At 61.9% G+C, this 115,343-nt stretch carries 100 protein-coding genes, 1 tRNA gene and 1 other RNA gene (1 of these 102 running past the window's edge); 55 read left to right on the top strand and 47 right to left on the bottom strand.

Annotation, left to right across the window (positions count from 1 at the left end; genetic code table 11):
- The 5 genes from EDD52_RS23680 to EDD52_RS11175 form a co-directional block, all read left to right on the top strand.
- On the top strand, positions 1 to 282 hold a 282-nt coding region (locus EDD52_RS23680; protein ID WP_207906012.1), incomplete at its 5' end, for a hypothetical protein.
- A gap of 315 nt (positions 283 to 597) precedes the next feature.
- Positions 598 to 1,122 carry a GrpB family protein gene (locus tag EDD52_RS11160; protein ID WP_132244935.1) on the top strand — a complete coding sequence of 175 codons (525 nt, stop codon included), beginning with the start codon at positions 598 to 600 and terminating at the stop codon, positions 1,120 to 1,122.
- An 829-nt stretch (positions 1,123 to 1,951) separates the two neighbouring features.
- Positions 1,952 to 3,181 (top strand): plasmid recombination protein, encoded by a 1,230-nt coding sequence (locus tag EDD52_RS11165; protein WP_132244938.1) that lies wholly within the window; start codon positions 1,952 to 1,954, stop codon positions 3,179 to 3,181.
- Positions 3,182 to 3,371: 190 nt separating this feature from the next.
- The gene (locus EDD52_RS11170) at positions 3,372 to 3,791 is read left to right on the top strand and encodes a hypothetical protein (protein WP_132244941.1); all 420 of its coding nucleotides are present in this window, start codon (positions 3,372 to 3,374) and stop codon (positions 3,789 to 3,791) included.
- 200 nt (positions 3,792 to 3,991) lie between these two features.
- Entirely contained in the window at positions 3,992 to 4,255 is a 264-nt protein-coding gene (locus EDD52_RS11175) for a hypothetical protein (protein WP_132244943.1), read from the top strand.
- 101 nt (positions 4,256 to 4,356) lie between these two features.
- Here the strand turns inward: EDD52_RS11175 and EDD52_RS11180 are convergent, their stop codons facing one another.
- From EDD52_RS11180 to EDD52_RS11210, 7 genes are all read right to left on the bottom strand, one after another.
- A complete protein-coding gene (locus EDD52_RS11180; protein ID WP_132244947.1) occupies positions 4,357 to 4,848 on the bottom strand; it encodes a GNAT family N-acetyltransferase in 492 nt (163 codons plus the stop codon).
- 15 nt (positions 4,849 to 4,863) lie between these two features.
- The gene (locus EDD52_RS11185; protein ID WP_132244950.1) at positions 4,864 to 5,454 is read right to left on the bottom strand and encodes a GNAT family N-acetyltransferase; all 591 of its coding nucleotides are present in this window, start codon (positions 5,452 to 5,454) and stop codon (positions 4,864 to 4,866) included.
- A 167-nt stretch (positions 5,455 to 5,621) separates the two neighbouring features.
- Complete coding sequence (locus tag EDD52_RS11190; RefSeq protein ID WP_207906013.1) at positions 5,622 to 7,049, bottom strand: DUF6538 domain-containing protein; 1,428 nt, start codon at positions 7,047 to 7,049, stop codon at positions 5,622 to 5,624.
- A gap of 162 nt (positions 7,050 to 7,211) precedes the next feature.
- Complete coding sequence (locus EDD52_RS11195; protein ID WP_132244956.1) at positions 7,212 to 8,237, bottom strand: AraC family transcriptional regulator; 1,026 nt, start codon at positions 8,235 to 8,237, stop codon at positions 7,212 to 7,214.
- Positions 8,238 to 8,586: 349 nt separating this feature from the next.
- A complete protein-coding gene (locus EDD52_RS11200) occupies positions 8,587 to 9,879 on the bottom strand; it encodes a PQQ-dependent sugar dehydrogenase (protein ID WP_132244959.1) in 1,293 nt (430 codons plus the stop codon).
- Positions 9,880 to 10,188: 309 nt separating this feature from the next.
- Entirely contained in the window at positions 10,189 to 10,611 is a 423-nt protein-coding gene (locus EDD52_RS11205) for a DUF4345 domain-containing protein (protein WP_132244962.1), read from the bottom strand.
- A 25-nt stretch (positions 10,612 to 10,636) separates the two neighbouring features.
- Positions 10,637 to 11,464 (bottom strand): NmrA family NAD(P)-binding protein, encoded by an 828-nt coding sequence (locus EDD52_RS11210; RefSeq protein WP_132244964.1) that lies wholly within the window; start codon positions 11,462 to 11,464, stop codon positions 10,637 to 10,639.
- A gap of 149 nt (positions 11,465 to 11,613) precedes the next feature.
- On the opposite strand from EDD52_RS11210, the gene EDD52_RS11215 reads away from it, so the two are divergent.
- The 10 genes from EDD52_RS11215 (at position 11,614) to EDD52_RS11260 (ending at position 24,050) form a co-directional block, all read left to right on the top strand.
- A complete protein-coding gene (locus EDD52_RS11215; protein ID WP_132244966.1) occupies positions 11,614 to 12,597 on the top strand; it encodes an AraC family transcriptional regulator in 984 nt (327 codons plus the stop codon).
- 483 nt (positions 12,598 to 13,080) lie between these two features.
- Positions 13,081 to 14,643 (top strand): hypothetical protein, encoded by a 1,563-nt coding sequence (locus EDD52_RS11220; RefSeq protein ID WP_132244968.1) that lies wholly within the window; start codon positions 13,081 to 13,083, stop codon positions 14,641 to 14,643.
- Positions 14,644 to 15,111: 468 nt separating this feature from the next.
- Positions 15,112 to 16,299 (top strand): PP2C family protein-serine/threonine phosphatase, encoded by a 1,188-nt coding sequence (locus tag EDD52_RS11225; RefSeq protein WP_132244970.1) that lies wholly within the window; start codon positions 15,112 to 15,114, stop codon positions 16,297 to 16,299.
- 4 nt (positions 16,300 to 16,303) lie between these two features.
- Positions 16,304 to 16,648, top strand: coding sequence for an STAS domain-containing protein (locus EDD52_RS11230; RefSeq protein ID WP_132244972.1), 345 nt, complete (start codon positions 16,304 to 16,306; stop codon positions 16,646 to 16,648).
- On the top strand, positions 16,645 to 17,058 hold the full coding sequence (locus tag EDD52_RS11235; RefSeq protein WP_132244974.1) for an ATP-binding protein: 414 nt from the start codon (positions 16,645 to 16,647) through the stop codon (positions 17,056 to 17,058). Before EDD52_RS11230 ends, EDD52_RS11235 begins: the two co-directional genes overlap by 4 nt.
- Before the next feature lie 45 nt (positions 17,059 to 17,103).
- Positions 17,104 to 18,846, top strand: coding sequence for a DUF3131 domain-containing protein (locus EDD52_RS11240; RefSeq protein WP_132244976.1), 1,743 nt, complete (start codon positions 17,104 to 17,106; stop codon positions 18,844 to 18,846).
- Positions 18,816 to 19,988 (top strand): acyltransferase, encoded by a 1,173-nt coding sequence (locus tag EDD52_RS11245; protein ID WP_243651905.1) that lies wholly within the window; start codon positions 18,816 to 18,818, stop codon positions 19,986 to 19,988. Before EDD52_RS11240 ends, EDD52_RS11245 begins: the two co-directional genes overlap by 31 nt.
- On the top strand, positions 19,985 to 21,817 hold the full coding sequence (locus tag EDD52_RS11250; RefSeq protein ID WP_132244978.1) for a glycosyltransferase: 1,833 nt from the start codon (positions 19,985 to 19,987) through the stop codon (positions 21,815 to 21,817). The genes EDD52_RS11245 and EDD52_RS11250 overlap by 4 nt, the downstream gene beginning before the upstream one ends.
- On the top strand, positions 21,814 to 23,187 hold the full coding sequence (locus EDD52_RS11255; RefSeq protein ID WP_132244980.1) for a DUF3131 domain-containing protein: 1,374 nt from the start codon (positions 21,814 to 21,816) through the stop codon (positions 23,185 to 23,187). Before EDD52_RS11250 ends, EDD52_RS11255 begins: the two co-directional genes overlap by 4 nt.
- Positions 23,184 to 24,050, top strand: a complete 867-nt coding sequence (locus tag EDD52_RS11260; protein ID WP_132244982.1) for a hypothetical protein — start codon at positions 23,184 to 23,186, stop codon at positions 24,048 to 24,050. The genes EDD52_RS11255 and EDD52_RS11260 overlap by 4 nt, the downstream gene beginning before the upstream one ends.
- A 68-nt stretch (positions 24,051 to 24,118) precedes the next feature.
- On the opposite strand, the gene guaB is transcribed toward EDD52_RS11260, so the two are convergent.
- Positions 24,119 to 25,567 (bottom strand): IMP dehydrogenase, encoded by a 1,449-nt coding sequence (guaB, locus tag EDD52_RS11265; protein WP_132244984.1) that lies wholly within the window; start codon positions 25,565 to 25,567, stop codon positions 24,119 to 24,121.
- Between the two features lie 155 nt (positions 25,568 to 25,722).
- On the opposite strand from guaB, the gene speB reads away from it, so the two are divergent.
- The 5 genes from speB (at position 25,723) to EDD52_RS11290 (ending at position 31,973) form a co-directional block, all read left to right on the top strand.
- Positions 25,723 to 26,679, top strand: a complete 957-nt coding sequence (gene speB, locus EDD52_RS11270) for an agmatinase (protein WP_132244986.1) — start codon at positions 25,723 to 25,725, stop codon at positions 26,677 to 26,679.
- Between the two features lie 160 nt (positions 26,680 to 26,839).
- Complete coding sequence (locus EDD52_RS11275; protein WP_132244988.1) at positions 26,840 to 27,520, top strand: hypothetical protein; 681 nt, start codon at positions 26,840 to 26,842, stop codon at positions 27,518 to 27,520.
- A gap of 132 nt (positions 27,521 to 27,652) precedes the next feature.
- Positions 27,653 to 29,692 carry an ASKHA domain-containing protein gene (locus EDD52_RS11280; protein WP_132244990.1) on the top strand — a complete coding sequence of 680 codons (2,040 nt, stop codon included), beginning with the start codon at positions 27,653 to 27,655 and terminating at the stop codon, positions 29,690 to 29,692.
- A gap of 244 nt (positions 29,693 to 29,936) precedes the next feature.
- Positions 29,937 to 30,010 (top strand) — tRNA-Gly (locus tag EDD52_RS11285).
- 202 nt (positions 30,011 to 30,212) lie between these two features.
- Positions 30,213 to 31,973 (top strand): sigma-54-dependent Fis family transcriptional regulator, encoded by a 1,761-nt coding sequence (locus tag EDD52_RS11290; RefSeq protein WP_132244992.1) that lies wholly within the window; start codon positions 30,213 to 30,215, stop codon positions 31,971 to 31,973.
- Positions 31,974 to 32,032: 59 nt separating this feature from the next.
- Here EDD52_RS11290 and EDD52_RS11295 read toward each other — a convergent pair whose 3' ends face one another.
- Positions 32,033 to 32,548, bottom strand: coding sequence for a DinB family protein (locus EDD52_RS11295; protein ID WP_132244994.1), 516 nt, complete (start codon positions 32,546 to 32,548; stop codon positions 32,033 to 32,035).
- Between the two features lie 168 nt (positions 32,549 to 32,716).
- Between EDD52_RS11295 and ssrA the strand changes: the two genes are divergently transcribed.
- The 5 genes from ssrA to EDD52_RS11320 all read left to right on the top strand — a co-directional run bounded on the left by ssrA (position 32,717) and on the right by EDD52_RS11320 (position 35,727).
- Positions 32,717 to 33,070: a transfer-messenger RNA gene (ssrA, locus tag EDD52_RS11300) on the top strand.
- 202 nt (positions 33,071 to 33,272) lie between these two features.
- Positions 33,273 to 33,785 (top strand): SspB family protein, encoded by a 513-nt coding sequence (locus tag EDD52_RS11305; RefSeq protein WP_132244996.1) that lies wholly within the window; start codon positions 33,273 to 33,275, stop codon positions 33,783 to 33,785.
- Between the two features lie 102 nt (positions 33,786 to 33,887).
- On the top strand, positions 33,888 to 35,282 hold the full coding sequence (gene fumC / locus EDD52_RS11310; RefSeq protein WP_132244998.1) for a class II fumarate hydratase: 1,395 nt from the start codon (positions 33,888 to 33,890) through the stop codon (positions 35,280 to 35,282).
- On the top strand, positions 35,279 to 35,464 hold the full coding sequence (locus EDD52_RS11315; protein ID WP_132244999.1) for a DUF4169 family protein: 186 nt from the start codon (positions 35,279 to 35,281) through the stop codon (positions 35,462 to 35,464). Before fumC ends, EDD52_RS11315 begins: the two co-directional genes overlap by 4 nt.
- A complete protein-coding gene (locus EDD52_RS11320; RefSeq protein ID WP_132245001.1) occupies positions 35,461 to 35,727 on the top strand; it encodes a ribbon-helix-helix domain-containing protein in 267 nt (88 codons plus the stop codon). Before EDD52_RS11315 ends, EDD52_RS11320 begins: the two co-directional genes overlap by 4 nt.
- A gap of 143 nt (positions 35,728 to 35,870) precedes the next feature.
- Here EDD52_RS11320 and EDD52_RS11325 read toward each other — a convergent pair whose 3' ends face one another.
- From EDD52_RS11325 to EDD52_RS11345, 5 genes are all read right to left on the bottom strand, one after another.
- Positions 35,871 to 37,223: a cytochrome P450 gene (locus EDD52_RS11325; protein ID WP_132245003.1), complete on the bottom strand. Its 1,353-nt coding sequence runs from the start codon at positions 37,221 to 37,223 to the stop codon at positions 35,871 to 35,873.
- Complete coding sequence (locus tag EDD52_RS23965; protein WP_243651906.1) at positions 37,220 to 38,458, bottom strand: hypothetical protein; 1,239 nt, start codon at positions 38,456 to 38,458, stop codon at positions 37,220 to 37,222. The genes EDD52_RS11325 and EDD52_RS23965 overlap by 4 nt, the downstream gene beginning before the upstream one ends.
- A 93-nt stretch (positions 38,459 to 38,551) precedes the next feature.
- Entirely contained in the window at positions 38,552 to 39,298 is a 747-nt protein-coding gene (locus EDD52_RS11335; protein ID WP_132245005.1) for a cytochrome c biogenesis CcdA family protein, read from the bottom strand.
- Between the two features lie 128 nt (positions 39,299 to 39,426).
- On the bottom strand, positions 39,427 to 42,360 hold the full coding sequence (locus EDD52_RS11340; RefSeq protein WP_132245007.1) for an Rne/Rng family ribonuclease: 2,934 nt from the start codon (positions 42,358 to 42,360) through the stop codon (positions 39,427 to 39,429).
- Between the two features lie 567 nt (positions 42,361 to 42,927).
- Positions 42,928 to 43,806, bottom strand: a complete 879-nt coding sequence (locus EDD52_RS11345) for an NAD(P)-dependent oxidoreductase (protein WP_132245009.1) — start codon at positions 43,804 to 43,806, stop codon at positions 42,928 to 42,930.
- Between the two features lie 109 nt (positions 43,807 to 43,915).
- Between EDD52_RS11345 and EDD52_RS11350 the strand changes: the two genes are divergently transcribed.
- Complete coding sequence (locus EDD52_RS11350) at positions 43,916 to 46,378, top strand: penicillin acylase family protein (protein ID WP_132245011.1); 2,463 nt, start codon at positions 43,916 to 43,918, stop codon at positions 46,376 to 46,378.
- Positions 46,379 to 46,430: 52 nt separating this feature from the next.
- Entirely contained in the window at positions 46,431 to 47,294 is an 864-nt protein-coding gene (locus tag EDD52_RS11355; protein ID WP_165907519.1) for an aminoglycoside phosphotransferase family protein, read from the top strand.
- On the opposite strand, the gene hflX is transcribed toward EDD52_RS11355, so the two are convergent.
- The 9 genes from hflX to dusB form a co-directional block, all read right to left on the bottom strand.
- Entirely contained in the window at positions 47,295 to 48,569 is a 1,275-nt protein-coding gene (gene hflX, locus EDD52_RS11360; RefSeq protein WP_243651907.1) for a GTPase HflX, read from the bottom strand.
- The gene (hfq, locus tag EDD52_RS11365) at positions 48,566 to 48,805 is read right to left on the bottom strand and encodes an RNA chaperone Hfq (protein ID WP_058246736.1); all 240 of its coding nucleotides are present in this window, start codon (positions 48,803 to 48,805) and stop codon (positions 48,566 to 48,568) included. Before hfq ends, hflX begins: the two co-directional genes overlap by 4 nt.
- Positions 48,806 to 48,928: 123 nt before the next feature.
- A complete protein-coding gene (locus EDD52_RS11370) occupies positions 48,929 to 50,449 on the bottom strand; it encodes a TrkH family potassium uptake protein (RefSeq protein WP_243651908.1) in 1,521 nt (506 codons plus the stop codon).
- A gap of 4 nt (positions 50,450 to 50,453) precedes the next feature.
- Positions 50,454 to 51,830, bottom strand: coding sequence for a Trk system potassium transporter TrkA (trkA, locus tag EDD52_RS11375; RefSeq protein ID WP_132245017.1), 1,377 nt, complete (start codon positions 51,828 to 51,830; stop codon positions 50,454 to 50,456).
- A 124-nt stretch (positions 51,831 to 51,954) separates the two neighbouring features.
- Entirely contained in the window at positions 51,955 to 53,373 is a 1,419-nt protein-coding gene (gene ntrX, locus EDD52_RS11380; RefSeq protein ID WP_132245019.1) for a nitrogen assimilation response regulator NtrX, read from the bottom strand.
- Positions 53,370 to 55,571: a sensor histidine kinase NtrY-like gene (locus tag EDD52_RS11385; RefSeq protein ID WP_132245250.1), complete on the bottom strand. Its 2,202-nt coding sequence runs from the start codon at positions 55,569 to 55,571 to the stop codon at positions 53,370 to 53,372. The genes ntrX and EDD52_RS11385 overlap by 4 nt, the downstream gene beginning before the upstream one ends.
- Positions 55,572 to 55,746: 175 nt before the next feature.
- Positions 55,747 to 57,120 carry a response regulator gene (locus EDD52_RS11390; RefSeq protein ID WP_132245021.1) on the bottom strand — a complete coding sequence of 458 codons (1,374 nt, stop codon included), beginning with the start codon at positions 57,118 to 57,120 and terminating at the stop codon, positions 55,747 to 55,749.
- Positions 57,120 to 58,202 carry a two-component system sensor histidine kinase NtrB gene (locus EDD52_RS11395; protein ID WP_132245023.1) on the bottom strand — a complete coding sequence of 361 codons (1,083 nt, stop codon included), beginning with the start codon at positions 58,200 to 58,202 and terminating at the stop codon, positions 57,120 to 57,122. The genes EDD52_RS11390 and EDD52_RS11395 overlap by 1 nt, the downstream gene beginning before the upstream one ends.
- Positions 58,199 to 59,128 carry a tRNA dihydrouridine synthase DusB gene (dusB, locus tag EDD52_RS11400; RefSeq protein WP_243651913.1) on the bottom strand — a complete coding sequence of 310 codons (930 nt, stop codon included), beginning with the start codon at positions 59,126 to 59,128 and terminating at the stop codon, positions 58,199 to 58,201. Before dusB ends, EDD52_RS11395 begins: the two co-directional genes overlap by 4 nt.
- A 258-nt stretch (positions 59,129 to 59,386) precedes the next feature.
- Between dusB and EDD52_RS11405 the strand changes: the two genes are divergently transcribed.
- The 4 genes from EDD52_RS11405 to EDD52_RS11420 all read left to right on the top strand — a co-directional run bounded on the left by EDD52_RS11405 (position 59,387) and on the right by EDD52_RS11420 (position 62,839).
- Positions 59,387 to 60,526, top strand: coding sequence for a bifunctional 2-C-methyl-D-erythritol 4-phosphate cytidylyltransferase/2-C-methyl-D-erythritol 2,4-cyclodiphosphate synthase (locus EDD52_RS11405; protein WP_132245027.1), 1,140 nt, complete (start codon positions 59,387 to 59,389; stop codon positions 60,524 to 60,526).
- Entirely contained in the window at positions 60,523 to 61,011 is a 489-nt protein-coding gene (locus EDD52_RS11410) for a phosphatidylglycerophosphatase A family protein (RefSeq protein WP_132245029.1), read from the top strand. The genes EDD52_RS11405 and EDD52_RS11410 overlap by 4 nt, the downstream gene beginning before the upstream one ends.
- A complete protein-coding gene (locus EDD52_RS11415) occupies positions 61,008 to 61,481 on the top strand; it encodes a CinA family protein (RefSeq protein WP_132245031.1) in 474 nt (157 codons plus the stop codon). The genes EDD52_RS11410 and EDD52_RS11415 overlap by 4 nt, the downstream gene beginning before the upstream one ends.
- 179 nt (positions 61,482 to 61,660) lie before the next feature.
- A complete protein-coding gene (locus EDD52_RS11420; RefSeq protein ID WP_132245033.1) occupies positions 61,661 to 62,839 on the top strand; it encodes an ammonium transporter in 1,179 nt (392 codons plus the stop codon).
- 182 nt (positions 62,840 to 63,021) lie between these two features.
- Here the strand turns inward: EDD52_RS11420 and EDD52_RS11425 are convergent, their stop codons facing one another.
- Positions 63,022 to 63,477, bottom strand: coding sequence for a type II toxin-antitoxin system RatA family toxin (locus tag EDD52_RS11425; protein ID WP_132245035.1), 456 nt, complete (start codon positions 63,475 to 63,477; stop codon positions 63,022 to 63,024).
- Between the two features lie 70 nt (positions 63,478 to 63,547).
- On the opposite strand from EDD52_RS11425, the gene hpt reads away from it, so the two are divergent.
- Complete coding sequence (gene hpt / locus EDD52_RS11430) at positions 63,548 to 64,096, top strand: hypoxanthine phosphoribosyltransferase (protein ID WP_132245037.1); 549 nt, start codon at positions 63,548 to 63,550, stop codon at positions 64,094 to 64,096.
- 1 nt (position 64,097) lies between these two features.
- A complete protein-coding gene (locus tag EDD52_RS11435) occupies positions 64,098 to 64,277 on the top strand; it encodes a hypothetical protein (protein ID WP_132245039.1) in 180 nt (59 codons plus the stop codon).
- On the opposite strand, the gene EDD52_RS11440 is transcribed toward EDD52_RS11435, so the two are convergent.
- The gene (locus EDD52_RS11440) at positions 64,267 to 65,112 is read right to left on the bottom strand and encodes a LysR family transcriptional regulator (protein ID WP_165907520.1); all 846 of its coding nucleotides are present in this window, start codon (positions 65,110 to 65,112) and stop codon (positions 64,267 to 64,269) included. The two genes, EDD52_RS11435 and EDD52_RS11440, sit on opposite strands and share 11 nt — an antisense overlap.
- Positions 65,113 to 65,211: 99 nt before the next feature.
- On the opposite strand from EDD52_RS11440, the gene EDD52_RS11445 reads away from it, so the two are divergent.
- Both EDD52_RS11445 and EDD52_RS11450 read left to right on the top strand, forming a co-directional pair.
- Positions 65,212 to 65,670, top strand: coding sequence for a c-type cytochrome (locus EDD52_RS11445; protein ID WP_132245043.1), 459 nt, complete (start codon positions 65,212 to 65,214; stop codon positions 65,668 to 65,670).
- A 16-nt stretch (positions 65,671 to 65,686) separates the two neighbouring features.
- Positions 65,687 to 66,583 (top strand): cytochrome c, encoded by an 897-nt coding sequence (locus tag EDD52_RS11450; protein WP_132245252.1) that lies wholly within the window; start codon positions 65,687 to 65,689, stop codon positions 66,581 to 66,583.
- 74 nt (positions 66,584 to 66,657) lie between these two features.
- On the opposite strand, the gene lipA is transcribed toward EDD52_RS11450, so the two are convergent.
- The gene (gene lipA / locus EDD52_RS11455; RefSeq protein ID WP_132245045.1) at positions 66,658 to 67,608 is read right to left on the bottom strand and encodes a lipoyl synthase; all 951 of its coding nucleotides are present in this window, start codon (positions 67,606 to 67,608) and stop codon (positions 66,658 to 66,660) included.
- Positions 67,609 to 67,929: 321 nt separating this feature from the next.
- Between lipA and EDD52_RS11460 the strand changes: the two genes are divergently transcribed.
- Positions 67,930 to 68,481: a peroxiredoxin gene (locus EDD52_RS11460; protein WP_132245047.1), complete on the top strand. Its 552-nt coding sequence runs from the start codon at positions 67,930 to 67,932 to the stop codon at positions 68,479 to 68,481.
- A 67-nt stretch (positions 68,482 to 68,548) separates the two neighbouring features.
- On the opposite strand, the gene EDD52_RS11465 is transcribed toward EDD52_RS11460, so the two are convergent.
- A complete protein-coding gene (locus tag EDD52_RS11465; RefSeq protein WP_243651909.1) occupies positions 68,549 to 69,664 on the bottom strand; it encodes a DUF6456 domain-containing protein in 1,116 nt (371 codons plus the stop codon).
- Positions 69,665 to 69,912: 248 nt separating this feature from the next.
- Between EDD52_RS11465 and EDD52_RS11470 the strand changes: the two genes are divergently transcribed.
- Positions 69,913 to 70,203: a DUF6477 family protein gene (locus EDD52_RS11470; RefSeq protein ID WP_132245049.1), complete on the top strand. Its 291-nt coding sequence runs from the start codon at positions 69,913 to 69,915 to the stop codon at positions 70,201 to 70,203.
- A gap of 6 nt (positions 70,204 to 70,209) precedes the next feature.
- Here the strand turns inward: EDD52_RS11470 and EDD52_RS11475 are convergent, their stop codons facing one another.
- Positions 70,210 to 71,754: a trimethylamine methyltransferase family protein gene (locus tag EDD52_RS11475; protein ID WP_132245051.1), complete on the bottom strand. Its 1,545-nt coding sequence runs from the start codon at positions 71,752 to 71,754 to the stop codon at positions 70,210 to 70,212.
- Between the two features lie 317 nt (positions 71,755 to 72,071).
- Here EDD52_RS11475 and EDD52_RS11480 point away from each other — a divergent pair, with 317 nt between their 5' ends.
- The 5 genes from EDD52_RS11480 (at position 72,072) to EDD52_RS11500 (ending at position 78,668) form a co-directional block, all read left to right on the top strand.
- Positions 72,072 to 72,689 carry a DUF2270 domain-containing protein gene (locus tag EDD52_RS11480; protein ID WP_424449914.1) on the top strand — a complete coding sequence of 206 codons (618 nt, stop codon included), beginning with the start codon at positions 72,072 to 72,074 and terminating at the stop codon, positions 72,687 to 72,689.
- Between the two features lie 81 nt (positions 72,690 to 72,770).
- Positions 72,771 to 74,339 carry a glutamine-hydrolyzing GMP synthase gene (guaA, locus tag EDD52_RS11485; protein ID WP_132245055.1) on the top strand — a complete coding sequence of 523 codons (1,569 nt, stop codon included), beginning with the start codon at positions 72,771 to 72,773 and terminating at the stop codon, positions 74,337 to 74,339.
- Positions 74,340 to 74,597: 258 nt separating this feature from the next.
- A complete protein-coding gene (locus EDD52_RS11490; protein WP_207906014.1) occupies positions 74,598 to 75,629 on the top strand; it encodes a succinylglutamate desuccinylase/aspartoacylase family protein in 1,032 nt (343 codons plus the stop codon).
- Entirely contained in the window at positions 75,616 to 77,178 is a 1,563-nt protein-coding gene (locus tag EDD52_RS11495) for a sulfatase family protein (protein ID WP_132245057.1), read from the top strand. The genes EDD52_RS11490 and EDD52_RS11495 overlap by 14 nt, the downstream gene beginning before the upstream one ends.
- Complete coding sequence (locus EDD52_RS11500) at positions 77,175 to 78,668, top strand: M81 family metallopeptidase (protein ID WP_165907521.1); 1,494 nt, start codon at positions 77,175 to 77,177, stop codon at positions 78,666 to 78,668. Before EDD52_RS11495 ends, EDD52_RS11500 begins: the two co-directional genes overlap by 4 nt.
- Here the strand turns inward: EDD52_RS11500 and EDD52_RS11505 are convergent.
- The 4 genes from EDD52_RS11505 to EDD52_RS11520 form a co-directional block, all read right to left on the bottom strand.
- Complete coding sequence (locus tag EDD52_RS11505) at positions 78,608 to 79,075, bottom strand: DUF1801 domain-containing protein (protein ID WP_132245061.1); 468 nt, start codon at positions 79,073 to 79,075, stop codon at positions 78,608 to 78,610. The two genes, EDD52_RS11500 and EDD52_RS11505, sit on opposite strands and share 61 nt — an antisense overlap.
- A gap of 57 nt (positions 79,076 to 79,132) precedes the next feature.
- Positions 79,133 to 80,020 carry an ABC transporter permease gene (locus EDD52_RS11510; RefSeq protein WP_132245063.1) on the bottom strand — a complete coding sequence of 296 codons (888 nt, stop codon included), beginning with the start codon at positions 80,018 to 80,020 and terminating at the stop codon, positions 79,133 to 79,135.
- Entirely contained in the window at positions 80,010 to 80,957 is a 948-nt protein-coding gene (locus EDD52_RS11515; protein ID WP_165907522.1) for an ABC transporter permease, read from the bottom strand. The genes EDD52_RS11510 and EDD52_RS11515 overlap by 11 nt, the downstream gene beginning before the upstream one ends.
- 138 nt (positions 80,958 to 81,095) lie before the next feature.
- Complete coding sequence (locus tag EDD52_RS11520; protein ID WP_132245065.1) at positions 81,096 to 82,667, bottom strand: ABC transporter substrate-binding protein; 1,572 nt, start codon at positions 82,665 to 82,667, stop codon at positions 81,096 to 81,098.
- A 202-nt stretch (positions 82,668 to 82,869) separates the two neighbouring features.
- Here EDD52_RS11520 and EDD52_RS11525 point away from each other — a divergent pair, with 202 nt between their 5' ends.
- A complete protein-coding gene (locus EDD52_RS11525; RefSeq protein WP_243651910.1) occupies positions 82,870 to 83,601 on the top strand; it encodes a GntR family transcriptional regulator in 732 nt (243 codons plus the stop codon).
- Here the strand turns inward: EDD52_RS11525 and EDD52_RS11530 are convergent.
- Together EDD52_RS11530 and EDD52_RS11535 are read right to left on the bottom strand one after the other, a co-directional pair.
- Positions 83,582 to 84,997: a sulfatase-like hydrolase/transferase gene (locus tag EDD52_RS11530; RefSeq protein WP_132245067.1), complete on the bottom strand. Its 1,416-nt coding sequence runs from the start codon at positions 84,995 to 84,997 to the stop codon at positions 83,582 to 83,584. The genes EDD52_RS11525 and EDD52_RS11530 overlap by 20 nt on opposite strands.
- Before the next feature lies 1 nt (position 84,998).
- Positions 84,999 to 86,117, bottom strand: coding sequence for a mandelate racemase/muconate lactonizing enzyme family protein (locus EDD52_RS11535; RefSeq protein ID WP_132245069.1), 1,119 nt, complete (start codon positions 86,115 to 86,117; stop codon positions 84,999 to 85,001).
- A gap of 221 nt (positions 86,118 to 86,338) precedes the next feature.
- Here EDD52_RS11535 and EDD52_RS11540 point away from each other — a divergent pair, with 221 nt between their 5' ends.
- The 4 genes from EDD52_RS11540 (at position 86,339) to lexA (ending at position 90,609) form a co-directional block, all read left to right on the top strand.
- Positions 86,339 to 87,337, top strand: coding sequence for an ABC transporter ATP-binding protein (locus EDD52_RS11540; protein ID WP_132245071.1), 999 nt, complete (start codon positions 86,339 to 86,341; stop codon positions 87,335 to 87,337).
- A complete protein-coding gene (locus EDD52_RS11545) occupies positions 87,330 to 88,337 on the top strand; it encodes an ABC transporter ATP-binding protein (protein WP_132245073.1) in 1,008 nt (335 codons plus the stop codon). Before EDD52_RS11540 ends, EDD52_RS11545 begins: the two co-directional genes overlap by 8 nt.
- Positions 88,334 to 89,584 carry a sulfatase family protein gene (locus tag EDD52_RS11550; protein WP_132245075.1) on the top strand — a complete coding sequence of 417 codons (1,251 nt, stop codon included), beginning with the start codon at positions 88,334 to 88,336 and terminating at the stop codon, positions 89,582 to 89,584. Before EDD52_RS11545 ends, EDD52_RS11550 begins: the two co-directional genes overlap by 4 nt.
- 332 nt (positions 89,585 to 89,916) lie before the next feature.
- On the top strand, positions 89,917 to 90,609 hold the full coding sequence (gene lexA / locus EDD52_RS11555) for a transcriptional repressor LexA (RefSeq protein ID WP_132245077.1): 693 nt from the start codon (positions 89,917 to 89,919) through the stop codon (positions 90,607 to 90,609).
- Positions 90,610 to 90,717: 108 nt separating this feature from the next.
- On the opposite strand, the gene EDD52_RS11560 is transcribed toward lexA, so the two are convergent.
- The gene (locus EDD52_RS11560; protein WP_132245079.1) at positions 90,718 to 92,784 is read right to left on the bottom strand and encodes a ComEC/Rec2 family competence protein; all 2,067 of its coding nucleotides are present in this window, start codon (positions 92,782 to 92,784) and stop codon (positions 90,718 to 90,720) included.
- A gap of 78 nt (positions 92,785 to 92,862) precedes the next feature.
- Between EDD52_RS11560 and gltX the strand changes: the two genes are divergently transcribed.
- Positions 92,863 to 94,275: a glutamate--tRNA ligase gene (gene gltX / locus EDD52_RS11565; RefSeq protein WP_132245081.1), complete on the top strand. Its 1,413-nt coding sequence runs from the start codon at positions 92,863 to 92,865 to the stop codon at positions 94,273 to 94,275.
- An 86-nt stretch (positions 94,276 to 94,361) separates the two neighbouring features.
- The gene (gene gltA / locus EDD52_RS11570; protein ID WP_132245083.1) at positions 94,362 to 95,657 is read left to right on the top strand and encodes a citrate synthase; all 1,296 of its coding nucleotides are present in this window, start codon (positions 94,362 to 94,364) and stop codon (positions 95,655 to 95,657) included.
- A gap of 643 nt (positions 95,658 to 96,300) precedes the next feature.
- Here gltA and EDD52_RS11575 read toward each other — a convergent pair.
- From EDD52_RS11575 to EDD52_RS11620, 10 genes are all read right to left on the bottom strand, one after another.
- Positions 96,301 to 97,080 carry an enoyl-CoA hydratase-related protein gene (locus EDD52_RS11575; RefSeq protein WP_132245085.1) on the bottom strand — a complete coding sequence of 260 codons (780 nt, stop codon included), beginning with the start codon at positions 97,078 to 97,080 and terminating at the stop codon, positions 96,301 to 96,303.
- 78 nt (positions 97,081 to 97,158) lie between these two features.
- Positions 97,159 to 97,644, bottom strand: coding sequence for a cytochrome c-type biogenesis protein (locus EDD52_RS11580; RefSeq protein ID WP_132245087.1), 486 nt, complete (start codon positions 97,642 to 97,644; stop codon positions 97,159 to 97,161).
- Positions 97,641 to 99,602: a heme lyase CcmF/NrfE family subunit gene (locus EDD52_RS11585; RefSeq protein WP_132245089.1), complete on the bottom strand. Its 1,962-nt coding sequence runs from the start codon at positions 99,600 to 99,602 to the stop codon at positions 97,641 to 97,643. The genes EDD52_RS11580 and EDD52_RS11585 overlap by 4 nt, the downstream gene beginning before the upstream one ends.
- Positions 99,603 to 99,662: 60 nt before the next feature.
- Positions 99,663 to 100,292: a holin family protein gene (locus EDD52_RS11590; RefSeq protein ID WP_132245091.1), complete on the bottom strand. Its 630-nt coding sequence runs from the start codon at positions 100,290 to 100,292 to the stop codon at positions 99,663 to 99,665.
- On the bottom strand, positions 100,283 to 100,894 hold the full coding sequence (locus EDD52_RS11595) for a holin-associated N-acetylmuramidase (RefSeq protein ID WP_132245093.1): 612 nt from the start codon (positions 100,892 to 100,894) through the stop codon (positions 100,283 to 100,285). Before EDD52_RS11595 ends, EDD52_RS11590 begins: the two co-directional genes overlap by 10 nt.
- Positions 100,895 to 100,988: 94 nt before the next feature.
- Entirely contained in the window at positions 100,989 to 101,432 is a 444-nt protein-coding gene (ccmE, locus tag EDD52_RS11600; protein WP_132245095.1) for a cytochrome c maturation protein CcmE, read from the bottom strand.
- 81 nt (positions 101,433 to 101,513) lie between these two features.
- Positions 101,514 to 102,542: an N-acetyl-gamma-glutamyl-phosphate reductase gene (gene argC, locus EDD52_RS11605; RefSeq protein ID WP_132245097.1), complete on the bottom strand. Its 1,029-nt coding sequence runs from the start codon at positions 102,540 to 102,542 to the stop codon at positions 101,514 to 101,516.
- 73 nt (positions 102,543 to 102,615) lie between these two features.
- A complete protein-coding gene (murI, locus tag EDD52_RS11610; RefSeq protein ID WP_132245099.1) occupies positions 102,616 to 103,428 on the bottom strand; it encodes a glutamate racemase in 813 nt (270 codons plus the stop codon).
- A 16-nt stretch (positions 103,429 to 103,444) separates the two neighbouring features.
- Positions 103,445 to 104,323 (bottom strand): lysophospholipid acyltransferase family protein, encoded by an 879-nt coding sequence (locus EDD52_RS11615; protein ID WP_132245101.1) that lies wholly within the window; start codon positions 104,321 to 104,323, stop codon positions 103,445 to 103,447.
- 74 nt (positions 104,324 to 104,397) lie between these two features.
- Positions 104,398 to 107,817 carry an indolepyruvate ferredoxin oxidoreductase family protein gene (locus EDD52_RS11620; protein WP_132245103.1) on the bottom strand — a complete coding sequence of 1,140 codons (3,420 nt, stop codon included), beginning with the start codon at positions 107,815 to 107,817 and terminating at the stop codon, positions 104,398 to 104,400.
- A gap of 164 nt (positions 107,818 to 107,981) precedes the next feature.
- Between EDD52_RS11620 and EDD52_RS11625 the strand changes: the two genes are divergently transcribed.
- The 5 genes from EDD52_RS11625 to grxD all read left to right on the top strand — a co-directional run bounded on the left by EDD52_RS11625 (position 107,982) and on the right by grxD (position 113,143).
- Positions 107,982 to 108,887 (top strand): LysR family transcriptional regulator, encoded by a 906-nt coding sequence (locus EDD52_RS11625; protein ID WP_132245105.1) that lies wholly within the window; start codon positions 107,982 to 107,984, stop codon positions 108,885 to 108,887.
- 386 nt (positions 108,888 to 109,273) lie between these two features.
- Positions 109,274 to 111,433 carry a phosphoribosylformylglycinamidine synthase subunit PurL gene (gene purL / locus EDD52_RS11630; RefSeq protein WP_132245107.1) on the top strand — a complete coding sequence of 720 codons (2,160 nt, stop codon included), beginning with the start codon at positions 109,274 to 109,276 and terminating at the stop codon, positions 111,431 to 111,433.
- A gap of 7 nt (positions 111,434 to 111,440) precedes the next feature.
- Positions 111,441 to 112,307: a hypothetical protein gene (locus EDD52_RS11635; protein ID WP_132245109.1), complete on the top strand. Its 867-nt coding sequence runs from the start codon at positions 111,441 to 111,443 to the stop codon at positions 112,305 to 112,307.
- A 59-nt stretch (positions 112,308 to 112,366) separates the two neighbouring features.
- Positions 112,367 to 112,609 (top strand): BolA/IbaG family iron-sulfur metabolism protein, encoded by a 243-nt coding sequence (locus EDD52_RS11640; protein ID WP_132245111.1) that lies wholly within the window; start codon positions 112,367 to 112,369, stop codon positions 112,607 to 112,609.
- Positions 112,610 to 112,780: 171 nt separating this feature from the next.
- Positions 112,781 to 113,143 (top strand): Grx4 family monothiol glutaredoxin, encoded by a 363-nt coding sequence (grxD, locus tag EDD52_RS11645; protein ID WP_132245113.1) that lies wholly within the window; start codon positions 112,781 to 112,783, stop codon positions 113,141 to 113,143.
- A gap of 192 nt (positions 113,144 to 113,335) precedes the next feature.
- Here the strand turns inward: grxD and EDD52_RS11650 are convergent, their stop codons facing one another.
- Both EDD52_RS11650 and EDD52_RS11655 read right to left on the bottom strand, forming a co-directional pair.
- Positions 113,336 to 113,731, bottom strand: coding sequence for a cell division protein ZapA (locus EDD52_RS11650; RefSeq protein WP_132245115.1), 396 nt, complete (start codon positions 113,729 to 113,731; stop codon positions 113,336 to 113,338).
- Positions 113,731 to 114,276 carry a hypothetical protein gene (locus tag EDD52_RS11655; RefSeq protein WP_132245117.1) on the bottom strand — a complete coding sequence of 182 codons (546 nt, stop codon included), beginning with the start codon at positions 114,274 to 114,276 and terminating at the stop codon, positions 113,731 to 113,733. Before EDD52_RS11655 ends, EDD52_RS11650 begins: the two co-directional genes overlap by 1 nt.
- 201 nt (positions 114,277 to 114,477) lie before the next feature.
- Here EDD52_RS11655 and tkt point away from each other — a divergent pair, with 201 nt between their 5' ends.
- On the top strand, positions 114,478 to 115,343 hold the 5' end (the start) of the coding sequence (tkt, locus tag EDD52_RS11660) for a transketolase (RefSeq protein ID WP_132245119.1). The gene runs 1,150 nt beyond the window's last position; the window shows 866 of its 2,016 coding nt (coding positions 1–866); its start codon is at positions 114,478 to 114,480; its stop codon lies off the right edge, out of view.

A 115,343-nucleotide genomic window follows, 5' to 3' on the forward strand; every position in this document is an offset into this window, starting at 1 on the left:
ATTGCCAGTTTCGAAGTCTATTCGATCATGCAGATAGCAACATGTTTGAAAAAGGCGTTCCCTGCCTACAGCAAAAAGATGCCAAAATTTCAAGCACCTGATTGGGTTATCCGGCTTTACGCTATGGTTGATGCAGACGTGCGCGGAAGCGTCAAAGAACTGGGCTACAATCCGATTTTGGACGAAGCACCCGGCCGCGCCTTGCTTGGTCGCGCACCCATCCGGCTCACTGACAGTTACACCGCAACAGCGCAAAGCTTGATTGAGCGCAATTTGGTTTGATGCGCTGACGCGGAGAAGCGGGGTGCGGCGCAAACGCGGCGTTACACCCCATTTTCAGCAGAATGAACCTTGTTACCTGACGAACGAAATGACCATGGGCGCAGGTGCCGCGAGTGGCCACTTAGTCCGCGTCCTGCCAGTTCGAGCATTGCGCAGCGAACGGTTGTGCTTCCCGAAGCTGCCACTCCTGAACCGCGCAGCGAAGGAGGAAGGAGAGCCCACTTTGACGGATGCTGCACGCTGCCCCTATGGCAGCTTGTGTCAGATTGCTTGTTGGAGAATGTTAGAGTCATTACGGTTTCGAAAGGCGATTTTATGAACTCCGACATGCCAGCCCTTGGCCTTCGACAAGCTAGCCTCAGTTTGGTCAGGTACGATCCGAGGTGGGCCGAGCTTTTTCAAGAAGAGGCTGCCTTGATTTCTAAAGAGCTTCCCGATGTGATTTTCGACATAAACCATATCGGCAGCACCTCTGTGCCGGGCCTTCTGGCCAAGCCTATCTTGGACATCGCAATCCGTTCCAACGACGAAGAGTTGATAGCCGCCGCACTGAGTAGGTTGGGCTATATTGATAGAGGCATCCGAAGCGGCCGTCTCTTCATACGTTTGCGGGATGGGGATATCAGGACGCACAATCTTCACCTTTATCAACCAGATGACTTCGATTGCCGGGACCAAATTACGTTCCGCGACGCCTTGCGTTCGAACAGCAACCTTCGGGACCAATATGCCGCGCTAAAACAAAAACTGGCGAAAGAACTCGGAGATCAAGGTCGCGGCCAATACGCTGGCCGGAAAACAGACTTTGTTAGCGCGGCAATCAGTGCTCATCGAACATAGAAGACCGCCAAAAGCAGCCATTCAGTTCTAATCAATGAAAGGCAGCAAAGTCCGCGTGCCGTTGTACGACCTTCGAAAATGCTGCGCGATCCAAGAACGGCTGCAATGCCTAAGCTGCGCCGCGGCGTTCTACCGGCCTTGGCGCGACAACCAGGCGTGCTTTGCAAGATTCTGCAAAGCCCGCTATCTGCGCATCGCTGTCGGACGAGCGCCCTGCGGCATATCCGATTGACCCAAAGGCGCTCCGAGCGTCAGCTTTCGGGGATCAGCCCGCTTGATTGTGCTATGGCAGAGCGGATGCTGCGCTTGGCATGAATGTCGATTTCGGGCTGCGACAAGTCTACCGCCGCTTTTGCCACGAAGGTTCATTTGCCTAAAACGCTCATGATCACGACCTCGGTCTACCGTCGGAGACGCCGGACAGGGTGCAGGGACAGATGGCGAATGGTCCTTGCCGTGGTGTGTCCAGAGAGGGGAAGGCCCCCTCTTTGGTCCGAGCCGGACAGGCTGCCAGGGGGTGCAGGGGGAGTGGCGAACGACGACCCTGCGAGTGGGGATGAAAGGGGTGGGCGAAACCTCCCTTTCTCGGGCTGAAAGCCCCGTGAGGGTTTGGGAGAGTTGGACGTCTCCCAAGGTCGCCGCAGGCGGCCAGGGTCCAGGGGCGTGCCCCTGGCGAACGACAGGCCGAACAGAAGCGCCGTAGGCGCCGGAGTGCGGGCTGTTTAGTGAGTAATCTCCTGACCTCCCCCGCTGATCTTTCTGCACAAGACGACTCACGACGCCCGAACCATCGACCGATTTTCTGATCTCATAGTCTGGAGATCAAAGAATGACGTCGAAAAAACACCCCATCGTGCTGCGGTTTGCCGGAATGGATCCAACCGACATCGGCGGGTATGAAGCTCACCGCTATCGCAAATATGGCGACCTCGGGCATATCGATCGCAACAAGCCGGAGCCGCGCAGGTTGCTCGGAACCCGCACATGGGCCCAAGAAGCGCTTGCTGAGATCAATCTGATAAAGATGGAGACCTTTGCAGCGGAGCTGGCCGAACTGGACCGGCGCAACCGCCGCAAGGATCTGAAAAAGCGCCGCATTGAAGGGCCTCGCAACCCGTGGCGTGCGTCCCGCCACGGGCCACTGCGGGAGGTGATCCTGACGGCCAACAAGGATTGGTTCGAGGAAACTGAAAGCAGCGATGAGCTGTTCAATACCGCTCGCGAACGGCAATTCGAAGAACGCGCGATTGCGTGGCTCAAGGAGAATTTTGGCGACGACGTCATTCACGCCCGCGCCGACACCGATGAGCAGGCCTATCACATCCATGCGGTGATCATGCCGCGCGCCACGGTCCACAAATACGGCGTCGAGTGCCAGGTATTGCAGCCTTCGGTGCATCCGCTGATCAAGAATTATGAGGCGGCGCAAGATAGCGTCGGTGAGTGGTTCAGCGACATCGGTCTGGTTCGCGGCGAAGCCCGAAAGCAGGCAATTCGGGATGCGTTGCACAGCGGCAAAGCGCCGCCAAAGAAACGACGTCATGTGCGTCCAGCGGAGTGGCGCGCTCAGGAAGAGGTTCGGCTGGCACAGAAAGCAGCCCGGCTTGAAACCCGGCGTCGCGACCTCACCGAACGTGAGGAGAACGCTGATGTCGTCATCGCATATGCCGAGGCTGTCGCCTCTGGTGATATCGACGAGGACGGCAAACCGCGAGAGGCGATGCCCGCAACAAATGCACCAATCCCCCCTGCCCGACGAAGCGGAATCGGATTTGCCACAGCTCGAAAGGCGTTCCGAACCGCCGCCCAAAGGTTGGCAAAGAGAGCAGAAGCCAAAGCGAAGCAGGCTGCGGAAAGGCGGATTGCCGCAGAGGTTTCCGAGATCAAGAAGGCTGACGACGTCATCCTCCAAATTGCCCAGCACCTGCCCAAGGACCTTCGCGCCAGGATTGCCCAGATACGCCGCCAATTGACCGCCAGCATCATGGTTCTCGATCCTGAGTTGCGCGCGAAATCAAGCTCCCGTCGCGCGGCAAATAAAGGGAAGGATCAGCCGTAAAATCTTCCACTTGGAAGAACCTAAGAAAAAGAATTAAGCCAATTCAGATGGTTGAGATTTTTTTGGCAAAAAACGCTGCTGCAGATTCCGACATCGATTCGAAGCGTCCGAAGTTATCCGTAACCGAACGCGGCGGGCGGCAAACCCAAGGCTTCGGTTGAATGTAAAACCTTAAACTGGAGTCCCAGACATGACAAAATTCCTGCTGCCAACTACCGCCCGCAAGGCCCAAAGCTCCGCGTTCGTTCCGACCGAAGCGATGAACCGTCGTTTGACGAGTGCAATACTTACTGTCGCGCTTCACGCGGACAAAGAAGCCCGTCGGGATGACAAGATACAGCGAGAGGCACGCGCCGCCGTTGCCGCCACGCTCGACACCTGGATTGCTTACATGTCGGAGAATGACCCCGGACGGGTCGAAGATCTGTTCTTCGAGTTCGCGTGCTTCGCGACAGCGACAAATCGCAAGCGGATGCTCAAGCACTCGCAAGTTCCCGAAGGCGTTGCAGAGCGGACTGACGTGCAGTTGGCGCAGTGGAAAGCCGACGCTGCGGCGCAACGAAGTGCTTCCGAAGCATCGCCCGCTGATGAAAACGGTCGTGGCGCATGAGTGCGCGGCCCCGTGCGCCAATCTGCGGCGGGGCCACACCAAGCCAAGTCAGAGAACACAATGTTTCCATATAAAGGCCTTACTACTTGCACCCACAGCGCCTAACTCAGTGCGAAGAACAACGGAGATCGACATGTAGCCAGCCATTCCCCCGCCCCCGAAACCAGCCGCAAGCCTGCGGTGGTGGGGTATGGAGTGCCATGTCCACCAGACACGCCGCGCGGGTAGCGGAGACGAAAACCGCCCACATCCGCCCAGTTCGAAACGCCGCCATCGACGGCCAAATTGAACGGGTTCTTCGCGCCAGAGAACAGATCGCCCAAAAGATCAACAAAGGCGAAGAATGGATGATCCCCCTGCTCAAACGCTTCAACGCCGAAATCGAAGCGCTCGAAGAGAAACAGGATCTGATCTACCAAGCCGCCCAAATCGCAACCCACGCCGCCCCCACCCGGGCGGCGTGATGCGTTTTGGCAGGTGATCCGAAGGGCGGAGGTGCAGACGGAGCGGACTTTCCCGTCGCAAATTTGTAAATCCAATTATAGCGGCTCAACCAGTCATTGGCCTAAAGTTCCATGGTCATCTCATGCCAAGTCATACCGCCATGGTCAGAGGCTGATGGCTGCACATATTTGTACCCAAATTTCTCATAGAGTGGTACATGATGTTCTTTGCACATGAGATGGATTGTTGATTTGTTCATCCGACGCATTCGCCTGACGAATTCGTCCATCAGCGCCCGTGAATGGCCTTGACCCTGCGCCGTGGGATCGACGACGACAGACATAATGACGACGTTTGCTGCATCGGGATCATGACCGATAAGTTCTTTGAAGTCATCGTCAGACATCTCTACCTCGCGCGCGCACCCGCAATTGATGAAGCCAGCAACCTTCCCATCCACTTCGAGGATCAGAAAACCCTGCGGGTAGGTCTCTATCCTTTTGGAAATTTTAGAGTGAGTCGCGGCCTCGTCACCCTCGTAGGCGGAGGTTTCGATTGCGAAGCAACGGTCTGCATCAGAAATATTCGCGTCTCGGAAATGTCGCTGAAACATCTGTTATTTGTCTTCTCAATTGTCTTGCAATGGTTTCAACATAAGTATCCAGTCGCCGCCGGGTCCATCCCAATCGCCTTTCACCATCGGGCGCCGGGCAACCTGCGAAAAGCCGCAGTTATGATAAAGCCGGATCGCACCGACGTTTTCGTCGGCCACGACAAGCGCAAGGGATGCGTGTCGACCGTCACGCGCAAGTGCTTCGGCCTGCTTCACCAGCATTGCCGCATGCCCCTTACCGCGATATTCCGGCAGTGTTGCGATGACGTTGATGCACCAACTCCCCGGCACCAAGTTCTCAAGCTCCATGAGGGGAACCCAAATAGGGTCCACGCCCTCTGTGGAAACTGGCTCTTTAGTGTGCGGCTGTCCCATGAGCACGGCCTCGACTCCGTTGCCTTGATCCAACACAATCACAACCCAGCCGGAATTCACTTGGTCAATTTGCTGCAAACGCCCCTGTTCCCAAGGGTCTCCATCTTCGCCTGTCGCTTTGGTCCAAATGTTAAAGAGCACCCCCCCTGACGCCATGTCATTCAACCGCGCCACCGTGGTTGCATCTTCAGGATGGAAAAGGCGCAAAGGTGGAATAGTTGCTATGGGCATTTTCTCTGAAGTCGCTATTTGGTTTGATCCGAGTAGGCCGTCAACTTACCAGACTTTGGCCAAAAATGCACAAGCCCGTCAATTTGGGCCTCAAAGCGGTGCTTGGTGCTGTGACATTCGTTTGCGACGTGCTTCTCGTCCTGTCCATGGATGCGCCACCATATCGCTCACGCAAAGTGATCTGGCACTGGCAACATGACCCTCTGAGCAAGCTCCTGTCGCTCCGCCAAATCCATGGCGTCGCCATATACCGGGCGCCCACGGATTACCTTGACGCTATGCCCCATCATTTCGCCGCTGACGTCCATACGCTTTGTCGCGTCCAAAATCCGGCTTTCCCACGTGTGGCGCACACCCCCGATCGTGTGCTTTGCGGAGGGCATTAGATCATTGCTTCGCAGATACTTGTTCATCGTACCAGAATAGTTGCTCTTGCCCCGGTATCGCGGAAACCCATTGGGATGGCGCTTGGCGGCCGCAAGGGCAACGCCTACCAAGGGGACCAAGCGCACGGATGCGCTGTTCTTGATCTCTCTGCGGTCTTCCCCCTCTTCGAAAGCCAATCGCAGGTGGGGGACCGGGTGATCCAGTATGATGGCGCTGGCCGGTAGATCGTGGATCTCGGACTGACGACACCCCGTCTCGATCGAGATCAAGAGTATGTCCCGTGCTTCAGCGTTCGTCGCCTCAAAGGCCCCCGGGGCAAACCACTTCTCGGTGATCCAATCCACGGGAATTTCCAGCTTTCGCGCTTCAACTTTGTGCCGGTCCTTGAGCGAAACCCGTCGATAGGGTTCGGGCGGATTTGGCTGGGCGATGCTCTCGTAATATCGACGCAGCATTCCAGCCATGTTGGCAAAGTCCTTGTTGGCGCTTTGCATGGAAAGATTTTCGGCGGCGATCTTCTTTTGCCACCAGGCTTTGTGCTTCAGGGCCGCAGCGTGGTCGATCACCGACACGGATATGTCTTTGCCGCCCAGGGCTGCAGTCAGGTTAGCGACCGCACGCTTGCGCGGATTTCGCCAGAGACGCATCTGATTATCGCTCTTGAACCTGTTATCGTGGGCCGCAAGACGCTCGACTTCATCGACAAGCCCTGACAGCGCCAGCGCAGGCTCATCCACGGCCCCCAGGAGGGCTTTTGCCGTCTGCGTGGCCGGATCGGCACCGGCTGCTTCCACGCGGTCCAGGATCTCATCCAGTGGCGCATCCATGAGGTCAGATATCGGGCGATAGGCGAAGCCCCGCGCCTGCGCGATTTTCTGTGCCGCGCGGTATGCACTGGCGTCGTCTGGGCGCTCTTTGATGACCGTCATCTCGTCAAGCTCTGCGAGCAGCTTGGCTTTCACATCCGGCAACAACTCACGGGCACGACGCTCGCTGTCGGTCGCAAGACTGCGGTGGATTTCCTTGCGCCCGGCGACGGCAAGATACCGTTTGGGCACGCGCATCCTCAGATGCCAGATGTCGCCTCTCTTGATCAACCCAGCCATCCGTGCCACCCGTTTCCATACATTCCGCCGTACCCCGCTTGTCAGAGCGTTGCTACACAATTTGCTACACATTTCTCGACTGAAGCGAAATCCATAAATCACCTAACTACCTTGAAAATATTTAATTTTTCACAAACGGTCATAGCGAAAAGAATCTCTGTCTCTCCGCCATTTCATTCCAGATCCGCTAGCTATCAGCTAGGCTGGCAGACACACCACTGGCGCGGATCCTCACCCCTTGCGCCAAGCGATGTCTCGGCGGCGTCACGCGATCCGGTTGAGATACGCGGTTGGGCTCTGGCCGGTCCAGCGCTTGAAGGCGCGCACGAAAGAAGACGCCTCTGAAAAGCCAAGCAGATAGGCCGTTTCACTGACCGACACCTTGCGCGCAGTAAGATAGTCCAGCGCCATGCGCCGGCGTAGGTCGTCGTGAATGTCAGCAAAGGTCTCGCCTTCTGCCTTGAGCCTGCGATAGAGCGTTTGTCGGCTCATCCCAAGATCACGCGCCAGCTGGTCCATCGACAAAGAGCCCTTGTGCAGATCCGGCAGGATCGTCGCTTCGATCCGGTCCCGCAGCCGTTCCGAGCGCCCGAGCGCCTCAAGAAGCGCGTCGGCATGGCGGGTGAAGATGCCAAAACTGTAGGCATGCCCTGGCTCGAAGGCCGAGTCCTCGCTAAGCCACACCGGATCGATCCTCAGCGCGTTGCGCGGGGCGTCAAAGCGGACGGGGATGCGGAACAGGTCCGGATATTCGGCGGCGTGGGGCGGCGGCGGATACGTGACTTCCATCTCCAGCGCGAAAGGCAAATCTGGAAACGACCGGCGAAACTCGCTGATAAACCGCGCGAAGGAGGCTTCCAACCCAAGGTAGTCAGGCCCCACAACCGCGATGTGATCAACGATCCAGACTGCGCCACTTTCCTCAAGCAATTCAAACCGGTCACGTGTGCCCGCGATCTCGACCTCTGCCATCAGGCGCAGGTAGCGGTTGAGCTGCGCGATGGAATGGGCAAGCGATTGCGAGGAATGCACGATCTGGCCGACGACAGAGATCGCCTCAAGCTTCGTCTCGAACGTGTGCCGGAGGAGGAGCGCCGTGTCCCCCGTCGCCGAAATCCCCGCCATGACCAGCGCCTGATAGGCCGCGACGGGAACACGCGCGTCCTGATCTTCAAGCTCCGCCTCGGTCAGCCCTGCTGACGCCAGAAGCGTTTGCCGTGAGGCTCCCCGCTGGGCGGCATAGTCCAGAAACGCCGCTGCGAAACCGGCGGCCATGGTGGGCTGGGGCATTGCGTGCATCCTGCTGAAAACTCGGCGTCACTCCGAATTCCAGACTTAGCCGCAAATAATTTCGATGTCATTGCTTCGGACGGCGCCCAGATCAAGGCGCGCGTCACAAGGTGCAATCCCGGTCCTGCCCCGCATTCGCGCGCGAACGCAAATCATCATCACCGTATTTGGACACGTCTCAGACGCCCGGATCATGAATGGGTGGCAGCACCGGCTACACCGCAGTCACAACCAAGACCGAAGGTCGCCCCCCCTACGCGCGATCAGGAGGATGACCGACGGATTTCATCCGTTGACGCCGGTCCGGAGCCTGCCGCGCGCATCGACTTCGTAGGGAACTGTCCAGGCCCTAGCGCGCCGCCGACACCCGCCAGATTATGTCACCGACGTCATCCGCCATCAGCAGGGATTTCCCATCCGGCCCCACGGTCACACCGACAGGCCGTCCATAGGCCAGTTTCTCGTCCTCGGACAGGAAGCCAGATAGGATGTCCCTTGCCGGTCCGCTCGGCGCCCCTTTTTCAAACGGCACGAAGATCAATTTGTAGCCGCTCAGCTTCGACCGGTTCCAGGATCCGTGCTGGCCGATCACCATGCCGGCACCAAAACCCGGCAGCGTGCCATCGGGCATCCAGCACAGACCAAGCGACGCCGTATGCCCGCCAAGCGCGAAATCAGGCGTGATCGCCTTGGCGACCATTTCGGGATCCTGCGGGACGCGGTCGTCCACCGTCTGCCCCCAGTAGCAATATGGCCAGCCGTAAAAGCCGCCCTCCGCGACGGATGTCAGGTAGTCGGGCGGGGTTTCATCGCCCAGACCGTCACGTTCATTGACCACGGTCCAAAGCTTGCCGGTCTCCGGCTCCCAGGCCATGCCGACGGCATTGCGCAAGCCGGACGCGAAGATACGCGCCTGACCGGTTGCCACATCCAGTTCCCATATCGCGGCCCGGCCTTGTTCGACCTCCATCCCCTGATCGGCGATATTCGTCAGCGACCCCACTCCGGCGTAGATTTTCGTACCATCGGGCGAGACGATCAGGCTGCGGGTCCAGTGGCCATGCGGCTTGAACTCTACCAGCGTCTCTCCGTCACCCGAAAGAGCGGTGTCGCCGGGCGCATAGGTGAACATCTTGATACCATCTGTATTGCCAAGGTAGAACCGGTTGCCCACCAGCGCCATACCGAAGGGCTGGTTCTGGTTCTCGACAAAGACCTCGCGGATCTCTGCCGTCCCGTCGCCATCAGCATCGCGCCACAGGGTGACGCGGTTCGCACTTGTGCCGATCGCCTTGACCCGCCGCATTGTCGCCTGTGCTGCATGGTCCATCAATGTCTTGGGCGGGCCTGCCTGCTCTTTTGACTCTGCAACCAAGACGTCGCCATTGGGCAGAACCTCGATCCAGCGGGGATGATCCAGCCCGGAGGCGAACGCGTTGACCGCCAATCCCGGTGCGCAAGTCGGCAGGTGCCCATCCTTCCAGCCCTCGGCTGCCGGCATTTTCAGGGTCATGATACCTTGCTTGCGCGCTGCGGGGATCTCTGGGGCGGCACCGAACGCCTGATGGGAAGGCGATCCCAAACGCCGCACGAATGCGACGGTACCGCCCACCAAGGCCGTTGCTCTGGCGATGAGTTCCATATCTGCCACCTCATTATGTTCGAGTCAGGTTACCCAGAGACATGTACCCGCAACATCCCGCCTGCGCGACCGAGAAATAGCGAAAGAGGCACGCCCGGAGGGATGTGGCAGCGCGATGTCCTGCTTGGATTTGCACGCAGTTTGGCGCGTCTTTGCCCTTCCAATGCGTCCCCGGTCGAGGTGTCTTGCAGGTCTTTGTCGCAGATCTGACGCAGCGGTCGGCCAGAATGTCGCCTGCCAGTGAAATATGCGCCAACCCACAAAGGGGTGAGGCATCATCGCGACGCCCCACCCTTGTTTCAAAGCACCCTACCCCGCCTGAACGGTCGCGGCGGATGCTTGCTGTGTTGTCGTCCTGCTAGATCGCAAGGCGCCAAGGCACAGCGCACCGATGGCCAGCTCGATCACCAGAGCGGCCAGTATCTGCTCACCGGGCCAGCCGTCGAGCGCGATACTGACACCGCGACCGAAGGCAAAGGCGAGAAATACGAGCGCCCCCACTGCGGCGGACATCCGTGCCAGACCGGGGCGCGCCACGCCCGCCAGGATCAGTGCCCCAAGGGCCGCGAGATTGGCGCCGGGCGCACGCAGCTCGCTCAGCAGGACGGGGTCGGTTCCAACGGTCAAACCATATCCCGCATAGAAACCATGCGGCGCGAAGGTGATCGCAAGGCCGATGCCAAGCGCGGTAAGCCCGGCGGCACCAAGGGAGAGTTTCTGGAATACAGACATGGAGAGGTCCTCACTCTGTGAAAGTTCAGGCCGCGTCCGCCCAGGCGTTGGACCGGGCGGCCTGTTCGGCGAAGGATGTGAAATCGCGCGGCGCACGACCAAGCGCGCGCTGCACGCCGTCCGCAAGATGCGCGTTCCGGCCATCCAGCGTCTCACGGGCGATGCCGGTCAGCACATCGGCGATCATCTCGCCCTCCGTTGCCTGAATAGCCGCGTGAAAATCCTCGAATGAAATCGGCAGATAGGCAATGTGGCGTCCGGTTGCAGCCGAAAGCACCTCGGCCATTTGTAAAAACGACATAAGGCGCGGGCCGGTGACTTCGTAGGTTTCGCCGTCGTGTCCGGTTTCGGTCAAGGCCGCCACGGCCACGTCGGCGATGTCATTCACATCCACGATGGGCTCTTGCACGTCGCCACCGGGCATTGGCAGCACGCCCTCCATCACCGGCGCATACAACGCACCTTCGGAGAAATTCTGTGCAAACCACGCCGCGCGAACAATGGTGAACGGCACACCCGATGTCCGTACGACTTCTTCCGCGCGCTGAGCATGATGCTCGCCGCGCCCTGTCAGCAGAACGATCTTTCTGACACCCGCCGTGCGTGCCTGCTTGGTGAAGGCGGCAACCGTTTCGACCGCGCCCGGAACGGCAATGTCCGGGTAGTAAGAGATATAGACGGCCGACACGCCCTGAAGCACGGCGCCCCAGGTTTCAGGCGCGTTCCAGTCAAACGGGATCGCCGCCCCGCGAGAGCCCCGGCGCACAGGCAGGCCCCTGGCCTCGATGCGGTTGGCGATACGAGCGCCGGTCTTGCCGGTGGCGCCGAGGACGAGGATGGGTTGAACAGTCATTTTCAGTCTCCTTGGATTTGGGTGATTGTGATTTCGGTACCTCAATGTGACTTAAGGGTTTCGGACGAACCATTCCCGGACGTCCGGCATTGTTGTCCGACCGTCCAGAAGGTCTGGACGTGCGGCATCAGGGGGCGCAGACTTGCCCCATGACAGAGCCACATGTTCCCGACCCCTCTCTTCTCGCCCAGCCCATCGGCGATCCGCTGGGCGAGATCCTGCATCTGCTCAAGCTGACCGGCACCTTTTACTGCCAGTCGCGGCTCAGCGCCCCATGGGGCATCGCCATTCCCGGCTTTCCGGACGTGATGAGCTTTGTCGTCGTGATCGGCGGACGGGGCTGGCTGCAAGTCGGCGAGGAAACGCCGCTCGCAATCCAGAAGGGCGATCTGGTCTTGATGACCAAAGGCGCGCCGATCAGCCTTTTCAGTGATCCGGACGCCCGGCAGATGACGCTCGAAGAACTGCCGATCCGCAAGGTCACGGACCTCTACGAGACGGTGGAGTTCGGCGGCGGTGGAGAGGCGTGCAGCATCATGTATGGCCTTGCCCGGCTGGATCACGCATCAAGCCCGATGCTGATGGCGCTTTTGCCGGATGTGCTCAAGATAGACCCGTGGGAAGAGGATGCGGGAAGCTGGCTGCAAGGCACCCTGCAATTCATCGCCCGAGAGGCGCGCGAGCTGCGCCCCGGCGGCGAAACCGTCATTACGCGTCTTGCAGATGTCGTGGTGATCGAAGCGATCCGGCGCTGGCTGAACCGCTCCCCCGATGCCGATAAGGGCTGGCTGAAGGCCGCGCGGGACCCGCAGATCGGGCGCGCTATCGTGGCCATCCACAGGGATCCGGCGGCAGACTGGACGCTGGCGGCGCTAGCACAGGTTGCGGGCATGTCCCGTTCCGCCTTTGCGGCAAGGTTCACCACCCTCGTCGGCACGCCCGCGATGCAGTATCTTGCCGAATGGCGGATGAACCTCGCGCGGCGGCGGTTGCGGGAAACGTCGCTGCCGATAGGCACCATCGCGGCTGACCTTGGCTACCAATCCGAACCCGCCTTCAACCGTGCCTTCAAGCGGGTTTTCGGCACACCGCCCGGACAAGCGCGCCGCGTCTCGCAGGAGGTGCAAAGATGATGGTGGCCGGAGTGGCGCGGCCCCCAGTCTGCATTGCATGATCGCGTCGGGAACAACCGTGCTGTCATTCATCACGGACGCATCGGCGCCCTCAACCCATGCAAGGCGGCTGACGTAACCAATAGAGTTGGCAAAGCCATCCGGCCCCTACCCGTTCTCGCCGAAAAGCCCCCCCCCGGATACGTAATCGGGCGCATATGGCTTGTTGCGCTGCATCCTCACTGAAAAACCTAGGTTTTGGCGGCGGCGGATCCAGCTTTGCGAACCAATTGCCTTCGCCTATACCTGAAAGTCAGGTGCAGCTTTCGGGACCGCGCCAATTGAGCAGCAGAAGATCAAAGGACGCCAGACAAAAAGAATTGGTCAATACAGCGAATGTCTTCCAATCGGCAAATGGGAAGGGTGGCGCTGATTGGAACCGGGGCGCACGTGACTATGAGGATGGACAACCCAAAACCAGACCTGGCTGGGGACAGCAGTCGATTGCGTGCTTTGTTCGCGGGTCAAACCTATGCGGGGCGTGCCACGGTCTGGGGGTTGCTTGTTGCATGCGGCGCGTCGCAAGCCATCAGCCAGGGACCGGAAGAGCCGCAATCGGCCACTCTGCCCCAAGAGGCGTTCGTCAACACGGCTGAACTTGCGGAACCGAATGCGCAGGAAGTCTTGCTCGATCTGCCAAGCGCGCTTCACTGGTCCCGCCATCAAAGAGGCACGCTCGGTCCGTGGATCTATGTCCTCTATCCCGATGGCACCGCGAAAATTCTGGACGGAACAGACCGGCCGCTCGTCATGGCCTCGCTAAGCTGCGTGGCGGGAAAGGCATGTGATATTGCCAAGGCCGACGGGTCGGGTTTTGTCGTCCCGGTCGGGACAGGCGACCGCCCCGCAGGCCGGGACGGAGACGACCTCGACAGCGTCGCGACATATCTTGCCAAGTGGATCCTTGCAGGCACGGCGCCGCCCCCTCCTCCGCCGCCTCCCCCGGTCGTGGAGCCAGAGCCACAGGCGCCAATCGTCGATCCTGTTCCGGTTTCGGCCATCGCTGACGCGGATGCCACGCCGACTGATGCAGAGGCGGAAACCGACGCCGACGGCGACCTGTCGGATGCAGATGCAGAAGCGGCACTTGCCGAAGAGCAACTGGCTGCCGAGGCTGAACAGTCGGCATCGTTCGAAGACGAGCCGGTCTGCCCCGAAGAGGACTCGTTTCTTCCCGGCTCCTGCGCGCAACCCACCGAACCGCTGCGCCCCCGGACGACGCAACCGATCTTCTCGCCGCCCGCGCCCCGCGCAGAAAGCCCGCAAGAGCAACCGGCAAGCCCACAGGCGGACCGCGCCCCTGCGCCCGCGGAAGAGCCTGCCTCGGACGTGGCCGATCGCTTTATCGACCGTTACAATATCAATTGCTCGATCACCGGCAGCACCAGCCTGGCCTTTCTCAACACGAATGCCGATGAACGCGGCCCTGCCAAACCGCGCGCCAGCCTTGGGTGCAGCGCGCGTCTGACGGATCGTCTGTCGGTGCGGCTTTCCATGATCGGATATGCCAATCCGAAAGAGCAGGAATCCTGGGATCCGGACTACACCTACGCGTTCACCTACCGGGTGAATGAAAATCTGAGCCTTGGCTACAGCAATTACTCTGCCAGGTTTGGCGCTGGCGGAAGCCCGGTTTCCGACCTTCTGAAGGGCAAGTTGCGCGCCAATTACAAGCTGCCCCCTTTCAAGCTGCCGAACGACAAATCGGTCCATTGCAATGCAAGCCTCGGCCTGCCGAAGATCGCGCAGGAGAGCCTCAACCTCTCTTGCGGCTATGCCGTGACAAAGAAGCTGCGCGTCAGCGGGACGGCATATTTCTACGCACCCGGCGGTCAAGGCACCTATCAGCCGGATTACAGCTATACCGCCAGTTACCGGGTCAACGATGATTGGCTGCTGTCCTACAATAATTACAGCAACAACAGATGGCCCTGGAACAAGGGCGAAGCACCGGGCCCCGGCATATTCGGTGGCAGCCTTTCCCTGACCTATAAATTCAAGTTCTGAGCTTGATCGCGCCACCCGCGCCCGACACCTGACGGCAAAGCGACGCCGCGATAAACGGCAAAAAACTATCGCCGGGCAAGTTTTTATGTTCCACTGGTCAAGTGGAGGGCCGGACGTCCAAATGACGACCCTTCGAAATGGTGTCAGGCTGCGTCTTGCGTCGGGCTATAAAGACTGGAATTCGGCAAAAGGAGAAACAAAGGTTCCTTTCCCCGTTGTGCTGTACTTTCGGATATCTCATGTCTCCATCCGTCGACCATACTGATCAAATGAGCCCCAAACCTTTCCTTTGGGGCATATGCAGCGCGATGGTTGGACGTTATGAACCGCCGTACGCCAAGTATCTGTTTGTTTAATGAGTGGGATTTTCCAGACCATGCTCGCAATTAGAGCCAGAAGCCAAGTCACGCCGATCATGCATCCGGGCGTATCCGGGGCTATGGGGCCGCAGGGTGACGGCATGGCGGGATGTGGTTTGTCGTGACCTGCCCGCTCGAAATCATTGTCGCCGAAGACAACATCATCCAGCGGACGTACCTCACGCGTTTGATCGAAAAACTGGGCTACACCCCGATTCCCGCCGCCGATGGCAAGGAAGCGCTGGAAGTCTTGCAGACGAGCCGCGCCCAGATCATCATCAGCGACTACCAGATGCCGCATATCAACGGGATCGAGCTGACGCGCAAGGTGCGCGAGCTCGACCTTGGGCATTACGTGCACATCATCCTGATCACCGGAAGCGAAACAGACGACATCCGTGCAGAGGCGCTTGAGGCCGGGGCGGATGACTTCCTGTCCAAGGGGCGTGACCCTGTTGCACTGCGCGCGCGCATCCGTGCGGCGACCCGGCTTATCAACCATGCCACCGAGCTTGCCGAACAACATCGCATCCTCAAGGAAGCAAACGACCGGATCAACGAAGACCTGAAAGCGGCCGCAAACGCGCAGCGCCAACTGCTGCCCGATATTCACAAGGATATTCTGGGCGTTCAGATCGCATCGGCCTTTGTGCCATCCGCAGTTGTTTCGGGCGACATGTTCGGCTGCTTCGAGCTTAACGAGACCAAGCTTGGCTTCTATGCCGTCGATGTCTCGGGCCACGGGATCCATGCGTCGCTGCTCTCCGTCGCCATCGGCCACCTGATAACGCCCGAGTATTTTTCCAACACCGTCATCAAGGGCAATGGCCCGGCAGACCCGGCGGCACTGGTCGAAGACCTCAACAATCGCTTCAGCGTTTCGGAAAACGACGATTACTTCACCATGTTCTGTGGCGTGCTTGATTGCGAGACCGGAGAGCTGGACTTTTGTCAGGCCGCGTACCCCTCGCCTTTCTATGTCGCACCGGACGGGCATAGCGCGCCTGTCGGAGATGGCGGATTTCCCGTGGGGATGTTCCTGGGCGTCGAGTATGAAAACAACCAGATGACATTCGAAAAGGGCGGATCGCTGTTGATCTACTCTGATGCGGCGCCCGAAGCAGAAAATGCCGAGGCGGTCTCTTACGGCACGGAGCGCCTTCAGCGCCTTGTCGAACAATGCAAGGATGTTCCGACCGACGACATGCCTGACATGGTGGCCAATGTGCTAAAGAAATGGCGCGCCGGACAGGCACTCGAAGATGATCTGACAGTGGTGGCTTTGAAAAGGACCTGACCCAATGATTCACTCGAAATTGCATGACCCTGATATCATGGTCGTCCGCCCCGGCGTCGATCGCCTGACCGCGGTCAATGCCAAGGCGTTCAAGGAAGAGGTCGCCGCCCTGATTGATGCCGGGGCAAGCAGGCTGGTGATCGATTTCAAGGATACCGGTTTTCTTGATTCCTCGGGGCTTGGCGCATTGACCGGCGTGCTGAAAAAGATCGGCCACCGGGGCGATCTGGTGGTCTGCGGATTGAACCCGGACGTGTCGCAGCTTTTCCGGATCTGCCGCATGGACCGGGTGTTTTCAGTCTATGCTGACGAGGCAGACGCGATCCAGGCGCTGAAAGAGAAGTCGTGAAACCATTGCAGTTTCAGATGGCCAACCGGCTTGAGGAAGTCGACCCCACCGTCCTGTTGCTCAAGCAACGGCTGGAAGGGCTGTTGCCGGATGAAGCACAATTTCGCTTTGACCTTTGCGTCACCGAAGCGCTGACAAACCTTGTTCTGCACGCCAAACCATCGAAAGATGAGGCGACCATCGATGGTCAACTGACGATGCGCGGGGACGAGTTCGTCATCGAGCTTTTCGATCCCGAAGGCGCACAGCCATTCGACCTGCGCGACAATGCCCGCTCGTTGTCGGACATTGATGCCATGGCCGAAGGTGGTCGCGGGCTTGGATTGATCCTCGAATGCGCGGATCGTGTCAATTATGGTTCTGTTGGGCGAAGAAACAGGTTAGAACTCGCCTTTAAGGCGCAAAGCTGACCGGCGACGATGTTATTAAAGAGTTATCCTGAACGGAGAGAGATCATGAATACCGCGCCCATCGCGAAAAACCTGACAAAGAGCGCAATAGTCTGTCTTTCTCTGGCGATGCCAGTCGGATTGGCGGCACAGGACGCAGAAGAAACCCCTGCACCGCCGCCAAGCTCGCTGACCGTCGACAACGTCACGTTGAATGGCGAGGAGTATAACAGCGTCACGATCCGGTCGGAATCGCCGCTCTTCATAGACTTTGACGGCTCTACACGCGCCCGGGAATGCTCTCGCGGTACGGGCAGGATGTCGAGCGCGCATTTCGGGCGCAGTGGTCCGCTGACCGACCGCGAGTATGAAATGGCCAAGGTCGCCTGGTCCTATTTCGAGAAACGGTTTCAACCCGAAACCGGTCTGGTGAACGCCGTTGGCTCCTACCCCTCCACGACGCTGTGGGACACGGCCTCTTATATCAGTGCGATGGTGGCGGCGTTTGAACTCTGCGTCATCGACAAGCGTGATTTCGACACGCGGGTCACGAAGCTGACCAACACGCTCCGCAACCTTGACCTGTATCGGGGCGAGGCGCCCAACAAGGTGTACAACACCCAGACCGGGGCAAAGGTGAACTATGCTAACGAACCCGGCGAGGTTGGTATGTCCGCGCTTGATATCGGGCGGATGCTGGTATGGCTCAAGATCCTGAAGGAGCGATATCCTCACCTTGCCAACAGCGTCGACAACGTGCCCATGCGCTGGAATTTCTGCAACCTCGTGAACGAGGATGGCCGGATGTTCGGCTCTTTCACGCAGGGCGATGGCAATACCCGCTACGTGCAGGAAGGGCGGCTTGGCTACGAGGAATATGCCGCCAAGGGCTTTGCCCTTTGGGGGTTCGACGTGGACCGGGCCATGTCTCCGGAGCCGCTTTCCTACACCACGATCTACGATGTGAAAGTGCCCTATGATGGCCGGGATCCGCGCATCTTCAAGAACCAGAACTACGTTCTGACCGAAGGCTATATCCTCGACGGTCTGGAACTTGGCTGGGACATGCCCAGCGATCGCACCAATGACGGTCTGACGGCCTCTCATGGGTGGCGCGCCGAATTCGCGAACCGCATCTACCTTGTGCAGCAGCGCCGGTACGAACAGACCGGTATCATCACGGCGAGGTCCGAGCACCAGGTGAACGGAAAACCCTATTTCGTCTACGACTCGATCTTCGCAGACGGCTATGCGTGGAACACGCTTGACCCGACGGGCGAGTATCAGCCCGACCGTTCGGCCATTGCCGCAAAGGCTGCCATCGGGCTTTGGGCGCTGTGGGATACGGATTACACCGATCTGCTGTTTGAAAGCGTCGCCGACCTTTACGAGCCTGATGTCGGATTCTACGAAGGGCTTTACGAAAACGGCAATGGTTTCATCCCGTTGCAGACGGCCAACAACAACGGCATCATCCTTGCCGCGCTGCTCTACAAGGTGCAGGGGCCGATCCTTCAGCAGGTCAGCAACAAAACGGAAGTCTGGGATACGGCCAATGCCGGGACCGATCTGCGGGACAACAAATGCCATCCGCGCATGATGGAAGAGGTCGTGAATTGCTGTGCCTGCGCGCAGGACGAGATCGAGCCTGTCATTCCGCTTGAAGAGTTTCTTTATTGCCGCCCGGTCCCCACCACCGGAGAGACCGCAGCAACGGATTGCCGGCCGGAAAAGCATAACCTGCCCCTGCCCACGCCGCGCAAGGTGTTGCCCAAATCGTGCAGCAGCCCCTCGGCCTCGCAGCCATGAGTGCGGGCAAGCCAAGGCTGGTCTGGTTCGACGCCAACCGCGTATTCGCAGCGGTTGGCGTCGTCCTGATCCATTCGACAACCGATTTCGGCGGCAAACCCTTTGCCGATGCCGAACCTGCCGAACGTCTGATCCCGGTGTTCCTGCGCTCCTTGGGTGAATTCTCGGGCTCGGAGATGTTCTTTTTCTTCTCGCTCTTCCTGATGGCGATGCGGGTCGACAAGAAGATGCCGAGCTACGGCTCGGCCATCGGAACGCAGGCAAAGCGCCTGCTGATCCCCTTTGCCTTCTGGGTGGTGTTCTACGCTTTCTTCCGCCTGTTCAAGGCAGAGGCGTTCAACTACACCGATTACATCTGGACACAAGTTACCCAGGTTCAAAGCTGGTTCGGCTACTTCATCCTCGGCAAGGTGCAGTATCACATGCACTTCCTGCCCACGCTTTTCGCGCTTTTCCTGTTCTACCCGTTGATGCGCGGTGCCACGCGCTACCCGATACTGGGCCTGACGCTGTTCCTGACGCTTGGCATCATGAACAACACCCAAGGATGGGTCTGGGGTTTGGGGCTGGAGGCCGAAATCCGCGACTATATCATCCGTGCGCTGAAGATCTTTGGCTATGTGGGGTACGGCCTTGCGGCCTTTGCGATCTACGGCCTTTGGAAAGACGGCATCCCGCGCGGTGAAAGCCGACTGCTTCGCCGGGGCGGTTTTTACTTCGCCGCTCTGGCCTATGTGGCGACCCTGCCCTTTTTCGCCACCGCCTACGAGACCGGCAATTGGGGCCTGCGCAGCGGGTGGGATTTCTACGGCCATTTCCTGATGCCGATCTGCATCTTCCTGATCTTTCTGGGGGGACAGTACCTCGACTGGGGGCCACGCTGGTCCAAGCTGGCGAAATACACGTTCGGCGTTTATCTCGTTCATCCCGCGGTGATTGATCTATACGACATCGCGCTGTTTTCCTCGGGCCTTTACGAAGGCATGTCGCCCACCCTGATCGTGCTGTTGCGATACTGCGTGGCACTCCCCGGATCGTTCCTTGTGGCGCTGGGGCTGTCAAAAGTTGGTGTGCTGGCATGGACGGTCGGGTTGGGCCCGACCCCGTGGGAAGCGCGCAAGAAAAAGGCCGCAGGCGCATGATCGAAGACGACTATTTCCTGAAATACGAAGACCGCACGCCGCCGCCCCCCCTTCCCTATAATCCCTGGCGCGAGCTTGTCTGGCAGTTCCTGGCCACGGTCGCGCTTGTCGTGGGCGGCTGGTATATCTGGTGGCGTTGGTCCCATTCACTGAACCCTGACGCGATGTGGTTCGCGGTGCCTCTGGCATTGGCAGAGACATGCGCGTTCTTCGGTATGTTGCTGTTCGTCTTCAACCTGTGGAAAGACGAGCCGATCAAGATCGAGGAACCGCCCGCAGTCCTGCGTGACGTGGCCCCTGACCATCCCGAAGGGGATCGCAAGATCGCCGTCGACGTGATGTTTGCCACCTATAACGAAGATCCGGAACTCGTCCGCCTTGGCATTCAGGATGCCAAGCGCATGACCTATCCGCATCCGATCGACATTCGCATCCATATACTTGACGATGGCCGCCGCCCGGAGATGCGCGCGGTGACCGAAGATGAGGGCGCTAACTACATCACCCGCGACAGCAACGAAGGCTTCAAGGCCGGCAATCTGCGCAACGCGATGGAAGAAACCCACGGCGATTTCCTTGTGATCTGCGACGCAGACACCCGCCCGTTTCCAACGCTTCTGGAACATACGCTGGGTTACTTCCGCGATCCCAAGATGGCCTGGGTGCAGACGCCGCAATGGTTCTACGACCTGCCCGAAGGCGAACGCCTGCCTGCCAAGCTGGCAAATTACCTCGGCTCACCCGGTCGTATGCTGGGCCAAGGCATCGAGAAGATCATCGGCCCGGTAACCTATGGCGACGACCCTTTCGTCAACGACCCCAAGATGTTCTACGACGTCATCCAGCGCCGCCGGAACTGGGTGAACGCCTCTTTCTGCTGTGGTGCGGGATCGCTCCACCGGCGCGAAGCGGTGATGGAGGCAGCGCTGCGCAGCTTTGGCAAGAAAGTCGAAGAACGCACATGGGCGGTCGAGGAAGTCGTGACCGTGTCCTCCAAGGAACGCGAAGTCGCACCGGAACTGATGGAAGCGATCAAGACAGAGGCCGCCGCGACCGAGGTCCTGACCCCCTACCGGTTCCATGTCTCCGAGGATATCTACACCTCGATCGTTCTGCATTCCGACACGGAGCGCGGCTGGAAGTCCAAGATGCACCCGATCGTCGAGAGCAAGATGCTCTCGCCGCAGGATCTGCTTACCTGGACAGTGCAGCGGTTCAAATATGCGGGCGGCAGTCTGGATATCCTCGTCCATGACAACCCGATCTTCCGCAAGGGGCTGACCCTTGGGCAGCGGATCATGTACGGCACGACATTCTATTCTTACCTCGCGCCGCTGTGGAACATCGTCTTCCTGCTTGCCCCCGCGATCTATCTTTTCACCGGCATTTCGCCCGTTTCGGCCTATTCGGCCGAATTCTTCCTGCACCTGATCCCGTTTCTGGTGACGCTGGAGCTGGCGATCATGGCGGGCACATGGGGCATCGCGGGCTATCCGTCAAAGGCCAGCTACCTGTCCTTCTTCCCCTTGGGGTTGCGGGCAATCCTGACTGTGGCTCGCGGCGAGAAAATCTCGTTCAAGGTGACACCGAAGGTTCGCCAATCGGGCAATTTCCTGACCCTCGTGCGACCACAGATCGGCGTGGTCGTCCTGACACTCGCCGGGACGCTCTGGGCGGTCGCTGCCCTGACCTTTGGCGAGACCAACCATTCCGTAAGCGGCGTTGTGGCCAACATCCTGTGGGGCCTGAACAACTGTTTTGCCATGGGCGGCATCATTGCCGCAGCGATGTGGCAACCACCTGAAACAAAAGAGGCCCAACCGGCATGAGCTTTCGTGACAACCTAATCAATGCTCGCAGCCATATTGTCTTTCTGGTGGCGCTGGGATGTGGTCTTGGCCTTGTGCTGCAATTGGAAAAGAACATGCCTGCAGATCCCCCTATGCCAGAGCGGACCAGCGCGCAGCCCGTTCCGGCGGAATTTTCGGCGCCGGGCCTGAGCCCTGCCCCCATCGCGGCTTTTGAGGCCATCGAACCGCTGCCTCTGGCGATCACGGGGTCAAGCCGGCCGGAAGACCTCGCGCATGCCCGCATCGCCTGGACGTACTTTGAAAACAACACCCATCCGGAAACCGGTCTGGTGAATTCGGCGGATCAATACCCCTCCACCACCATGTGGGAAACCGGGTCTTATATCGTGGCCGTCATTTCCGCCGATCTTCTTGGCCTGATCGACAGCGACGAGGCCGAAGAGCGTCTGGGCCGGGTGATGGATACGCTTGCGTCCATCCGTCTGTTCGACGACATCCTGCCCAACAAGGCCTACAACGTGCAGACCGGCGATCTGGTGGACTACTCCAACAAGCCGGTCGAACGCGGTCTGGGCTGGTCGGCGCTGGATATTGCGCGGGCTGTCGGCACGCTCAGCCATGCAGAGCAAAGCTACCCCTCCCTTGCGGGCAAGGTCGCCGCCGTGATGGACCATTGGGATCTGGATCAGATGGTCGAAGATGGTCAGCTGATCGGTGGCAACATGGCCGAGGAAGGGCTGCGCCGCGATCAGGAAGGCCGCGTCGGGTACGGCCAATATGCCGCCAAGGCGATGATGCTGCGCGGGTTCGACATGGTGCGCGCCTACCGCGCCGAAGATCACCTGATGGTCAAAGAGGTCGAAGGACAGCCCATCCCGGTGGATGACCGGCTGCACCGCAATGTCACTCCGGCCTTCACAGTTTCGGAACCTTATGTCTTTGACGGGCTGGAATTCGGGTTTGATGCGCGGTCCCACCGCTTTGCCACCACCATCTACAAGGCGCAGGAGGCGCGCTGGCGTGAAACCGGGCAGCTGACGGCCGTCAGCGAGTCGCATCTGGATGAGGCGCCCTACTTCGTCTACTCGACCATCTGGGGCGGTGGCGCACCCTGGGCCGTCATGACCTTTCAGGGCGAGCGGCTGGACAGCAAGCGGACCGTCACGGTCAAGACAGCCTTCGCCTGGGACGCGCTTTTCGGCACTGACTATACCCAAGAGCTGGTCTCTGCATTAGCGCCCCTGGGCGACACGGATCGCGGCTGGCCCGAAGGCATCTACGAGGCGGACGGATCGACCAACGGTTCGGTAACGGCCAACACGAATGCCGTTGTTCTGGCGTCGCTTGCCTTCCGCGTACACGGGCCGATCGCACGGGCGGACCAATGACGCACAAAATTAGACACGCGCTGACATTTGGCCCGCTGGCCGGCCTGATCGTCGCCTCGCAAGCTGCTGCGGCAGACCCCTGCGTTGGCGCGAGTTTTGACCGCCCGCTGCCCGGCGCAACCGGTGTTGTCACACGCCGCGCCGATGTCCCCTCGCCCAGATTTCCCGGCGTCTGGCAAGAAGGCGTCATCAGTGGCTACGGCTATCAGATCTACGCCAATGGCGAAGCGACGATCAAAGACATCGGGCCAGAGCCCGCATGGTCGGTCTCGGTCCTGTGCGAACCCGGCGCGGAGAGCTGTTCCCAGACTGCCGAAGGGGATCCACCCGCGGCGGCGCTGAGGGTCGCGGATATGATGGGTCAGTGTTTCATTGCACCGGAAACCGTGAAGGCCCCGTTGCCACCGGCGCCGGAGCCCGAAAAGGTTGCGCCGGAAACCGATGGCTGGGCGCTCGACCCATCCGGTTCAGAAGAACCCGATGGCCCGGACACAACGGGCAGGCCAGAGACACCCGACCCGTCTGAAAGAGAGTTGCCACCCCCCGTTTCCGACACGCCTGTGGCCCTGCCGCCGCTCCCCCCGCTTGTCCCTGTAGAGGAAGAGGTCGAAGAGGCCCCTGTTGCGGATGAAACCCCGACAGCCCCCTGCGGTATCGCTTCCATGCCCGAAGGGGCACCGGGCCTGACCTTGCAGCGGCTGATCGTCGAGGCCGGGGCCGATCCCGGGCCGCTTGACGGGTTTCCGGGCCGCAGAACCCGTGCGGCACTGGAAGAAATCCTCGGGCCGTCCGCAGCGGCGTTGAGCAATGAAGAGGCTATCGCTGCCCTGGACGCGCTGCTATGCGCGCCGACGACTGAATAGACCGTCGCTGCTTTCCGCTTGGGGGCCTCCGCGAGGCCCCCGAAACCGTTGAGGCAACCGCCCTTCGGTTAACCGATGCGGTAGTTCGGCGACTCGCGGGTGATCTGCACGTCATGCACGTGGCTTTCCTTCAGCCCGGCCCCGGTGATCTTTACAAACTGGCAGTTCGTGCGCATCTCATCGACCGTGGCGCAGCCAGTGTAGCCCATCGCGGCGCGCAAACCGCCCACCAGTTGGTGGATCACCGCCGTTGCCGTGCCCTTGTAGGGGACCTGACCTTCGATGCCCTCGGGCACCAGCTTGTCACTGGCCGCATCTTTCTGGAAATAGCGGTCGGCAGAGCCGCGCGCCATCGCCCCAAGAGAGCCCATTCCACGGTAACTCTTGAAGCTACGGCCTTGATATAGAATGACTTCGCCCGGGCTTTCATCCGTGCCCGCAATCATGCTGCCAACCATCGCGCAGGAGGCACCCGCCGCAATTGCCTTGGCAAAATCGCCCGAAAACTTGATGCCGCCATCGGCGATTACCGGGACATCCCCAGCCCCTTTGGCGCAATCCATGATCGCGGTCAGCTGCGGCACGCCGACGCCCGCGACCATACGCGTGGTGCAGATGGAGCCCGGCCCGATGCCCACCTTGATCGCATCGGCACCCGCCCCGATCAGGGCGCGCGTGGCCTCTGCCGTGGCGACATTGCCCGCGACAATCTGCACCTCGTTGGACAGCGCCTTCGCGCGTTCAACAGCGTTGGCAACGCCTTCGGAATGGCCGTGCGCCGTGTCGATCACGATCATATCGACACCGGCCTCAACCAGCGCCTGGCTGCGTTCGAAACCGGCATCGCCCACGGTCGAGGCCGCAGCCACACGAAGCCGCCCCAGACCGTCCTTGCAGGCGGTCGGGTTCAGCACGGCCTGTTCGGTGTCTTTCAGCGTCAGCAGCCCGGTCAGCTTGCCGTTCTTGTCCGTCACCAGCAGCTTTTCGATCCGCCGGCCCTTCATCAGGTTCTTGGCTTCCTCGCGATCAGCCGGCTCTTGCAGAATGGCAAGATTGTCCGACGTCATCATCGCGCGGACGGGCGTATCGTCATGCTCGGCAAAGCGCATATCGCGATTGGTGACGATACCGACCACCCGGCCCTTTTCATCAACCACGGGAAACCCGGTGAAATTATAGCGCTCGATCAGCGCCTTGGCATCCGCGAGCGTCTGATCGGGCGTCAGGGTTACCGGGCTGTAGACGATGCCGGATTCGAAACGTTTCACCCGGCGTACTTCGCGGGCCTGCTGTTCGATATCAAGGTTGCGGTGGATCACGCCCATCCCGCCGGCCTGCGCCATTGTGATGGCCATCCGGCTTTCCGTCACCGTATCCATGGCAGAGCTGAGCAACGGAATGTTCAGCGCAATCGCCTTGGTCACCCTTGTGCGGGTGTCAGCGGTGTTGGGCAGCACGTTGGATGCTGCGGGAACCAGTAATACATCGTCGAAGGTGAGTGCCTCGCGAATCTCCATGGAACAGACCTTTCGGTGGGAGCGTCGTTTGACGCGTCCCTATCTCACGGGGCGGCCGGAAAGGAAAGAGCGAAACGTGACGACGGGTCATCGCAGGTCTTGCCATTTGCGTGCCGCTCTGGTCGCATCAGCGCGAAACAGAGGCAGAGGTCCAGATGGCAAACACATATGACACCGGCAGGATGAACCTGCCCTTCACCGGTATCTGCACCTTCGGCAAGAAACCCTATATCGAGGATTGGGACGCAATTGACGCCGATGTAGCCATTCTGGGCGCCCCGTTTGATGCGGGCACGCAATGGCGGGCCGGCGCGCGGTTCGGCCCGCGCGGTGTGCGCGAGGCCTCCACCCTGTTCAGCTTTGGCCATGCGGGCGCCTATGATCACGAGGATGACGTCACCTATCTGGGGCCGGAGGTCATCATGGTCGATATTGGCGATGCCGACATCATCCACACCGATACCCAGCAAAGCCATGCCAATATAGAGGCCGGCGTGCGCGCCATCCTTGCCGCGGGCGCCCTGCCCGTCACCATCGGCGGCGACCACTCGATCAACATCCCCTGTATTCGCGCCTTTGACGATCAGGGCGATATTCATATCCTCCAGATCGACGCGCATCTGGATTTCGTCGACGAACGGCACGGCGTCCGCCACGGCCACGGCAACCCGATGCGCCGCGCGGCCGAGCAGGACCATGTGACCGGCCTGACCCAGCTTGGCATCCGCAATGTCAGCTCTACCGCGCGGGAGGGGTACGAGGATGCCCGCGCCATGGGGTCCGATATTCTGTCCGTCCGTCAGGTCAGAGAGCTGAGTGTGGCCGAAGCGGCGGCCCGCATCCCGCGCGGCGTGCGGGTCTATATCACCATCGATATCGACGCCTTCTGCCCCTCCATCGCGCCGGGCACCGGCACGCCCAGCCACGGCGGCTTTCTCTACTACGAGGTGCTGGAGCTGCTTCAGGCCGTGGCCCGCCGCAACGAGGTCGTGGGTCTGGATCTGGTCGAGGTTGCGCCGGATTATGACCCCACGGGCAGCACCTCGATCCTTGCAGCGCAGCTTTTGCTCAACACGCTGGGTTTCATCTTTCACGAAAGGGCGCAGCGCTGACGCGTTGCGACGATAAGGCAAGGGCGGCCAAGTCACCCCAACTGGCGGGCTGACCGGCATTTGCCTGCAGATGGGCCCCTCGTCGTGAATACACGTTGTTTTTCCGGCAGTTCGCGCGATCTTCGTATCCGCGGACGGCGCATGCCGCTAGGCTGACAGCATGACACGCCCGCGCTTTCCCCCCGCACCGCCGCGTGCCTTGCGACGCAACCTGATCCGGTTCGGGGTCGCGGCCGTGGCGGTGGTACTTCTTCAGCGGTTGCTGAGCTGGGCGAATGCTTTCGGACAGCATGTCGACACGGATTTTGGCATGCCGATCATCATGGTCGCGGCGCTTGTCGTCTACGCGTTGCTTGTCGCCGTGCCCTTCATGCCGGGGGTAGAGATCGGGATCTCGCTGCTGCTGATGAAAGGCGCCGAGGCCGCGCCCTTCGTCTGGCTGGCCACCTGCATCGGGCTGACGCTGGCCTTTCTGGCCGGGCGCTACATGCCCTATCCGTGGCTTTGCAGCATCCTGAGCGATCTTCGGCTGGGCCGAGCGGCCGATTTCCTCGACCGCGTTCAGGCGCTTCCGGCAGAGGCACGGCTGGGCGCGCTGACCCAACGGCTTCCGGGGCGGTTGGGAACGGCGATTGCCCGGTTCCGCTACATCGCTCTGGCGGTCCTCTTCAACCTGCCCGGCAATTCGGTGATCGGTGGTGGCGGTGGCATCGCCATGGTTGCGGGCCTCAGCCGTGTTTTCGGGACGTGGAGCACGCTTTTCACGATCATGCTCGCCGTCGCCCCCGTGCCCTTACTGGTGATGCTGGTCGGCCCCGAAGTGCTGCCATGGACGAACTAAGCCGGGAATTTCCGAGGACAGGCCCCGATCCGTGACGGAGATGCGCGGTTTCGTGGCGCTTCCGGACTTTCCCCCGGCGTCACAATCACTATGTTCGCGGAAAATCCCATTCCGTCAGGCGGGCACGCATAGATGAGCACCGATCCCCTTGTGATCTTCACCCCTTCCGGCAAACGCGGTCGCTTTCCCGCGGGCACCCCGGTCTTGACCGCCGCACGCAAGCTGGGGGTCGACCTTGATTCCGTCTGCGGCGGGCGTGGCATCTGTTCCAAATGCCAGATCACGCCCTCTTACGGCGAATTCTCCAAGCATGGCGTCACGGTCGCGCCCGATGCCCTGTCCGAATGGAACGCGGTAGAGGAACGCTATGACAGCAAGCGCGGCCTGAAAGCCGGTCGTCGCCTCGGATGCCAGGCCACGATCCAGAGCGATGTTGTCATCGACGTGCCCGCCGAAAGCCAGGTCCACCGTCAGGTGGTGCGCAAGGCGGCCTCGGCCCGGGTGATCGAGATGGATCCGGCGACGCGGCTTTATTATGTCGAGGTGGACGAGCCCGACATGCACGAACCCACGGGCGATTTCGAACGGCTGGAACGCGCGCTGAAGGCACAATGGGACATCCCCGGGATTGCCGCCGACCTGTCCACCCTTGCGCGGCTGCAACCGGTTTTGCGCAAGGGCGGATGGAAGGTCACGGTCGCCCTGCACAAATCGCATGTCCCCGGCCCGCATCGCCTGATCGATATCTGGCCCGGTTTCCACGAAGGTGGCCTGTTCGGTCTGGCAATCGATCTGGGGTCAACCACCATCGCGGCCCATCTGACCGATCTTGTGACCGGCGAGGTCAAGGCGTCCTCGGGCATCATGAACCCGCAAATCCGGTTCGGCGAGGATCTGATGAGCCGGGTCAGCTATGTGATGATGAACCCCGGTGGCGATGTCGAGATGACAAGGGCGGTGCGCGATGCGCTGAACGCGCTGATCACCGAACTGGCGGCAGAGGCCGGCGTGGCAGAGCGGTTGATCGTCGAGGCGGTCTTTGTCTGCAACCCGGTGATGCACCACCTCCTGCTCGGGATCGATCCGCTGGAACTGGGTCAGGCGCCCTTTGCGCTGGCGACATCCGACAGCCTGTCCTTCCCGGCGCGCGATCTGGATCTGACGGCGCTGAACAGCAGCGCGCAGATCTATGTGCTGCCCTGTATCGCCGGCCATGTCGGGGCCGATGCGGCCGCTGTGGCGCTGTCTGAAGAGCCGGGCAAGCGCGAAGATCTGTCGCTGATCGTCGATGTGGGCACCAACGCGGAGATCTTTCTGGGCAATTCGACCCGTGTGCTGGCCTGTTCTTCGCCCACCGGCCCCGCTTTTGAGGGCGCGCAGATCAGCTCTGGCCAGCGCGCCGCCCCCGGCGCGATCGAAGCGATCCGTATTGACCCTGTGACCCACGAGCCCCGGTTCCGGGTGATCGGTTGCGCGCTCTGGTCGGATGAGGATGGCTTTGACGCTGCTACCGCCGCGACGGGCATCACCGGGATCTGCGGATCGGGCATCATCGAGGCCGTGGCCGAGATGCGCCTTGCGGGATTGCTGGATCCCTCGGGGCTGATCGGATCGGCCGCGCAGACCGGCACGGCCCGCAGCATCCCCGAGGGCCGCACCCATGCCTATGTCGTGCATGACGGCACAGCCGATGGCGGCCCGCTGATCACCGTCACCCAAGGCGATATCCGCGCGATTCAGTTGGCAAAATCGGCGCTTTATGCCGGGGCGCGGCTACTGATGGACGAGATGGGTGTGGACCAAGTCGACCGCGTTGTTCTGGCCGGGGCCTTTGGCGCCCATATCTCGCCCCTGCATGCGATGGTGTTGGGGATGATCCCGGACGTGCCATTGGATCATGTGACCAGCGCGGGCAATGCCGCCGGAACCGGCGCCCGGATCGCCCTGTGCAACGTCGCCTCAAGGGTGGAGATTGAGGCAACAGTGCGCCAGATCACCAAGGTGGAAACCGCCATCGAGCCAAAGTTCCAAGAGCATTTCGTCAATGCCAACGCAATTCCACATGCCACGGATCCGTTCCCGAACCTTTCAGCCATAGCAACCCTGCCCAAGGTCAGTTTTAACGACGGGGGCGGTGATAGCGGTGGCCGCCGCAGGCGTCGACGGACTTGACGGGCCGCGCAAAGTTGACCTTGCAAACACTTGCAAACAACGGACGCCCGCGCGCCATGACGCAGACCGGGCGAGGCAATTCCGGGCCTTAATCAGCAGCCCTTCTTCCGCCCCGGCGAGGCGCAGCGCTAGAAACAGCTGCTTTCGCCGGGGCCTCTTTGCACGCGCGCCTGACCTCTGCACGCCGCGCGCTTACTGCCCCTTGACCTTGCCGTGGGCAGATCATATTCAAACGCTCCAGAGCGCGGGTATGGTGAAAAGGTATCACGCGAGCTTCCCAAGCTTAAGTTACGGGTTCGATTCCCGTTACCCGCTCCATCGCTTGCCCATCAGCACATTGCTTATCCGCGCCCGCCCTTCGTACGGGACGCCGTTGCAGTACCATCACCCTGTCGCGCATCCGCAGCCCTGGAAATGCTGTTCCTGCCCCTAGTCCAACCCCATCGGTTCAGACCTTTGGCGCGTAGTCAGGGGGGTGGTTTTATGCTAAAACCCGCCGCAGACCAGCTGAACGGAAGAAATGATCGAACGTAATCACGTCGAAGAGATTGAACGGGTGCTGGAGGGGCGCACCACCGGCCGGGACAGCCAGGTTTCAGAGTCGTGGAAACGTTGCGTCGAGATCTACGGCATGGATCCGACCCGCGCGGACCCCGCCCATATCGTCACCGAGGCGGAACTGCGCGAGCATCGCATGCAGGCCGAACGGATGATCGCCTCCGCGCGATCCGGGTTGCAAAGCCTTTTCCGGCAGGTCGCGCGGCAGAATTACACCGTGCTGCTGACGGATGCCAAGGGCGTCTGCGTCGACTTTTTCGGCGATCCGGATTTCGAGGACGAGCTGCGCGGCTCGGGCCTTTTCATGGGGGCGAACTGGTCCGAGGATCTGGCCGGAACATGTGCCGCGGGCGCCTGTATCGTGACCGGCGAACCCGTGACCATCCATCAGGACGACCATTTCGGCAACGCCCATACCGCGCTGTCCTGCACGGCGGCGCCGGTCTATGACAGCCTCGGCCAACTTGCGGCGGTCCTGGACATTTCCCTGCTGCAATCCCCTTCGCCGAAATCCAGCCAGAACCTTGCGATGAGCCTAGTCACCTCCTCGGCGCGGCGGGTCGAGATGGCCAACCTCATGGCGCAAAGCCGCCGCGAATGGGTCTTGCGCCTGTCGACGAGCCCGGAATTTCTGGATGTCGATCCCGAAGCGGCCGTGACGCTGGACGGGGGCGGACGCATCATCGGGTTCACCCGTGCCGCGGACAAGCTCTTCCGGGGCGATACCGCGCCGCTTCTGGGCCAGCGGATCGATTCCCTGCTGGATCTGTCGGTGGATGATCTGCCCGACCTCATGCGCGATCGCCCGACCGAGGATCGCGTCGTCAACCTGCGCGATGGCGGCGCATTGTTCGGGCACGCTATCGCGCCGCAATCGCCAAGGTCATCGGGCACTCCTGCGCGCCGACTGCGCAAAACCGGCGGTCCGCTGGATGCGCTCGCCGGGACCGACGCCGGAATGCAGCCTTTGCTGGAACGGGCCGAGCGGCTGGCCAGAACGCATGTGCCGCTGCTGGTATCGGGGGAAACCGGAACCGGAAAAATGCGGCTTGCCCGCGCGATCCACGTGGCCGGGGGCGCCGACCGTGCGCTGATCACGGTGGAATGTGCAGCACAAACCCCCGACCGGCTGCAAGAGCTTCTGGGCGCGCCCGGACAGGCCCGCGCCACGCTTCTGCTGCGCCGGATCGAAGAGCTACCCAGAGAGGCGCAGGCGCTCTTGACCTCGCTGCTGGATGAGCGGCCCGGATTGCGCCCGGTCGCGACATGCTGCACCGACCTTGGCCGCGCTGTGAATGACGGGCTGTTCCACAAGCCCCTGTTCTACCGGCTGTCCGGGGCAGAACTGGCGCTGCCGCCGTTGCGCAAACGTCAGGATCTGGGCTGGCTGATCGACCGTCTGCTACGACGCCGGGCGCAGGACGAGCTCCGCCTGTCCCCCGCCGCGCGCGCGGATCTGACCGGCCGGGTCTGGCACGGCAACCTGCACGAGCTGGAAAGCGTGCTCGACGTGGCTGTGGCGCTTTGCGATGGCGAGGTGATCGACCTGCCGGACCTGCCGCCGCCAGCCGGGCTTGGTGGCCCCGCCGCGCCGCAGGAAACGCTCGAAGACGTGCTGGAGGCCTGCGGCTGGAACATGGCGCAGGCCGCCCGGCGGCTGGGGGTCAACCGGTCGACGGTGATGCGGCGGATGCGGCGCGCCGGATTGACGCCCCCTGCCTGAACGCGCCGGCCGCGCATCAACGCGGCAGGTGCCGTCAGGGCGTCAGAGCGAAGAGGGCGTCAGAGCCAAGGCCCGTTTGCCGGCATGAACGGCAGATCGGATGTCGGGGCCGTTTCTTTCGCCGCCGTGACCATCGCATGGACCTGCCCACGATGATGCGTCTGGTGATTGAACAGATGCACGATGCAAAGCGCCTTTGGCTTAGTCTGCTCGGCCTTCTGAACCTGAGAATACCATTTCAGGTCTCCCTTTAGCTCTTCCTCCGTCAGTGCCTCTGCCCAGCCCAGAATGCGGCCGTCCGTTCGGAACCGCTCTGCGCTCCATGCAGCAAGCGTGGGCTGAAACTTGTGGCTTTCCGGGATGCCGCCCTTCGGCGCCGTGCCACCGTCCAGCCGCGCCATCCATATCTGGTCGGCCCATAACAAATGGTTCACCGTCTCGAAGATCGAGCGGAAGAACGCGCCCCGGTCCAGCCGAAGCGACGCGTCTGTCATCCGCTCCAATGCCCCGCGCAATTGGCGGTTCTGCCAGGCGTTGTAGCGTGCCATCGTCAGTACATATTCAGGCGAGATCATTCGGCTACCCTTTTCACGCTCAAGACCACAGGAACGATGCCGCACCGCCAGACCCGGCGCCACCGGCACACATTGCCGGATCGCGCAAAGCACATGCAAGGCGAAACAGGCGGCATTCCCGGCAGGCCCATGCAGCAGCGGGTGAAAATCCGGAAACTTTGCCCCGCCCCCCTTTGCATGCCCGCCAAAGCCCCCTATATTCACCTTGCTCCTTCGGGAGCTATGGACATAAACGCGCTCGTAATAAGCGGATCGGACCCGGGGGCGGTACCCGGCGGCTCCACCAAATATCCTTCATTTGGGGATCATGGGGCCGAAATAGGATCGACGAACGTCTAAAGGGGTTAGCTTTGTCCCGGTGAGTTACCACCGTTATCGGTACAAATCGTACAGTTGCAAATGACAACCGTGCTCCGACAATGGCTCTGGCTGCGTAAGCAGTTCGAGTTTGTCGAACTTAAGCCCTTGCGCCTAGCAGCGTAAGGCGGGGTTCGCAGGCACCTGGCAACAGAAGCCTGCACTTTCCCCTCTTTTTCGCGACGAAATTCACGACGTTCCGTTACCTGTTTGCACCCGGCGCGCCGCGCCATGCTGCAGCCGCCCGATGAGCGTTGCCTCGCCCATGCGGGCCAAGGGCCGAAGAGGGGCAAATTTTCGTCCCACCCGGTCTTTTGTTTTCCGACGGATCGCATATGCTGGCGACAAATTTGCAGGGAAAACACATATGTCCGGCAGCATAGACTACGGCAATCTGATGCACCGCGCGATGCGGGGCCTGATCAAGGAAGTTCTGACCGACGTGGCCGCGAACGGGCTGCCCGGAGAGCATCACTTCTTCATCACCTTCGATACCGGCCACCCGGATGTAAAGATCGCCGACTGGCTGTCTGATCGCTACCCCGGAGAGATGACCGTGGTGATGCAGCACTGGTACGACAATCTGGAGGTCGGCGATGATGGCTTTGGTGTCTCGCTGAATTTCGGGGACGCGCCTGAACCTCTTTATATCCCCTACGATTCCATCAAGACATTCGTCGACCCTTCGGTCGAATTCGGCCTGCGGTTTGAAACCCAGGACGATGACGACGAAGATGACGACGAGAATGAAGGCCACGCGGATATCCCCGAGATCCTGCGCAACGAAGAGCGGCCCGGCGAAGCGTCAGGGTCCAAATCCGAGGCGTCAAAGCCCGCGAAGGACGCCGAAGTCGTCAGTCTCGACAGTTTCAGAAAATAACCACCCCAGACGCCCTGCCCCTACCCTGCGCGCCTGTGGCAGATTGCAGGCGAAAGGGATCGGCGCTAAACGGCATGCAATTGCATACGACAGGAGCGTTCCATGGCCCAGACCCGCACCGAAACCGACAGCTTCGGCCCTCTTGAGGTTCCCTCAGACAAGTATTGGGGCGCGCAGACCCAGCGCTCGATCATCAACTTCCCGATCGGCTGGGAAAAGCAGCCAGTGCCGATTATCCGCGCTTTGGGTGTGGTGAAGAAAGCCTGCGCCATGGCCAACCTTGAACAGGGCGGGCTCGACAAGGAAATCGGTGATGCCATCGTTGCTGCGGCAGGCGAAGTGATCGACGGCAAGTTTGATGACAACTTCCCGCTGGTCGTCTGGCAGACAGGCTCTGGCACGCAGTCCAACATGAACGCGAACGAGGTGATCTCGAACCGCGCGATCGAGATGCTGGGCGGCGAGATGGGGTCCAAGACCCCCGTCCACCCCAATGACCACTGCAATATGGGCCAGTCGTCGAACGACACGTTCCCCACCGCGATGCATGTCGCCATCGGAATGCAGGCGCGTGACGTGCTGCTGCCGGGGCTGCGCAAGCTGCACGCCGCATTGGCCGCCAAGTCCGAAGAATTCAAGGACATCATCAAGATCGGCCGCACCCATACGCAGGATGCCACGCCGCTGACGCTTGGCCAGGAATTCGGCGGTTATGCCCATCAGGTTGCGCAGGGCATCAAGCGGGTCGAGATGTGCCTGCCCGACATTTACGAACTGGCGCAGGGCGGCACGGCTGTCGGCACCGGGCTGAACACCCGCAAAGGCTGGGCCGAAACGGTTGCGGCCAATATGGCCGAAATCACCGGCCTGCCCTTCGTCACGGCCCCCAACAAGTTCGAAGCCCTCGCCGCCCATGACGCGATGGTCATGTTCTCGGGCGCGCTGAAAACCGTTGCGGCCAGCCTGTTCAAGATCGCCAATGACATGCGGCTGCTGGGCTCTGGCCCCCGCTCCGGTCTGGGCGAATTGATCCTGCCGGAAAATGAGCCCGGCTCGTCCATCATGCCCGGCAAGGTCAACCCGACGCAGGCCGAAGCGCTGACCATGGTCTGCGCGCATGTCATGGGCAATGACGCCGCCGTGGGCATCGCCGGCAGCCAAGGCCATTTCGAGCTGAACGTCTACAACCCGATGATGAGCTACAACGTGTTGCAATCCATGCAGCTTCTGGGCGACAGCGCATCGGCCTTCACCGACAACATGGTGGTGGGCACGCAGGCGAATGTCGAACGGATCGACAAACTGATGAAGGAATCGCTGATGCTGGTGACGGCGCTGGCCCCCACAATCGGCTATGACAACGCCACCAAGGTTGCCAAGACAGCACACAAGAACGGCACCACGTTGAAAGAAGAAGCGATTGCGCTTGGCTTTGTCGATGAAGAGACCTTTGATCGGGTTGTACGTCCCGAAGACATGATCGGACCCAAGGAATGAGCAACCTCACCAATCTCAACAAGGCCCGCAAGGATCGCAAACGCGATGCTGAAAAGCGCGATGCCAACATGCATTCCGCGAAATTCGGGCGCAGCAAGGCCGACAAGCAGGCGATGACTGCGAAATTGTCCAAGGCGGCAAAGGCCTTGGACGGGCACAAGGTCGACGACAAGGACGCATGAGCGCCCGACCGGTCAAACGGTCCCTGACCCTGCGCGGCCACCGCACCAGCGTCTCGCTGGAGGATGCCTTCTGGCATGCCTTCCGCGAGATCGCCGCCGCCGAAGACAAGCCCCTGAACGTGCTCGCCGCCGAGATTGACGAGAAACGTGGGATCGAGGCCGGACTGGCCTCGGCCATCAGGGTCTATATCCTTCAGTATTACAAGGATCGCTTATTGCCAGCCCCCGCATCCGTCACGGGCGGGGATGGACAAGCGTCGTGATTGGCGAAACAGGGCTGCCCCGTTAGGTGTTCGCGTCTTAAGGCCTGTGACCGGCGGATCACGGAAGATCTCTGGCCCGGCATAAAGCAGCTTCTACGACTCCTATGGTCCGGAATCATAGGCAGGGACGCGCCGCGCCGACGTCAGTCGCGCTTTGCAATTCGCAGGCGAATACCGTCCCGGGATCTTACCGTCAGATGCGCGACAGGCTCCGGGGTATCGACGGGGTCTACCCTCAGATCTCGCAGCAGCAAAGACAAAAGCATCACGCCTTCTATCATCGCAAAGCCCGCACCGGGACAGACCCGCGCCCCGGCAGAGAATGGGATATACGCCTCGCGCGCGCAGGCCTTGCCGTTTTCGGTTTGCCAGCGCGCCGGGTCAAACGCATCCGGCGTGTCCCAAAGCCGTTCATGACGATGCAGATGCCATGGGCTGATGACCATTTGGGCGCCCTTGGCAATCTCCCTGTCGCGGAACCGTTCGGGGCAGCTCGCCTCTCGCACCATCATCGGGACCGGAGGGTATAGCCGCAACGTCTCGCGGAACACATCGCGGCTGATCCTCAGGCTGGACAGTTCAGAAAATTCACCTGTGGACAGGTGTTGCGCCTCTGCGGCCACGCGGTCTTGCCAATCCGGATAGCGCGCCATGAGGTACAGCGCCCACCCCAGCGCCGAAGCAGACGTTTCGTGCCCGGCCAGAAAGAAAATCGCCACCTGATCGACCATTTCCTCAACCGAAAAAAGTTCGCCAGTCTCCGGGTCGCGCGTCGTCATGATCTTGGTCGCAAGGTCATCGGGCGCGGTACCTGCAGCGATCTCTTGCCTGCGCGCTTCGGTCATGCGGGTGATCAAGGTCCGGATCCTGCCCGCCGCCTTCTTCGTCCGGCGCGAAAAGAACCTCGGCATCCAGCGCGGCAGTGGCACGAAGGCCGCAATATTGAGGAGCGGCTGGCTTCGTTGGTAGTTGCGAAATTCGTGGAATACCGCCTGCGCCATCTCATCCTCGATCGGGACAGAGAACAGCGTGCGAAAGATCACGTCGGCAGCCGCATGGCTGGCGACCTCCTCGATTTCGACAACCTCCCCTGCCCGCGCGCGCAGCCGCGTCAGGGCCTGTTGTCCCGCGGCCCACATCGCCGGATAGGTCCCCCGCAAACGCCCGCCCTCGAACGCGGGGTCGATGATGCGGCGCTGGCGTTTCCACGTCTCGCCATTGGTCAGGAACACGCTCTCGCCCAGCAAGGGGCGCAAACCTTCGCTGATGCGGTCGGATTTTGGGAAATCATCGGGCCGCGCCTTCAGAACCGTGCTGACAAGATCAGGCTGGTTAAGCAGGTAGGAACGGAAAAACGGCGTTCGGAATTCCGCCATCCATGCCCGGTAGAGCCGCGCAGGCTGCGCCGACAGAATGTCCTGACGAAAGAGCCGCGCATACCGCAGCAACGAAACCTTGTCGGGGCGCGATTTCGGCTTTGGCGGAAGGTCGGTCATGCAGCCATCGACGTGAATTTGGAAACGGCCGTTTCCAGCCGGGATCTGGACGGTGCGCGCCCTTCGAAACGTGTTGCAAGGCTGACCGGACCCGCGGTGATCCTGAAGTAGTCGTAATCTCCGGGCCGGTCAAACGCGCAGAGATACTGGAAATGCAGTCGGAAAAAGCGCCAGCGCAGCTCTTTCCAGCGCTGCGGGGAAAGCGTTTGGGTGAAGGCTGCCGAAATCACCAGCGGCCAGCGCTTGCCCTCTGGCGCGACGCCCGTGACCGCGACAGGATCGCACAGCGCAAAGGCGCAGCCATCGCCGGGCGCCGTCACATCGACCCAGGTCAGCTCGTCACGGGCTGAAAGAAAATGCAGATCCGCGCGCAGTTGATCGGCATTCGGCAGGAAGGACACCATCGGCACCACCTGCCCCAAGGTCAGAAATGCCAGCCTCGGCCCTTTGGCAGGAACACCGCCCTGCCGGATCAGATCCGCCAGAATCGACGCGCCAAGATGGGCACCAGAGGAGTGCCCAACGACCAGAACCTCGTCGAGATCCTCGCGCAGCGCCTCGGCAATTGTGGCGGCAAACTCGGCCATGCGCCGCTGTAAGTCGGGCGAATAGGCGCCTTTCAGAGCGGCCGAATGGGCAAAATCATGCATCAGGTAATAGGCGAAAAACCTGCCGTCCTGCCGCCTGAACCAATCCGAAATGCCGTAGCCAATCCCGATGCCGCCCGCCAAGGCAACAGCGCTTTCTGACGCTCCCGGCAGAAAGCCCAGCAGCCTGTCAAGCAGGGCAAAGACGCCCCATCCCGCTGCCAGCGCGACCAGCGCCTGCACCAAAAGGAAGACAACCGGATAAAGCGCCGCAATGACCGGGCCCTTACGCAAACGCATCAGCCGGAACAGCGCGCCCGACCCGATATAGATCCACGAGGTGCGCAAGAGCTGCGCGTAGGTCGACAGGATGCCCTGCGCCATGCTGTCACGAACAATATCCGACCAGACAAGAACCTCGAATTCCGCTGCAACTTCAGCGCCTTCCATGCGGCCATTCACGCGCCAACCATAGCGCCCCTTGGCCGTGCTTTCGCGCGGGCGCAGCGCCACTTCGTAACCGCTGATTTCGGCCTGGGCAGCGCCTTCCTTGCGGTAAAGCTCCCGGTATCTTCTTGGGTGAATGGGATCATAGCCGGGGATGTAGAACACCCGGCGGCGCCTCACTTCCTGCCCTGCTCCATCCATGTCATGCCCTCTTTTGGGGCCATGCTACAGGAGCAATCGCACGTAGGTAAGCCGGCACGATCAGGGCCGCCGCATCGCCGGACAGACCACGGCTTACCCCAGTGTCGCAAGCGCCGGGAACGTTTCCAGCAACCAGAAGGAAAATGCAGAGAACCCACCGGTCAGCATCAGCAGGCCAATGGTCCAAAGCAGCAGGCCCATCACCCGTTCGATCTGCGCCATATGGCGTTTCATCCAGCCCATCACGCCGGTCAGTTGCGGCAGGAAGGCCGCGACCAGCAGAAACGGAATGCCCAAGCCCGCCGCATAGATGCCCAGAAGCAACGTGCCCTTGCTGATCGACGCCTCGGACGCGGCAAGCGACAGGATCGCGCCCAGCTGCGGGCCGATGCAAGGGGTCCAGCCAAAGGCAAAGGCGAGCCCCAGAACATAGGCGCCAAAGGCCGACCCGCCGCGATCCCCCGCGTCAAGCCGCGCTTCGCGGTCCAGAAAACCGATCCGGTAGACGCCCACGAAATGCGCGCCAAAGATCATCACCATGATCCCGGCCAGCGTGTTGAGGGTCGATTGAAATTGCAGGAACATCGCGCCGATTGCAGAGGCGGTGAACCCCAACAGCAGGAACACCGTCGACAGGCCAAGCACAAAAAACAGCGCAGGCAAGAGCATCTGGCTGCGCCGCCCGGCACCTGCATCGGCAATCGACACACCGGACATATAGGCAAGATATGGCGGGACGATGGGCAGGACGCAGGGGCTGAGAAAGGACATCAGCCCGGCGACAAGCGCCACCAGCATGGCAGGCAGAAGGCCCGCATCGATAAGGTCAATTCCAAACATGTTTCCCGCTTAGATCATCGCGACGCCCGCGTCACGGCACATGCTGTCACATCCTCGTGGCGGCTTTGAAACACTGGCGCAAAAACGAAACCCCCGGCGCAATGGCCGGGGGTTCAAAACCATTATGTTCAGCGGCCCAGGGACCACCAGCCCCGTTTCTTGGGCTTGTCCTCTTCAACCTCTTGTGTGGGTTCCGCTTCGACCGACGCTGTTTCCAGCTCTTTGTCTGTCGCTTCGGGTTCCTGCGGCGCAGGTTCCGCAACCGGCTCGGGTTGCGGCTCTGGCTGTGGCTCCACCTCTGTCGCGGCCTCAACCACTTCCGGCTCAGGAGCCGCTGCGACCTCTACCGCTTCCGATTCAGCAATCGCTGCTTCCGGCACGGCAGGTCCGGCAACGTCAGCCACGGGGGCTTCGGCCAGTTCCGCAACCTCAACAGGCTCGGCGACGATTTCGGCTGGTGCCTCAACAGGCGCTGCTGCAACGGCGTCCTTCTCGGCGGCCTTCGGCTTTGCGCGCGACCGGGTGGTCTTGGGCTTGGCTGTCGATTTCGAGGTGCTCGACTTCGGCTTCGCCTTCGCGCGGGAGGCAGGCTTCTTGGGGGCTTCGACCTCTGCCTCGGGCGTGCCTTCGGCTTGCGCAGCTTCGGGAACCGGCTCCGCAGCGTCGACAGGCGCCTCGGCCTCTTTGGCTTCGGCCACCGGTTCAGCCGTCTCTGCAGGCGCTTCTGGCGCCGCATCCTCGGCCTTCACCTCGGCACTTCCGGCCTCTTCCACCGCATCCGCGGCTTTGACCTCTTCGGCAGGCGCATCTTCCGAACGGGTTTCGCCGTTCTCGCCATTGCTCTCGGCCCCCGAGGATTTCGACCGGCTCCGACGACGACGACGACGGCGCTTCTTGGGCTTGCCCTCTTCGTCGCTGCCCGTACCCGATGCGTCGTCAGAGGTCTTGGCGTCAGACTTGTTGACCTCCTCCGCGTCATCCTCGGGCTCTTCAAAGCTTTCGTCTTCGTCGACCTGATCCATCAGCGAGGTATCAACCGACACGACGGGCATCACGATCTCTGCCACTTTGCGGGTCGCCGTCTTGAACTTCTCAAGAGAGAAATCAGGCGAAACCAGCGTCGGGTCGCCCTCGATCCGCACGGACATCCCGTAACGGCCCTCGATCTGGGCGATATGCTCGCGCTTCTGGTTCATCAGGAAATTGGCGATGCCGACCGGGCATTTCACCAGAACCTCGCGCGACCGTCCGCGCGTGCCTTCTTCCTCGACCTGACGCAGGATCGACAGCGACAGGTTGTCGTCGGATCGGATCAGGCCCGTTCCGTGACAAGCCGTACAAGGCTGAGTCGTCGCCTCGATCATACCGGGGCGCAGACGCTGTCGGCTCATTTCCATCAGGCCGAAACCGGAAATCCGGCCAACCTGGATGCGGGCACGGTCGGTTTTCAGCTTGTCCTTGATCTTCTTCTCGACGGCGGCGTTGTTCTTGCGCTCGTCCATATCGATGAAGTCGATGACGATCAGACCGGCAAGATCCCGCAGTCGCAGCTGGCGGGCCACCTCTTCGGCGGCCTCCAGGTTGGTCTTCAGCGCGGTTTCCTCGATCGAGCCTTCCTTGGTCGCCCGACCGGAGTTCACGTCGATCGCCACCAGCGCCTCGGTCACGCCGATCACGATATAGCCGCCGGATTTCAGCTGGACCGTCGGGTTGAACATCGACGACAGGTAGCTTTCGACCTGGTAGCGCGCAAACAGCGGCAGCGTCTCGGCGTAATGTTTCACGTTCTTGGCGTGGGACGGCATGATCATCTTCATGAAGTCCTTGGCGATGCGGTAACCGCGCTCGCCCTCCACCAGAACCTCGTCGATCTCGCGGCTGTAAAGATCGCGGATCGAGCGTTTGATCAGGTCGCCTTCTTCATAGATCTTCGCAGGTGCGATGGATTTCAGCGTCAGCTCTCGGATCTGTTCCCACAGCCGTTGCAGATATTCATAGTCGCGCTTGATCTCGGATTTGGTGCGCTTGGCACCTGCCGTCCGCACGATCAGGCCAGCGCCCTTGGGCACTTCAATCTCGGCTGCGATCTCTTTGAGTTTCTTGCGGTCCACGGCGTTGGTGATCTTGCGGCTGATGCCGCCGCCACGGGCCGTGTTGGGCATCAAGACGCAATACCGGCCGGCCAGCGACAGGTAGGTCGTCAGTGCCGCACCCTTGTTGCCGCGCTCTTCCTTGACGACCTGCACCAGCAGGATCTGACGAACCTTGATGACTTCCTGGATCTTGTAGCGGCGCGGACGAGGCTTGCGAACCGGGCGAATGTCTTCCTGATCGTCCTCGTCAGCGACGGATTCAATCGAGCTGTCGCGATCTGCGGCATCATCCGTGGCGGGCTCGTCTTCCTCGGCATCGCCATTTTCGGCGTCTTCAACGGGCGCATCATCGGTGGCCTCGGCCACCTCCGCCGTCTCGGCCTCTGCCGCTTCGGTCTCTGCGACCTCCGCTTCGGGCGCTTCAACGGGGGCATCGACCGGTTCTTCAAACGGCGTCTCCTGCACAGTCTCCATCGGAGAGCTGCCCTCGGCGACTTCGTCCTCGTCCAGGTCAATCGTCTCCATCCCCGAGATCTGACCCTCGGGCTTGGCGACTTCCTGCGTGACCTTCAGATCATCCGGTTTGGCGCTTTCGGTCTTGGAGCTTTTTCGCGACCGGCTGCGGGAGCGGGAGGATTTCGGCTTTTCGTCATCCTCGTCACGCGCCTTTTGTGCCTCGGCATAGGCGCGCTCTTCCTCCATCAGCGCCTCGCGGTCGGCGACGGGGATCTGGTAGTAATCGGGATGAATTTCCGAAAAGGCGAGGAAGCCGTGCCGGTTTCCGCCGTAGTCTACAAAGGCCGCCTGAAGCGACGGCTCCACGCGTGTGACCTTGGCGAGATAGATATTGCCAGCTAGCTGGCGTTTGTTTTCAGATTCAAAGTCGAATTCCTCAACCTTGGTTCCGTCAACCACCACGACGCGGGTCTCTTCCGCGTGGGTGGCATCGATAAGCATTTTCTTGGCCATGTTTTCCGTTCGCACGCCGCAGAATTCCGCATCCCAGGGGGACCGGATGGTTCGCGGCGATGACTTGTCAGGGCGAAGAGCGGCGCAATGCTGGTGGCGGACTCTTGGTCCCCCACTGCCAGCCTCAGATCATGCGCGCGCTTCATCGCGGTTCTTCTCCGACGCCCTACCGTTTCGGGTCGGGCGCCCATTTAAGACCCGTCGCTTACGCGTTCCGGGCATTCAGTGCGGCCTTGCGGCCTGATCGGTCTGAACCGAGTGGTCAGGAAAATTCCTGGCGCAACATCGATGCAGCGAAACTCTCATCGGCCCTTTCCCATGTGGAAAGCTGGCCGTTCCGACAGCATAAAGGGACAAATACCGGAAATACAATCCACAATCGCACCCCGCACCGCTAAAAGCGATGCACGCAATGCGGGAAACGGCAATCACGCGGTCACCTGCCCGCTTTCTTCGGCCATAATCTGTTCAGTGCGAAGCAGGGTCAGGACTCCGCCGCCGTTTCGGCTTTGCGGCCCCGGCCCTGCCAGGCCGGGGAAAGAGTGCTGAAACATGGGGGCTGACGGGTCAGCCCTGGTCCATCGCCCTCAGGCGCTTGATCAGGCTTGAAGTGTCCCAACGGCCACCGCCCAGTTTTTGGACATCCTTGTAGAACTGATCGACCAGCGCGGTCACCGGCAGGCTGGCACCCGTTTCATCCGCCGTGTCGAGGCAGATCCCAAGGTCCTTGCGCATCCAGTTCACCGCAAACCCGTGTTCGAACTCATCCGCCAGCATGGTCTTGTAACGATTGGACATCTGCCACGATCCGGCAGCACCCTGGCTGATCACTTCAACCACGGCGGCCCCGTCCAGCCCGGCTTTTTCAGCAAAATGCAGCGCCTCTGACAGACCCTGCACCAGACCGGCAATGGCGATCTGGTTGCACATCTTCGTCATCTGGCCCGCGCCGCTTTCGCCAATGCGTCGGCATATCCGCGCATAGGCGGCGATCACCGGCTCTGCCTTGGCATAGGTATCGGCATCGCCACCGCACATGACCGACAGCACTCCGTTTTCGGCCCCCGCCTGCCCGCCGGAGATCGGCGCATCGACAAAGCCCAATCCTGCGTCGGCCGCAGCCGCATACAACTCTGAGGTGACCTTGGCCGACACGGTCGTGTGATCGACAAGGATCGCGCCCGCCCCCATTCCGGCAAAGGCGCCCTGTTCGCCCAGACAGACGCCGCGCAGGTCGTCGTCATTGCCCACGCAGGTCATCACGAACTCTGCCCCCTTGGCGGCATCTGCCGGGGTCGCGGCAGAGACACCGCCATGTTCGCTCACCCATTTATCGGCCTTGGCGGCGGTTCGGTTATAGACCGTGACCTCGTGCCCGGCGCTCTGAAGATGGCCGGCCATCGGATATCCCATGACCCCGAGCCCCAAAAACGCAATCTTCGCCATATAACCTCTCCTCCAATTCACGTTCCCCAGCGTTGTGTCCAATGGGCGGTTGCTTGACAAGGGGCCATCCCTGCCGAACACAAGGAATCGCAGTCAAACGGAGGCAGACATGGCAACGGGTTTCAGATGGATGGTACGGCTCACGGCCACCGTGATCGTTCTGTGCTGCGTTGTTGTGGCCGTTGTCTACTACCTCGCCTCGCGGTCGCTGCCCGATTACAACAAATCCCTGCGTGTCGATGGCATCTCTGGCGAGGTGGAGATTGTCCGCGATCATTCGAATGTGCCGCATATCTTCGGGACTGCCGATCCGGATGTGTTCTTCGGCCTTGGATATGCGCATGCGCAGGACCGGCTGTGGCAGATGATGACAATGCGCCGCACGGTTCAGGGACGGCTGTCAGAGATGTTCGGCCCCCGCACCGTCAACATAGACAAGCTCTTGCGGCGGCTGGATCTTTACCCCCTTGCCGTCCGCTCGGTAGAGGCTCAGGACGCACATGTCGTGGCGGCGCTCACATCTTATGCGGCCGGCGTCAATGCCCGCATCGCAGAGATCAATCAGGACAGTCTGGGCCGCGGCGCGCCGGAGTTCTTTCTTTTCGACAACCCGATCCCTCCCTGGCGGCCTGCGGATTCCGTGGCGATCCTGAAGCTGATGTCCCTGCAGCTCTCCGGCCACCTGTCGGCAGAGGTCTTGCGCGCGCGCGCATCCTTGCTGCTGCCCGACGAAAACCGCCTGTCGGACATTCTGCCTGACGTGCCCGGAACCGGGGTGGCCGCCCTGCCCGATTACGCGTCGCTTGTGCCGGATGTCCCGCGCTATGCCAAAGCTGCCCCGCGTAGCAAAGATCCGCTGAACCCGGCCCGCCGCCATGCCTTTGCGGGCGCGTCGAACGGATGGGCCGCCGCGCCGAACCGCTCCGCATCGGGCGGCACCCTGCTTGCCAATGATCCGCATCTGCAATTCACCGCGCCTTCCACCTGGTATCTGGCGCGGCTGGAAATGGCGGCGGGCGGCGTTATCGGCGCCACCATTCCGGGCATCCCCGCGATCCTGACAGGGCGCAGCGACCGGCTGGGATGGGGCGTGACATCCTCTTACTTGGACGATCAGGACCTCAGGATCGAAGAGCTCAACCCCGAAAATCCTGAAGAGTATCGCACGCCGGACGGGTTCAAACGCTTTGAGACGCGCAAATCCATCATCCATATCAAGGATGAGCAGCCGATCACCATGACCCTGCGCTGGACCGATAATGGCCCGGTTCTTCCGGGCACGCATTACGACCTTGCCACCATCACGCCGCCCGGCCACGTCACATCGCTGTCCTGGACCGCGCTCAGCCCGCGCGACACGTCGATGACGGCGGCGATCAACCTGATGAATGCCGGATCGGTCGCAGAAGCGATCGAAGCGTCAGAGGATTTCATCGCCCCCTCCCAGAACCTGACCCTTGCCGACAAGGACACGGTCGCATTGATCATGGTCGGCGCCATGCCCCGACGCGACGCGGCGCATCAAAGCAAAGGCCGCCTTCCCACGCTTGGATGGCGGGCCGAGAACCGCTGGAACGGGCGCATGCCCTTCTCGGCCAACCCTCGCTTTGTCTCTCCTGCGGGCGGGATCGTCGGCAACACCAATAACAAGCTGATCGAACGCCCCTTCCCCAACCATGTCAGCTATGAATGGGGCGACAGCCAGCGCATCCAGCGATGGGAACGGCTGATGCAGGGGCGCGAAGTGCACACGCGCGACAGCTTTATCGAGGCGCAGCTGGATACGGTCAGCACCACGGCCCGGACCCTTCTGCCGCTGATCGGCGCCGACCTTTGGTACACGACCGAAGCGGCCCCCGAAGGCACGCCCGAACGCCGCAAGCAGCGCGCGTTGGAACTGTTGGCGGGCTGGAATGGCGAGATGAACGAGCATCTGCCAGAGCCGCTGATCTATGCCGCATGGGTGCGCGCGCTGCAGGAACGCCTGATCCGCGACGATCTGGGCCCCCTGGCGGATGAGTTCGACCATGTAGAGCCGCTTTTCATCGAACGGGTCTTCCGCGACGTGGATGGCGCCGCTGCCTGGTGTGACATCATCCGCAGCGCCGCCGTCGAGACTTGCGCCGATCTGTCCCGCCTTGCGCTGGATGACGCGCTGGTCTGGCTTGCCGAGAATTTCGGGACCGCGCTGGAATCCCTGCGCTGGGGAGATGCGCATGAGGCAACACATGACCACCCCGTTCTGGGCGAGGTCGCGGTGCTCAACTATTTCGTCAACATCCGCCAATCGACGAGCGGTGGCGACAACACCCTGATGCGCGGCCTGACAAGTGGGACAGACCCGGATCCGTTTCACAACGTGCATGGCGCGGGGTTTCGCGGTGTCTATGATTTTGCCGATCCCGACAGCTCTGTCTTCGTGATCTCGACCGGGCAATCGGGGCATTTCCTGTCACGCCATTACGACGACCTTGGGCAGCTTTGGCGGCGTGGCGAATACATCCCGATGTCGCTCGACACGGATCTGGCACGGGCGGCCGCCGTCGGCATCACGGTTCTGCGCCCTGAATAGGGCCGCCCCGCGCGTCTGTCCCGCCTGAATGATCTGCAAGAAGGGCACTCAAATGCAACCGGCATGCCTGCCCGATCCCGAAATCGCCGCCCGATTTGATGTGCTTGACGCCACGCTGGTGGAACGGACCGGCATTGCAACGCTGTGGAAGGTCCGCACGCACGATCACGATGCCGCCGCGCTGAAGATCTACCACGCCTCCGACATGGGCAACGAACGGCCCGGTTTTGCGGTCATGTCGGCCCTGCCCTCTGCCCCGCTGGTGCAGGTCTACGGCACCCACCCAAAAGCGGCGCTGATGGAATGGCTGGACGGCCCGTCGCTGGGCGACATGACCAGAGCGGGTCAGGATACCGTGGCGGCTTTGGAACTTGTTTCAGTGGCAAATGGTCTGCACGCGCGGACAAAGGGGCTGACATCGTTGGACCTGCCCGAACTGGAAAGCTGGTTCACCGCCCTTTTCGATCTGCAATGCGCCTCCGGCCTGAGTGATGAAAACAGGGCGAATATAGCGAACAGCCAGAGCTTGGCGCGGCATCTGGTCGGCACCCAAAATGACATCCGGCCATTGCACGGCGATCTGCATCACGACAATATCAAACTCGGGGTCCGAGGGTTCACTGCATTTGACGCCAAGGGCGTTCTGGGCGAACGCAGCTTCGAGTTGGCCAATGCATTCCGCAATCCGAAGGGCGCTGCCCGAACCGTGCGAAACCCCGCGCGCCTGCGCCATCTGGCAGCGCTGTGGAGCATTCAATTCGGCGTCGCAGAGCACAGATTGTTGCAATGGGCCGCCGTGAAATGCGCCCTGTCCATTGCATGGCGCAGCGGGCCTGTTCTGGCAGAGGACGAAGAGCTGGCGCTGTTGGAGATGTTTCTGGCTGTCGCACAAGACCTGCCGCACGACAGCGTCTGACTAAAGCTGCGCGTATTCGCCGGCCTGTTTCGGGCTCCAATGCACGGTGATCTCGAACCCGTCTTCCGTCTGGCGCTCTTGCGTGACGACGCCGCGCTCGTGCAACCAGGCGCGCTGCTTGCCGCCATCAAATCCCAGCGTCAGCACCTCTGTCACCTTGTTGGCGCTCAGCGTTGTACGGATTGCCTCCAGCAGATTGCCAAGCCCCTCGCCGGTCAGCGCAGAGACGGTCAACACGGTGTCGTCCCGCTCGGCGCGGGCGCGCACGGCATCCGCCTCTTCGTCGTCCAGCAGATCCAGCTTGTTCCAGATCTCGATCATCGGGGTTTCGTCGCCGACCCCAAGGCTTTCCAGGATCTCGCGCACATCTGCCGCCTGCTCTTCGGTTTCGTCATGGCTGATGTCACGCACATGGCAGATCAGATCGGCGGCAAGCACCTCTTCCAGCGTGGCGCGGAACGCCGCCACCAGTTCCGTGGGCAGGTCAGAGATGAAGCCCACCGTATCCGACACGATCACCTCAAGCCCGTTTTCAAGCCGAACAGCCCGCATGGTCGGATCCAGCGTCGCAAAAAGCATGTCCTTGGCCATGACCTCGGCCCCGGTCAGCCGGTTGAACAGCGTGGATTTCCCCGCATTGGTATAGCCCACCAAGGCCACAATCGGATAGGGCACCTTCGCCCGCGCGGCACGATGCAGCGCCCGTGTTTTCACGACTTTTTCAAGCTGGCGGCGCAGGCGCACCAGTTGGTCATCAATGGCGCGGCGATCGGCCTCGATCTGGGTTTCGCCGGGACCGCCGACAAACCCAAGCCCGCCCCGCTGGCGTTCAAGGTGGGTCCAGGCCCGCACCAGACGCGTCCGCTGATAGGAAAGCGCGGCCATCTCGACCTGCAAGACACCTTCGCGCGTCGCGGCACGATCGCTGAAAATCTCAAGAATAAGCCCGGTCCGGTCAAGTATCTTGACGTCCCACGCCTTTTCCAGATTGCGCTGCTGAACCGGGCTAAGCGGGCCGTCAACCAGCACCAGCTCTACCTCGGCCGCCTCGAAAACCCGTTTCAGCTCGTCAATCTTGCCCGTGCCGAACAGCCCGGCGGGCTGCGGCTTGGCTAGGCGCACCACATCGGCGCCCACAACCTCCAGATCGGGCAAGGCCGCAGCAAGCGCCACAGCTTCGTCCAGCGCGGGTTTTGCCTCGCGCCGGTCCCGGTCGGACTGGATGTCAGGATGCAGAACCCAGGCGCGGGTCACATGCGTCTTGTGCTCTTTCAACTGTTGTCTTCGCCGTCATACAGGTTGATCGGCTGCGAAGGCATGATCGTCGAGATGGCATGTTTGTAGACCAGCTGTGATTGACCATCGCGGCGCAAAAGCACGCAAAAATTGTCAAACCAGGTGATCACGCCCTGCAATTTCACGCCGTTGATCAGGAACACCGTCACCGGAACCTTGGTCTTGCGAACGTGGTTCAGGAACGCGTCTTGTAGGTTTTGCCTATCGGAAGCCATTGAATTGCCTTTGTTCTTGTCACGTCGCGCGGATCGGCACGCCCTCGAAGGTCGATTATGTATCGCCCTTTTGGGACTTACCAGCAGAAATCCATACCCTTTTGCAGTCGCGGCATAGCGGTGTCAATCGCGCCACAAATCCGGCGTGATCATGGCGATGATCGCCAGCGTCTCGAACCGGCCCAGAATCATGGCGCCGCACAGGATGATCTTGGCCTCGGGGCCAAGGCGAACAAGGTCCACCGGGGCCTCTGCGGCAGAGGTGATCAGCGGGCCCGTCGTGGAAAGAGCAGCGATTGCCAGCACCATCGCATTCTCGAAAGAGACATGCACCGCTGTCAGCGCCATGGTGACGAGGGTGAATGACAGCGCGAACAGCATGAAAAAGATCCATGCGATGAACGCCCCCGACCGGCGCACGCGCCGCGTAAAGGCGCTGGCCCGGCCGACAGAGCTGGGATGGACCAGCTTTTCGATCTCGCGCATCCCGTTGAGATACAGCACGAAGACCCGCAACAGCTTTACCCCGCCGGCGGTCGTGGCGACCCCGCCGCCGATCAGCGACAGACCCAGCAGGATCACGCCGGGGGTCTGCAGCCCGGACCAGTTCTGCGCCTCGTTCCATTCGGCGCTTTCGAAACCCGTCGTCGTCAGGAAGGACAGGACCGTGAATGTCGCCCCCCAATAGGCGCGCAGTGCGGCCGAGAGGTTTTCTTCCTGATCAATGTCAAACGCCGCAATCCAGTGACGCAGAAACAGCAGCAGCGGCACGCCGATCACAACGATCAGACCCAGCCGGAATTCCGGATCGTGGCGCAGGCCGGGCTGGGCGCGATTGATCGTATCGCTGGAAAAGGTCAGCCGGGACAATGCGAAGGACAGGAATACGAAGAGGATCATCTCTCCGGCGATCCCGCTGGAGGCGTTCTCCAACCCGCCAATCGACGAAATCCCGCTGGTCGCCATCACCGACATTGCGTGGATCAGCGCCACCAACGGGCGGTCGCCTGCCACCATCAGCGACAGCCACAGCACCAGCGTCAGCCCGGCATAGATCGGCACAAGGTAGTGGGCGCTGCGCGAAAGGCGCTTTGACGGGTCAGCCATGTCCTGACGGGCGGCCCCCGCGGCAGAGATCTGTCCGGGCTCCCCGCCTGCGGTCACTTCGAACCCGCCAAGCGTCAGCGGCGCAAGAATGGCGGCCGCCGCGATCCACATCAAAAGCCCCCCCAGCCAGCCGACCTCCGCCCGCCAGAGGTGTTGCGTCCGGGTCAGGCGTTCCGGCTCGAACAGGGACGCGCCGGTCGTGGTCAAAGAGGAGACCATCTCGAAATAGGCGTTGAGGAAGGTCGTCGTGCGAACCGCCTCGAAAAACGGTACGGCCAGCAATGCCGGGATCAGGACGAACCCGGCCAGAAGCGCCGCAAGCTGGCGCAGGGCGCTTTTGTTGGTGGGACGGCCCGACATGGCGGTTGCCACCAGCCCCGAAACGATCAGCCCGACCAGCCCGGTGTAAAAGAAACTGCGCGCTTCGTGAAAGCTTTGCTGCACCAGCGCATAACCCGCAGGCACCATCATCGCGGCGCTGGCAAGCACCGTGAGCAGCAAAAAGAAGGGCAAAAGCTTCAGACGGGCAAAAAGCATGGCGTCAGAAGAAGTCGATGGAGACCTGCAACAGCCGCTCCACCTCTGGCACATCCTTGGTCATGGCGAAGAGGACGATCAGATCGCCCTCGTCAATGCGCAGACCGCCCAACGGTTTGACCACCTTGTCCTGTTTCAACACCGCCCCGACCAGCACGCCTTCGGGGAAGTCGATATCCCGGATCTGCTGCCCGGCGATGGGCGAGGTCGACAGAACCTCTGCCTCGATCACCTCTGCCTCGGCGTCCCCGATCGAATAGACGCCGCGCACACGGCCATGACGAATGTGGCGCAGGATCGAACTGACCGTGGTGGCGCGCGGGTTGATATAGGCATCAATGCCAAGCGGCCCCATCAGCGGAACCAGCGTCGGGTCGTTGATCAGGGCGATGGCCATCGGGCAGCCCGCCGCCTTGGCGCGGACCGCGGCCAGCATGTTGGTCTTGTCGTCATCCGTCACGCAAAGCACGGCATCGGCGCGGTCGATATTGGCCTCTGACAGCAGCGCGGCATCCAGCCCGTCCCCATGCAGCACGATGGTCTTTTCCAACGTGTCGGCCGCGCGCTCTGCGACAGACCGGTTCCGTTCGATCACCTTGGCGCGCACGCGTTCGGCGCGGGCCTCAAGCTCTTTCGCGACGGTCAGACCAACATTGCCGCCACCGATCAGCACCACACGCTCTTGCTTTTTGACCGACTTGCCGAAGATTTCCATCGTGCGGCGGATGTCATCGGCATGGGCCACGATATAGCAATCATCCCCGACAAAAAGCTGATCGCCCGGATCCGGCGCCCAAAGCGTGCCGTCGCGCCGGATGCCCACCACGATAGAGCGCAGCGTGGAGAAAAGATCCGTCAGCTGGCGCAGCGGTGTGTTCACGACCGGGCAGCCGTCTTCGATGGTCAGGCCCAAAAGCTGCACCTTGCCGTCCAGAAAGGTCTCTGTGTCGAAAGCCGCAGGGGCCGCCAGACGTTGCAGCGCGGCATCCGCCACCTCGCGTTCGGGGCTGATCACCACGTCGATCGGCATGTGATCGCGGCGGTAGAGGTCGGAATAGATAGCGGTCAGATAGCTTTGGGATCGCAACCGCGCGACCTTGCGGGGGATGGCAAAGATCGAATGCGCGACCTGACAGGTCACCATGTTGACCTCGTCCGAATGGGTGGCGGCGATGATCATGTCGGCATCCCGCGCCCCGGCCCGATCAAGAATGTCGGGATAGGACGCAAAGCCTGCAATCCCCTGCACGTCCAGCGTGTCCGTCGCGCGCCGCACCAGATCGGCATTGTTGTCCACGACCGTCACGTCGTTGCGTTCGCCCGACAAATGCCGCGCGATCTGCCAGCCAACCTGACCTGCTCCGCAAATGATGACCTTCATTCAAAGCCCTTCCGGCGAATGTCGCTCCCCGGATTTGCATGACAGAAGCCCCAGCGAGGGTCAATCCACCGGTGCGCGCCCGATGGCCCTCGCTCAGGTTCGCCCCTGCGTTGGCAGGCTGCGGTCAGTCAACCTCTGCGTCGGTTTCGTCCTCTACGCGGGCGACGCGCGCACCGGACTTGTTCGTCGTCACGACGCCAAGGGATTTCAACTTGCGATGCAGGGCCGACCGTTCCATCCCGACAAAGCTGGCAGTCCGGCTGATATTGCCGCCGAACCGGTTGATCTGGGTCAGAAGGTATTCACGCTCGAACGCTTCGCGGGCCTCGCGCAGCGGCAAGGTGGCCAGCGTTCCCGACAGCACCACCCGGTTTTCGTCGCCATCGGCGGGGTCTGTATCCTGCGGCAGCTCGCGGGCCGCGATTTCCCCGGACCCCTCGCCCAGAATGAGGATGCGTTCGACCAGATTCTTCAGCTGCCGCACATTTCCCGGCCAGATCATCGTCTGCATCAGCGCCACGGCTTCCTCGCTGAGCGCCCGCAGTGGCAGACCTTGCGTCTTGTGGCACTGTTCGATGAAATGCGCGGCCAGAAGCGGGATATCTTCGCGCCGGTCCTCAAGGCTGGGCACGGCGATCGGCACGACGTTCAACCGGTGATAAAGCTCCTGCCGGAAGGTGCCTGCCGCGATTTCGGCCTCAAGGTTGCGCCCGGTGGACGAGATCACCCTCAGGTCCACGCGCACCTTGTCTGCCCCGCCCACGCGGGTGAATTGCTGGTCGACCATGACCCGCAGGATCTTGGACTGGGTGCCAAGCGGCATGTCGGCGACCTCGTCGAAATAGATCACCCCGCCATGGGCCTGTTCCAGCAACCCCGGTTCCACCCCACGGTCAGATCCTTCGCGGCCAAAGAGAACCTCTTCGACACTTTCGGGCGAAACACCAGCGCAATTGACGGTAACAAACGGGCCAGAGGCGCGGTTGGAATGAGCATGGATATACCGCGCGGCCACTTCCTTGCCCGATCCCGGCGGACCCGACAGCATGACCCGGCCGTTGGATTTCGTGACCTTGTCAAGCTGGCCGATCAGGCCCCTGAAGGCTGCACTTTCGCCAATCATCTCGGTCGGATGAATGTCCTTGCGCTTGAGCTTCAGGTTCTCGCGGCGCAGACGGCTTGTTTCCATCGCCCGGCGGATCACCACCAGCAACTGATCGATATTAAAGGGTTTTTCGATGAAGTCATACGCGCCCTGCTTGATCGCGGCGACCGCGATCTCGATATTGCCATGGCCCGAAATGATGACCACCGGCACATCGGGATTGTCACGCTTCACGGTCTTGAGGATATCGATCCCGTCCATCTTGCTGTCCTTCAGCCAGATATCCAGGATCAGCAGCGCGGGCGCTTCGGCATTGATCTCCGCCATCGCCTCGTTGGAGTTCCCCGCCAGCCGCGTGGTATAGCCTTCGTCCTCAAGAATATCCCCGATCAATTCGCGGATATCGCGCTCGTCATCGACAATCAGAATGTCACTCATACTGCCCTCGTTCCTGTTTCGGGCGGCTCTTCCGTCACGGCCGCCCCTGCTGCTTCACCCAGCGGCAGGCGAACCACCGCCATTGCACCGCGATGTGACGCGCCCTCGAACACGGGCGCATCTTCAAGGCTCAGGCTGCCGCCATGCTCCTCGATGATCTTCTTGACGATCGGCAAGCCCAGCCCGGTGCCCTTGTCACGGGTGGTGACATAAGGCTCGAACAGGCGGGCGCGATCTTCGGGAAGGCCGATGCCGTTATCCATGATCCGGATCTCTGCCTTGTCACCATCCCGTTTCAGAGAAATGCGAACCTCTGGCGAAACCTCGCCACCTTCCGCGCTTTCATTCATGGACTCAATCGCTTCTCCGGCGTTCTTGATCAGGTTCGTCAGGGCCTGACCGATCATTGTCGCGTCCAGCTCTGCGGGCATGACGCTGTCATCTATATCGGTGACGAAACGCACATCCGGCTGGCCTGTCTCCTGCAAAAGAACCGCCCCGCGAAGCAACTCCCGCAGATCTTCGGGGCGGCGTTCGGGTTCCGGCATGCGCGCGAATTTCGAGAATTCATCGACAATGCGGCGCAGGTCATTCGTCTGGCGTACGATCACGCCTGTCAGCTGATCAAGGCTCTCGCCCGATTCTTCGTCCAACTGGCGGCGGAACTTACGCTTGATGCGTTCAGCAGACAGCTGAATCGGCGTCAGCGGGTTCTTGATCTCATGCGCGATCCGCCGGGCAACATCGCCCCAGGCCGCCATCCGCTGCGCGCTGACCAGCGTGGTCACGTCGTCAAAAGCGACAACATAGCCTTCAAGACTGCCATTGGCACGGCGCCGCGTCGACATGCGCACCAGCAAATGCTCCAGATGCCCTTCGCGGCTGACCTTGACCTCTTCCTGCACCGTCTCGCTGCCACCGTGGCGCAGTTTTTCAAAGATCGGTCCGAATTCCGGCACTGACACCGCGATCGGCATCGATTGCTGGTCGGCGCTCCAGGCCAGCAGACGCTCGGCAGAGCGGTTGACGAAAGTCACGCGCCCCTCTTCGTCCAGCCCCACCACGCCAGAGGTGACAGAGGTCAGCACGGAATCGAACAGCCGCTGTCGGCGTTCGATTTGGCGGGTGTTGTCCAGCAGCGTGTTGCGCTGCCCCTTCAACTGCCGGGTCATCTGGTTGAAATAGCGCCCCAGCATGGCAATCTCGTCATCGCCATCCTCTTCGACAACCTGCACGTCCAGATCACCAGAACCCACCTGTTGCGCGGCCCCCGCCAGCCGCCCGACCGGGCGCGACAGGCGTTCGGCAAACCACATGCCAAGCCAGACCGCAGCCAGGATCAGCAGGATCGCGAAACCGAAATACAGCAACGCGAAATCGAACAGCCGTCGCCCGCGTTCCGTTTCCTGCTGCTGATAGAATTTCGCCGTCTCGCGGGTTTCGTCCAGCAGGTTGAGGATACCGCCATCCACCTCGCGGCTGACATAAAGATACCTGTCCACGAAGGCGCGCAGCGGCACCAGCGCGCGGAATTCGTTATTGTCCCAGTCGGGGATCAGGGCGATGCCATCGCGTTGGGCCTGCTCGATCAGGGCGGGTGTCGGGCGTTCGTAATCGAACAGGTAGGACCGCTCGCCCCGCGCACGGATTTCGCCAGCGCTGTCTATAACATAGGCCTCGCGCAGCCCGCGCTGGATCTGGCTTTGCCCCTGGCCCAGAACCTGCCGGACCTCGCCATCATTCATGGCGAATGTGGCGCGGCGATTGGCGTCAAGATAAGCTGCCAGCGCCGTCGCATCGACGCTCAGCCCTTCGCGGTGTTCGGCCTCGTAGGATTCAGCGGCTTCCAGAGAAGCCCCCACCACGGCGCGCACCCGGTCTGAAAACCATGTCTCAAGCCCGACATTGATTGTCAGCACGGCAAAAATGGCAACAGTGACCGTCGGCAGCAGAGCCATCAGCGCGAAGACACCCGTCAGCCGCAGGTGCAATCGCGACCCCGCAGATTTCGCGCGCCGGGCCGAGACCATTCGGGCCACGCGTTGTAAAACGAGTGCCGCCAGCAAAAGGACGTAAACAAAATCGGCCAGCAGGATCAGCCGCAAGGGCAGCGACGCGGCACCCTGATCCAACGGGCCGAGAATGGCAAACGTCGCCGCCGCCAGAACCGGCCCAAGCAAGACCAGCCCCAACGTCATCGCGTTTTGGAAGCGGCGTTGCCGCCGCAGCCGGTTGAACCGGGTCCAGGTAGAGGCACGTGCCCTTGAGGCCACAGTCTGCCCTCTTCTTGATGTGCTGCCAAAGGCAGCGAACCGCCATATCTAGTGGTCCTTTCCAGTACCGAAGCACCGGGGCCACTGTTATGTTGCTCTTTTACATCAACTTGCGGCGGCGTGTCACGCTAATATCGAGATCGGTGATCTTCTTGCGCAAAGTATTGCGATTGATGCCAAGAAGATCGGCGCATTTCGCCTGATTTCCGCCAGTAGCATCCAGTGCAATCTCGATCAGCGGTGCCTCCACTTCGCGCAGGATACGCGTATAGAGCCCCGGCGGCGGCAGCATGTTTCCATGCAGGTCAAAGTAGCGGCGCAGGTGGCGGGCAACACTGGCCGAAAGCTTTTCGGTATCGTTGCCGCCCCGCAGGACCGGCCCCATTTCGGGCTGGCTGCCCAGAACGGCTTCGACTTCGGACCGGGCGATCTCTTCGCTGCGGCTGGTCAGGCCAAGCCTGCGCACCGCATTTTCCAGCTGACGGACATTGCCGGGCCAGCTATAGGCGCGGAAAAGCTCTGCCGCGTCCTCTGAAAGCCAGCGCTTGGGCGCGCCATCGCGTTCTTCGCGGTTCAGGAAATGCTCTGTCAAAAGGGCGATATCGTCCACGCGTTCACGCAATGCCGGCACGTTCAGCGTGGCCCCGCAAAGCCGGTAGTAAAGATCGCGCCGCACGCGGCCCTCTTCCATCGCGGCGGCCAGATCGCTCTGGCTGGTGGCCATGAAGCGCGGCACGTGATCGCCCGGCACATCCATCATCCGCACGATCCGGGCCTGAACCTCGTCATCGACATCGGCAATCTCGTCAATCAGCAACGTGCCGCCCTTGACCCGCGCCAGAACGCGCATCGGGCCTTCCAGCTCTTGCAGATCGGCCCCCGTCACGGTGACGAAAGGCAGGGTGCGCCGGTCCGAAAAGTCGTGAATTGCCTTTGCAATCAAGCTCTTGCCGGTTCCGCTTTCACCACAGATCAACACGGACAGGTCGGTGTTCATCACCCGCGCGACAAGGCGGTACAGCGATTGCATCACCGGCGTCTTGCCAACCAGAGGCAGATCATCGGGCGCATCTGTCGGATCATCCGACCGCGGGGCCTGCGGAACATGGCGGCGGCTCTCCAGCGCGCGCGCCGTGCGTTTCATCAGGTCAGGCAGGTCAAAAGGCTTGGGCAGGTAATCATAGGCTTCGGCCTCGGCCGCCTGAATGGCCGTCATGATGGTGTTCTGCGCCGAGATCACGATCACCGGCAGGCCCGGCCGGTCCTGTGCAATCCTTGGCAGCATCTCCAGCCCGTTTCCGTCGGGCATCATCACGTCCGAAATCACCACATCGCCCTTGCCCTCAGCCACCCAGCGCATCAGCGTGGTCAAAGAGCTGGTCGCGTGGACCTTGCACCCGGCGCGCGTCAGCGCCTGCGTCAGAACCGTGCGGATCGTGCGGTCGTCATCGGCGACCAGTACCGTGCCATCCATCAGTTTTTCTCCTTGGGTTCCTGGGCGGCTCGCGGCAGCGAGATCCGGAAAACGGTGCGCCCGGGCACCGAATTCACCGAAATCCACCCGTCATGATCAGAGACGATCTTGTTGACCAGGGCCAGGCCCAGCCCGGTGCCGTTTTCACGGCCCGATACGAAGGGGTCAAAGATGTCGCCCTTGATACTCTCCGGCAGGCCGGGACCATCATCTATGATCTCGATCTGAAGCGGCAGCGCCTGCCCGGACCCATCCGCCCTGCGCAGCCTGAAACTGTGTTCGTAAAAGCTGTGCAAACGGATGGTGCCGCCTTTGGAGCCAGCCGCCTGCGCCGCGTTCTTGATAAGGTTCAGCACCACCTGCAACAGCTGATCCGGGTCGCCAAAGGCCATCGGCAGCGAAGGGTCGTAATCTTCGACGATCTTCATATGCGCACCGAACCCCAGCAGGGCCGAGCGTCGGGCACGGTCCAGAACGTCGTGAATATTGACCGCGCGCCGCTCTGGCGGCGACAGGTTGCCGAACTGCTCCACCTGCTCCAGCAGCTTCACGATCCGGCGCGATTCCTCGACAATAAGATCCGTGAGTTCAAGGTCTTCCTTTGCGAGGTTCATGCTCAGAAGCTGTGCCGCCCCAGTGATGCCCGCAAGCGGGTTCTTGATCTCATGGGCCAGCATCTCTGCCATTCCGATCGCAGATTTCGCAGCCGATTTGACCGAATGGCTCTGCGTCATGCGCCCCGCAAGTTCGCGCGGTGAAATCAGCATGACCATCCAGCCCGGCTGGCCCGCGACAGGTGCAATGGACATGTTGCATTGCAAAGGTGCGCGCGATCCGGTGCCGACATCGACATCATTGACGAATAGCGGCGTGCCATCTTTGCGGGCGCGTTCGATATTCTTTTCCAAGGGCGCGTCGATCATCAGCCGGTCCCAGATCGGCTGTCCCATCAACCACTTGGCCGAGTTGTTCATGAACCCTTCGGCAGCCGGGTTGAGATCTGCGATATTCTCGTCCTTGTCGATCAGAATGGCTGGCACGGGCAGCGAAGACCAGATTGCGGTGTCCATTTCAGGCGTCATGCTGCGGCCTCCTGCCCGTGCAGAAGCGCGTCTTCCAGCAATTCCAACACAGCGGCCGGGGATTTGCAGGTCAGGACGCGGCGCCGCAGCGGTGCCGCGGTCCGCGCGACATCCATGTACCAGCCCAGATGCTTGCGGGCGACCCGCAGGCCAAGATCTTCGCCGTAAAAGGACAGCATCGCCTCGTAATGCGCGCTGACCATCGCCACAAGATCCCGGCCTTGCGGCACTTGCGGTGAGCGGTGCCCGTGCAGCGCCGCTGCCACCTCAGCCAGAAGCCACGGCCTGCCTTGCGCACCCCGCCCGATCATCACGCCATCGGCGCCCGATTGCGCCCGCGCCTGACGGGCCGAGTTGATATCCACGATATCGCCATTCGCGATCACCGGTATATTGACCGCCTGTTTGACCTGCGCAATCGCCGCCCAATCGGCGCGGCCCTTGTAGAACTGACAGCGGGTGCGGCCGTGGATCGTGATCATCCGCACGCCTGCCCCTTCGGCCCGGCGCGCAATACCCGGCGCGTTAAGGCAATCGTCATCCCATCCCAGCCGCGTCTTCAGCGTAACCGGCAGGTCCACCGCGCCCACGACCGCCTCGATCAGACGCAGGGCGTGGTCCGGATCACGCATCAGCGCAGAGCCGGAATAGCCGCCCACGACCTTCTTTGCCGGACAGCCCATATTGATGTCGATCACGCGGGCGCCGTTATCTGCGACCATACGCGCGGCCTCTGCCATCCAGTGAGGATCGCGCCCGGCCAGCTGGACAGAGGTCCGCGCCTTGCCGAATCCCAGCTCTGCCTTTTCCCGAACACCGGGTTTTGCCTGTACCATTTCCTGACTCGCCACCATTTCGCTGACCACCAGCCCGGCACCGAAGCTCGACACCAGTTCGCGGAACGGCAGATCCGTGATTCCCGCCATCGGCGCGAGCAAAATCGGAGGATCGACAGACAGATCTGCCAGTTCGATGGTCACATGCTTAATCCTTGTGCATTCAACCCTGAGGTATCCCAGCCCACCCGGCACTTCAATCTTCCAAGGCGGATTTGTAGTCTCACGGGGCGCCATTGCCTATTTTTTGTGCATGCCTTCGGGGGAAGATTGCACCCCAACGGTTCACCCCCTAGACAGGCGCGCAATTCGGGCGGTCACCACGCCCGCCGAAACAGGGGGGATGCGATGCAAATAGCAGCGATTATCGTCGCCGCGGGACGCGGAACCCGGGCCCGTGGGCCCCTGCCCAAACAGTGGCAGATGATCGCCGGGCGCAGCGTTGCCGCCTGGACCTTGCGGGCCTTTCAGTCTGCCAATGAGATCAGCACGATTGTGCTTGTGGTTCATCCTGATGATCTGGACCGCGTGAAAGCCTTGCCCGAAGCACGCGGCGTTACGCTGGTGACGGGCGGGGCGGACAGGGCTGCCTCGGTCCGCGCAGGGATCGAGGCTCTGGCATCCGACGCCCCGGACCGGGTGCTTATCCATGATGTCGCGCGGCCCTGCATATCCCGGCGCCTGATTGCAGATGTCTGCGCAGCGCTCGAGACGTCCCCCGGTGCTGCACCTGCCCTCGCGGTAAGCGATGCGCTCTGGACCGGGGCGGATGGGGCCGTTACCGGCGCGCGGTCCCGCGACGGGCTTTACCGGGCGCAGACGCCGCAGGGATTTCACTATGATGCGATCCGTGCCGCCCACGCGGAACATGCTGGCGGCGCGGCAGATGACGTCGAAGTTGCCCTTGCGGCAGGTTTGCAGGTTGCCATCGTCCCCGGCTCGGAGGACAATCTAAAGATTACAACCCCCGGCGATTTCGCCCGGGCCGAAAAATTGTTGGCAGGACAAATGGATATCAGACTAGGTAACGGTTTCGACGTGCACCGTTTCAAAGACGGCGACCACGTCACCCTCTGCGGTGTCGACATACCCCATGATCGGGCGCTTCAGGGCCATTCCGACGCCGATGTGGGCATGCATGCGGTGACTGACGCGATCTACGGCGCGCTGGCCGAAGGCGATATCGGGCGGCATTTCCCGCCATCCGATCCGCAGTGGAGAGGTGCTGACAGCGCCATCTTTCTGCGCCACGCGGCCCGGCTTGCCCGCGACAAAGGCTATGCCATCTCCAATATCGATTGCACGCTGATCTGCGAACGGCCCAAGGTCGGGCCCCATGCTGAGAAGATGCAGACCGTGATGGCCGACCTGCTGGAGATTGACCCCTCCCGCGTTTCCATCAAAGCCACCACCAGCGAACGGCTGGGTTTTACCGGGCGCGAAGAAGGCATCGCCGCGCTCGCAACTGCAACTCTGGTATCCCCATGAACCACACGATCGCAACATTCTTTGGCGTGGGTCACCTGCGCCCTGCCCCCGGCACCTGGGGGTCGCTTGCCGCCCTGCCCGTTGCCTGGGCCATCATCCAGATCGTCGGGTTCTGGGGCCTGCTGATCGCCACGGTCGCGGTTTTCGTGCTGGGCTGGCGCGCGACAGAGGCAGAAACACGCGGCGCGGCAGATCACGACCCGTCCGAAATCGTGATTGACGAGGTCGCAGGCCAGTGGATCGCGCTGATGCCGGTGGCTTACGGCGCGGCGATGATGGGGGTCGACACCCTGCGGCTTTGGCCCGGCTGGATCGCGGCCTTCGTTCTGTTCCGGCTGTTCGACATCTGGAAACCCGGCCCTGTCGGCTGGGCAGACCGGCGCAACGACGCTGTGGGCGTCATGCTGGATGACGTGATCGCGGGCATCCTTGCTGCGGTCGTCACCATCCTGCTGGCGGTTCTGGCGCATGGGTTCCTGATGTGACCTTCGCCCAGCAGATCCTTGAGGGCGCTGTCGCCAAGGGGCTAACTGTCACTGCCGCAGAAAGCTGCACCGGCGGCATGGTCAGCGCCGCGATCACAGATATCGCCGGTTCCTCTGCGATTTTCGAACGCGGTTTCGTCACCTATTCCAACCGTGCCAAGCAGGACATGCTGGGCGTGCGCGCCGAAACGCTTGCTGCCGTGGGGGCCGTGTCCGAAGAGGTGGTCCGCGAGATGGCCGAGGGCGCGCGCGCTGCCGCAGAGGCCGATATTGCCGTAGCCATTTCAGGCATCGCCGGACCGGGCGGGTCGGAATTCAAACCCGAAGGGCGCGTGTGTTTCGCGCTCGCCACCGCGCGCCTTACGCGGGTGGAAACGGTTGAATATGGCGCCCCCGGCCGGGCGGAGGTCCGCCAACGCGCGCGCGACCACGCGCTTTCCCTGATCCTCGAAGCCATCCGCGCTGCGTGACCTTCAACAGTTTCCATAGCGCCTAATAATTAACCCGACCACACAAGATTGCGCCCTGTTTATGTGCAGTTTCGGGACTGCACAGTTTTTCCACACCCGTCCGCCCGCTTGCCTCTTTTTATTGCGACCCGCATCCGCTTTGTCGCTCGGAACGCAGATTCTCGGAGGAAGGACAAGCAATGAACGGAGCGGATACCGCCTGGATAATTGTAGCGACAGCCCTTGTGCTGTTCATGACATTGCCAGGGTTGGCACTGTTTTACGGTGGGCTGGTGCGGGCGCGAAACGTGCTGAGCGTCTTCATGCACTGCTACGCCATCGCCTGCCTGATGAGCGTGCTCTGGCTGGCCTTCGGCTATTCCATCGCATTCGGCGACGGCGGCGCGCTTTGGGGCGGGCTGGACAAGGCCTTCCTGTCCGGCGTCACGGCAGAGTCGCTGGCGGGTACCCTGCCGGAAGTCCTGTTCTTCGCCTTCCAGATGACCTTTGCCATCATCACACCGGCGCTGATCGTCGGCGCCTATGTCGAACGGGTCGGATTCGGCTTCGTCCTTCTGTTCTCGGCGCTTTGGATGCTGCTGTGCTACGCACCGGTCGTCCATTGGATCTGGGGCGGTGGGATGCTGGCGGATGGCGGCATCTTTGGTGAAACAGGTGCCCGGGATTTCGCAGGTGGCATCGTGGTGCATGAAACCGCAGGGCTTGCCGCGCTGATCATCGCCATCTTCCTCGGCCCACGCCGCAACCGCACCACGCCGCCGCATAACCCCGGCTATGTGATGATCGGGGCCGCGATGCTCTGGGTCGGCTGGTTCGGCTTCAATGGCGGGTCGCAGCTGGCGGCCGATGGTGGCGCGGCGATGGCGCTGACCGTCACGCATATCTCTGCCGCGACGGCTTCGCTGTCCTGGGCGCTGTGGGAACGTATCAAGTTTGGCAAATCGTCGCTCGTGGGCATCGTGACGGGCACGATCGCGGGGCTTGCGTCGATCACGCCGGCAAGCGGTTTTGTCGGCCCTATCGAGGCGCTGGTGATCGGCGCTGTCGCCGGTGTCCTGTGCCAGGAAGCGGTGAACCTGATCCGCAATGTCTTCAAGATCGACGATACGCTGGATGTTTTCGCCGTGCACGGCGTTGGCGGCATCTTTGGCACGATCATGATTGCGGCCTTTGGTGCGGGCACCTGGGCGGCCCAGCTTGGCAGCCTTGTGATTGTCGGCGTTTTCACCACCGTCGTGACAATCGTGCTGGTCCTTGTGGTGCGGCTGATCACGCCCCTGCGCGTCGATGCCGAGACAGAAACCAACGGGCTGGACCTGATCGTGCATGGCGAACGCGCCTACGATCACGCATCCTGAACGCACGCGTATACTTTACGATGCGGGGGTCCTTCACAGGGCCCCCGTTTTGCGTTTGCGCCCCGATGATGGGTGTTTGGTCCAGTCAAGCCGCCCGAAGGCCCGTCGCATGCTGGGGAAGCGATGATAAGGCCGGTCTAAAGAGCCGAGGGCCCGAGCGATCCTCCCGCCCGAAGCCCTTGTCAGACAGAGGAGCCGTAAAGATCTGCTGCTCGCCGTTCAAACGCGCGCACGATCCGATGCATCGCCTCGTTGAAAACAACACCGATGATGCCCTGCAGAATCGCGTTCTTGAACTCGAAATCGACAAAGAAATGCACGTCGCACCCGCCGTCGGTATCTTCAAAGGCCCAGTTCGACTTCATGTAGCGGAAAGGCCCGTCAAGATATTCGGTATCGATCCGCATCTCGCTTGGATGTAACACCACCCTGCTGCCGAACCTTTCGCGGAAAACCTTGAAGCTGATCACCAGGTCGGCCAGCATTTCCTCGGCGCCGCCGCCGATGTCATTGCGCGACCGGATGCGCGCCGCGGCGCACCAGGGCAGGAATTCAGGATAGGACGCCACATCGGCCACCAGATCATACATCTGCTGGGCGCTATAGGGCAGTCGGCGGGTTTCGCTATGGGTCGGCATGTCGCTCCGGTTGGGTCGTGACAGTGGCCGTCGATGTCGTATTGTGGCGCGGGAAAATCAAGGGGATATCATGTCAGAGCGTCCATATGTCATCGACGAGATGATCTCGGCCAAGGCAATCGCGGCGCGAATCGAAGAGCTCGCAGCCGAGATCCGCCGCGAATTTGCAGATACAGACAAGCTTGTCGTCGTCGGTCTGCTGCGCGGGTCTTTCGTGTTCATTGCGGATCTCGTGCGAGAGCTGCAACTGCCGATCGAAGTCGATTTCCTCGAAGCGTCCTCTTACGGCGACACGATGGAATCGAGCCGCGAGGTGCGCATCCTCAAGGACCTGCGCGGCGCGATCGAAGGCCGCGATGTTCTGGTGGTCGAGGATATCGTGGATACCGGGCATACTCTGAACCACGTCACCGGGCTTTTGCGGTCGCGCAACCCCGCGCGCCTGCGCACCATCGCCCTTCTGGACAAACCTTCCCGGCGCGAGGTCGACTTCCGCTCTGACTGGATCGGGTTCGAAATCCCCGACAAGTTCGTCGTGGGCTACGGCATCGATTTCGCGCAGCGCAACCGCAACCTGCCCTATATCGGGACGGTGCGGTTTACCGACGAAGAGGGCTGAGATGAACCCGATCTGGCTCTTGCGGCTAACCCGCTGGGCCCGGCGCCCGCCCGGCCGCCGCATGCAGATCGTCGTGGGGGCGGTGCTTGTGCTGGTGCTGATCCTGTGGGGGATCGAACATTTCATCGGCTGGCCGGACGCGCTGACACCCGAACGCATCCCACGCCGCGTCATCCGCTGAGCGCGGCGCTCTCGCTTCGGATCAGGCTGCAAAGATCGTCGATGAAGGGCGCCAGCCGCGAACTGTCGGCCAGATCCTGATGGCAGCCAACCCAAAGCGGCACCCGGTGGCCGGGATAGGCACTGCCATATCGCTCCAGCCGGGCATCCTGATCGCCAAGGATGCAGGGAAGAATGGCGCAGCCGGTCCCCCGTGATGCCATCTCGCGCAGAACCACGAAGCTGTCGGACCGACCGGAAATCGTTGCGGGGTCAACAGTGCGCTGCATCCAATGCGCAGGTTCCGACCGCCCCAGCGCGCCGGTCAGGCCAAGCCATGTGTCTGTCCCGCTGCTGCCCCGCGCGCGATATGTGGCAAAGCCCAGTTCGGCAACCGCGCGGCCTGTCATGCCCGCGGGCAGCGCCGTTGCGGGCCGCACGGTCACATCCGCCTCCAGCCGGGACAGATCAAGATGGCCATTGGCGGCCAGCAAAGACACCTCATGACGCGGCATGGTTCTTGGCAGATCGGCCAGCACCGTGTTGCACAGCGTGTCGGTCGAGGTCAGCCGGACCACGTCACGTGGACCTTCGGCCCATTTCATCAACTGCCCGACGGCGGCCACGGCCTGGGCTGCATTGCGCGCCGCCTCGATCATCCGCGCACGGTCAGGGCGCACACGGTAGCCGGCCGCCGTGCGTTCGAACACTTCCGCGCCATGCGCCTCTTCGAAGGCGGCGACCCGGCGCAGGACCGTCGCGTGATTGACCCCCAGTTCACGCGACGCCCCGCTTACAGAGCCATTATCGGCAACCGCCAGAACAAAGCGCAGGTCATCCCAATTTGCGTTGTGCATGAATCGCAGGCCCGTTTGCATCTTTGAAGAATACTATTGCTGTCGTCTGAAACTATACTAACCTCTACGCGAACCTCGCATTTTCAGGGAGTCCAACGTATGAAAAAGATCGTTACCGCCACAGTGATTGCAGGTGTGATTGCCGGATCAGCAGCCCTTGCACAGGGCGACGGGTCCGCACAGATCAAGGCGCGGCAAGGCCAGATGCGGATTATCGCGCTGAACCTTGGCATCCTTGGCGGCATGGCGCAGGGCAAGATGGACTACGACGCCGAAGCCGCACAGAACGCCGCCGATTCGCTGGCAGGCGTGGCGATGGTGCACCAGCCGACGCTTTGGACCGAAGGCACATCAAGCCTTGATGTGGACGGGACGCGGGCGCTGCCGGAGATCTGGGAAGATAACGACGATTTCATGACCAAGTGGACTGCCTTTGCCGACGCTACAGTTGCGATGCAGGCTGCCGCGGGCACCGGCAAGGATGCAATTGGCCCGGCCATGGGCGCGCTGGGTGGCACCTGCAAGGGCTGCCATGAAAAGTATCAGGAACCCAACTGATTAGGATACGCTCTTGCTGCGTCGCCTCTTTAGATACCTTTTGCTGGCCGCGATTGTCGCGGCCGGTGTCGCGTTCTGGCTGACCCGCGCGGTGCCTCTGGAAGAGGACGCGCTGGCAGGCGCCGAAGGCGATGTCGAGAATGGTCAGCGCGTCTTTACCGCGGCGGGCTGCGCCTCTTGTCACGCCGCACCCGAGGCAAAGGGCGAAGACAAGCTGCTGCTGACAGGCGGTCAGGCCTTCCCGTCAGATTTCGGCACGTTCATCGCGCCGAACATCTCGCCCGACCCCGCCGAAGGGATCGGTGGCTGGACGCTGGCGGAATTCGCAAGCGCCGTGACGCGCGGCGTGTCGCCGGAGGGCAAGCATTACTACCCCGCCTTCCCCTACACGTCCTACGCCAGAATGGAGCAGCAGGATCTGGTCGATCTCTGGGCCTATATGCAGACCCTGCCCGCCTCTGACACGCCCAGCCAGGCACATGATGTCGGTTTCCCGTTCAATATCCGCCGCGCGCTTGGCGGGTGGAAACTGCTTTTCATGAATGATGACTGGGTGCTGAAAAATGCAGCGTCAGAGCAGGCGCGGCAGGGCCGCTACCTTGTCGAGGCATTGGCGCATTGCGGCGAATGCCACACGCCGCGCAACCTGCTGGGCGGTCTTGACACATCCCGCTGGCTGGCCGGCGCGCCCAACCCGTCGGGCCGGGGCCGCATTCCGGGCATTGCCCCCGGCACGCTGACCTGGACCGAAGACGAGATCGCCTATTACCTCGAAACCGGGTTCACGCCCGATTTCGACAGCGTTGGCGGCCATATGGTTGCGGTGGTCGAAAACATGGCGCTGCTGACCGAGGCCGACCGCTACGCGATTGCGGCCTATCTGAAGGCAGTCCCGGAACAGAGCGAGGAATAAACCACGCCTTACAATGAAAAACGGCGCCGCAGAGGATATCTGCAGGCGCCGTTCTGTTTTTCGTTCAAGGGGGCTCAGGCCCGGTTCAGCCTGGCATTCCGTGCGGCCTGAAGCTGCGCAAAGTCATCGCCCGCATGGTATGACGAACGCGTCAAAGGCGTGGCCGACACCATCAGGAAGCCCTTGCCATAGGCGGCTTTCTCGTAGGCGGCGAATTCGTCAGGATGCACGAAACGATCAACGGCGTGATGTTTTGGCGTGGGTTGCAGATACTGACCGACGGTCAGGAAATCGATATCCGCCGCACGCATGTCGTCCATGACCTGCAGAACCGCCTGACGATCTTCGCCCAGCCCGACCATGATGCCCGATTTGGTAAAGATCGTCGGGTCGATCTCTTTCACCCGCTGCAACAGACGCAGGGAGTGGAAGTAACGCGCACCCGGACGGACCTCCGGGTAGAGCCCTGGCACGGTCTCAAGGTTGTGGTTGAAGACGTCGGGCTTTGCCTCGACGACCGTCTCCAGCGCGGAGGCGTCACATTTCAGGAAATCCGGGGTCAGAATTTCGATCGTCGTATCGGGGCTGCGGTGGCGGATGGCTCGGATGGTCTGCGCAAAATGCTCTGCCCCGCCATCCTTCAGGTCGTCGCGGTCAACAGAGGTGATCACGACATGGTTCAGCCCCAGCTTTTGCACCGCATCGGCAACCTTGCCCGGCTCGAACACGTCGAGCGTATCAGGCCGGCCGGTCGCGATATTGCAGAACGTGCAGCCGCGGGTACAGATCTCGCCCATGATCATCATGGTGGCGTGCCCCTGGCTCCAGCACTCGCCGACATTGGGGCAGCCCGCCTCTTCGCACACCGTGACAAGCCCATGCTCGCGCATGATCTTTCGCGTGTCGGCATAGCCCTGGCCGCCGGGCGCCTTCACCCTGATCCAGTCAGGTTTCTTGGGTTGGGCATTGTCCGGGCGATGTGCCTTTTCAGGATGCCGTTCGGCTGGGATATTGAGATCGCGCACGTTTTATTCCCCGCGAAGCTGATGATGCCTTCGCATATCATAAGAAATTGCAGGGGGTAGTACCAGTAGCGCATGACTGCCATGCAGCCATTGCCTTTTTTCCGAGTGCCCCCTGCATCGCTTTCCGTTAGGAAAAGCGCGCAGTGCAGCTGCGGCATAACGTGAAAAATCACCAATTCGCTGCCACACAAGCGTCAGTTTGAAAAGCGTTTTTTCTGCAAACCTGCCATGCTGCAGTTGCAGCAATTCCTGATTGCGACCCATGAGGGATTCGCGCTAGGCCTCGGGGCAATTATGTCTCAGGAGATCAGGAGAATTCCGATGAAAACTGGCCTTCCCCTCCCACAGGTTACTTTCCACACACGTGTCCGCGACGAAGCCGTCGGCGGACCCAACCCCTTCCGCTGGCAGGATATGACCACGCAGGATTACTTCGCGGGCAAACGCGTCATCCTGTTCTCGCTGCCCGGTGCCTTCACGCCGACATGCTCCACCTACCAGCTGCCGGGTTTTGAAAAGAACGCCGAAACCTTTGCGAATTTCGGCATCGACGCCATCTATTGCCTGTCGGTGAACGACAGCTTCGTGATGAACAAATGGGCTGAAAGCCAGGGGCTGAACACCGTCAAGGTCATCCCCGACGGGTCTGGCGAATTCACCCGCAAGATGGGTATGCTGGTCGAGAAGAACAATCTGGGTTTCGGCATGCGCAGCTGGCGCTATGCGGCCATCGTGAACGACGGCAAGGTCGAAGCCTGGTTCGAAGAGCCCGGTATCTCGGACAATCACGCCGAAGATCCTTATGGCGTGTCGAGCCCGGAAAACCTGCTCGAATACCTTCAGAAGGAAGCGGCGGGAATCGCTGCGGAGTAATCTGCAATCCCCGGATAAAAACAGGCCGCCGCCCGGATCCGGGCGGCGGCTTTTTCACGTGCGGCGTTCATCCGATCAGGCCGCCCCCGGCGCCAACCACTTCGTCATAGTGACGCCGAAGCCGCTGCAACGCGATGCGCAGCACGATCTTGCCGGACCGCGCTGACCAGCCCATGCGCTTTTCCGCGGTTTCCATCCCCTCCAGATAGCAGCAGCACCGCAGAACCACGTCCCCCAGCCCCGGCCCCAGATCGGCCAGCGCCGCCGCGACGCGGTCACGTGCGGCCGTCGGGCCATAGCCGCGCAAATCCGCGCCTTCACCATTTCCGCGCGCCCCGCCCGTCAGGAAACTGTCCCAATTCTGCGCGACCCGAGGCCCCATCTGCGCCAGTTCAAAGTCTTCACGCAGACGTTCCCCGGCCTTCACCAGTTCTTCCGACAGGAATGGCTTGCCGTCATGGTCCCGGCGGCGCGCCAAAGCCGTCAACGGAGATTCGGCCAAGGAATAGCGCACGCGCTTTGTGCGCGGCTCGCCGTCAGTTTCAGTTGAGGCAGGCTTGCCTTCGAAACCGGCCTGCGCTTCGGCAAATCCGCGGGTGTCGTTCTCGCTGGCGGCGACAAGGCGGTTCAGTTCCGTCCGCCCTGCCGCCGTGATCTGGTAGCGCGAGATCCGCGCAGGCTCCCGGCAGGCGATCCAGTCTTTCAGCGCCATTGCCTGGGCGATACCACTGTCGACCACCGCCGTGCGTGTCGAAGTCCCGTCCCCTGTGTCCCGTAGGACGACGGCCTTGTCCATCTCGGCGGCCACAGCCATGACGGCGCCCGTTTCACACAGCCGCCGCAAGATGCGCAGCGCCTCGCGCTCCAACGTCTTGTCGTCGGGGGTCAAGTGGGGCTCGGTCGGAGAGTTGCTCATTTTGAAACGATCCTTGTCTGACGAGATGACGCGTACCGGGACGTGGTGATGGCCGAGCTTGCGCAGAGCGGCGTCGACCAACGGGTCGTCGCGCAGGGTTTCGACCTTGCGGACCTGCCGCAGCACGGTCGAGGCATGGCACCCCGACTCCCGGGCCAGCTGTCTGATGCTGATGCCCTCTTCGATGTGGTGCAGATAATTCCGTGCAGCGTCCGGTACCCACCCCGAAAGCGCGCACATAGTGCTGTTTTCTACGTCAAATCGCATGACCGTCCTCGCGTTGCCGTTACCCGTCCGAATTTTCCACTGCAGGCATCCGGATCAATTGAGTTAAATTTTTCACAACCTATGCGTGCATTTGTTTCCGGTTCGTTAACATGGTCATGGTTTTTTCATCATCCTTTCCAATCGATAAACAGCGCTGAACCGAGCGTTCGCATCGACCAATGCCTCCGCAACACCCGACAAAGTTGTGCAATGTTTTTCGCAGATCGAACGGAAAAGGACCCGACGCCATGCAAGACATTCTCAGCCTTCTGCACTCGCTCAAGCGCCCTCGCCTCTTGATCCGGGCCGCCCGCATCGGCGCGCAGGATTACCAGCGCACGGCACATCTGCCCCGGCTTCTGGGCTACGGCGCGCTGCCGCGTACCGGCCCGGCGTTGATGCGTCTTATGGAAATCGAATCGGAATTGAATGCCCGTCGCGAGGCAAGTGACGCGGGCTATTCCATCGCCCGGCATGTCGAATTGCTGGTGGCGATGATGGGCGAGGCCCGCGTGCTGCGCAGCGCGGGCCAGACCTGATGGGAATTACATGAAGGCGTCGGGCATCGACGCCTTCTTTTCGGCGACATAGGCGTTGAGCGCCTCGTTGATCGCCGGATCCAAGGCAGGCTGCTGATAATCGTTCAGCAGCTTTTCAACCCGCAAGGCGGCGAGCGCTTCGGAATCGCGCGCGCCCTCTTCGTCCCAGGTTTCAAACGGTTTGTAGTCGAAGGTTTCAGACCGCCAGAACGCTGTCTTGAAATGCGCCTGGGTATGCGCGCAGCCAAGATAATGACCACCTGGGCCCACCTCGCGCATCGCGTCCAGCGCCTGCGCTTCCTCGTCGATATTGACGCCTTGTGCGAATTTGTGCAGCGCCCCCAACTGGTCGGCATCCATCACGAATTTCTCGAAGCTCGACACCAGCCCGCCTTCCAGCCAGCCACAGGCATGCAGCATGAAATTGACGCCTGACAGCAGGCCCATGTTCAGGCTGTTCGCAGTCTCGTAGGCGGCCTGCGCGTCCGGCAGTTTCGATCCGCAGAACGACCCTGACGAACGGAAGGGCAGCCCCAGACGCCGCGCCAGCTGACCTGCGCCGTAAGTGACATGGCTGGCCTCGGGTGTGCCGAATGTCGGCGCGCCGGAATTCATGTCGATCGAGGTCACGAACGCACCAAAGATGACCGGAGCGCCCTTTCGGATCAGCTGCGAATAGGCGATCCCTGCCAGCACTTCGGCCAGAACCTGCGTCAACGTCCCCGCCACCGAGACAGGTGCCATCGCACCGCCAACGATGAACGGAGAGATCACCGAAGCCTGATTGTTGCGCGCATAGACCTCCAGCGAGCCCATCATCACATCGTCGAATGTCAGCGGAGAGTTGATATTGATGAGCGATGTCATCACCGTATTTTCCTGCACGAACTCCTTGCCGAAGAGGATTTCGCACATATCAACCGAATCCTGCGCCCGGCTGGGTTCCGTCACCGACCCCATGAACGGTTTGTCCGACAGCGTCATATGCGCCTGCAACATGTCCAGATGGCGCTTGTTCACAGGAATGTCCGTCGGCTCGCAAACCGTTCCGCCGGAATGGTGCAGCCATTTGGACATGTAGCCCAGCTTCACGAATTTGCGGAAATCTTCCATCGTGGCATACCGGCGACCGCCTGCGACATCACGCACGAAAGGCGGACCATAGACCGGCGCCAAGACCAGCGACTTGCCCCCGATCTCGACATTGCGGGCGGGGTTGCGGGCGTGCTGGGTGTAGCTTTGCGGCGCGGTGCTGCACAGCTGGCGGGCAAGGCCGCGCGGAATGCGCACGCGCTCGCCATCAATATCAGCGCCTGCGTTGCGCCACAGATCCAGCGCTGCGGGGTTGTTGACGAAATTGACGCCGATCTCTTCCAGCACGGTCTCGGCGTTATATTCGATGATCTCCAGCGCCTCGGTGGTCAGAACCTCGAAATTCGGGATGTTCCGCTCGATGAAGCGGGCCGTCTCGACGCTGACAGCCGTGCGTTCTGCCCTGCGTGCGGCGCCACCGCCACCCCGTGCGCGTCTGCGGCCTGCTGCTTCAACCATGTCTCGCCTCGCGATTTACCGCGCGGGCCCATCGCGGGCGCGCCTGTTCAAGCCTTTTACCGCGCGCATCGGCAGGTCTTTTTCCGGTTTCCGGCAGTTAAGAGGCGAAAACGACATCCGCGGTCATTCCTGACATCGGTATTGTTCACGCCCGATTGCCTTTGACCTTGCGGCAGGCAATGGGCATCATGCCCTAAAAAGCGGCAGAACGCCTAAAAACGGAGGATGCAGGCATTTCTGAATCACCAGCAGCAGTTTCCAGATCCGAACCGGAACGCAAAACCCTGACCTCGTCAGAGATTACCGCCGTCGCACATCTGTATCGCGGCGAGGTCTATCGCAGCACGATCTGGCGCACCCGGCTGGACACCACAACCAACTGGGCCGTGGTCACGCTGGGGGTTGCGCTGTCAATCTCCTTCGCCTCGCCCGACGCGTCGCCCTTGCCGCTGGTGCTGGTCGGCGTGCTGATCATCCTGTTCCTGATGCTGGAGGCGCGGCGCTACCGCTATTTCAATGTCTGGCGCGCCCGTGCCCGCTGGATGGAGGTGCATTTCTACGCGCCCATGCTGGCCGATGGGGATCTGCATCTTGAAGAGGACTGGCAGAAGGTGCTGGCCAATGACTACCTGCGCCCGCGCTATCACGTGTCATCCATGGTGGCGGTCGGGCGGCGTATCCGGCGCAACTATCTGTGGATTCTGCTGATCCAGGCGATGGCCTATATGGGCAAGCTCGTGGTCCATCCCACCCCTGCGCAAACTGTCGAAGAGGTCATCCGCCGCGCCGATGTCGGCCCCCTGCGCGGAGAGGTCGTGATTGGAATCGGCCTGCTTTATGTCCTTACATGGGCCGGCATCGCGATCTGGAGCGCGCGGATGGATTCTCGCCGCGGCGCGATCCGGGGCACGGAACAGTCCAGTTCCATGGGCTAGGGCCCAAGCCCGGCCCCGCCTGTCACGCCCGCGCCAGCCGGGTCTTGCGAAGCACGCGGCAACGGGCTACGAGCTTTGCCCATGAGCCAGACATCGCATGACCGCCTCCTTATCATCGACTTCGGATCCCAGGTAACGCAGCTGATTGCGCGCCGCCTGAGAGAGCTGAATGTCTATTGCGAAATCCACCCCTATCAGAAGGTCACCGATGCCTTTCTGAAGGAGTTTGCCCCAAAGGCCGTGATCTTCTCGGGCGGACCGGATTCGGTGACCCGCGAAGGCAGCCCGCGCCCGCCCAAAGCGGTCTATGACCTGGGCGTGCCGATCCTTGGCATCTGTTACGGCCAGCAGGTCATGATGCAGGACCTTGGCGGCCGCGTCGTCGGCGGCGAAGGCACAAGCGAGTTTGGCCGCGCCTATGTCACGCCCGAACCTGACCGGATCGACCTTCTGCAGGGCTGGTTCATGGACGGATCGGGGCGCGAGCAGGTCTGGATGAGCCATGGCGATCACGTGGCCGACCTTGCCCCCGGCTTCAAGGTTTTCGGCACCTCCCCCGGTGCGCCCTATGCCATCACCGCAGATCTCGACCGACGGTTCTATGCCGTGCAGTTCCACCCCGAAGTGCACCACACCCCCAACGGCAAGACGCTCTACGAGAATTTCGTCAAGGATGCCGGGTTCACGGGCGACTGGACGATGGGCGCCTACCGCGAAGAAGCGATCCGCAAGATCCGCGAACAGGTCGGCGATGCCAAGGTCATCTGCGCGCTTTCGGGCGGCGTTGACAGCTCCGTCGCGGCCGTTCTGCTGCACGAAGCGATCGGCGATCAGCTGACTTGCGTCTTTGTCGATCACGGGCTGTTGCGCATGAACGAGGCGACCGAAGTCGTCACCATGTTCCGCGAACATTACAACCTGCCTCTCATCCATGCCGATGAAAGCGCGCTGTTTCTTGGCAAGCTGGACGGCGTGTCCGACCCGGAAACCAAGCGCAAGATCATCGGTGGTCTGTTCATCGAGGTGTTCCAGAAATACGCCGACCAGATCGAAGGCGCAGAATTCCTGGCCCAGGGCACGCTTTACCCCGATGTCATCGAATCGGTGTCGTTCAGCGGCGGCCCCTCGGTCACCATCAAGAGCCACCACAACGTGGGCGGCCTGCCTGAAAAGATGGGGCTGAAGCTGGTCGAACCGCTTCGCGAGCTCTTCAAGGACGAGGTCCGCGTTCTGGGGCACGAGCTTGGCCTACCTGCCAGCTTCATCGGCCGCCACCCCTTCCCCGGCCCCGGTCTGGCAATCCGCTGCCCCGGAGAGATCACCCGCGAAAAGCTGGAGATTCTGCGCAAGGCCGACGCGGTCTATATCGACCAGATCCGCAAGCACGGCCTGTATGACGAGATCTGGCAAGCCTTTGTCGCGATCCTGCCCGTTCGCACGGTGGGTGTAATGGGCGATGGTCGGACATATGACTTTGCCTGCGCCCTGCGCGCGGTGACTTCTGTCGATGGGATGACAGCCGATTACTACCCTTTCACCCATGAATTCCTGGGCGAAACGGCCACACGAATCATCAACGAGGTCAAGGGCATCAACCGCGTCACCTATGACGTGACCAGCAAACCGCCCGGCACGATCGAGTGGGAATGACCCGCAGCGCGCAAGCAGGCAGGCATCGCCCGCAGACGCGCGCAGTGGCAGAGTTCGCCTGAACAGGCAACGCCCGGCCCTTTCGATTCCGAACCGGGGTCAGGCGTTCTTACCTCCAGCGCACCCCCATCATTGCCAAGGATACACGATCCAGTCGAAGCACCGCCGGTCCACACCAGTAGCTGGCATCTGCGTCCATGTTGACTCGATCCTGATAGTATACAATCATACGAAAATTATTTGAGAAGGATCAGTGACGTGGCTGCACCGACCCTGAGCCGCATCGGCTGCCCAATTGATTTTGACAAGAACGGTTACCAAGCAGGCTATGCCCGCGCCCCCCACTCCCGCAACAATGCCGGGTGGGGTGTCATCGAGATTCCGATGATCAGTATCAAAAACGGCACCGGCCCCACCGTGCTGCTGACCGGTGGGCTGCATGGCGACGAATATGAAGGCCAGATCGCCATTTCGCGGCTGGCGCAAAGCCTCGATCCCGGCGAAATTCAGGGGCAGGTCATCATGATGCCCTGCGTGAACGTGCCCGCCGCCCTGGCAGACAAACGGCTATCACCCATTGACGGGCTTGATATCAACCGCTGTTTTCCCGGTGACCCGCGCGGCAGTTTCACACCGATGCTGGCGCATTTTCTGGACAGTGTCGTGCTGCCGCATGTCGATATTTCGGTCGATATGCACACAGCCGGCCACAGCCTCGACGCAGCACTGTCGACCAACATGCATCACGTTCAGGACGCCACCAAACTGCGCAGGACCATGGCCGCGGCAGAGGCTTTCGGCGCGCCTTACAACGTGGTCTTCGCGGGGGTCGATGAGGGCGCGACCTTCACCTCCAGCGTCGAGGCGCGGCGGCTGATCTCTCTGGGCACCGAACTGGGTGGCTGGGGGCGCGTCAGTATTGACGGGGTCAAGGTCGGCTCTCGCGGCATCCGAAATATTTTAAAACATTTCAATATTCTGGAGGGCGAACCTATCGCGAAACACGAGGATGGGACCCCCTTCACCCGCCACATGATGGTGCGCGACACAGAGGCCTATCTGACCGCCCCAAAATCGGGTATTTTCGAGCCCACGAATTACCACGGCGCGACCGTCTTCAAGGGGCAGATCGCGGGGTATCTGCATTTCCCGGAGGATATCGGGACGGCGCCCACGATCCTGCAATACCCCAGTTCCGGCGTGATCTGGATGGGCGGTGGGCCCGGCCGTGTCACGCGCGGGGATCCGGTCGCCGTGCTGATGGAAGATTACCGCGATGACTGGCTCTGAGATGCGGACGCCCCGCTCCTCCACCAGAACGCCCCGTCGCGGCAGAAAGAACAAGCGGCCCAATATCCTGTACATCATGTCAGACCAGCACGCGCGCCGCGTTGCGGGATGTTACGGCGACAGCGTGGCGCAGACCCCGAATATTGACCGGCTGGCGGCGCGGGGCGTCTGTTTCGACACCACCTATTGCCCCTCTCCGATCTGCGTGCCCAGCCGGATGTCGGCCTTCACCGGGCAACACCCGCATGAGCAACGATGCTGGACCCTGCAGGACCATCTGAGCAGCGACCGGCCAACATGGATGCACGCGCTCGGCGCGGCCGGATATCGCCCCACGCTTGCCGGGCGCATGCATGCTGTCGGACCGGATCAGATGCACGGCTTTGTCGAACGTCTGGGCGGTGATGCGGGTCCGAACTGGCCGGGCGTGCCTGCGCAAAGCCTTGGCCCGCTGGCCTGGGCACAGGGGCCGGGTCCGACCTCGCTCAAACGCTCGGGCACCGGGCGGTCGGGCTATCAGACCGTCGACGAAGAAACCGCCGCCATTGCCTGCGACTGGCTGGCAAGCAAAGGGGCCGAGACCACGAAGGAGAGCGATCCCTTCTGCCTCATGGTGGGCTTTCTTCTGCCGCATTGCCCCTTCGTTGCGGACCCCGCCGATTATGCGGTGTTTGACGGCAAGGTGCCGCCGCCCTCATTGCCAATGGCGGACCCGGAACATCCGTGGCTCGTGCGCTGGCGGCGTGATTGCGGCGTGGGCAAGGCCGATGTCGATGACATGATGCGCGCCCGCACGGCCTATTACGCGCTGGTGATGCGGATGGACCGGCTGATTGGCACGGTGCTGGACGCGCTGGAACGGGCCGGTCTCGATGACAATACGCTGATCATCTATTGTTCGGATCACGGGGAACAGATCGGCGAACATGGCCATTGGTGGAAGAACACGTTCTACGAGGATTCGGTCGCCGTCCCGCTGATCATGTCCTGGCCCGGCCGGTTGCCGCAAGGCGTCAGGCGCGCTCAGGTCACCAACCTGATCGATGTCGGCGCGACGCTGATCGACGCCGCCGGTGCGCCGCCCCTGCCCGCCTCGCATGGGCGCAGCCTGTTGAAGCTGTGCAAAACGCCCGTGCCGCGATGGGAAAACGTGACCTTCTCGGAATATGTCACCGACACCACGGCCAACTGGTGCGGGTCTGAACCGACGCGACAGCGCATGATCCGCAAGGGCCGCTACAAGCTGATCTATATCGACGGCTATGAACCGCTGCTCTTTGATCTCGAAACCGACCCCGGGGAGACATGCGATCTGGCCGCCGACCCCGACCTTGCCGATATCCGGTCGCAGCTGACCGCCGAAGTGCTGGAGACTTGGGATCCGACAAGGATCGCTCAGGACGTGCGCAACCGAGAGCGGGAAAAGGCGATCCTGCACGAATGGGCCAGCCAGACCCGGCCCGAACAGCAATATGTCCGGCGGCTGGAGCCGTCCGAAAGCTGGCTGGAGCCGCCCTCGTCAGGGATTGCCGCCCGCAAGCAGAAATGAAGCGCGTCCTGATCGTGGCCCTCCAGCAGGAGGTGTCCAGCTTCAACCCGGTGCCAAGCACGCGCAGTGATTTCACCGTTCATGCAGGTGACGAGATGCGTCGCGCCTATGCAGGCACAGACACCTATACTGGCGGGGCGTTGGGCGTGCTGGAGTCTGCAGAGGGCATCGACCCGATCTGCGTCTATTCCGCAATCGCCTGTAGCGCAGGCGCGTTGGCGCATGACGACTATCTGGACCTGAAAGCAGAGCTGTTGGCCGCAATCGCCGCACAGATGACGCAGGCCATTGACGGTGTGCTGTTCCTTCTGCACGGGGCCATGGCCACCACGGCGGAAACCGACCCTGAGGGGGACATACTGGAATCCGTGCGCGGGCTTGTGGGCCGCGCCCCGGTCTTTGCCATGTCACTGGATTTGCACGGGATATTGACGCGCCGCATGATCGCGGCCTGCCCCGCCTTCGAGTGTTTGCGCACATATCCCCATGTCGATTTCGCCGAGACCGGCGCGCGCGCCGCCCGGCTGTTGCTGCGCCAGTTGCAGGAGGATCTGACGCCGGTTGTGGCCCGGCTGCGCCTGCCGATGCTTGTGCGCGGGGATGAATGCATCACGCAAACTGGCATCTTTGGGCAATACATCGCGCGGGCGGTGGAACGGGTCGCGTCGGACGGGCTGATCGGTGCCAGTGTGTTGATCGGCAACCCATTCACCGATGTGCCAGAGCTTTGCTGCCAGGTTCTTGCCATCAGCAACGGGGATCCTGCCGGGGCAGAGCATGCCGCACGGGCCATTGCGGAGGGCTTCTTTGACCACCGCGCGCAATTGCAGGCTGATCTTGTCTCGCTGGATGCGGCTGCGGCGCTGGCGGCTGCGGGTCGCTTCCCGCTCGTGCTCAAGGATGCCGCGGACGCGCCCAGTTCCGGTGCCTCCGGCGACTCGATGGAGGTTGTGCGCGCGCTGCTTGATGCAGGCTGCGAGGCGACGATCCTTGCGCCTGTTGTCGATGCGCCCTGCACCGCCCTTGCGCACAGCATGGGGGTCGGTGCGTCCGGTCGCTTCACGCTTGGTGGCAGCTGCGACAGCCGGTTTGCCCCGCTGGAACTCGACGCGACGGTCGCAATGCTGTCGGACGGGCAATACCGGATGGAAACCTGGGGCGTCATGGAACAGGCCGGCCCCTGCGCCAAGCTGCGCGCAAGCAATCTGACGGTAATCGCCACGTCCCGCGCGGTGCAGCTTTTCGACCGGTCGCTCTTTCTGGCACATGGCGAGGATCCGCGAAATCATCAGATTATCGTGGTGAAATCCCCCCATTGTCAGCACCGCTATTTCGATGAATGGGCCGATACGGTGGTGTCGGTCGATGCGCAGGGCGCAACCTCTGCCCGGCTGGAACGGCTTGGCCACAGGCTTTGCCCGCGCCCGATCTATCCCCTTGATCCGGAGACCGTTTTTATACCGGAGGTAGAGATCTTCGAACCCCTCTGACGCAGGTGATAGGTCAGCGCACTTACAATGAAAAGCCGCAGCTTCTCTGCTGGCAATTCGCTGTCCGGGTCCAGATGGATCGCGCGATTGCCCTCATAGCTGAACGCATCGGGAAACAGCGTGCGAAAATCGGAAATCAGCGTTGTCTGGCAATGTGTGTAGATCGCCACGCCGCCAGGCTTCGGCACGCCCAGCCGGATGGTTGATCCGGCCTTTGTCTGCGCGGTCAGATAAGCAGGCTGTCCCCATTTCAGCGTCTCGAACACGGGCCCGACACCCGGCGTGTCGGCTGCCGCCTCGAAGATCAAACCGCGCAGCGCCACCAGATACGGACGCGCCCGTTCAGGAAACCCGTCGAAACAACGCGCGACTTCAGGGTCCTCGAAAGCGGGTGTGGCTTGCAACATGGATGAAAGGCTAGGCCCGCGCGGCAGCTCTGTCAAAGGCGCGCAGGCACCCGACCCTCACAGATTGCGCAATCGCGGGTCCAACGTATCGCGCAAGCCATCACCGATGATGTTCAGCCCCAGCACGCTCATCGCGATCGCAATGCCGGGCGTCAGCGCGACCCAGGGCGCTTCCTGTATGTAGGACCGACCCTCGGCGATGATGTTGCCAAGGCTGGGCGTTGGCGGCGGCGGGCCGACCCCCATGAAGCTCAGAACCGCTTCGGCAAGGATCGAGATCGAGAAGACAAAGGTCAGCTGCACGATAAGCGGCGGCAACGCGTTGGGCAGGATGTGTTTCAGAACCAGCCGTGTGTGACTGGCACCGCAGGCGCGGGCGGCCTCCACATAAGGCATCTCTTTCAGCACCAGAACAGAGCTGCGCACGATGCGCGCGGTGCGCGGCGTGAAGGTGATGGTCAGCGCCAGGGCCGCATTGGCGACCGACGGGCCGAGAACTGCCGCCAGCGCGATGGCCAGCAGAATGCCGGGAAAGGCCATGAGCCCGTCCATGACCCGCATGACAGGGCCATCCAGCCAGCGCAGATAGCCGGTCAGCGTACCAAGGATCACGCCCAGCACGCCGGTTGCGACAACCACCAGCAGCCCCACCAGCAATGACAGGCGGGTTCCGTGGATGACCCGGCTCAGGATGTCGCGGCCAAAGGCGTCGGTGCCAAAGATGTTCACCGCGTCAGGGGCGCTCAGCAACGCGCGAAAGTTGTTCTTGTTGGGATCGAAAGGCGCAATCAGATCGGCGAACACCGCCAGCAGGACGACAAAACCGAACAGCACGCCCCCGACCCGGATGGACCTGTGCCGCAGCGCCATGCCCAGCCCCAGCCGGGCCCGCGCGCCCCAAGCAGAAGCCATTGCGGCGCTGTGCGCCTGCGCTTTACCTGTCATGCCGGACCCTGGGATCGACGATGGTATAAAGGATATCCACCGCGATATTGACGAAGACAAAGATCGCCGCCGTCATCAGCAGCCCGCCCTGCACGATCGGATAGTCGCGGCTCTGGATCGCGCCGATGATCAACCGGCCGACTCCGGGCAACGAATAGACAACCTCGATCACGACGGTACCGCCCAGCAGCAGACCGGTCATGATCCCGACCAGCGTGATCACCGGGATCAGCGCATTGCGCAGCGCGTGTTTGAACACGACCAGCCCGCGCGGCATCCCCTTGGCCCTGGCCGTGCGGATATAGTCCTGCCCAAGCTGTTCCAGCATGCTGGACCGGACCATGCGGGCGATGACCCCCATCTGCGTGATGGCCAGCGTGACGGCCGGCAGGGTCATGCTGCGCAGCCAGCCCAGCGGGCTTTCGGCAAAGGGGGTGTAGCCGCCGGTCGGGAACCAGCCCATGCCCACCGCAAAGAAGAAGATCAGCACAAGGCCGAACCAGAAATCCGGCAGCGACAGACCCAGCAGCGCGCCCGTCATCGTCACCTGATCGACCCAGGTATCGTGCTTCGTGGCCGCCAATACACCCAGCAGCACCCCGAAACTCACCGCCAGGACCAGGGACATGCAGGCCAGCGACAGCGTCACCGGCAGCCGTTCCACCACCGCATCCAGAACCGGGCGGTGCAGCAGGTAGCTTTGCCCAAGATCGCCGCGCAGCAGGTTGGCATACCAGTGCAGCGCCTGCACATGCAGCGGCTGGTCGAGCTGGAGGCGCTGTCGTATCGCCTCCAGCTCTGCTTCTGTGGCATCGGGTCCGGCGATGTGGGAGGCGACATCGCCGGGCACAAGCCACATCAGAAGGAAGGTCACAAGCGACACCACGAAAAGCACCGGGATGGCCGACAACGCGCGGGAGAAAATGTAACGCGTCACCTGCGAGCCCCTTTTCGTGTCCCTTCCCTATCGCAACCGGTGCCACGGAAACATGCCACCCGTTACGCCCTGCCGCCCCTGCGGCAGATCAGGTGAGGTCTTACCGGGCCGCTGCGTGATCCGCAGGGCCGCAGCCCCCTAGTCTTCCAGCCAGATGTCGTTCAGCCGCGGCGCCCGGAAGGGCCGGAACCCTTTCAGCCGCGCCGAACCCGCCTGCATGCGTCCAACATCGCCCAGTTTGATTTGCGGCACCAGATCGTAAATCGCGGTCTGGATATCCGCAAAGGCCTGTTGCCGGTCCTGCACCGTCTTGCCGGTGATCAGACGGTCATAAGCCTCGTCAAACACCGGGTCCGTGCCCCGCATATGGGTCTTGTCGCCGGTCATCTTCGCGGCCATCCCATAGGGTCCAAGGAAGGGCTCGAGCCCCTGCATCAGCGTCCAGCCGTTCCAGCCCTCGTCGCTGTGGCGGATCTTCAGAACCGTCGCCCAGTCATGCTGCTTGACCACGGCATTGATACCGATCGCGTTCAACTGCCCTGCCAGCACCACGGCCGCGCGGGAATGCTCGGCATAGTTGGGATCGGTGAGGATCAGGAATTCCTCGCCCGCATAATCCGACTGCGCCAGAAACTCCCGGGCCTTGTCCGGATGCGCGGTCTCGTAGATCTCTTTGCCGATATCGCCCGCATTGTAGGTCCGGCCGGGATATTGCCAGCCGTGGTTGAGGTCGTAGAACCCTTCGGTGGCGATCGCCATCACCTCTTCGGGCTCTATCGCGTAAAGCACCGCACGGCGGAAATTCACGTCATCCGTGGGCGGCAGGTTCCAGTTCATGATGAAGGTCATGAACGCCCATTGCCGCGCCTCATAGACGTTCAGGGTTTCATCCGACATCATCCGCTTGGCGGCAGGCACCGGGATCTGGTCGGCCCATTGCACCTCTCCGGCCTCAAGTGCGGCGACGCGCGCGCCGGCCTCGGGGATGATGCGATAGATCGCGCGATCCAGATAGGCCGTCTTCTTGCCGCCAAACCCCGTGGCACCCTGAAAATCCTCGTTGGGCACGTAGCCGTCGAACCGTTCCAGCGTCACGTGATCGTCCGGAACAAACTCCACGAACCTGAAAGGGCCGGTCCCGATGATCTCTATCTCGTTGGCCGGTTTCGCGGCCTCTTCGGCGGGGATGATCACGGCAGGTGCGCGCGGGGAGGAAAACCCCTCGATGAAGGTCGGCGTGGCCTCTGACATGTGAAAGGTCACCTCGTAGGGGCCGGTGATTTCGATCTCTTTCACCTTGTCGAGCATGCCGCGCGTCGCCCCCATCTCGCGGTAGCGTTCAAGCGAGGCTTTGACATCCTCGGCCGTCATCTCCTTGCCGTTGTGAAACAGCACACCCTCGCGAAGCGGAAAGACATAGGTCAGCAGGTCATCCGACGCCTCGATGCTCTTTGCCAGCATCGGGATCGGATCGACATTCTCGTCAATGGCTACCAGTGCCTCGAAGATATTCATGTTGATGTTGCGCGCCGATTCCGACGACGAGGTCATTGCATCCAGACTGGGCGGGTTGGCGCTTTGCGCCAGCACCAGCTCCCCTCCGGCGACCTGCGCAGACCCCGATGTGGCCGCAAATCCAAGCATCGCCGCCGCCACGGCTATCGCCCGGCCCAATACGCTGGTACTCTTGCCTGATTGCCGATCGCGCATAGCATTCCTCACTGAAAAGAAAGAGTTTTTCGGGTGCCCGTCATTTTGTTGCTGGACGGAAAGATGCTCTTCGTATGATTGTATACGATGAAAGACTTGATGCAATCGATAATTGTGAATACGAATTATCATGACGCGCGACAAGTTTCGACTCAACCCCCGGCAGACCCGAAAGCTCGGGTCAGGATCTACAGGACAGTTCATGATCAAGGCGACAGCGACCACATCCAAGGCAAAAGATCAGATTGCCCCGATTGCGCCCAAGATGCTGGCGGAAACGATTGTCGACGCGATTGTCGAGGCGGCAGCCCGCGGCCAATACCTGCCCGGCGACCGGGTCGTCGAGGCGGATCTGGCCCGCCAGCTGAATGTCAGCCGCGTGCCGGTGCGAGAGGCATTGCGCCTGCTGGAAAGCCGCGGCGTGGTAGAGAACATGCCCTATCGCGGCATGCGCCTGATGGAGGTGTCCCGCGACAGCATGCGCAGCCTGCGCAAGGTTCGCATGACGCTGGAAATGCTGGCCGCCAGCGAGGTGCAGGAACGCGCCCGCCACGAACCCGGCCTTCTCGACCCGATTGTCGACTGCGTGCAGGAACTGCGCGAGGTGGCGCAGGCCGAGGATTACTATCGCACCGCCCTTTTCGATATCGAGTTTCACCGGCGCATGTGTCTGCTGACCGGCAATCGCGCCTTGATGCAGGCATGGGAGCCGCTGGCGCTGCAACTGACCATCGTCATCGGCCTGTCAACCTATCTCCAGCCCAGTCTGGATGACATCGTCCGCGAGCATGAAGAGCTTCTGTCGATCCTGCAGGGCGGCACGCATGAGGATCTGGAAAAGCACATGCACACCCATATCCTCGAAGTCCCCGACGCCGTGAATTACGAACGCCTGCGCGACGGCGAGGTGCGCGTCAGCTCTGAAGAGCCGTAATCGGGTAATCGTCCCCGGCCTCGGCCAGCAGGCGCATCAGCAGATTGTGCATATCGCGCAGACGGGCGGGGTCCTCTCCGACAAGGTTATGCTGCTCGTAAGGATCGCGCGACAGATCGTACAGCATCCACGGCCTGACCCCATCATGGGCATTCCCGATCACGGCGTATTTCGCATCCCGCGTCCGAAGCCCGCGCCATGTTTCGTCGTGATAGCGCCGGTTCGGGCGCAGCTCGGCCGTGAATTCCAGTAGCACGGCATCGCGGTCTGGCAAAGCGCCCTGCCCCGTGACAAATCCCGACAGGTCCAGCCCCGGCAGATCCGGCGCCGCCCCGCCGCCCAGACCGACAAGCGTGGGAAAAAGATCCTCGGTGCATAGCGGCATGTCACAACGCCGCCCCGGCGCGACCAGATCAGGGTCGCTGGACCACAGCATCAGCGGCACACCGATGGATTCCTCGAACGGCTCTCCCTTGCCCAGCATGCCGTGACTGCCGCCAAGCTCTCCGTGATCGGACAGGAACATGACAATCGTTTCGCGCCCCGATGCGGTGGCCTTCACCGTCTCCAGCAGCGCGCCCATGTTGCGGTCGATCTCTTCGATCATCGCGTAGTAGATCTGCATATTGGCGACAAAGATCGCCTGCCGCTCCTTACCCGTCACCTCCTCCAGCGTGCGACCATCCTGTGCCATTTTCTGCCATTCCGGCGGGAAGGCCCGGATCGCCTGCACATCGACATTGGGCCGCCAGGCGTAATTCCCACGCGAGGTCACCTTTTGAATGGCCTCCTCGGGCGCGGTGAAAGGCGGATGCGGTGCTTCCACCGACAGGATCAGAAAGGACGGGTCGTCACGCGGCACCGACAACCAATCGCGGGCGCGTTGAAACAGCGCGTCGGTCTGGTAGCCCTCCAGCGGGACGGGCTGATCCGCCTCGCCTTCGAACAGATGCGTGTCGTAGAAATCGTTGCGCAGCTCGAACCCCTGCCAATCGGCAAAGCCGCGCCGGTGGCTGGCGGGGATCGGCGTGCGGTTCGCCTCTTGCAGCGTCTGCCCGCCGACAATCCCGTAAAGCGAGTAAAGATGCCATTTGCCAAGGTATCCGGTGTGATATCCGCAGCCCTGCATCGCCTCGCCCAGGGTGCGTTCGGCCGGCGATAACCGGTAGCCAAGCGAGGGCACCATACGGCTATGGGCATATTCGCCGGTCAGGAAGGAAAACCGGAATGGCACGCAGGATGGAAAGGTCGCGCACATGGTATCGAATACCAGCCCCTCTCTGGCCATGCGGTCGATGACAGGCGTGCGCAGGTTGTTATCCCCGTAAAGGCTCAGCGCGTGGCGGCGCAGCTGATCGACCAGCACCACCACGATATTCGGGCGGGCGGTGCCCATCTCAGAGACTGCCCACCGCGTATTTCTCGATCACGTCGAAATTGGGCTCGAATCCCAGCCCCGGCACGTCCGGCACATCCATGAACCCGTCCCGTTGCACGAACGGGTCGCGCGCAAGGTTGCGCGACAGCTCCGACGGCTCCACGCAATATTCCAGCACATAGGCATTGGGCACCGCAGACAGGAAGGTCAGCGACGCGGCCGTGTTCAGATCTGTCGTGAAATTATGGTTGGCCACCAGAACCCCCTTGTCCGCCGCGTATTGCGCGATCTTCATCGCCTGCGTCAGGCCGCAGCGCGTCAGATCAATCTGTGCCAGCCCGATGCCGCCCTCGTCAATCAGCCGCTGGAACCCGCGCAAGGTGCATTCCTCCTCGCCCGCGGCCAACCTTTGAGTGATGTTCTGCGATATCCGGCGATAGCCGTTCAGGTCGTCAGGATGGACCGGCTCCTCGATCCAGGCAAGACCATAAGGTTCAAACAGTTTTGCCCGCTGGATCGTGGTCGTCGCATCCCAGATCAGCCCGACATCCAGCATGATGTCGAAATCCGGCCCCGCCGCCTTGCGCAGCGCGTCCAGATAGGCGCAGTCACTGGCCGGGTCCTTGCCGAACGGCTCCCACCCGAACTTGGCGGCGGTAAAGCCCTCATCCATCGCCGCGCGCAGACGGTCGGCGGTCGCCTCGGGCGTGAACTGGAACATGTTGGAGGAATAGACCCGCAGCTTGTCGCGGTAACGCCCGCCCAAAAGCTTCCAGACCGGCTGATCCAGCGCCTTGCCCTTGATGTCCCACAGCGCCAGATCACAGCCCGCCATCGCCTGAATGACCGCCCCTTCGCGCCCGTAATACAGCGTGCCCTCGTACATCTTCGTCCAAAGCCGCGCGACATCCATCGGGTCTTCGCCGATCAGCAGGTTGCGCAGCCCGGTGACAATCGTGTGGGACATCGGCGCATCGATGATGGCCTTGACCACCCAGGGGCAGCCATCGACCTCTCCCCACCCGGTCACGCCCGCATCCGTATCAATGCGCACCAGCAACGCATCCTGAGAGCTGTCGGTCCGCGCCTTGATCTCCGGCAGCCGAAGATAGACTGCGCTGACATCCGTGATTTTCATGCGAGGCTCCGATCCTTTTTCGCGCAGCATTGGCCACGGCGCACAGGCGCTGGCCGAAATCCCTGTTTCCCGCCGTCTACAATGCGGCCGGTCCCGCTGCGCCATGACTCCCGTTTCGGGAATTGTATGATCGTATACGAATATCGCAAGTCGCTATTTTGCAACGCGTCTTTTACCGCCGGGCGTGCATAATGGCCAATATGCAGATTCGGAGTTCCGACATGTCGGTCGCACCCTTGCTATCTGTCCGCGGACTGGAGGTCCGATCCGGTGGCGTCGCTCTTGTCGAAGCGGTGGAGCTTGACCTGCTGAAGGGGCAGACACACGGGCTTGTCGGCGAATCCGGCAGCGGCAAATCCATCTCTGCCATGGCGATCATGCGTCTGCTGGACGCCGCGCAATTCGAGGTTGAAGCCCAGCATATCTCCTTCGAGGGGCGCGAGCTCCTGCGGCTGGACGAAGGCGGGATGCGCCATGTGCGCGGGGCCGAAATCTCGATGATCTTTCAGGAACCTATGACGGCGCTAAACCCGGTGCTGCCGGTGGGCGAACAGATCGCCGAGACGCTGCGCGTGCACCAGCGCCTGTCCCGCACCGCCGCCCGCAAACGCGCCCTTGAAATGCTGGACTGGGTGCGCATCCCCGCCGCAAACCGGCGGATCGACGAATACCCGCATCAGCTTTCGGGGGGCATGCGGCAACGGGTGATGATCGCCATTGCCATCGCCTGTCAGCCCAAGCTGCTGATCGCCGATGAGCCCACCACCGCATTGGACGTCACCATTCAGGCGCAGATCCTCGAACTGCTCCACGATCTGCAATCAGAGCTGCATATGGCGATCCTGCTGATCACCCATGATCTGGGCGTGGTGGCGGGCTATGCCGACCATGTGTCGGTGATGTATGCCGGCCGGATCGTCGAGACCGGCACGACAGAACAGATTTTCGACGCGCCACTGCACCCCTATACCGAAGGTCTGCTGCGCAGCCATCCGCCCGTGGATGCCGATCTTGCAGAGCTCGCCACGATCCCCGGCACGGTCCCCGAACCGCATCTGCGCCCCGAAGGCTGCCGTTTTGGCCCGCGCTGCGCCCATTTCCGCGAAATCTGCGATCAGGCCGATCCGCGTCTGATGTGGTTTGCCGATCACCACCGCGCCGCCTGCATCCGCCCCAGAGGCTACGTCGTCAACGATCTGCTGGAGGTGGAACATGGCTGAACCGCCCATGCCCTACCTGCGCGTAAGCAACCTGACAAAGCATTTCTCTGCCGGGCGGGGCGGTTTTTTCAGCGGCAAACGCGGCGTTGTACGCGCGGTGGAAGATGTCTCTTTCTCCGTGGCGCGCGGCGAAACGCTTGCCATTGTCGGCGAATCCGGCTGCGGCAAGACCACGCTGGGCCGCCTTATTCTGCGCCTGATAGAGGCCGATCACGGCCGGATCGAGATTGCGGGCACGGATATTCGCACCCTTGACGATACTGCCATGCGCAAGCTGCGGCGCCGGTTGCAGATCGTCATTCAGGACCCGTTCGGCTCGCTCAACCCGCGCATGCTGATCGGTCAGGCGATCATGGAACCGCTCGACATCCACGCCGTCGGCACCAATGCAGAGCGCCGCGCAAGGCTGGCCGAACTGCTTGACCTCGTGGGCCTGCCGCAGGACTTTGCCAACCGCTTTCCGCATCAGCTGTCGGGCGGGCAGCGTCAGCGAGTCGGCATCGCCCGCGCTCTGGCGCTGGAAACCGATCTTCTGGTCTGCGACGAGGCTGTCTCTGCCCTTGATGTCAGCGTGCAGGCGCAGATCATCAACCTGCTGCAAAAGCTGAAACGCGAACGCGGGCTGACCTATCTTTTCATCAGCCATGACATCGCAATCGTGCGCCATATCGCCGACCGGATCGGCGTGATGTATCTGGGCGAGCTTGTCGAGATCGCCCCCCGGGCGCGGCTCTTCAGCACCCCTGCCCATCCCTACACGCAGGCGCTGCTGAAATCCGCACCGCGCGCCCGCGTGCATGAACGCCCCGAGATCGTGCTGAAAGGCGACATACCCAGCCCGATCGATCCGCCCACGGGCTGCCGGTTTCACACGCGCTGCCCGCATGTGATGGAGATCTGCCGCAGCACGCCCCCCGCCCGCACCCAACTGGCCCCGGGGCATGCCGCCCGCTGCCACCTGCTTGACCCCGCTCTTGCCGCCAAAGGACAGACCGCATGACCGCACAGCCCAATATCGTCGTGATCTTTGCCGACCAGCACCGCGCTGATGCGATGGGCTGCGCGGGCAGCGCCTTTGTCCAGACGCCAAATCTTGACCGGCTGGCCTCCGAAGGTGTGCGGTTCCAGAACGCTTACACGCCGTGGCCAGTCTGCACCCCCGCCCGCGCGACCATGTGGACCGGCGTCTACCCGCATGCCCATCGGATCATCGACAATGTCTATGACATCGATAACGCCTTCGAAAGCGTGGGCGCGGTCAAGCGCACCGTCTTCGATCAGCTCCGGCAGGCGGGCTACCTGACCGCGCATTTCGGCAAATGGCATCTGGGCGACGGCCACCCGCCCTTCTTCGATATCTGGGAGGAAAGCTTCAACAGCCGCGTGGGTCACTGGGTCGACGGGCGGCTTGACGGGCAATACCGGCCCACCGTCCAGACCGATGCCTGCATCGCGTTTCTGCGCGATCAGGCCGCAGACGGCAACAACCAGCCCTTCGTCATGGTGCAAAGCTATTACCCGCCGCATGACCCGTTCACCGCGCCCGCGCGGTTTTACGAACCCTTCCGCCACAAGGGCGTGCCCTTCGCTGGCTACTATGCCGCCGTCAGCGCGCTCGACCACGAAATCGGCCGCATCCTCGATACACTCGACGCCACCGGGCTGCGCGAGGACACGATCGTGCTTTATTATTCCGACCACGGAGAGACGTTTCGCTACCGGCCAGAGGGCGAACATAAATTCGTCTGCACGGATGATTCCATCCGCATCCCGATGCTGATTTCCTGGCCCGGCACCATCGCTGCGGGTGCTGTACGGACCGATCTGGTGGGCCTTCAGGATCTGACGCCGACGCTTCTGGATTTTGCAGGCGCCCCCCCGCTTTCGCCGTGCCACGGCCACAGCCTGAAGCCAATGCTTGACGGCTGGCCCGTGCCTGACTGGCGCCGGGCCTTCTATGTCCAGACCATCACCCATGTCAGCGCCCTGCATCAACGCGCATGGCTCAGCGAAGGGTGGAAGCTGATCGTGTCGGATGACGGCAATCACGAGCTTTTCAACCGCCATGCCGACCCCGAGGAAGAAATCAACGTCTTTGAGACCCCGCGCCCCGATCCCGGCTTTGACCGCTACACGCATTACCCGTCGTACCGCCCTGTGATCGACACCATGGTGCAAGAGGCCGCGGCCTTCGCCCAAAGCATCGGTGATGACGAAGGCGCGGCGCTGTTCGGGCAGCTTGCCTGACGCAACTGAATCTTGTGGCAATCCAGCCGCGCCACACCAGATATCGGGGGCGTTTTCGGCTGCATTTTTCGGCGATGAAACCGGCTGGCACCCGGAAAACGCACGCGCCCTAACCCATTGTAATAAAGTTATTTACGCAGGCCACACCGCCCCGATCATCCCCACGGAAAGACCTTGTTAAGCTTAACCCCGTCTTAACGCGCCGGGGTCAAGATCGGGCGGCATTCGTCCGGCTGGAGGGTGGTCCCGAACCGTCCGCACCGGCACAAGTCGTTGACACAAAACGAGAACATGCGTAGAACAAAGCAAGATACATGAGGTGGAGTGGCGAAATGCTCACGAAGAAGCAATTGGACCTGCTGGAGTTCATCAACAAGCGGATGCTGCGTGACGGCGTCCCGCCCAGCTTTGACGAAATGAAAGAGGCGCTCGACCTGCGCTCCAAATCCGGAATTCACCGGCTGATCACGGCGCTGGAGGAGCGCGGCTTCATCCGCCGCCTTGCCCACCGTGCCCGCGCCATCGAGATTGTGAAGCTGCCCGACAGCATGAATGCCGCCCCTGCCGGTTTCACCCCCCGCGTGATCGAGGGGGGCTCCTCGGGGCAGCCCGCCAATGCCCAGCCGATCGAGGCGGTGCATGCCACGGAACTGCCGCTGGTGGGGCGCATCGCCGCCGGTGTCCCGATCGAGGCTGTGGCCGACAACCCGCCCGGCATTGCCGTTCCCGGCCAGATGCTTCGCGGCTCCGCCCGCCACTATGCGCTTGAGGTCAAAGGCGATTCCATGATCGATGCCGGGATCAACGACGGCGATGTCGTGGTGATCCGCGAAACCAGCCAGGCCGATAATGGCGATATCGTCGTGGCCCAGGTGGATGGCTACGAGGCGACGCTGAAACGTTTTCAGCGCAAGGGCGACATGATCGTGCTGGAACCTGCAAACCCGGCCTATGAACCCCGTGTCCTGCCGAATGGTCAGGTCAAAGTGCAAGGGCGGCTTGTCGGACTGATCCGCACCTACTAGGCGCACCCCGCTTCACCTGTCAGGACCGCCCTGCGCCCTTTGACCAAAGCGGCGCGCGGCGGTCTTGTGCTTTCTGCCCTGTCGCGCCGACAATGCGCGCCGATCCGCTCACTCCGCCGAGGCAAGCTGCAGCTTCTTGCGCGGCGCCCCGGTCCAGAGCCTGTCGCCCGCATATTCCGCAGCTGTCCGGCGCACCAGCCGCCCCTCCTCCAGATCAAAGGACATGGCCCCGGTCTGGCGGAGCCGCTGCGGATCGTAGACGTCGCAAGCCAGCTCCCGCCCTTCCAGATCGGCCGTGGTGACGACGATCTCTTCCGCCGCGCAGCCTGTCTCCAACAATGCGGTCAATCCGCGTTTGCCCTGCGCATGCCGGAAAGTCCTTGCGCCGTAGGACAGCTCGCGCAGGACACCGCCCCCGGGCCAGCGCGTGGCGGCCTCGGCCTGCTCTGCCGCGTCGCCGTCATTCTCCAGCCAGACGCCCGCGACGAACCCCGCGCCTTTGGGTTTGCTCAACGCTCTGCCCTCTGGCCCCAGAACGCCCATCAAGGCGCCATCCTCGGCCACCAGAACACCCGGCCGGTCAGCCCCGGCCCACAGCGCCAGCGCCAGTGCGACGGGCCCCAGACCCGCCAGACGGACCCGCCCCTGCCACAGCATCAGGAACAACATGCCAAGCGCCAGCATCGGCAGCACCCATGGGCCGGGGCTGGTGACCTGACCAACTGCCCCTTCCCAGCCCGAAACGGTGGTCGCCACCAGCAAGATCCAATCCAGCCCCAGCCCCATGAACCACAGGGCCACGCCTTCCAGCCCGAATGGCAAAAGGCAGGCCGAAACGACGGCGGCGGGCATGACCAGCACCCCCATCAGGGGCACGGAGACAAGGTTTGCCAGCAGCCCGTAATGCGCCGCCTGATTGAAATGCGCCATGCCCACCGGGGCCGTCGCAGCGCCTGCCACGGCAGAGGAAATCACCACCGCCAGAATTGGCCGGACCCAGCGCGGCACCCACTCCATGTCCAGATCCCGCAGTGCGCCAAAGACAGCCACCAGCGCCGCGGTGGCGGCAAAGGACATCTGGAATCCCGGCCCCAGCAGCGCCTCCGGCCGCAGGATCAGGACGATCAGCGCCGCCATCGCAACCGCCCGCAAGCTCAACGCGCGCCGGTCGACGATCACCGCCCCCAGTGCAACGGCGGCCATGACGAAGGCGCGCTCCGTCGCGACATTGCCGCCCGAAAGCGCAAGGTAGAACCCCGCAACCAGCATCGCACCGCCCGCCGCCAGCTTCTTGACCGGCAGGCGCAGCGCCGCTGCGGGCCAAAGCAGAAACCCCAGCCGCAACGCCGCAAAGACGAACCCGGCCAGAAGCCCCATATGTAGTCCAGAGATAGCCAGAAGATGCGCCAGATTGCTCTGCCGCAGTGCCTCCAGCGTGTCCTGCCCCATGCCGGACCGGTCGCCTGTCATGACAGCGGCGGCAAAGGCACCTGTCTCGCCCGGCAGGGCCGCCTGCACCTTCGCAGATAGCGCCATACGCGCCCGGAACACGAACAGCCCCCCCTCTGGCGGTTCCAGCATCAGCACGGGCGTGCGCGTATAGCCCACCGCGCCCAATCGCAGGAACCACGAATGGCGGCGAAAATCGAACCCGCCCGGCTCTACCGCGCCCTGGGGGGGCGACAGATGCCCGGTCAGGATCACCGTCATGCCGGGTGTCGGCGTGATAAAGCCCTGCTCGCCGTGCAGGGACACGCGCACCCGCTCTGGCGTCCGGTCCGGCGAGGTGCGGCTGAGCACAACCCGGTCCAGCGTCAGCCGCACCGCGTCAGAGGCGGACCGGTCGATACCGATGATGCGCCCCTCGACGGGACCGTAATAGCGAAAGCTTAACACAGGGGCAGAGACCTGATGCGCCCGCGCGCCTGCCACGGCCACGCCCAGCAGGATCAGCGCCACAGCGGCCAAGGGCGGCCCCCACGCGGCGCCCAACCGGCGCTGAAACACCAGCATCACCGCCCCCGCCCCGGCGCACAGGCCCAGAACCCATGTCGCAGGCTCTACCCGCAGCAGGAAATAGCCGCCCACCCCCAGTGCCAGGAAAACCGGCACCCAGGCAAAGAGGTGGCCGCGCTGATCCAGCAGGGCCGCTTCGATCCGGTCCAGGGCGCGCATCTTGTCCTTCGCTGGCGTGACGTTTATGGATGCGTCAACGCTATCTCTCCCAAGGTTTACAGAAGGTAAATATTGCCCATGACCGGCCAAGTCGTGACCCGTTTCGCGCCCTCTCCCACAGGCTACCTGCATATTGGCGGGGCGCGCACGGCGCTGTTCAACTGGCTGTTCGCCCGCGGTCGCGGCGGGCGGTTCCTTCTGCGCATCGAAGATACCGACCGCGAGCGGTCAACCCCCGAGGCGACCGCCGCCATCCTGAAAGGGCTGGACTGGCTGGGGCTGGACCATGACGGCGAGGCGGTCAGCCAGGCCGCCGGTGCCGCGCGCCATGCCGAGGTTGCGCATGAATTGCTGGCCAAAGGGGCCGCCTATAAATGCTTTGCCACGCAGGATGAAATCGCCGCATTCCGCGACGCCGCCAAGGCCGAAGGCAAATCGACCCTTTTCCAAAGCCCCTGGCGTGACGCCGACCCGGCCACGCACCCGGATGCGCCTTTCGTGATCCGGCTGAAGACCCCCACCGAAGGTGCCACCGTCATCGACGATCAGGTGCAGGGCAAGGTCACGATCCGCAACGACCAGCTGGATGACATGATCCTGCTGCGGTCCGACGGCACGCCGGTCTACATGCTGGCCGTGGTGGTGGACGACCATGACATGGGCGTGACCCATGTGATCCGCGGGGACGACCACCTTAACAACGCCGCCCGCCAGATGGGCATCTATACCGCGATGGGCTGGGATATGCCGGTCTGGGCGCATATTCCGCTGATCCACGGGCCGGACGGCAAGAAACTGTCCAAACGCCACGGCGCTCTCGGGGTCGAGGAATACCAGGCGATGGGCTATCCGGCGGCGGGCATGCGCAACTACCTCGCCCGTCTGGGATGGAGCCATGGCGACGATGAATTCTTCACCGACGCGCAGGCAAAAGAGTGGTTCGGGCTGGACGGAATCGGCAAAAGCCCCGCCCGTTTCGACTTCAAGAAACTGGAGAATCTCTGCGGTCAGCATATCGCGGTGGCCGACGATGCTGCACTGCTGCAAGAAATTGCTGCTTACCTAGCGGCAGCGAACAAGCCCGCGCTGACCCCCGCGCAGAAAGACGGATTGGGGCGTGCGATGTATTGCCTCAAGGACCGGGCAAAGACATTCCCGCAACTCCTTGAGAAAGCGGAGTTTGTGCTTGCAGATACCCCGATCGTGCCGGACGAGAAATCCGCTGCGCAGCTTGATGCGGTATCCCGTGGTATACTGACGTCATTGACGCCGCAGCTGCAAAATGCTAGCTGGTCGCGAGACGAATTGGAGGGGGTCCTGTCGCGGTTCACCGAGGCACATGACCTGAAGTTCGGCAAGCTCGCAGGCCCTTTACGGGCGGCACTGGCCGGGCGTTCCGTGACCCCCAGCGTATTCGACATGATGCTCGTGTTGGGCCGGGATGAAACCCTGTCCCGGCTTGATCAGGCTGCGGCGATTGAGGCAAGCTGACCGTCGAGGTCACCCTTCCCTCAATGCCTGTTGACATAGGAAGCCGTCGCGCCTGCGCCACGGCATTGAGACGAAGGGACCAATTCATGGCTGAGAGTACCAAGAACGCTACCTTGCAACTGGACGGCAAAAGCTTCGACCTGCCGATCTACAGCCCCACCGTAGGCCCCGATGTGCTCGACATCCGCAAACTTTACGCGGATGCGGGCGTCTTCACCTACGATCCCGGCTTTACCTCCACCGCTGCGTGCGACAGCACGATCACCTTCATCGATGGCGACAAGGGCGAGCTGCTGCATCGCGGCTACCCAATCGACCAGCTGGCAGAGAAATCGCATTACCTCGAAGTCTGCTACCTGCTGCTTTACGGTGAACTGCCCTCCGCGTCCGAGCTGGAGGATTTCGAAAGCCGCGTGACCAACCACACAATGCTGCATGAACAGATGCAGTATTTCTTCCGCGGGTTCCGCCGTGATGCGCATCCGATGGCGATCATGGTCGGCGTCGTGGGGGCAATGTCCGCCTTCTACCACGACTCCACCGACATCACCGATCCCTGGCAGCGCGAGGTCGCCTCGATCCGCCTGATCGCCAAGATGCCGACAATCGCCGCCTGGGCCTACAAGTACCACACCGGCCAGCCCTTCGTGTATCCGCGCAACGATCTGGACTATGCGTCCAATTTCCTGCGCATGTGTTTCTCCGTTCCGGCCGAGGAATACGAGGTCAACCCGATCCTCGCCCGTGCCATGGACCGCATCTTTACCCTGCATGCGGATCACGAACAGAACGCCTCGACCTCGACCGTGCGTCTGGCCTCGTCCTCCGGTGCCAACCCCTTCGCCTGCATCGCGGCCGGCATTGCCTGCCTTTGGGGGCCTGCACATGGCGGCGCCAACCAGGCCTGCCTTGAGATGCTGCGCGAGATCGGCAGCCCCAACCGCATCCCCGAATTCATCGAGCGTGCCAAGGACAAGAACGACCCGTTCCGCCTGATGGGCTTTGGCCACCGCGTCTACAAGAACTTCGACCCGCGCGCCAAGGTGATGAAACAGTCCGCGGACGAGGTGCTGGATCTTCTGGGCGTTGAAAACAACCCGACGCTTCAGGTCGCCAAAGAGCTTGAGGCCGCCGCCCTCGCGGACCCCTACTTCACCGAGAAGAAGCTGTTCCCGAATGTCGATTTCTATTCGGGCATCATCCTCGAAGCGATGGGCTTCCCCACCTCGATGTTCACGCCGATCTTTGCGCTGTCGCGCACCGTTGGCTGGGTTTCGCAGTGGAAAGAGATGATCGGCGATCCCCAGAACAAGATCGGCCGTCCGCGCCAGCTCTATCTTGGCGAGACGCTGCGCGACTACGTGGATATCGAAAAGCGCTGACCCGCTCAGCCGCCGCGAAATCGGCCCGGCCCCTTCGGGGTGCCGGGCTTTTTCATGCGAAGATGACGCCGGAAGGCCGCACATCAGCCGCGCAGCATGCAAATGTGGATTTACCGGGTGGGCTGACCTACGGATCGAATATGCGCAGGCTGTAAAGTGCCACGGAATGAACCCTGCGTACTCCCCACGCAGGCTTCATTCCGCGACTTGAGAAAATGACAGGCCACTCACCCGCTTCTCTTCGTCATAAAACGCAATTTCCAAGAAACCACGCAGATTGCACGCAGCGGCCCCCAGAAAAATGTCAGTTCAAAATCGTCGTCGTTTAACAAAATCTATACTTAATCGTATACGATATACGTTCACACGATTTCAACTAAATTCGTAACGAAAGTTAACGCCTCCCGTCCGGCTGCACAGAAAACAGGCACCCGTACCGGGACTGAAATCCCGCAGGCCAGATGACCCGGCGGGACATGCCCAGCCTGCCCCGATCGAACCGGGCCGCCCGGCCGTTTTTCGAGAAGTTCAGTCTCGAATTCGCACAGCTGATCAACAACAGGCGGAAAGCCCGATCACAAAAGCGCCGCCCAAAAGAAAAACGGGCGCCCCTTGGCGCCCGGTTCCCGTATCACAGTGCGGCTTAGCGCCCTTCGTAATGGGCGGGGCGTTTTTCCAGAAAGGCCACCACGCCCTCGCGAAAATCACGGGTCTTTCCGCATTGCCCCTGAAGCTTTGCCTCCAGCGCCAGTTGGTCGTCCAGAGAGTTGTCAAAGCTGCCACGGATCGCCTGTTTCAGCGCATGATAGGCTGCGGTCGGCCCCTTCGCCAGATGCGCCGCGCGCTTGCGCCAATGCCCGGCGAACGCGTCATCCGCCACCGCCTCATAGATCATGCCCCAGTCATCCGCCTGCCGGGCCGAGATCTTGTCGGCGAACAGCGCCGCCCCCATCGCCTTGGCCATGCCCATCTGGCGCGGCAGGTAATAGCTGCCCCCCGCATCCGGGATCAGGCCGATCCGGGTGAAGGCCTGAATGAAGCTGGCGCTTTGCGTGGCGATGACCACATCCGCCGCCAGTGCAAGGTTCGCCCCCGCCCCCGCAGCCGCGCCATTGACCGCAGAGATCGTCGGCACAGGGCATTCGTAGATCGCCTTCAGCATCGGTTCGTATTCGTCGCGCAGAACCCGTTCGAGGTCCAGATTGGCCGCCGTTGCCCGGTCGCCCAGATCCTGCCCGGAACAAAAGGCCCGCTCGCCCGCGCCGGTCATCACGACCACCCGCGCCTCGGCAGCCCCGGCACGCATGGCCTGGGTGATCTCGGCACGCATCTGCGTATCAAGCGCGTTCATCACGTCAGGCCGGTTCAGCGTGATCACGCAGATGTCGTCGCTCACCTCATAGGTGATGGTTTCGTAATGCACGTCGCGGTCTCCTTGCCGATCAACCTTCGGGCCGCATCAAACACGGACGCGGGCCGAATGGCAAAGCCGAACGCGGCGTCATTTGTCGTCGCGGTGCAGGATCTCTTTCAGCCGCGCGGCTTCTTCGGCGTCCAGCCCGTCATCGGACGGGGTGCCAGCCTGCGACCGGCGGCGGATATAGACCGTGCCCATGCCAAGTGCGGCGATCAGCATTGCAGGCCCCGCCGCCCAGAGCAGCCAGTTGGCGCCGCCCGTCGTTGGCCGCAGCAGGACGAATTCGCCGTAACGGTCGACGATATAGGCAATCGCCTCGTCATCGCTGTCGCCCGCGACAAGACGCTCGCGCACCAGAAGACGAAGATCCCGCGCAAGCGACGCGTTGGATTCGTCAATGCTTTCGTTCTGGCACACGAGGCAGCGCAGCCCTTTGGACAGCTCCCGCGCCCGTGCCTCCAGCGCGGGATCATCCAGAACCTCATCGGGCTGCACGGCCCAAAGCGGGGCCGCAAGCAGCGCAAGGCACAGCGCCAGCCCACAAGACCTGATGGGGGCAAACCGCCTCATTCCGCGGGCACCCCTGCGGGCACCTTGCGCGCCCCGGCGGCGACGCGGTAGCGCCGGTCAGACAGTGACAGACCACCGCCCAGGGCCATGATGATGCACCCGGCCCAGATCCAGCCCGCCAGCGGTTTGACATAGGTCCGCACCGTCCAGGCGCCCTCGCCCTGCGCATCCCCGATCACGACATAGACGTCGCGCAGGAACCGGTAATCGATTGCCGCCTCGGTCGTCGGCATCTGCGCCACGGGATAGTTGCGCTTTTCAGGATGCAAGGTCGCGATCTCGCGCCCGTTCTTGGCAAGCGTGACATCCGCCGTGGTCGAAAAGTAATTCGGCCCCCGCACCCGCTCGACACCGTTCAGCGTCAGCTCGTATCCCGCAACCTCGTAAGGCGCACCGATCTGCGCCACGCGAATATCCTCGGCCTGCCAGGCGGTCAGCCCGGCGATGCCGAAGATGGTGATGCCCAGCCCGGCATGGGCGACCGACTTGCCCCAATCGGCCCGCGGAAGGCGCAGCAGGCGGCGCAGATCGCGCGACCGTCCCGTGCGGGTCCACAGATCGGTGAGCGCGCCAAAGACCAGCCAGCTGCCAAGGAAAAGGCCCACGGGGCCCAGCAGGCTGCGCCCGGACTGGATCGCCCAGGCCAGCCCGGCAAGTGCCACGGCCAGCACGAATGCGGGCACAAGCTGGCGCATCACCCGGCCGATCTTTGCCCGTTTCCACGGCAGCATCGCCCCGATGGGAAGGATCAGACCCAGCACCACCATGAAGGGCGTGAAGGCCATGTTGAAGAATGGCGCGCCCACGCTCAGCTTGCGGTCAAAGAACATCTCGGCCGCCAGCGGCCAGATCGTGCCGACAAAGACCACCAGCGAGGCGACCGACAGCAGGATATTATTGGCCACCAGCGCGCTTTCGCGGCTGACAACGGCAAAGACCCCTTTCGCCTCCATCGCGCCGGCCCGCGCGGCGAAAAGCGTCAGCGCGCCGCCGGTAAAGAATGCAAGGATCATCAGGATGAACACGCCGCGTTCGGGGTCATTGGCGAAGGCATGGACGCTGGTCAGCACCCCGGAGCGGACGATGAATGTGCCGATCATCGAGAAGCCGAATGCCATGATCGCCAGCAAGATGGTCCAGCTTTTCAGCGATTCGCGCTTTTCCACCACGATGGAGCTGTGAAGCAGGGCCGCCGCAAAGAGCCACGGCATGAAGCTGGCATTCTCGACCGGATCCCAGAACCAGAACCCGCCCCAGCCAAGCTCGTAATAGGCCCACCAGGACCCGAGCGCGATGCCGATCGTCAGGAAAATCCACGCAGCCAGCGTCCAGGGCCGCACCCACCGGCCCCAGGCGGCATCGACCCGCCCTTCGATCAGGGCGGCGACCGCGAAGCTGAAACAGATGCTGAGGCCGACATAGCCGAGATAGAGAAACGGCGGATGGAAGGCGAGCCCCGGATCCTGCAGAAGCGGGTTCAGATCCTGCCCGTCAAAGGGCGGGATCGCCAGCCGCAAAAACGGGTTGGAGGTGAAGAGGATGAAGGCCAGGAAGGCCACGCCGATGGCCGCTTGTACGGCCAGTACACGCGCGCGCAAGGTCGGCGGAAGCTGCGCCCCGAACCAGGCCACCATCGCGCCAAACAAGCTGAGGATCAGCGCCCAGAGCAGCATCGATCCTTCGTGATTCCCCCACACGCCCGAGATCTTGTAGATCATCGGCTTGGCGGAATGGCTGTTTAGCACCACCAGTTGCAGGCTGAAATCGCTGGTGACAAACGCATATGTCAGCGCCGCAAACGCAAAGCCCACCAGCAGAAACTGCGTGGTGGCGGCGGGTTCGGCCACGGACATCCAGCCCGGCCAGCGCTTATGCGCACCGATGATGGGAACAACCGTCTGCACGATGGCGACGAGAAAGGCGAGGATGAGGGCGAAATGCCCGAGTTCTGTAATCATACCAAGCGTTATATTCGCGCAATGGGGGGCGGGCCAATGGTTTTCCCCGCCCCGCCCCGTTCACATTGTCGCGCCCTTATGCGCCCGCCACTCGGCCAGCGCCGGGTTGTCGGTGGTGGCGGCGGGCAAAGACACCGGCTCGGGGGCCGGTGTGCGTGGCGCGGCCACCGCACCGTCCTGTGCTGCAACGGCACCGGGTTGCGCCGAAGCCGCGGCGTGGCCACCGCGCAGGGCCTCGATCTCTGTCACCGCGCGGGCGACCTGCGGCGCCATGCCCACGGTGCGGGCAAGCACGTTCTGATAGGCCTGCCCCTTCGCCTGATGGCGCGCGCCAAAGTAGAAGGACACGATCGCGCCCAGCAGCCACCACAGCGGCTCTGGCACCAGCGCGATCCCGGCCATGCGCGCGGCGAACCACACCGGATCCACCATCGCCGCCACGAACAGCCCCAGCGTGCCAAGCGCCAGCGCCGGGCGCGGGATGCGGTTCACCCCGTCCATGAACCGGTCGAACGTGCCTTGCCGGGGCTGCACGAATTCCTGCCCGAACTGCTGCAATGCCGCCCCGCGCAGCGTGGCGCCGCGCACCGCTTCCGCCTCGGCATTGACGCGGAAGATCTCTGCCGTCTCGGCCACGACATTGCGCCCGCCCCCGAAGACGACGCCCAGCAACCTGTCGATCAACCCCATGCCGACACCCGCGCGCGGAACGCAGCCTCTGTCAGATGGAACCGTGGCGAGATGAACTCTTCGGCGCGCTTGATCCAGCCGCCTTTGCCCCCCGCCCGCGTCCGCGCATATTTGCGCGAGGTCGGGCGCGCATCGGCGATCCCGAAGTAATAGTTGCGCCGCGCGATCCCGTAGGCATCCACAAGATGGGCCGAGGCCGCAGCCATCGCCCGTGCCGCCGCCGCAATCGTCTGCGGCCCGACCACACCGTCGGTCGAAACCCTTTCGCCCATCTCGCAAAGCAGCCTTTGCAGGATCTTCACCGCATTGGACCCGGCATTGACATACATGTCAAAGACCGACGGTTGCAGCGCCTCGGGAAGCTCTGCCAGACGCGGTTCTATGAAATAATGGCGCAGGAAGATCTCTACCGCCTGTTTGCGATCAAGACGCCGCACATCTGCTGCGTCCACCTGGCCATCGCCGGTCAGGTCAAGCCCCAACCGCCGCATCGTATGGATCGTGACACCGTGATTGGTGGCACCGCCGGGATCATCCGGGTCGTTCACATAGCCGCCCTCGCGGGCCACGATCTCTTCTGCAATTTGCCTGACTTGGGGCATGTTGGCTGCCTCTCGCTTGCCTGAAACCTCGGCACAAACGATTGCAGCAATTGGTTAACGCGGCCCGATCTGACCGCGCGCAGCCCGCCCCGGATCAGCTGTCGGGGGCCTGGTAGACGCCTTGTTCCTTCAGCGCATCCATGACCTCTTTGGGCATGTATGTCTCGTCATGTTTGGCAAGTATTTCAGAGGCTTCGAACACGCCATTCACATAACGACCCGTGCCGACCATCCCCTGATTCTCGGCAAAGAGATCGGGCAGCACGCCGCCAAAGACCACCGGCACGGTCGCCCCGCCATCGGTCACACGAAACCGGATCTGCTCTCCGACGCCGCGCTCCAGCGAGCCTTCCTCGACCAGCCCGCCAATCCGAAACGTCTCATTCGGTGCGGGCGGTTCTTCCATGACCTGGCTGGGTGAGCGGAAGAAGTTGATGCCGTCGCGCATCGCATAGCCGATCAGCCCGGTGCTCAGCACCAGTGCGACCACGGCCACGCCCACAACCTGAATGCGGCGTTTCTTCTTGAGGCTCTTCATCCGCCCTCTCCTCTCGCGCTTGCGAAACCCTGTCGCAAGATGTCCCAAGACCCATAGCGGCACGCCTTGGGACGCCCGTCCCTATGGGAAACAGGGCACCAGTGTCAGCCCTGCGGTCTCTTCCTCACCTAACATCAAATTCGCATTTTGCAATGCTTGGCCCGAAGAGCCCTTCGTCAGGTTGTCCAGAACCACGACAACGATGGCCCGACCCGCCTTGCGGTCGCCCGTCACGCCGATATGGCAGAAGTTGGAGCCGCGCACATGATGGGTCGACGGCGTTTCGCCAAAGGGCAGCACATGCAGGAAAGGCTCATCGGCATAGGTCTCGCTCAGCGCCGCGTATACCTCTTGCGGGTTCCCGCTGACATAGGTCGTGGCAAGGATGCCGCGATTGACCGGCATCAGATGCGGGGTGAACTGCACCTCGACCGGCCGGCCCGCCAGTTTGGAGAATTCCTGATCGAACTCGCCCAGATGCCGGTGCGTGCCGCCGACCGCATAGGCGTTGTAGCCCTCGGACAGCTCGGCATGCATCAGGTTTTCCTTCATCGCCCGGCCCGCACCGGACACGGCGCATTTCATGTCCAGAATGATGTCGTCCAGCCCGATAACCCCGGCAGAGATCAACGGCCGCAGCGCATATTGCCCGGTTGCCGCGTTGCAGCCCGTGCCCGCCACCAGACGCGCGCCCCGAATCTCGTCACGGTAGAATTCGGTCAGGCCGTAAACCGCCTCTTTCTGAACCTCGACGGCCGCATGCGGGTTGCCGTACCACTTTTCATATGCCGCCGGATCGCGCAGCCGGAAATCCGCCGACAGATCGACGATCTTCAGATCCCGCGGAAGCTCGCGGATCACTTCCTGGCTGGTCTTGTGCGGCAGCGCGCAAAAGCACAGGTCAACCGCGCCGAAATCGATCTCATCGGCCGTGACCAGATCCGGCAGGTCCAGATGGCGCAGATGCGGATAGACCGTCGCCATGCTCTGGCCGGCCTTGGCATTGGCGCCAAGGGCTGCAATTTCCATCGACGGATGGGTGGCGATCAGGCGGATCAGTTCCGCACCGGTATAGCCAGAGGCACCGAGGATCGCGATCTTATGGGTCATGTGAGTTTCCCTTCAAAGGGCATTTGTACAGATTCGGGGGGCAAAAGGCACAAAAGGCACCAACTTGCCGGTGTCAGGCGCTCTCGAATTCGACCTGTCGTCGGAGGAAATGCGTCGCCTGATCCGACACTTTGCGCGGGTTGCCTGTCGTCAGAAAGCGGGTCTTGTCACCCTGCCCCAACATCCCCGGATGACGCTCCAGATAATCGGCAAGGCTTTCGGCAACAAGGTTGGCCTGACTGTAGACGGTCACCTCCGGGCCAAGCGCGGCCTGGAACGCATCCTGCATCAGCGGGTAATGCGTACACCCAAGAATCGCGGCCTGTGGTTCGGGCATTTTCCGTTTCAAAGCATCCACATGGCTGCGCACCAGTGCCTCGGCAAGGATCATGTCACCCTCTTCGATGGCATCGACAAGGCCGCCGCAGGCCTGCGCCTCAACATCCACACCGATCGCCCGGAAGGCCAGCTCGCGCTGGAAGGCCCGGCTGCGGACGGTGGCGGGCGTGGCAAACAGCGCCACATGCTTGACCGCCACTTCGCGCGGCGGGCTGTTGTCGCCCCATTGCCGCTCGGTAAGTGCCTCAATCAATGGCACAAAAACGCCCAGCACCCGCTTGTCGGACGGAATCCAGCTTTCCTGCATCCGCCGCAACGCCGCAGCGCTCGCGGTGTTACAGGCCAGGATCACCAGATCGCAGCCCTCATCCCAAAGCCGCGATACCGCCGCCGTGGTCAGGTCGTAGACATCGTCCGCATCCCGCACCCCGTAGGGCGCATGCTTGTTGTCACCGAAATAGACAAAAGGCACGTCCGGCAACCGCTTGGCAACCGCGTCGAGGACTGTCAGCCCCCCCAGACCACTGTCGAAAATCCCTACCGCCATGCGGAAACCCCGGTCGTCAGTTCTTGCGTTTTTCCTCGAACTCGAACCCGTAGTCATAAGACCGAAGCGGGGTCGGTGAAAGCTCATACGTCGCTTTGCGCAGGAAATCCATAAGCTGTCGCGTATCCTTCGCCCGCGCCTTGATCTCGGCAGGGTCGATGGGTTTGCCGATCACGACGCGCACGGGCGTGTCGACACGTTTGCGAAATTCCTTGATCAGCAGCCCCAGACGCAAGGTCGTGTGCAGATGGCTGGCAAGCTGGAACAGGCGGGACGTATGCCCGTCGAAATAGATCGGTACCACCGTCGCGCCGCTTTTCGCCACCATGCGCGCGGTAAAGGCGCGCCAGCCCGGATCCATCGGTCTGGAAAACGGTTTCGCCGCGGTCGAGACGGTCCCCCCCGGAAAGATCCCTATGGCCCCACCCTCGGCGAGGTAGCGCAGCGCCTCGCGCCGGGTTTCCAGGTTCTGTGCCATCGCCTCGCGCGTCTCGTCAAAAGAGATCGGCAGGATCACTTTGTTCAGATCATCGGCCTTGCGGAACACGGAATTTGCAAGGATACGGAAATCCCCCCGCACCACCGACAGGATATGCCCCATCATCAACCCGTCGAGGATGCCATAGGGGTGGTTCGCGATCACGATCAGCGGGCCATCTGTCGGGATATTGTTCAGCTCTCCCCCGAGGATTTCCAACCCGAGACCATAGCGTTCCACCATGACCTGCCAGAAATCCCGCCCGCCGCTCACCTCGGCCTCATAGCCCCTGGCGCGCTTGATCAGGCCGATCCGTCCGGTCGCGTTTTCCATCAACCGGATCATGGCCCGCCCACCCCGCGTGCTGGCGGAGTAGGCGTAGCTGATGTCTTTTGCGACGTGACGTCCCTTGGGCATCCGGCAAACCCTCTTGATCTGCGGATTGTCTAATCCGGTTGCGACAACCTTTCCAGAGCCTTTGGCCGGCGGGCCTATTCGGCAGCTTTCGCCAGCGGCGCCCCGCCCGCACGCAACATGGTCAGCAACTCTTCGCGGCGCTTGGCGGCCTTTGCCTCGTTCGCCGCCTTTACCGGGCCAAACCCACGGATCTGAAGCGGCAATTCGGCAAGGGCGACGGCAATGTCCAGCGTGTCGGGGGACAGGTGTTTTTCAATCTCGGCCATGTCCGACTGATATTGCTTGATCAGCGCACGCTCCATCCGGCGTTCTGCCGTGTAGCCGAAAGGATCGAACGGGGTGCCGCGCAATCCCTTGAGCCGCGCCAGAACCCGCAGGGGCCGTTCCAGCCAGGGGCCGAATTCGCGTTTCTGCGGCCGCCCGTCCGCGCCCTTGCGCGCCAGCATCGGCGGCGCGAGGTGAAAGCTCATCTTGAAATCGCCGTCAAACTCCTGCCGCGCCTTGTCACGACTGGACAAGAGCAAGCGGGCAACCTCGTATTCGTCCTTATAGGCCAAGAGCTTGTGATAGCCCTTCGCCACAGCCTCCTTCAGCGCGGGGTCGTCAAACCGCTCGACCATGCGGCGGTAGCGCTTTGCCAGCCGTTTGCCCTGATAGGCGATCAACTGTTCCGCCCGATAGGCAATCTTGTCATCCAGCGTTTTGGGCAAGTGAACGACAGTCGGCTCTGCCAACCGTGCCGCATCTTCCGGATGCAGCACCGCCCACCGACCGATCTGGAAGGCGCGTTTGTTGCGGTCAATTGCCGTACCGTTAAGCTCGATCGCTGCGTCAATGGCCTGCATGCTCAGCGGAACAAGCCCGCGCTGCCAGGCGGCGCCAAGCATCATCATGTTCGAATAGATCGAGTCGCCCATCGTCGCGCGGGCAATCTCTGTGGCGTCGAAAAGGTCCAGACGCTCCTGAAGTCTTGCCTCAAGAGCAAGTCGCAACCTATCGGAAGGTAAAGAGAATTCAGTATCTCGGGTAAAATCTCCGGTGACGATCTCGTGGCTGTTGACCACCGCGCCGCTGCGGCCCGTCCGGGTCAGGCCAAGCGTCTTGGCGCCCGCGCTGACCACCAGATCGCCGCCGATCAGCGCGTCCGCCTCGCCAGTGGCCACGCGGATCGCGCTGATATCTTCGGGCCGCTCGGCGATCCGGCAATGGATGTGGACCGCGCCACCCTTCTGGGCGAGGCCCGCCATTTCCATCATGCCCGCACCCTTGCCATCGATCTGCGCGGCCTGCGCCAATACGGCGCCGATGGTCACCACACCCGTGCCGCCCACGCCCGTGATGACCACGTTATAGGTGCCGTTGATCGCGGGGATCTCCGGCTCGGGCAGATGCGGCAGGTCGAGCTGGGCGGTCGCGCCCTTCTTCACCTGCGCGCCCTCCAGCGTCACGAAAGACGGGCAAAACCCTTTGAGACAAGAGAAATCCTTGTTGCAGGCGGATTGGTCAATCGCCCGCTTGCGGCCCAACTCGGTCTCTTCCGGCACGATGGCCACGCAGTTCGATTGCACACCGCAATCGCCGCAGCCTTCGCAGACATCGGTATTGATAAAGACCCGCTTGTCCGGATCGGGGAACTTGCCGCGTTTGCGACGCCTGCGTTTCTCTGCCGCGCAGGTCTGCACATAGATGATGGCCGAAACACCTTCGTGTTTCGTGAACGCCTCCTGAACTGCGGGCATGTCCGCGCGTTCATGCATTTCAATGCCTTGCGGGAAGGTCTTGAAGTCGACCTCTTCCTTCTCGTCATAGACAACGGCGATGTTGCGGACCCCCATCGCCTTGATTTCCGCGGCAATCCGCTGTGGCGACAGACCGCCCTCGTTGGGCTGGCCACCGGTCATGGCAACCGCGTCGTTATAAAGGATCTTGTACGTAATGTTCGTCCCGGCCGCCAAAGCCGCGCGAATGGCCTGCACACCCGAATGGTTGTAGGTCCCGTCGCCGAGATTCTGGAAAACATGGCCGCGCTTGGAAAACGGCGCCTCGCCGATCCAGTTCGCACCTTCGCCGCCCATATGGGTGAACCCGGTGGTTTCACGGTCCATCCACTGCACCATGTAGTGACAGCCGATCCCCGCATAGGCGCGGCTGCCGTCGGGCACCTTGGTAGAGCTGTTATGCGGGCAACCGGCGCAGAAATACGGCAGGCGCGCGGCGATATCCTCGGCATTGTCGGCGCGGCGCGCCTCGTCCAGCGCCTGCATCCCGGCCTTGACGCCATCGGTGCCGCGCCCTTCCTCGATCAGGATGCCACCGATCTTTTCGGCGATCAGGATCGGGTCCAGGGCGGCGCGCGTCGGGAAAAGCTCGTCATCATGCATGCCCCCCGCACCGCTCTTGTACCAGCCATAGACGCGGCGGCCCTTGCGGTCGTCAAAAATCGCCTCCTTGATCTGCACCTCGATCAGCTTGCGCTTTTCCTCGACCACGACAATCAGATCCAGATCGTCCGCCCAGTCGTGAAATCCCTTCATATCCAAAGGCCAGGTCTGCCCGACCTTATAGGTGGTCAGGCCCAGCCGCAGCGCCTCTTGCTCGTCGATATTCAGCAAGCTGAACGCGTGCACCAGATCGAGCCAGTTCTTGCCGGCCGCAACAAATCCGATCTTGGCGCCGGGCTTGCCCCAGACGCGCTTGTCCATCTTGTTGGCGTGGCTGAATTCTTCGGCGGCGAAGCGTTTGAAATCAATCATGCGCGCCTCTTGCGCGTGCGGCGTGTCACCCAGACGGATGTTCAACCCGTCCTTGGGCATGGCAAATTCCGGTACGATCAGATGCATCCGGTCCGGGCGGCCATCAACAACCGCCGTCGCCTCGATCGTGTCCTTCATCGTCTTCAGACCCACCCAAAGGCCAGAGAAGCGCGACAGGGCATAGCCGTAGATGCCGTAATCCAGCACTTCCTGAACGCCCGCCGGGCTGACCACCGGCATATAGGCATCCACCATCGCCCATTCGGACTGATGCAGCACGGTCGAGCTTTCGCCGGTATGATCGTCCCCCATCGCCATCAGCACGCCGCCGTTTTTCGACGAGCCCGCCATGTTGGCATGGCGCATCACGTCGCCGGACCGGTCCACCCCCGGCCCCTTGCCGTACCAAAGCCCGAAGACGCCGTCATACTTGCCCTCGCCGCGCAATTCGGCCTGCTGACTGCCCCAAAGCGCGGTCGCCGCAAGATCCTCGTTTAGGCCCGGCTGGAAGGTGATGTCATTGCTGGCAAGCAGCTTTCCCGCGCGGGTCATTTGCAGATCAACCGCGCCCAGAGGAGAGCCGCGATACCCTGTCACATAACCCGCCGTGTTCAGCCCCGCCTGTCGGTCGCGCGCCTTTTGCATCAGCATCAGCCGCACCAGCGCCTGCGTCCCGTTCAGCAGAACCGGTGACTTTTCCAGATCGAATCGGTCATTCAGGGTAATATCTGTCTTGCTCATCTCGCGTCTCCCGTCGCCAGTGATGCATCATATAGCGCCACATTAGGTCACAGTTGCTGACCTGTATAGGGAAAATTTTTTCGTTTTCCCGTGAACTTTGATCCAAACATGCTTATGAGACTGTATTTCAACAAACGACCTCGAACAGGGTGAAAGTTACCGACATGGATTGGGACAAGCTCAGAATATTTCACGCGGTGGCGGATGCGGGCAGCCTGACCCATGCAGGGGACGTGCTGCACCTTTCGCAATCAGCTGTCAGCCGTCAGGTGCGGGCACTGGAGGAGTCGCTCAACACGACGCTGTTCCACCGCCATGCGCGCGGACTGATTCTCACCGAGCAGGGCGAATTGCTGTTCGACGCCACGAACGCGATGGTCAAACGGCTGGATGCCGCCTCTGCCCGGATTCGCGACAGCGAAGAGGAAGTGTTCGGCGACTTAAAAGTGACCACCACCACCGGCTTCGGCTCGCTGTGGCTGGCCCCGCGCCTGACCAAGCTTTACGAGAAATACCCGGATCTCAAGATTGACCTTATGCTTGAGGAACGTGTGCTCGACCTGCCGATGCGCGAGGCCGATGTCGCCATCCGCATGAAAGAGCCCAGCCAGGCTGATCTGATCCGCAAGAAACTGATGAGCGTGCGGATGCGGCTTTATGCGTCCCCGGAATATCTGGCACAGAACGGCACCCCCACCCGGATGGAGGACATGTCAGAGCACCGTCTGATCTGTCAGAACACGACATCTGCGCAGGTGGGCGCCGGTCTTAACCTGGTGCAGGAGCTTCTGACGCATGACATCAAGTCCATGCTGACGATCAACAATTATTTCGGCGTTCTTCAGGGTGTGATCAACCATCTGGGTATCGGCGTCCTGCCCGATTACATCATCGAGGATTTCCCCTGGGCCGTGCGCGTCCTGCCAGAGGTGGAATCAATCGAGGTGCCTGTCTTCCTCGCCTATCCCGAAGAAATGAGGCAATCCAAGCGCATAGCCGCGTTCCGCGACTTCGTGGAAGAAGAGATTTTTGCCCATCGCAAGCAGTTGAAGGTTCTGGCGAGCGCCTGAGCTATGCAATGCACGCATAGCGGGATTGCCTGTGTTGTGCCTTTGTAGGACTTGCCCGACTCAACTTCGATCACTAATTGAGCTTTTGACGATGAAGCGCCGCTTGGTGCATCATTATCAACCTCCCTGTTGGACTTCGGCCGAGCTTTGTGCTCGGCCTTTTTTTTGCGCCGGGACTGTTGCGCGATTGACGCTTGACACAATTGCGCATCGCGTTCTCGCCAAGGCGCCTACCCGCTTCGCCCCGCGTGTCACGATAGTCCGGATGCAACCGGGAGCAGGCACGTCGATTTTGTCGGCCAATTCGCTAAAATCCGCCTCCCCCTTCCCCCCATGCGTTGCTTGCCCTAAAGAGACGCCAACCCGCAGACCTGGATGTATGACCTATGCAAGATCCCGCGATCACCCCCGACCTGATCGAGGCCCATGGCCTGAAAGAAAACGAATATGCCGAGATCCTGCGGCTTCTGAACAGGGAGCCGACATTTACCGAACTCGGTATCTTTTCGGCGATGTGGAACGAACATTGTTCCTACAAGTCTTCCAAGAAGTGGCTGCGCACCCTGCCCACGACAGGCCCGCAGGTCATCTGCGGCCCCGGTGAGAATGCAGGCGTTGTCGATATCGGCGACGGTCAGGCCGTGGTTTTCAAGATGGAAAGCCACAATCACCCCTCTTATATCGAGCCCTATCAGGGGGCGGCGACCGGCGTGGGGGGCATCCTGCGCGACGTCTTTACCATGGGTGCGCGTCCCATCGCGGCGATGAACTCGCTCAGCTTTGGCGAGCCGGCCCACCACAAGACGCGCCAGCTTGTGCATGGCGTTGTTGAAGGTGTCGGTGGATACGGCAACTGTTTCGGTGTTCCGACCGTCGGCGGCGAGGTCCGTTTCCACGCAGCCTATAATGGCAACTGTCTGGTCAACGCCTTTGCGGCCGGCCTTGCCGATGCGGATAAGATTTTCTACTCGGCCGCCTCGGGCGTCGGTATGCCCGTCGTCTATCTTGGTGCGAAAACCGGCCGTGACGGCGTTGGCGGGGCCACGATGGCCAGCGCCGAATTTGACGAGACCATCGAAGAAAAGCGCCCCACCGTTCAGGTCGGCGACCCGTTCACCGAAAAGCGCCTGATGGAGGCCACGCTGGAGCTGATGCAGACCGGCGCGGTGATCTCCATTCAGGACATGGGCGCCGCTGGCCTGACATGTTCGGCAGTGGAAATGGGCGACAAGGGCGGGCTGGGCGTCCGGCTGGATCTGGAAAAGGTCCCCTGCCGCGAAGAGAACATGACCGCCTACGAGATGATGCTGTCGGAATCGCAGGAACGCATGTTGATGGTTCTGCGCCCCGAGAAAGAGGCAGAGGCCAAGGCCGTTTTCGACAAATGGGATCTCGACTTTGCCATTGTCGGCGAGACCCTGCCCGAGGATCGCTTCCTCATCCAGTTGAACGGTGAGACCAAGGCCGATCTGCCGCTGAAGGCCCTCTCTGGCACCGCCCCCGAATATGACCGCCCGTGGGAGCCGACACCAGAGGCCGAACCGCTGGCCGATGTGCCGGAAATCGACCCGATTGACGGGTTGAAGGCGCTGCTTGCCAGCCCCAACTACAGCTCCAAGCAATGGGTGTATGAGCAATATGACAGTCAGGTCATGGCCGACACCAATCGCGGGCCGGGTCTGGGTTCTGGCATTATCCGCGTGCATGGCACCGACAAGGCGCTGGCCTTCACCTCTGACGTGACGCCGCGCTACGTGCGCGCGAACCCTGTCGAAGGCGGCAAGCAGGCGGTGGCAGAGGCCTATCGCAACCTGACCGCCGTGGGCGCACGGCCGCTGGCAACGACGGATAACCTCAATTTCGGCAACCCAGAAAAGCCAGAGATCATGGGGCAGTTCGTTGGCGCCATCCAAGGCATCGGCGAGGCCTGTTCGGCGCTCGATATGCCGATCGTGTCCGGCAACGTCTCGCTTTACAACGAAACCGATGGCCAGGGCATCCTGCCCACCCCGACCATCGGCGCCGTCGGGCTTATCGACCATATTGACAATATCATCGGTAAGGATGTTCGGGAGGGTCATGTCGCGCTGCTGCTGGGCGAGACGACTGGCCATTTGGGTCAGTCCGCCCTGCTGGCGGAGGTGTTCAACCGCGAAGACGGCGACGCCCCGCATGTCGATCTGGAAGCCGAGAAACGCCACGGCGATTTCATTCGCGAGAACCGCGAATACATCATCGCCTGCACCGATCTGTCCGATGGTGGGCTCGCTTTGGCGGCGTTTGAACTTGCCGAGGCGGCAGGCGTCGGGCTTGTCCTTGATGCAGGCGACATGGGCACCCTGTTTGGCGAAGATCAGGGCCGCTATCTGATCGCCTGCAACTTTGACCAGGCCGAGGCGCTGATCGTTGCGGCCGGCCATGCGGGTGTGCCGCTTGACAGCGTTGGCCGCTTTGTGGGCGATACGGTGCGACTGGGCGGCTCCTCTGCCCCGCTGGAAGAGCTGTCAGCGGTCTATCGCGGCAGCTTTGCAGACCTTTTCGCCTGATACGCGGATGCGCCGCCGGATCACCTTTCTGATCGGGGCTCACAAGACCGCGACGACGCATCTGCAACGCAGCCTGCAAGGCTGCGCTGATAGGCTGCTTGCGCATGGTGTGGCGGCGGTCGGGCCCATGCCCCTTGGCGCTGACCTGATTCCCTTTGCAGAGCTCGCGGGCAAGCGGACGGACCCGGCCCTTTTGCAGATGGTGGCCGAGGCCTTCCTGTCAAACTATTGCGGCGACGCCCCCCATGCCGTTCTGATGAATGAAAACATCATGGGGCAACTCCGCCCCAAGCCGCTTTTTCGCGGCAACCTGCTTTATGCACCCGCGCCGGACCGGCTGGAGCGGCTGTGTTCGCTCTTTCCGGATCACGACATTGATATCGGGCTGGCAATCCGGTCGCAGGCCGATTTCCTCGTCTCTGCCTGGGCAGAGGATATGAAGGGCGGCGATTTCTATCCCTTCAGACAGTATATTCGCGGCGTTGACCTGTCACAGCTTAGCTGGGCGAAGCTTGTGACCGATTTGCAGCGTGCCTCTGGTGGGCGGCGCCTGACGGTGTGGCGCTACGAGGACTACACGGAGATCGCGCCGACATTGCTGACACATCTGCTGGGCGAGCCTGCCGCGCGCGACGTAACGCTGCGCGACGGATATGTGAACAGCGGGCTTTCCGCCGAAGCGGTCGCGCATCTCAGACGCGGCGGAGATGCCCGGCAGGACGCGTTCAAGGCGGCTCAGAGGCTTTATCCCAAATCCTCAGACAGCCCCGCTTTTGATCCATGGGACGATGCAACCCGCGCCCGGTTGGCCGAAAACTACGCCCGCGACGTCGAAGCGATACGTGGCCTTTCCACCGTCACATTTCTGGGCTAGGCCCCACTTGTCAACCGCGCCCGCGCTGCTTAGCTTTCGAGTTCAGAGAAGGAATACCCATGCCAATGCAAGCCCAGGAAATCGAGGATCTGATCCGCGCGGAATTTCCGCAGGCCAAGATCACAATTACCGATCTCGCCGGCGATGGAAATCACTACGCCGCCGAGGTGATTGACGAAAGCTTTCGCGGCAAGAACAGGGTGCAACAACAACGCGCAGTATATGCCGCCCTGAAAGGCCGCATGGATGGTAATCACGGCGAATTGCACGCGCTGGCGCTGACGACCAAAGTTCCGGAGTGATATGATGGAGTCGCTGGGGGCGGTGTTCTTCCAGTTGCTCCTGACATTTCTGAACCTTGGCCACGCCATCGCAACGCTGATCTGTGATCTGCCAAGACTGATCAAATATGGCCCAAGATACTGGCGCACAACCCGGCAAATGGACCGGCGCGCCACGAAACGGAGACTATGATGACCGACGCAAAGACCCAAATCGCCGAGACCGTCAAATCGAACGATGTCGTTCTTTACATGAAGGGCACGAAATCCATGCCGCAATGCGGGTTTTCCAGCCGCGTGGCCGGGGTGCTGAACTACATGGGTGTGGATTTCACGGATGTGAACGTTCTTGCCGATGACGAAATCCGTCAAGGCATCAAGGACTATTCCGAGTGGCCCACAATCCCGCAGCTTTACGTGAAGGGCGAATTCGTCGGCGGTTGCGACATCATTACAGAGATGACCCTTTCAGGCGAACTGGATCAGCTTTTCGAAAGCAACGGCGTGAATTATGACAAGGACGCTGCCGACAAGATCCGCGAAGCCAACGGCTGATCGCTCTGGCCCGTCCGGACGTCGGCCGGGCCAAGGCATTCGGGCAGTTTAGATTGGTCGGGTCTGACCGGGGTCTTCGATCCGAAAATCCTGCATTTCACACGAAAAGACGCGGCACTGGTGGCCGCGTCTGCGTATGAAGGGGCAATGGACAAGGGCGACCGTCCCGATCCCAGCAAGAGCTGGCCCGTTCTATACGGACAGCTTGGAGTCCACTTCGTCCGCAAGAGCTTCGGCTCGTGCGGCAATCTCCGCCAACTGGTCCGTAACCGCGGTTGGCACCACTGGCACCTCCACGCGCTCGGGCCTTGGTGCCGGTCTTTGCTGCAAATCCCGCAGTTCGGCCTGAACGGCCGCGAACCGGTCTTCTGCGTCGCGAAGCTTGTCTTCCAGCCCCGCGGTCTTGTCCGCAAGCATCAGCCCCGCCATCAACAACATGCGCGCTTCGGGCAAACGCCCGATCTGATTGGACAGAACGGAAGCCTCGGTATCCAGCATCTTGGCTGCGGAATGCAGGTAATGCTCCTCGCCCTCCTGGCAGGCGACTTCGAAATTCCGGCCCCCGATGGTGATTGTGACTTCAGGCATCAGGCGCCTCCTTCTTTGTCTTCTGCCGCGCGCAGCTCTGGCCCGGCACCTGCGGCATTCACAAGCAAAGGCTCCAGCGCGGCCAGAACAGCGCGGTTTTCGGCCACGTCCGCCGCGCGGGTCGCGCGCAGCCCCTCAAGCTCTGCCAACATGGAGGTGTTGATCAGGTTCGGCTCGTCGATGCCCTCTTCCAGCGCGTTGCGCAAAGCGTCGTTGCTGTCGCGAAGAAGGTCATTGGCCTTGCGAAGCCGTTGCAGCTGCTGGTCGAGCTTTTCCATCGCGGCGCGCTTGCTTTCAAGCTCTGCCCGCAGCGAATGCACCTCGCCCTGCTGCTTGTCGCGGATGGCGCGTACACGCTCTTCGAGCTGCGCGTTTGTCATCCGCTCGTTTTCCAGCGCCGCCCGAAGCTGTGCGACCTCTTCCGGGTCAACCGCGGGAACCGGCTCTGGCACCGCGGCGCGGGCAGCGTCCAGCGTTTCCACCCCCTGCCCGATCCTGTCAAGCGCGGCGACGATGCGGCGCTCCAACTCTTGAATCTGCGTCATAGGCCTCGAACCTCCGTCTGCCCCAGGGCTTGCTCGACTGTTCGTAGGCGAATCAGCCGTACCCGATTGTTGCGTAACTTTAGCAACCATAAAGGGGAATTGCGCCCCCTTATGTGTCAAGCCCTTACAGGCTGCGCTTGAACTTCAATCCCGGCCTGATATGAGCAAGGCGACATTTTCTCAAGCAAGGGACAGACCCACGTGGATATCCAGGCTCTCCGCTCTGCCAACCCCGATCACTGGATGCGCGCCGCCGCCATCCGCGCCCTGACGCTGGACGCCGTCGCCGCCGCAAATTCCGGACACTCCGGAATGCCGATGGGCATGGCCGATGTGGCGACCGTGCTTTACGAAAAGCACCTGAAGTTCGACGCGGCGGATCCGACATGGCCGGATCGCGACCGGTTCATCCTGTCGGCGGGCCACGGTTCGATGCTGCTCTACTCGCTGCTCTATCTTACCGGCGATGCCGAGATCACGCTGGACCAGATCAAGAACTTCCGCCAGCTGGGCGCTAAGACTGCGGGCCACCCCGAGAACTTCCTGGCACATGGCGTGGAAACGACGACCGGCCCGCTGGGTCAGGGCATCGCCAATTCCGTCGGTTTCGCCATCGCCGAAGAAGCCCTGCGGGCGCGGTTCGGCAAGAAGGTCGTGGATCACCACACCTATGTGATCGCCGGGGACGGCTGCCTGATGGAAGGCGTCAGCCACGAGGCCATCGGGCTTGCCGGACGCCAGCAACTGTCGCGGCTGATTGTTTTCTGGGACAACAACAACATCACCATCGACGGCAAGGTGGAACTGTCCGACCGCACCGATCAGGTGAAGCGCTTCAAGGCTGCGGGCTGGCACGTTCAGGAAATCGACGGCCACGACCCCGAAGCCATTGACGCCGCGATCACTGCCGCAAAGAAGGCCGGCTCTCCCTCCATGATCGCCTGCAAAACCCATATCGCATTGGGTCATGCCGCGCAGGACACGTCCAAGGGGCATGGTGCGCTTACCGATGCCGACCAGCTTGCCGCTGCAAAGCAGGCCTACGGCTGGACGACCGGCCCGTTCGA

The organism is Primorskyibacter sedentarius (assembly GCF_004342065.1).
GTDB lineage: Bacteria > Pseudomonadota > Alphaproteobacteria > Rhodobacterales > Rhodobacteraceae > Primorskyibacter > Primorskyibacter sedentarius.

Bases quoted from the DNA above. Each gene is read 5' to 3' on its own strand.
- EDD52_RS11160 (WP_132244935.1), top strand. From the start codon at position 598: ATGAACTCCGACATGCCAGCCCTTGGCCTTCGACAAGCTAGCCTCAGT.
- EDD52_RS11165 (WP_132244938.1), top strand. From the start codon at position 1,952: ATGACGTCGAAAAAACACCCCATCGTGCTGCGGTTTGCCGGAATGGAT.
- EDD52_RS11170 (WP_132244941.1), top strand. From the start codon at position 3,372: ATGACAAAATTCCTGCTGCCAACTACCGCCCGCAAGGCCCAAAGCTCC.
- EDD52_RS11175 (WP_132244943.1), top strand. From the start codon at position 3,992: ATGTCCACCAGACACGCCGCGCGGGTAGCGGAGACGAAAACCGCCCAC.
- EDD52_RS11180 (WP_132244947.1), bottom strand. From the start codon at position 4,848: ATGTTTCAGCGACATTTCCGAGACGCGAATATTTCTGATGCAGACCGT.
- EDD52_RS11185 (WP_132244950.1), bottom strand. From the start codon at position 5,454: ATGCCCATAGCAACTATTCCACCTTTGCGCCTTTTCCATCCTGAAGAT.
- EDD52_RS11195 (WP_132244956.1), bottom strand. From the start codon at position 8,237: ATGCCCCAGCCCACCATGGCCGCCGGTTTCGCAGCGGCGTTTCTGGAC.
- EDD52_RS11200 (WP_132244959.1), bottom strand. From the start codon at position 9,879: ATGGAACTCATCGCCAGAGCAACGGCCTTGGTGGGCGGTACCGTCGCA.
- EDD52_RS11205 (WP_132244962.1), bottom strand. From the start codon at position 10,611: ATGTCTGTATTCCAGAAACTCTCCCTTGGTGCCGCCGGGCTTACCGCG.
- EDD52_RS11210 (WP_132244964.1), bottom strand. From the start codon at position 11,464: ATGACTGTTCAACCCATCCTCGTCCTCGGCGCCACCGGCAAGACCGGC.
- EDD52_RS11215 (WP_132244966.1), top strand. From the start codon at position 11,614: ATGACAGAGCCACATGTTCCCGACCCCTCTCTTCTCGCCCAGCCCATC.
- EDD52_RS11225 (WP_132244970.1), top strand. From the start codon at position 15,112: ATGTGGTTTGTCGTGACCTGCCCGCTCGAAATCATTGTCGCCGAAGAC.
- EDD52_RS11230 (WP_132244972.1), top strand. From the start codon at position 16,304: ATGATTCACTCGAAATTGCATGACCCTGATATCATGGTCGTCCGCCCC.
- EDD52_RS11240 (WP_132244976.1), top strand. From the start codon at position 17,104: ATGAATACCGCGCCCATCGCGAAAAACCTGACAAAGAGCGCAATAGTC.
- EDD52_RS11250 (WP_132244978.1), top strand. From the start codon at position 19,985: ATGATCGAAGACGACTATTTCCTGAAATACGAAGACCGCACGCCGCCG.
- EDD52_RS11255 (WP_132244980.1), top strand. From the start codon at position 21,814: ATGAGCTTTCGTGACAACCTAATCAATGCTCGCAGCCATATTGTCTTT.
- EDD52_RS11260 (WP_132244982.1), top strand. From the start codon at position 23,184: ATGACGCACAAAATTAGACACGCGCTGACATTTGGCCCGCTGGCCGGC.
- guaB (WP_132244984.1), bottom strand. From the start codon at position 25,567: ATGGAGATTCGCGAGGCACTCACCTTCGACGATGTATTACTGGTTCCC.
- speB (WP_132244986.1), top strand. From the start codon at position 25,723: ATGGCAAACACATATGACACCGGCAGGATGAACCTGCCCTTCACCGGT.
- EDD52_RS11275 (WP_132244988.1), top strand. From the start codon at position 26,840: ATGACACGCCCGCGCTTTCCCCCCGCACCGCCGCGTGCCTTGCGACGC.
- EDD52_RS11280 (WP_132244990.1), top strand. From the start codon at position 27,653: ATGAGCACCGATCCCCTTGTGATCTTCACCCCTTCCGGCAAACGCGGT.
- EDD52_RS11290 (WP_132244992.1), top strand. From the start codon at position 30,213: ATGATCGAACGTAATCACGTCGAAGAGATTGAACGGGTGCTGGAGGGG.
- EDD52_RS11295 (WP_132244994.1), bottom strand. From the start codon at position 32,548: ATGATCTCGCCTGAATATGTACTGACGATGGCACGCTACAACGCCTGG.
- EDD52_RS11305 (WP_132244996.1), top strand. From the start codon at position 33,273: ATGTCCGGCAGCATAGACTACGGCAATCTGATGCACCGCGCGATGCGG.
- fumC (WP_132244998.1), top strand. From the start codon at position 33,888: ATGGCCCAGACCCGCACCGAAACCGACAGCTTCGGCCCTCTTGAGGTT.
- EDD52_RS11315 (WP_132244999.1), top strand. From the start codon at position 35,279: ATGAGCAACCTCACCAATCTCAACAAGGCCCGCAAGGATCGCAAACGC.
- EDD52_RS11320 (WP_132245001.1), top strand. From the start codon at position 35,461: ATGAGCGCCCGACCGGTCAAACGGTCCCTGACCCTGCGCGGCCACCGC.
- EDD52_RS11325 (WP_132245003.1), bottom strand. From the start codon at position 37,223: ATGACCGACCTTCCGCCAAAGCCGAAATCGCGCCCCGACAAGGTTTCG.
- EDD52_RS23965 (WP_243651906.1), bottom strand. From the start codon at position 38,458: ATGGATGGAGCAGGGCAGGAAGTGAGGCGCCGCCGGGTGTTCTACATC.
- EDD52_RS11335 (WP_132245005.1), bottom strand. From the start codon at position 39,298: ATGTTTGGAATTGACCTTATCGATGCGGGCCTTCTGCCTGCCATGCTG.
- EDD52_RS11340 (WP_132245007.1), bottom strand. From the start codon at position 42,360: ATGGCCAAGAAAATGCTTATCGATGCCACCCACGCGGAAGAGACCCGC.
- EDD52_RS11345 (WP_132245009.1), bottom strand. From the start codon at position 43,806: ATGGCGAAGATTGCGTTTTTGGGGCTCGGGGTCATGGGATATCCGATG.
- EDD52_RS11350 (WP_132245011.1), top strand. From the start codon at position 43,916: ATGGCAACGGGTTTCAGATGGATGGTACGGCTCACGGCCACCGTGATC.
- EDD52_RS11355 (WP_165907519.1), top strand. From the start codon at position 46,431: ATGCAACCGGCATGCCTGCCCGATCCCGAAATCGCCGCCCGATTTGAT.
- hfq (WP_058246736.1), bottom strand. From the start codon at position 48,805: ATGGCTTCCGATAGGCAAAACCTACAAGACGCGTTCCTGAACCACGTT.
- EDD52_RS11370 (WP_243651908.1), bottom strand. From the start codon at position 50,449: ATGCTTTTTGCCCGTCTGAAGCTTTTGCCCTTCTTTTTGCTGCTCACG.
- trkA (WP_132245017.1), bottom strand. From the start codon at position 51,830: ATGAAGGTCATCATTTGCGGAGCAGGTCAGGTTGGCTGGCAGATCGCG.
- ntrX (WP_132245019.1), bottom strand. From the start codon at position 53,373: ATGAGTGACATTCTGATTGTCGATGACGAGCGCGATATCCGCGAATTG.
- EDD52_RS11385 (WP_132245250.1), bottom strand. From the start codon at position 55,571: ATGACGTTGGGGCTGGTCTTGCTTGGGCCGGTTCTGGCGGCGGCGACG.
- EDD52_RS11390 (WP_132245021.1), bottom strand. From the start codon at position 57,120: ATGGATGGCACGGTACTGGTCGCCGATGACGACCGCACGATCCGCACG.
- EDD52_RS11395 (WP_132245023.1), bottom strand. From the start codon at position 58,202: ATGACGCCTGAAATGGACACCGCAATCTGGTCTTCGCTGCCCGTGCCA.
- dusB (WP_243651913.1), bottom strand. From the start codon at position 59,128: ATGGCGGGAATCACGGATCTGCCGTTCCGCGAACTGGTGTCGAGCTTC.
- EDD52_RS11405 (WP_132245027.1), top strand. From the start codon at position 59,387: ATGCAAATAGCAGCGATTATCGTCGCCGCGGGACGCGGAACCCGGGCC.
- EDD52_RS11410 (WP_132245029.1), top strand. From the start codon at position 60,523: ATGAACCACACGATCGCAACATTCTTTGGCGTGGGTCACCTGCGCCCT.
- EDD52_RS11420 (WP_132245033.1), top strand. From the start codon at position 61,661: ATGAACGGAGCGGATACCGCCTGGATAATTGTAGCGACAGCCCTTGTG.
- EDD52_RS11425 (WP_132245035.1), bottom strand. From the start codon at position 63,477: ATGCCGACCCATAGCGAAACCCGCCGACTGCCCTATAGCGCCCAGCAG.
- hpt (WP_132245037.1), top strand. From the start codon at position 63,548: ATGTCAGAGCGTCCATATGTCATCGACGAGATGATCTCGGCCAAGGCA.
- EDD52_RS11435 (WP_132245039.1), top strand. From the start codon at position 64,098: ATGAACCCGATCTGGCTCTTGCGGCTAACCCGCTGGGCCCGGCGCCCG.
- EDD52_RS11440 (WP_165907520.1), bottom strand. From the start codon at position 65,112: ATGCACAACGCAAATTGGGATGACCTGCGCTTTGTTCTGGCGGTTGCC.
- EDD52_RS11445 (WP_132245043.1), top strand. From the start codon at position 65,212: ATGAAAAAGATCGTTACCGCCACAGTGATTGCAGGTGTGATTGCCGGA.
- EDD52_RS11460 (WP_132245047.1), top strand. From the start codon at position 67,930: ATGAAAACTGGCCTTCCCCTCCCACAGGTTACTTTCCACACACGTGTC.
- EDD52_RS11465 (WP_243651909.1), bottom strand. From the start codon at position 69,664: ATGCGATTTGACGTAGAAAACAGCACTATGTGCGCGCTTTCGGGGTGG.
- EDD52_RS11470 (WP_132245049.1), top strand. From the start codon at position 69,913: ATGCAAGACATTCTCAGCCTTCTGCACTCGCTCAAGCGCCCTCGCCTC.
- EDD52_RS11475 (WP_132245051.1), bottom strand. From the start codon at position 71,754: ATGGTTGAAGCAGCAGGCCGCAGACGCGCACGGGGTGGCGGTGGCGCC.
- guaA (WP_132245055.1), top strand. From the start codon at position 72,771: ATGAGCCAGACATCGCATGACCGCCTCCTTATCATCGACTTCGGATCC.
- EDD52_RS11495 (WP_132245057.1), top strand. From the start codon at position 75,616: ATGACTGGCTCTGAGATGCGGACGCCCCGCTCCTCCACCAGAACGCCC.
- EDD52_RS11500 (WP_165907521.1), top strand. From the start codon at position 77,175: ATGAAGCGCGTCCTGATCGTGGCCCTCCAGCAGGAGGTGTCCAGCTTC.
- EDD52_RS11505 (WP_132245061.1), bottom strand. From the start codon at position 79,075: ATGTTGCAAGCCACACCCGCTTTCGAGGACCCTGAAGTCGCGCGTTGT.
- EDD52_RS11510 (WP_132245063.1), bottom strand. From the start codon at position 80,020: ATGACAGGTAAAGCGCAGGCGCACAGCGCCGCAATGGCTTCTGCTTGG.
- EDD52_RS11520 (WP_132245065.1), bottom strand. From the start codon at position 82,667: ATGCGCGATCGGCAATCAGGCAAGAGTACCAGCGTATTGGGCCGGGCG.
- EDD52_RS11525 (WP_243651910.1), top strand. From the start codon at position 82,870: ATGATCAAGGCGACAGCGACCACATCCAAGGCAAAAGATCAGATTGCC.
- EDD52_RS11530 (WP_132245067.1), bottom strand. From the start codon at position 84,997: ATGGGCACCGCCCGCCCGAATATCGTGGTGGTGCTGGTCGATCAGCTG.
- EDD52_RS11535 (WP_132245069.1), bottom strand. From the start codon at position 86,117: ATGAAAATCACGGATGTCAGCGCAGTCTATCTTCGGCTGCCGGAGATC.
- EDD52_RS11540 (WP_132245071.1), top strand. From the start codon at position 86,339: ATGTCGGTCGCACCCTTGCTATCTGTCCGCGGACTGGAGGTCCGATCC.
- EDD52_RS11545 (WP_132245073.1), top strand. From the start codon at position 87,330: ATGGCTGAACCGCCCATGCCCTACCTGCGCGTAAGCAACCTGACAAAG.
- EDD52_RS11550 (WP_132245075.1), top strand. From the start codon at position 88,334: ATGACCGCACAGCCCAATATCGTCGTGATCTTTGCCGACCAGCACCGC.
- lexA (WP_132245077.1), top strand. From the start codon at position 89,917: ATGCTCACGAAGAAGCAATTGGACCTGCTGGAGTTCATCAACAAGCGG.
- EDD52_RS11560 (WP_132245079.1), bottom strand. From the start codon at position 92,784: ATGCGCGCCCTGGACCGGATCGAAGCGGCCCTGCTGGATCAGCGCGGC.
- gltX (WP_132245081.1), top strand. From the start codon at position 92,863: ATGACCGGCCAAGTCGTGACCCGTTTCGCGCCCTCTCCCACAGGCTAC.
- gltA (WP_132245083.1), top strand. From the start codon at position 94,362: ATGGCTGAGAGTACCAAGAACGCTACCTTGCAACTGGACGGCAAAAGC.
- EDD52_RS11580 (WP_132245087.1), bottom strand. From the start codon at position 97,644: ATGAGGCGGTTTGCCCCCATCAGGTCTTGTGGGCTGGCGCTGTGCCTT.
- EDD52_RS11585 (WP_132245089.1), bottom strand. From the start codon at position 99,602: ATGATTACAGAACTCGGGCATTTCGCCCTCATCCTCGCCTTTCTCGTC.
- EDD52_RS11590 (WP_132245091.1), bottom strand. From the start codon at position 100,292: ATGGGGTTGATCGACAGGTTGCTGGGCGTCGTCTTCGGGGGCGGGCGC.
- EDD52_RS11595 (WP_132245093.1), bottom strand. From the start codon at position 100,894: ATGCCCCAAGTCAGGCAAATTGCAGAAGAGATCGTGGCCCGCGAGGGC.
- ccmE (WP_132245095.1), bottom strand. From the start codon at position 101,432: ATGAAGAGCCTCAAGAAGAAACGCCGCATTCAGGTTGTGGGCGTGGCC.
- argC (WP_132245097.1), bottom strand. From the start codon at position 102,542: ATGACCCATAAGATCGCGATCCTCGGTGCCTCTGGCTATACCGGTGCG.
- murI (WP_132245099.1), bottom strand. From the start codon at position 103,428: ATGGCGGTAGGGATTTTCGACAGTGGTCTGGGGGGGCTGACAGTCCTC.
- EDD52_RS11615 (WP_132245101.1), bottom strand. From the start codon at position 104,323: ATGCCCAAGGGACGTCACGTCGCAAAAGACATCAGCTACGCCTACTCC.
- EDD52_RS11620 (WP_132245103.1), bottom strand. From the start codon at position 107,817: ATGAGCAAGACAGATATTACCCTGAATGACCGATTCGATCTGGAAAAG.
- EDD52_RS11625 (WP_132245105.1), top strand. From the start codon at position 107,982: ATGGATTGGGACAAGCTCAGAATATTTCACGCGGTGGCGGATGCGGGC.
- purL (WP_132245107.1), top strand. From the start codon at position 109,274: ATGCAAGATCCCGCGATCACCCCCGACCTGATCGAGGCCCATGGCCTG.
- EDD52_RS11635 (WP_132245109.1), top strand. From the start codon at position 111,441: ATGCGCCGCCGGATCACCTTTCTGATCGGGGCTCACAAGACCGCGACG.
- EDD52_RS11640 (WP_132245111.1), top strand. From the start codon at position 112,367: ATGCCAATGCAAGCCCAGGAAATCGAGGATCTGATCCGCGCGGAATTT.
- grxD (WP_132245113.1), top strand. From the start codon at position 112,781: ATGACCGACGCAAAGACCCAAATCGCCGAGACCGTCAAATCGAACGAT.
- EDD52_RS11650 (WP_132245115.1), bottom strand. From the start codon at position 113,731: ATGCCTGAAGTCACAATCACCATCGGGGGCCGGAATTTCGAAGTCGCC.
- EDD52_RS11655 (WP_132245117.1), bottom strand. From the start codon at position 114,276: ATGACGCAGATTCAAGAGTTGGAGCGCCGCATCGTCGCCGCGCTTGAC.